The following is a 110194-nucleotide window of genomic DNA, read 5'->3' as shown; positions in this document are numbered from 1 at the left end:
GGGCTTGCCTACTTGGGAGTATGTCCCGACCTGTCCGCCAATGCGCGGAACGAAACCACCCTGCATGATGCGACATCGCGTGTCGTTATCCTTGTTGTGCCCGCGGACGAGGAGCGCCAGATTGCCCTTGAGGCGCAGGCCGTGATGGCCGGGGAGGGCTGAGTGAACCAGCCGAGGGTAGAGACGCAGCGAGAGGTCGGCGACGAGGTCCGCCAGACCACCTGCTACATGTGCGCCTGCCGCTGCGGGATCAACGTGCATCTGAAGTCTGGCAAGGTTGCCTACATCGAGGGCAACCGGGATCATCCGATCAACAAGGGCGTCCTCTGTGCCAAGGGGGCGAGCGGGATCATGCAGGTCACCGCGCCGTCCCGCTTGAAAGCGCCGTTGCGGCGCGTGGGGCCGAGGGGATCGGGCGCCTTCGAGGAGATTTCCTGGGAAGAGGCCCTGTCCACCGCCGTCTCCTGGATGAAGCCCCTGCGGGAAACCGCGCCGGAAAAGCTCGCCTTCTTCACCGGCCGCGACCAGAGCCAGAGCCTCACCGGCTGGTGGGCGCAGAACTTCGGGACACCGAACTATGCGGCCCACGGGGGCTTCTGTTCGGTCAACATGGCGGCGGGGGGCATCTACACCATCGGCGGCGCGTTCTGGGAATTCGGCCAGCCGGATTGGGAGCGGACGAAGCTGTTCGTCATGTTCGGGGTGGCCGAGGATCATGACTCGAACCCGATCAAGATCGGCCTCGGCAAGCTAAAGGCACGGGGGGCCAGGGTGATCTCCGTCAATCCGGTCAGGACGGGCTATTCGGCGGTGGCCGATGACTGGATCGGGATCACTCCCGGGACGGATGGCCTTTTGATCCTGTCGCTGATCCATTGCCTGTTGGAATCTGGGAAGATCGACCTCGACTATCTCGCGCAATGGACCAACGCGCCATTGCTGGTGACGGAAGCTGACGGCCCCGAGAAGGGCCTCTTCGTCAGGAACGCCGAAAGCCAGCCCTTCGTCATCGACCGCCGCACCGGCCATCCTGCGCCCTGGGACGGGAAGGACGTGCAGCCGGACCTTGGCGCGGAGTGGCAGGGCAACCGCACCGTCTTCCGCCACATGGTCGAGGAATACCTGAAGCCCGACTATGCGCCCGAGGCGGTGGCCGCCCGCTGCGGAGTGACCGCGACCCGGATCCGACAACTCGCCGCGGAACTCGCCGACGTCGCTTTCAACCAGGCCATCACCCTCGACCGCCCCTGGACCGACTTCCGGGGCAACACGCACAAGGACATGCCCGGCCGCCCGGTCAGCTTCCACGCCATGCGGGGGATTTCGGCCCATTCCAACGGCTTCCAGACCGCCCGCGCGCTGCATCTCCTGCAGATCCTGCTGGGAAGCCTGGAGACCCCCGGCGGCTACCGGCTGAAACCGCCATACCCCAAACCCATCGAGGCGCACCCGACGCCCCATTTCGTCACCACGCCCGGCAAGCCCCTGACCGGACCGCACTTGGGCTATGTCCGCTCGCCCGACGACCTCTGCCTGCTTTCCGACGGCCAGCCGGCCCGGATCGACAAGGGCTTCTCCTGGGAAAATCCCTTCTCGGCGCATGGGTTGATGCACATGGTCATCCCCAACGCCCATGCCGGGGACCCGTACAAGATCGACACGCTCTTCCTCTACATGGCGAACATGTCCTGGAACTCCAGCATGAACTCCGCCCGCGTGATGGAGATGCTGACGGAACAGCGGGACGGGGAGTACGTGATCCCGAGGATCATCTACTCCGACGCCTATGCCTCCGAGATGGTGGCCTACGCCGACCTGATCCTGCCCGACACGACCTACCTGGAACGCCACGACTGCATCAGCCTGCTGGACCGCCCGATCAGCGAACCCGACGCGGCGGGGGACGCGATCCGCTGGCCCGTCATCGAGCCCGACCGAGAGGTGCGCTGCTTCCAGTCGGTGCTCCTTGAGCTTGGCGCGCGGCTGGGCCTGCCGGGGATGGTCAACGAGGACGGCACGGCGAAATTCAAGGACTACGCCGACTACATTGCCAACCACCAGCGTCGCCCGGGCGTGGGGCCGTTGATGGGGTTCCGGGGGAATGGCGAGGCAGAGGGGCGGGGTGCGCCGAACCCCGATCAACTCAACCGCTACATCCAAAACGGCGCCTTCTACCAGGCGCATGTGCCCGAGGAGGCGGCCTTCTACAAACCCTGGAACGCCGCCTACCAGGACTGGGCGGTGAAGCTGGGCCTCTATGAAACCCCGCAGCCCTACCTCTTCAACATCTGGTCCGAACCGATGCGCCGCTTCCAGCTGGCCGCCGAGGGCTACGGCCCCCGCCAGCCGCCCGACCACCTGCGGGATCGGCTGAAACAAGCGATGCACCCCTTGCCGATCTGGTACGCCCCCTTCGGTGACGAGGACGCGGCCTTCGGCTACCCGGTCCACGCACTGACGCAGCGACCGATGGACATGTACCACTCCTGGGGCAGCCAGAACGCCTGGCTGCGGCAGATCAAGGGGCATAACTATCTGTATCTGCCCACGAAAATATGGGAGGCGCAGGGGTTCTGCGAAGGCGACTGGGCGCGGGTGTCGTCGCGCGCGGGGATCATCGTGGTTCCCGTCGCGCATATGGCCGCGCTGAACGAGAACACCGTCTGGACCTGGAATGCCATCGGCAAGCGCAAGGGGGCCTGGGCGCTGGACGCGGACGCGCCAGAGGCGACGACGGGGTTCCTGCTCAATCACCTGATCTCCGAACTCCTACCCGACCGCGAGGGCGTACGGCTGTCGAACTCCGACCCCATCACCGGCCAGGCCGCTTGGTTCGACCAGCGCGTCCGGGTAGAGCGGGTTGCGGCCGAGGACCATCCGCGTGGAACGGTGGAGCCGATGTTCGAGCGCCTTCCCGACCCGCCGCGCGCCGGGGGCGGCCGAGACCAAAATTCTTCGAAGAATCTTGCCAAAAGTTTTCGAAAACTTTTGGTCCCCGGCGGGGAGGCGGAGCGATGACGGCTTTGCCGGGAACCACCGAAAAACGTCTGGGCCTGGTGATCGACCTGGACACCTGCGTCGGCTGCCAGGCCTGCGTGACCGCCTGCAAGGGTTGGAATGACTCAGGGATAGGCCTCTCCGACCAGGACCCCTACGGCGCCGACCCCTCGGGCACCTTCCTGAACCGGGTCCATTCCTACCAGGTCGCCATCCCCGACGCGCCCGCCCAGGTCGCGACCTTCCCGCGCTCCTGCCTCCATTGCGACAACGCTCCTTGCGTCACCGTCTGCCCGACGGGGGCCAGCTACAAGCGGGCCGAGGACGGGATCGTGCTGGTGAACGAGGACGCCTGCATCGGTTGCGGCCTTTGCGCCTGGGCCTGCCCTTATGGCGCGCGCGAGATGGATGCGGCGCAAGGCGTGATGAAGAAATGCACGCTTTGCGTCGACCGGATCTACAACGAGACCCTGCCCGAAGAAGACCGCGAGCCCGCCTGCGTCCGCACCTGTCCGACGAACGCGCGCCACTTCGGCGATCTGGCGGACCCGGAAAGCAAGGTGTCGCAGCTGGTGGCACAGCGCGGCGGCTATGATCTGATGCCCGACATGGGCACAAAGCCCACCAACAAGTACCTGCCGCCGCGCAAGAAGGGACCGGGGGAGGCGAGCCCGCTGGCCCCGCTCCTCGACATCAAGGCCAGCGGGATCGCCGGGTGGCTCGACCGGATGCTGGGGAAGATCTGAGATGCATCCCGCTCCGTCGGTCATCCTGTTTTCCACGCTCTCGGGCCTGGGCTTCGGCTTTCTGGCCTTCCTCGGCTGGGGCGCGCTGACGCCTTCAGGCTGGGCGGCCTTCTTCCTTTGGGGCCTCGGCTACGGGCTGGCGGTGGCGGGCCTTTTGGCCGCGACCTTCCACCTCGGCAATCCGAAGAACGCGCTGAAGGCCTTTACCCAATGGCGCACCAGCTGGCTGTCCCGAGAAGCCTGGGCCTCGGTCGCCACTCTGCTGATCCTGGCGCCCGTCGCCCTCTCCGACATCTTCGGCCTCGGCCTAGCCCGCGCGGTCGGACAGGTCGGCGGGGCGCTGGCCATCCTCACTGTCTTCACCACCGCGCTGATCTACACCCAGATCAAGGCCGTCCCGCGCTGGCACCACTGGCTGACGCCAGTGATGTTCCTCAGCTTTGCCCTGGCCGGGGGCGCGCTGCTCTCTGGTCGCGGCTGGGCGCCGCTGCTGCTCCTGGCAGTGGGGGCGATTCTGTACGCCGTCTGGCAGGTCGGAGACCAGGCTTTCGCCAAGGCAGGCCAGACCATGGGCACGGCCACGGGCCTTGACCGGCTCGGCGTTCCGTCCGTCCTTGACCCCGCGCACACGGCGGGGAACTACCTCAAGCGCGAGATGATCTTCGTCGTCGGCCGCAAGCACGCGGCCAAACTGCGGAAGATCGCCTTGGTGCTGGCCTCCATCGCCCCGGCGCTGATCCTGCTCTTGCCGCTGGGCGACTGGGCCATCGCGATGGCCGCCGTCCTGCACCTGGCAGGGGCTCTTGCCGCCCGCTGGCTGTTCTTTGCCGAGGCCGAGCATGTCGTGGGGCTTTACTACGGCGCTCGGGGATGATCCTTATCGCGCCATGAGCGCGTTCAAGACCTATGACATCCGCGGCCGTCTTGGGACGGACCTGACCGAAACCATTGCCCATCGGATCGCCCGGGCCTTCGCCACGGTAACGGGGGCGGATGCCGTCGTGCTGGCACGCGATTGCCGGGAAAGCTCTCCGGGGTTGGCCGATGCGGTGGCGGCGGGGCTGATGGCGCAGGGGGTGCGGGTGCTTGACCTTGGCATGGCCGGGACCGAGGAGATGTATTTCGCCACCGCCCATCTTGGGGCCGGGGGCGGGATCTGCGTCACCGCCTCGCACAATCCGCGGGAATACAACGGGATGAAGCTGGTGGGCCGGGGCGCCGTGCCGCTCCCGGACGCCGATTTCGCCCTCATCCGGGCGCTGACCGAAGGCGAGACGTCCTTCACCACCGCCCCGGGTGGCGCACGCGAGGACCGGTCAGCCACGCGCAAGGACTATGTGGAGCATGTCTCGCGTCTGGTTGGGCAGGGGATCGGCCCGTTGCGCCTGGTAGTCAACGCCGGGAACGGCGCAGCAGGGCCGACGCTGGATGCCCTGGCGGAGGGGCTGGCCGCCCGAGGGGCGCAGCTGGACCTTGTCCGGATGCACCATGACCCCGACGGCAGCTTTCCGAACGGCATCCCGAACCCGCTTCTGCCCGAAAACCGACCGGTGACGGCGCAGGCGGTTCAGGCCGCAGGCGCAGATTTCGGCGTGGCTTTCGACGGTGATTTCGACCGCTGTTTCCTGTTCGACGGCGAGGGCGGCTTTGTCGATGGCGAGCTTGTGGTCGCGCTCCTCGCTGCGGCTCATCTGGCGGCGGAACCGGGGGCAACGATTGTCCACGACCCAAGGGTGATCTGGGCCGTGCAGGACGCGGTCCAGAGGGGCGGCGGGCGGTCGGTTCTGGCGCCGACGGGGCACATCTTCCTGAAAGCCGCGATGCGCCGCGAAGGCGCGGTCTATGGCGGCGAAATGAGCGCGCACCACTATTTCCGCGGCTTCATGGCCTGTGATTCGGGGATGATCCCCTGGCTGCTGGTCGCGCGGCTGGTTTCACAGTCGGGGCGCAGCCTGACTGACCTTGTCGGCGCGATGCGACGCGATTTCCCCTCCTCAGGAGAGATCAACTTCCGCGTTGCCGATGTCCCGGGCAACGTGGCGCGGGTCGAGGCCGCACTGGGCCAGGCGGCGCGTGGTGTCGACCGCACGGATGGGCTGAGCTTGGATTTCGGGGACTGGCGGCTGAACTTGCGCGCCTCGAACACCGAACCGCTCTTGCGGCTGAACGTCGAGGCGCGGGGCGATGCGGGCCTGGTCGCCGCTGGCGTGGCGCGGGTGCGGGCGCTGATCGAAGCCTGAGCGCGCCCGCGGTCGGAGGGATCAGGCGGTGACGGACGAGGTATTGGGCTTGCGGATGATCGGCCAGCCGCGGCGGAAAACCGGGATCGGCGGCAGGTCATCGGCCAGGGCCTGAAGCGACGCCTCCCGCCGCTTCAGGCGGGCGATTTCGGCGCGGATCTCGACAAGTTCATCGGCGAGGGTCAGACGGGAAGCGGACATTTGGTCCTCCTTTGTTCTTCTCGACCACCATCGACTCGAAACCTAAAGACTTTGCTAAACGCCAGAGCGTTGGCAGACTGTTTCCATCCGGGTGACTTGTCAGGAGCCTGCAACAGGGCCAGTCTTTCAGAAAATACTGGACTGCTTGCATGTGGAATTTCAGCCTTCTCAGGGCCCTGGCCGTTTGGGCCCGGCTTCTACCGCTTATGGCGATCCGGCTTGTCCTGTCCGGGCTCGCCGCGATTGGCTTCGGACTTGCGATCCTGCTCGGGGTCTGGGCGGGCAGCACCCTGGGACAATGGGATGCCGTCATCGGCGGAGGTGTCGGGCTGGCGCTTGCCGCTCTGGTTCTTGAAGGCCTGGGCCGGGCACAGCTGCAGGCGGCCCAGTCCAGGCTGGTAGCGCTGGTCTCCGACATGCTGGACGGGGTACGCGTACCCCTGGGGCAGGGGCAGATCGCCCATGCCCGCGCTGCGGTTGCCGCACGTTTCGGGTCGGCGGCGCAGCTGCAGGCGATCCACCGCTTCGTGCATGGCGTGTCCGGCCGGGTCGGGCGCATGGGCGAGGGCGTTGGGGCCCTCTTGTCCGTGCCGGTTCTCGGTCGCATGGCAACCGGCAGGTTGATCGACCAGACCGTTCTGGCCCATGCCTATCGCGCGCGGCCGGAAAACGCCTGGGAGGCCACGCATGACGGCCTGGTCCTGGCGACCCAGAACGCGCGCGATCTCTTGGGCAACGCCTTCCGGGTCAATGGGATCGGCTGGCTGCTGACGCTTGCCGTCTTCCTTCTCCTCCTGCCGCCCTTGGTCCTGCTGTCGGCCCAGATGCCGACCCTCGGCCCGGACGCCGCCGCTGTCGCCGCCGCTCTTGCGGCCCTGGCGATCCGCTGGGCCGTGATCCAGCCCTTCGTCCTGGCCTGCCAGCTCCAGGCCTTCCTGCGGATCACCGCGGGGCAAGAGCCGCTGGGCGAATGGCGTGGCCGGTTGACGCAGATTTCGACGCTGTTCCGCGATCTGGGGGACCAGGCGATCAACTGGGCACCGGACTCCGGGTCGAACGCCTGATAACCGCGCTGTAGCAGCCGGGTCCAAGCCCATGAAAATGCACCGAAGGCCGGTTGCGGCATCGCGGCAACTGTGGCAAGACTGAACGCAGCAGCCAATCAGACCGATGAGTTCAGAATGAGCGAATTCGCCAGCCGCCGCGTGATGATGGTGGATACGCAGGTCCGCCCCTCGGACGTGACCAAGTTTCCGATCATCGATGCCATGCTGCGTGTCCCGCGCGAAACCTACGTGCCCGAGGACAAGCGCGAGGCGGCCTATGTCGGCGACAATCTTCCGCTCGGCCCCGGTCGGGTAGTGCTTGAGGCGCGGACCCTGGCCAAACTGCTGGATGCGCTGGACATCCAGCCGGGTGAACTGGTGCTCGATATCGGCTGTGGCCTGGGCTATTCCTCTGCCGTGATCGCGCGGCTGGGCGAAACCGTCGTCGCCGTGGAAGAGGACGAACAGCTGGGCGCCGAGGCGCAGCGGCTGTTGTCGGAAGAGGGCGTCGACAATGCCGTCGTGATTGTAGGCCCGCTTGCCGAAGGCGCGACCAAATGCGCGCCCTACGACGTCATCACCGTCGAAGGCGGCGTGGAAACCATGCCCGAGGCGATCCTTGCGCAACTCAAGGATGGCGGTCGCATCGGCGCGATCTTCATGGACGGCGCCGTCGGCACCGCCCGGATCGGCTACAAGACGGATGGTCGCGTGACCTGGCGGCCGGTGTTCAATGCCGCGGCCCCGGTCCTGCCGGGCTTTCAGGCCAGGCAGAGTTTCGTGCTATAAGGCCGCATTAGGCCCTGTCCGGCCCGGCCCTTCGCCGTCCGGACCAGCTTGCAACGCCTGCATCTGACTTGCGGGCACGGAAAAGGCGAAGATGATGCGTGCATGGCTTTTGTCTGCAGTCGTGGTCCTGGCGGGTGTCGTCTCCGCGCCCATCGCCCGGGCCGAGACCCTGGCCGACGCTCTGATCGCGGCCTACAAGAATTCGAACCTCCTCGACCAGAACCGCGCGGTACTGCGGGCCGCCGATGAAGACGTGGCGGTCGCCGTGTCCGCCTTGCGTCCGGTCGTGTCCTACGCCCTGCAGGGCCAATGGCAGCGCGCCGATGTCATGGGACTGCTTGGCCCCAGCGTCAACGAAGAGCTTTCGGCCTCGCTGACCCTGAGCGCCGAGATGACGCTTCTGGATTTCGGGCGCCGCAAGCTGGGGATCGAGATTTCAAAGGAAAGCGTGCTGGCCACCCGGCAGGCGCTGGTCGAGGTTGAACAGAACGTGCTCCTGGCCGCTGTTCGCGCCTATGTCGACGTGCGCCTGGCGCAAGAGGTGGTGGCGTTGCGGCAGTCGAACCTGCGGCTGATCACTCAGGAACTCCGCGCCGCGCGCGATCGGTTCGAGGTGGGCGAGATCACCCGCACCGACGTGTCCATCGCCGAGGCGCGGCTGGCCGCGTCCCGGGCCGCACTGGCTGCGGCCGAGGGGCAGTTGATGATCGCGCGCGAGGCCTACAAGGCTGCAACCGGTGACTATCCGCATTCCCTGGCGGCCTTGCCCCGGGCTCCCGCCCTGCCGCGCACGCAGGAAGAGGCGCAGAACGTCGCGCGGTCGACGCATCCGCTGATCCGGCAGGCGCAGCATCAGGTGACGATTGCCGATCTGCAGGTCGAACTGGCCAAGGCGAACCGCAAGCCGGTGCTTGGGGCAGGGGTGACGCTGCGGGCCGATGATGACGACCAGGAATCGCAGACCTACGGCCTGACGCTGAACCAGACGATCTACGCCGGTGGCCGGCTGTCGGCGCTGCAGCGGGCCGCACTGGCAGGCAAGGACGCCGCGCGCGCCGGTCTGCAGCAGACTGCGGTCGGCATTGTCCAGAACGTGGGCGTCGCCTGGGCCAATCTCGCTGTCGCCTCCGCTTCGATCGAGGCGTCCGACCTGCAGATCCGCGCCGCGCAGGCTGCCTTTGACGGTGTGCGCGAGGAAGCCGCCGCCGGGACACGCACCACGCTGGATGTGCTGGACGCCGAGCAGGAGCTGCTGGACGCGCGCAACGCCCGGCTGGAAGCCGAGGCTCAGCGCTATGTCGCGGTCTACCAGGTGCTGGCGACAATGGGCCTGCTGACGGTGGACCATTTGCAGCTGGGCATTCCGACCTATGACCCCGAGGCCTACTACGGCGCGGTTGAAAAGGCGCCTTCGCACAGCGCCCAGGGGAAGAAGCTGGATCGGATTCTGGAAAAGATCGGCGACTGATGTTGCCGGTCGGGTGACAATCCGCGAAATCTGTTGCGATTCGGGGGGTTGTGGCGTTAAGTTGAGATCGCAATACGCGCAAGCGAGCGGATCACCTTGATGGCCGGACCCCTAAGCTCGGAAGAGATTGAGGATGTCGTTTCCTCGGTGCGGCGACTCGTGTCCAACGAACAGCGCCCGCGCAACCTCAGTCGTGACCTGAATTCCGAACGCTTACTGCTGACACCGGCGCAACGGGTGATACCTGACAGCAGCCCGTTGGCCCCTCTGATGCTGGATGCCTCGCTTCTGGAACCCCGCTTGGTCGGGGCTGCCGTGGCTGCTGCCGAACCCACCCTGGTTGCCGAGGCCGCGCCGGTTGATGCGCAGGCCGCACCCGAGCAGGCCGACGCGGTGACCCTAGTGGTCGTTCCGGACGATCCCGAAATCGACCTTGACGATGACCTGCTGCCGATCGACCCAGAGCCCGTGGCTGACCCTGAACTGGCCGCTGACCAGGCCGAGGCTGAGATGCCCGAGCCAGAGGCAGAGTGGGAAGACGAACTCTGGACCGAACCGGCGACCATCTCGCTGGGCGAAGTTGCCCTTGCCGCCGAAGAGGCTGAGGTGCTGACCGGCCCGGCCGTGGAAGACGAAATGCCGGACGGCGAGGAGATGGACGATCAGGTCGAAGCCTGGTCGGAAGCGGACCGCGACGGCGATGACGCCGCGCCGATTCCCTTCGTGCCGCTGCGTCGCAGGGCCGAACATCTGGCCGCCCGGCTGGCTGCGGGCGAAGTCGTCGAGACCATCCGCGCCGAGGCCGCAGCGGATGTCATCGCGCAGCCCGATGCTGTGCCGGACACGGACCTTCCCATCGCCGCAGAGGCCGATCCGGACCCGGCCGCGGGGCATCTGGCGACGGAATTCGTCGACGCCGATGGGATGCAGCTGGACGTGCTGGACGAACAGGCGCTGCAGGACATCGTCCGCCAGACGCTCCGCGCCGAGCTACAGGGTGAGCTGGGTGAGCGTATCACGCGCAACGTGCGCAAGCTTGTCCGGGCTGAGATCAACCGCGCCCTAATGGCCCGCGATCTCGACTGACGCCAAATACCTGATCTGCAAATGAAAACGCGCCCCGCTGGGGCGCGTCGACGTCTGCTTTTCGGGCCGGATCAGGCGGCCTCGGCCTGTTCCAGTTCCAGCGCGTGGCGGCGTTCGGATTCTTCGCGCGACAGCGCGACCGAGGTGCGCACGCCCTTGGCGACGAACTCCATCAGGCCCTTCACGACACGCTCGTTCGGGTCGATCCCGGCGCAGGACAGCACTTCACGGCCGTCGCGCGACCGCGCCCAGCGAGCGATCTGGTCCGGGCCGTTGCCGTACTTCTTGTCGTCGGCAATGGCATCGTCCAGGGCCGCCAGAACGACGGCGGCGAAAAGTTTGCGTGCACGCTGGCCCTGCTCGAAGTTGAAGGCGGTGCTGTCGATGGTGTCACGCATGTTGGTTTCCCTTATTCTTGCTCTTGTATTTCCGAGTGTCCGCGGTTTGTACCGGTTTGAACCCGATTCGGGGGTTACCGGTTTGGAATGACTGCCATGCATAGGGCGCATGGCTTGTTCGCGACTCATCAGCATCTAGTCGGTAGCCGGCCCGAACATAGACGAGATTTAGAGACCTGGGTGAATATTTCAACCATTGGTTAAGATAATCTTGGTCATGCGCGCGGAGGTGGCTCAGGCCACCCGCACCTGCGCCGGACCGGCCTGTAGAACGCCGTTCATGCGGTCAAACCGCAGGTAGGCAAGGCCCGTCCCAGCTGATTGCGTAAAAATTGAGCCAACCGGCTTGCCGTCACTGTCCAGAATCTCGGTCCCGACGGGGGCCGAGCCTTCCACCGCGACCCGCACCAGACCCTTGCGCAGCTCGGTCTTGTGCTTCATCCGCGCGGTGACCTCCTGGCCGACATAGCAGCCCTTGCGGAAGTCGACGCCATGCAGCCGCTCGAACTCGTGCTCCAGGATATAGCTGTCATCCGGCACCAGTTCGATGCCGCTTTCCGGGATCAGGTTGGCGACACGTATCGCGTCCCAGTCGATCACGGGTTCGGCCCCCGGGGCCTCGCTCCAGGCCCGCCAACCAAGCGCCGGATGGCGTGGGTCGGGCAGGGCGCCGTCCGGGGCGGGCCCAAGACCGCGCAGGACATGCAGCCCCGACGGCGCGATCTGCACGTCCGACCGCAGCCGGTACAGGGTCAGCCGGCGCAGGGTGTCCGCGGCCAGCGGGGTCGCAATGTCGATCAACAGCGCACCGTCCTGCCGCCGGACGACGAAGAAATCCGCCAGATACTTGCCCTGCGGCGTCAGCAGCGCACACCAGACGATCCCCGGCCCGCTCTCCAGCGGACGGACGTCATTCGACACCAGGCCTTGCAGGAAGCTGATCGCATCCTTGCCGGTCACGGTCCAGACAGTGCGGTCAGGGGCGGTTTCTCCGGGCATCATGCGCCGACAGATAACCCGGCCCGCTGCGCACCGGAAGCCTCAGTCACGCAGTTGTGCCCCGTGCAGCCGGGCATAGGGGCCCGCTTGGGCCATCAGGCTGTCGTGCGTGCCTTCCTCGACCACCCGGCCCTGGTCCAGCACGACGATCTTGTCCGCCCCCTTCACCGTCGACAGCCGGTGTGCGATGACCAGCGTGGTCCGGCCCGCCTGTGCACGCGACAGGGCGGCAGACACACTGGCCTCGGTCCGCGTGTCCAGCGCCGAGGTCGCCTCGTCCAACAGGAGGACCGGCGCGTCGATCAGCAGCGCCCGGGCAATCGCCACCCGCTGGCGCTGGCCGCCGGATAGGGCCGAGCCCCGCGTACCGACGGGCGTTTCCAGCCCCAGTGGCAGACCGGTCAGGAAGTTTGTCATCTCGGCATCCGCCAGTGCCTGCGTCACGCGGTCGGGGTGCCGGTCTTCCCGGCCCAAGAGCAGGTTCTCGCGCAGGGTCTCGTCGAAAAGAGCCGCTTCCTGGCTGACCGAGGCCAGAAGCGCACGCTGGTCGAACAGGCTCATCTCCTGCACGTCCACGCCGCCGATCAGGATCCGGCCCGACTGCGGCTCGATCAGCGCGGCGATCAGATGGAAGACAGTGGTCTTGCCTGCGCCGGACGACCCGACCAGCGCCGTGACCTTCCCGGCCTCGGCGACAAAGCTCAGCCCGTTCAGGACCGGGCGGTCAGGGTAGCTGAAGCCTACGTTCTCAAAGCGGATTTCCGGTGCGCCCGGGGCGGGCATAGCACGACTTACGGCAGGACGGCTGTCGGTCGGCTTGGTGTCGAGCAGAAGGAAGATCCGCTCAAGACTGGCCTCTGTCACCTGCCACTGCCCGGCAAGGTCGCTTAAGCGGCGAATCGGCTGAAAGGTCAGCGTCATCGCGGTGAAGAACGACATGAACTCGCCGACGGTGCGCTCGCCACTGGCGACCCCGGTGCCGCCAAGGATCAGCACCGCGAAAAAGCCGATCCCGGTGACCACATCGACCATGGCCGGCATCGCTGCTCGGGCGACAGCGGCCTTTTCCTCGGCCCGGACGATCGTCTTGATGATGTGGTGAAAACGCTTGGTCTGATACTCTTCCAACCGGTTCACCTTCACGGCGTGGATGCCGTGAAAGATCTCGTCCATCCGGGTGACCCGATTTCCCGCCTGTTCGCGCGTCTGCATGGCCTTGCGGTGCAGGTATCGCCGCAAGAAATAGGCCGGCACCAACAGCAGTGGCACGCCGATCAGGGCGGCCAGGGTCCATAACGGGTCGATATTCACCGCGACAATGAACAACCCGATCAGCGAGAACAGGTCGCGCCCCACCCCGGCGACCAACATTGCCGAGGCACCCTGCACGGCCAGAGTGTCGCCCTGCACCCGCTCGATCAGCGCGCCGGGCGCATTCTGCTGGAAAAAGCTGGCATCCAGCGTCAAGAGGTGGCGCACCAGGTCCACCTGCATCGCCCCCGCAGCGCGCTGGTTGACCCGGGCAAGCAGCCAGCGCCCGATGACCGAGACGACGGCGCGGAAAATGAACAGCGCGAAGATCGCGCCACCAACCCAGACAAGCAGACTCGACCCGCCAGGGGCAAAGACCTTGTCGAACAGCGGCTCCAGCATCGAGGACAAGAGGCCAAGCGTGGCGCCTTCCATCATCATCACCAGGAAGGCCAGCACGATGGTCCAAAGATGCGGCCTGAGATAGCCGCGCCACAACCGCAGGAACAACTCGCGCGAGGTATAGGGACGTCTGGTGTGGTGGTCTTCGTCGCTCATGCGGCGGGTTTAGCGGTAAAGGTCCGAACCCTCAAGGCGGCCCCGATCAAGACCGCCGGTTGACGCCGACCGGGCACAGGCCTAGCCATGGCGGGCAGTGACAGGAGAGACCCATGAGCCTTGCCAACGGCCGCCCCTATCTGGCCATCCCCGGCCCTTCGGTGATCCCGGACCGGGTCCTGCGCGCGATGCACCAGGGCTCGCCCAATATCTACGAAGGCCCGCTGATCGAGCTGGTGGCCTCGCTGTTCCCCGACCTGCGGACGGTCGCCGGGACCACGGGCCACGTCGCGATCTACATCGGCAACGGTCATGCCGGGTGGGAAGCGGCGAACGCGAACCTCTTCAACCGGGGCGACAAGGCCTTGGTGCTGGCGGTGGGGCAGTTCGGCCTGTCCTGGGCCAATTCCGCCCGTACGATGGGGGTGGAGGTCGAGGTGCTGGACTTCGGCAAATCCACTCCCGCCGACATGAACCGGGTTGAGGCCGCGCTGCGGGCGGACGCAGGTCACAAGATCAAGGCGGTGCTGACGACGCATGTCGACACGGCAAGTTCGATCAAGACCGACATCGCCGCCCTTCGGACCGCGATCGACGCGGCTGGCCACCCCGCGCTTCTGGCGGTGGACTGCATTGCCTCGCTTGGCTGCGACGAGTTCCGAATGGATGCCTGGGGCGTCGATGTCATGGTGGCGGCCTGCCAGAAGGGGCTGATGACGCCTCCTGGCCTGGCCTTCGTCTGGTTCTCGGAGGCCGCCCGCCTGCGCTGTGGCCGCAGCGACCTTGCCACCCCCTACTGGGCCTGGGGTCCCCGCGCCGAGCCCGAAGAGTTCTGGCAGATCTGGGACGGCACCGCGCCCACCAGCCACCTCTACGGCTTGCGTGAGGCCTTGGACATGATCGCCGAGGAAGGCCTGCCGAATGTCTGGAAGCGGCACCACACGCTTGCCAGCGCCGTCTGGGCCGCCTTCGACGCCTGGAACGCCGGCAACCCGGCCATCGCGATGAACGTGACGAACCCCGCGGACCGCGGCTGGTCGGTCACCGCCGCGCGCCTCGGTGCCCCCCATGCCACCCGCCTGCGTGACTGGTGCGAAAAGCAGGCAGGTGTCACCCTTGGCATCGGCCTCGGCATGGCGCCCTCGACCGACCCGGCCTACCACGGCTTCCTGCGCTTAGGCCACATGGGACATGTGAACGCCCATATGACCCTTGGCGCGCTGGCGGTGATGGAGGCGGGGATGACCGCGCTGGACATCCCGCATGGGGACGGGGCTTTGGCAGCGGCGGCAAAAGTGGTGGCGAAAGGTGCGCTGTAGCGCACCCTACGCCTTCGCCTGCCGCTCCCGGACCGAGATGTAGATTGCAGAGGCAATCAGGATCGCCACGCCCAGCACGGTCCAGCGGTCTGGCAGGTCGCTGAAGAACCACCACCCGACGACAGTCGCCATGATGATCTCGCTGAAGGCCAGCGGTGCCAGCAGCGAGGCTTCGGCATGTTCATAGGCCCGCGTGATCAGCACATGGCCCAGCGTCGCGATCACCCCCAGGCCCGCCAGCATCACCCATTGCATGGGCGTCGGCGTCTCCCACAGGAAGGGCAGGGCCAGTGTCATCAGCAGCGCGCCGATGGCCGAAGTCTGGAACGTCAGCACCATCGCATCCGCCGCCCCGGCGATCTGGCGGGTCATCACGAAATAGGACCCTAGCGCCACGCCAGCACCCAGGGCATAGATCGTCCCCGGGTTCATCTCGACCAGCCCGGGCCGGATGATGATCAGCGTGCCCAGGAACCCCACCGCCACAGCGGCCCAGCGGCGGGGGCCGACCCGTTCGCGCAAGACCAGCGCCGACAGGATCACGATCACCAGCGGATTGACGAAGAAGATCGCCAGCGCGTCCGCGATGGGCAGGTGTTTCAGTGCCTCGAAGAACAGGAAGGTCGCGCCGAACAGCAGGCAGGCGCGCGCCAGGTGATGCCAGGGCTGCGCTGGACGGAAGGCCCGTGCCCCCTCGGCCCGCAACGCGAAGGGCAGCGTCATCAGCCCCCCGAACAGCGCCCGCGCCCAGACCACGATCAGGATCGGCAGCCCGGCCTGGCCCAGCTTCTTGGCGATCACGTCGATGAAGGGCAGGATCGCCATTGCCGCCAGCATCAGGGCTATGCCGATCAACGGGCGGGGCGGGCGGGCAGGGGGCATGGTCAGTCCTTGACAGTCGTGCCACGCTAGGGGGCCGGGGGGCGCCGCGCCTGCCCGTTTGCGACATGGAGCATGTCATGTGGTTTCAAACCCGCGAACTGGCCCCGGGCGTCTTCGTCACGCTGGAGCCCGCAGTCGACCCGATGTTCCGCGCCGCGATGGTCACCGTCCTTGGCCGCGACCGTGACCTGCAATTCGACTTCGGCTGCGGCCTTGCGCCCCTACGTACCGCAATGCCCCTGTTGGGCAAGCCCGTCCTCGCGGTGGCCAGCCACGCCCATGTCGACCATATCGGCGGGTTCCACGAATTCGAAGGCCGCCTTGGACACGCCGCAGAAAGCCTTGGTTTCGCAGGAAAACCGGGGATCGAGACCTTCGCCGAGGAGTTCCGCACCTGGCCCGACGTGGTCTCTGCCATGCCCCGCGACGGCTGGACCATCGACCAGTGGTCCCTGCGTCCCGCGCCATTGACCGGCATGCTGACCGAGGGCGACCGGATCGACCTTGGCGACCGCAGCTTCACCGTCCTGCACCTGCCGGGCCATTCGCCGGGCGGGATCGGTCTTCTGGACGAGAAGGACGGCCTTTTCCTGACCGGCGACGCGATCTACGACGACGAGATCCTCGACGATCTGCCGGGTGCCAGCATCCCGGACTATCTGCAGACCATGGATCGGCTGCGAACCATCGACTGCCACCTGGCCATCGGCGGGCATGGTCCCGAGATGACGCAGCCAAGGATGCGGGCGATTGCCGAGGACTACCTGCGCCGACGCGGCTAACCGTTGCGCCCCTGGCCAGCCCCGGAGGGTTTCACACCCTCCCGCGACCATTGGTGCTTGAACCAATGGCGCACCACTGGTCGCACTCCCGTGGGATATTTGCAGAAGAGAAAGACAATTTTAATCAAATGCTTCGAGCCGGAAGCTCATCCTCTAGATGGACCCGGATGATCTCGTCAAAGCTCGTCTCGGCGGTGAAGCCCAGGGCGCGCGCCGTTGTGGCCTCGCAGGCCTCGGCCCAGGGTTCGACGATGGCCTGGATCACCGGGTCGGGCGCGTGGCGGATCAGGTCGACCGCCTTCTGCCCGGCGACGCGGCGCAGGGCCTCGATCATCTCGGCGATGCTGGCCGACAGGCCCGGCATTGACAGGGCGCGGGTCGCCTGCAGCCCGCTGGTGTCGAGCGTGGCAGCACGCAGGAAGAACCCGGTTGCGGCGCGGGGGCTGGCGAACCAGTGGCGCAAGCTGTCGCGGACGGGCAGGGTGGCGGGCAACCCGTTCAACGGCTCGCGCAGGATCGAGGAGTAGAATCCCGAGGCCGCCCGGTTGGGCTTGCCGGGCCGGATGCAGATCGTCGGCAGGCGCAGCGCCACCCCGTCCAGGAACCCCCGGCGCGAATAGTCGGAGAGCAGCAGCTCGGTCATCGCCTTCTGCGTCCCGTAGCTTGTCCGCGGGGTCAGGTGGAAGTCGTCCGGAATGACTTTGGGGAACGGCGCGCCGAAAACGGCCAAGGACGAAGCGAAGACTACCCTCGGGCAATAGCCGGGGATGGCTGCGATGGCGTCGAACAGCGCGCGCGAAGCGTCAAGGTTGATCGCATAGCCCTTGGCAAGGTCCGCCTCGGCCTCGCCCGAGACGATGGCCGCCAGGTGGAAGATCAGCGCGGGCCGGTCCTTCAGCAGGACCCCGGCCGCCCCCGGATCGGCCATGTTCAGCGCAATGGACGTGGCGCCGGGCACGGCAGGGGGTTCCACCACATCGGCCAGCGTCAGCTGCGAGAAGGGCAGGGCGCCGCCGGTGATTGCCGCCGTCAGCTTGCGGCCCAGCATGCCTGCCGCGCCGAGGATCAGGATATGCATGGGTCCCCCTCCGGTTTCCCGGCAGGGGACCACATCAGGGCTGCAAAGCCAAGCGGATCAGCCGCCGTTCTTGGCCAGCCAGTCGGTCATCCATTTGATCTCGGCTTCCTGCGCCGCGATGATGTCTTCGGCAAGCTTGCGGACCTCGGGGTCCTGCCCGTGCTCCAGCACGATCTTCGCCATCTCGACCGCGCCCTGGTGGTGGGGGATCATGCCCTTGATGAAATCGACATCGGCATTGCCGGTGTATTCGATCGCCATGCTTTGATGCATGCGGTCGTTGGCCTCCATGAACGCCATCGAGGCCGGGCCCATGTCGCCCATCATCGCATGGCCTTCGTGGCCAGTGGTCTTCTCTTGTGCAAGGGCCGAAACGCCTGCGGCTGCGGCGGCCAGTGCCAGGACAAGGGTCACGGGTTTCAGCATGATGGAACTCCTTCCTTTTCGGGACGCCTGTTTTCCAACCTTCCGGCATGGGAAGGAAACTCATTTTGGCGTGAGGCGCGATTGTGCCGCAGCTGTGCACGACCTCAGGCGATCTGTGCGGGCTGGCCCCCTTTCCGCTGCGCGCGCATAGGGCTATCCTTATGGTGTGGGAAGCAAGGACGCGGTGGCAAGGGTGAAGCGCAAGGGGCAGAGGCCCGTCGTAGGGATCATCGGCAACAGCTACATGATCAACAACAGCTATCCCGCCCACTCCAGCGGGACGATGAACTCTGCCGCTGTGGCCGAGGTCGCGGGCTGCGTCCCCCTGATCATCCCGTCCGACCCGCGCTATGTCAGCGTGGCCGAGCTTCTGGACCTTTGCGACGGCTTCCTCCTGACCGGGGGCCGCCCCAACGTCCACCCCAGCGAATACGGCGAGGAGGAGACCCCCGCCCATGGCGCCTTTGACCGGGGCCGCGATGCGATCACTTTGCCGCTGATCCGCGCCTGCGTCGACCGGGGCCAGCCCTTCCTCGGCATCTGCCGCGGGTTCCAGGAGGTGAACGTGGCCCTGGGCGGCACGCTGCATCCGGAAATCCGCGACCTGCCGGGCCGGATGAACCACCGCATGCCGCCAGACGGCACGCTGGAGGAATGCTTTGCGCTGCGCCACACCGTCACCTTCTCTGACGGCGGGGTGTTCCACCGGCTGATGGGCGCACGCGAGGTGATGACAAACACGCTGCATGGGCAGGGCATCGCGCGGCCCGCCTGCAGCATCGTGATCGACGGCCATGCCCCCGACGGCACGCCCGAGGCGACCTACGTCAAGGACGCGCCGGGATTTACCCTGTCGGTCCAGTGGCACCCGGAATGGAACGCGGGCAACGACCCCGTGTCCCGCCCCCTGTTCCAGGCCTTCGGCCGCGCGGTCACGGCCTGGGCGACCGGCGAACGGCATTCGGCAATGGCCTGGTCGGCCTGAGACTTGACGCGGATCAGGGCGCAGGCTGCCCATCGGGTGTAAGGGGAAGCCTTCGGAAACGGAGGCTGCCATGTACGTCCTGATCGCCTATGCCACCACCGACGGACAGACCCGCAAGATCGCCCGCTTTGCCGCAGACCGGCTGGCCGGGCAGGGCCACGCCGTCGAGCTCTTGAACGTCGAGGACGCCGAGGGGCTGGACCTCTTCCGCTTCGACGCCGCGATCCTGGGCGGGTCGCTCCATGCCGGGGGCTACCAGAAATCCCTCGCTCGCTTCGCCACCACGGCGAAGGTCGACCTTGCACTGATGCCGACGCTGTTCCTGGCTGTGTCCCTCTCTGCCGCTGGGCAGGACGCGGACGACTGGGCCGGCCTGCGCAAATGCCTGGCCACGTTCGAGGCTGACACAGGCTGGACCCCGGGCCGTGTCGAACATGTCGCCGGGGCGTTCAAGTTCAGCGAGTACGACTTCTTCCGCGCCTGGGCGATGCGCCGGATCGCCGACCAGAAGGGCGAGGTGGTCGAACCCGGCAAGGACAAGGAATACACCGACTGGGCAGCGCTTGGTCAGACGCTGGACGGCTGGATCGCGGGCCTTGGCCCCCGGGTCACAAGGGCCGCAGCTTCAGCTTGACGATCCGATTCTCGCGCTTGGCGATCACGGTGAAGCGGAAGCCGTGAAAGCTGAAGACTTGGCCCTCGTTCGGGATCATCTGCGCCTCGTGGATCACCAGCCCGGCGATGGTGTTGGCCTCGTCGTCGGGCAGCCGCCAGTCGGTCGCCCGGTTCAGGTCGCGGATCGTCATCGCCCCGTCGACCAGGAAGGCCCCGTCCTCGGTCTGGCTCAGGCCCGAATCCTTGCCCACCACATCGAATTCGTCGGTGATGTCGCCGACGATTTCCTCCAGGATGTCCTCCAGCGTGATCAGCCCCTGCAACGCACCGTATTCGTCCACCACCAGCGCGAAATGGGTGCGCCGCGCCAGGAACTCGCGCATCTGCTCATCAAGGCTGGTCGTGTCAGGGATGAAGTAGGGCTTCATCGCGACCTTCTCGATGTCGAGCGCCTCGATCCCCTGGACCGAGCCGTCCTCGCCCCGCACCAGCCGGTCGACTTCCCGCAGCAGGTCCTTGGCATGGACGACGCCCAGGATGTTGTCGTCACTGTCCCGGTAGATCGGCAGCCGGGTATGCTGCGAGGCCAGCACCCGGGTGATGATCTCGCCCGGCGGCAGGCTGGCGTCGATCATCTCGATCTGGCGGCGATGGCGCATGATCTCGTCCACCGTGCGGTGCGACAGGTCGAGCGCGCCCAGAAGCCGGTCGCGGTCGGCCTTCTCCACCGCACCCTCGGAATGGCCAAGCGCGATGGCCCCGGCGATCTCCTCGCGCAGGGCCAGCATCGCGCTGCCTTCGTCGGACTTCAGCCCAAACAGCCGCAGGATGCCGCGCACCACGGCCCGCACCAGCGTCACGATGGGCGAAAAGATCAGGATCAGGATCCGGATCAGCGGCGCAACCTTGGTTGCCACCGGTTCGGGGAACGTGATCGCCACGGTCTTGGGCATCACTTCGCCGAAGATCAGGACCAGCGCCGTCATCCCGAAGGTTGCCAGCGCCACGCCGCTGTCCCCGAACATCTTGGTCAACAGCGCGGTCGCCAGCGAGGCCGACAGGATGTTGACGATGTTGTTGCCCAGAAGCAGCGCGCCGATCATCCGCTCGCGGTCCTCTGTCACCCGCATCGCGGCCTTTGCCCCGCGCGATCCCTTGTCGGCCATCCCCTTCAGCTTCCCGCGCGAGGCTGCGGTCAGGGCGGTTTCCGAGCCGGAGAAGAAGGCCGACATGACCAGAAGGGCCAGGATCGCGGCACAGGTTATCCAGAAGGCGGCATCAAGCGAGGCGTCGGGCATGGGGTCCTTCGGTGGGTCAGGCGCGGCCCTTGCGGGCCAGGGGGTGCTTGGTCAGGACAAGGTCCTTCAGGTGGTCATCAAGGACATGCGTGTAAATCTCGGTCGTGGCAACATCGGCGTGGCCCAGAAGCGTCTGGATCACCCGCAGATCGGCGCCATGTGCCAGAAGATGGGTCGCAAAGGCATGACGCAGGACATGCGGCGTGACGCGCGACGGCGACAGGCCGGCCAGCACCGCCACGTCCTTGACCAGGCTGTGGAAATACTGCCGCGTCAGGTGCCCCTCTCGGCCCTCGCCGGGGAACAGGAACCGCGACTGCGCGCGCCCTGCCTTGCGGCCGGCTTCCTCGTCGGCGTCGCGCTGCGCCAGCCAAGCCGCCAGAGCCGCCCGGGCGGGGCTGGACAGGGGCACCATCCGCTCCTTGTCGCCCTTGCCGCGCACCAGGATCATCCGCGGATCGCCCCGCACCGCCGCGACCGGCAGGCCGACCAGCTCGCTGACCCGCAGGCCGGTGGCGTAAAGAAGCTCGAACAGCGCCGTGTCGCGCAGCCGGTCAACGGGGTTCCGCCCCCGGGTTCGCGCCGCTTCCATCAGCCGGGTGACTTCGTCCTCGCTCAGGGTCTTCGGAAGGCTTTGGGCCTTTCCCGGGCCAGTCAGCCGCAGGGCAGGGTTGTCCTTGCGCCACCCCTCCTCGAACGCGAAACGGAACAGCTGCCGGATCGACGACAGCCGCCGCGCGCGGGTGGCCTTGGACAGGCCCTGAGCGTCACAGAAGACCAGGTAATCCTCGACCGCCGCCCGGTCCGCCGTGGCAAAGCCCTGGCCGCGCCGCGCCAGCCAGTCGGCGAAATCCACGAGGTCGCGGCCATAGGCCAGCTGGGTGTTCCGTGCCGCGCCCAGCTCGGCCGAACGCGCGTCCAGGAAGGTCGAGATCCAGCGACCCGACTCGGCATCCGGCATGGGTCAGCCCCGCCGTTCCAGGATCATCAGCTCCAGCGCCGTCCGCCGCGCGACGCCTTCCAGACCAACCTGGCGGAGCAGCGACAGGCCCTCCGTCACCCCGCGCAGATCGCCTTGTACCCCGCGCCCGATGCTGTCGATGGCGGCAATGATCGCCTCGCCCTTGCGGTTGCCGTCCAGAAGCGCCTGGCCTTCGGTCGACAGGGCAGGGGTCCGGAACGCGGCCGAGATCGCCCGCGCCAGGCTGTCGGGCGGCAGCGCCGTCGCGGCCTTGCCAAGCGCGATGGCCGACAGGAAGGCATCTTCGGCCGTCACCGCCTGATAGCGGCCCGCGACCGTTTCGGCATAGGGCGACAGAAGCCCGACGCGGAAGGCGATGTCGGCGGCCTCGCCCTCCAGCGGCAACTCGATCAGCGCCTTGCTGAACAGGATCGCAAACGGCACCTCCAGCTCGGCCTCCTGCATCCGGGTCCAGACCGCGGGCAACGTGGCCGCCACCTGCGCCGCATCGCCTGAGCTGATCGCCCGGTCAAAGGCCTGAAACGCCGCCACCCGGTCCCAGACCCCGCCCGAGGCCGCCGGGTCATGTTCGGTATAGAGACCCAGTACCACGTTGGGCGGGATCGTCCCCGCCCGCGTCAGCCGCTCTGCCGCCTCGATCCGGGTCTTCCAGCCTGACCGCGGGCTGAGTTCCGCATAGGAAAACGCGATCGGCAGGCCCTCGGTCGGCAGGGGCTCGCCAATCGCGGCAAAGATCATCCAGTCCAGCGGAGTAATCGGATTAGGGGCCGCAGGGACCGGCTCGCCCTCATAGAGGTCCGGGTCCAGGAAGCGCGACAGAAGCATCGCCTGATCCGGGCTGATCTGGCCTAGCGCCTCGGACGTCCGGATCGTCAGCGCCGCCGTGTCCCAGTCGCCCGACCGCGCCAGGCAGAAGATCCGAGCGGGCACCGTCGGCGCCAGGTGCGGCTCGCTTGCCATGCCCTCGCAGGCCTTGTCCTGCGCGCCGGTCAACAGGGCCACGTCGAAGGCGCGGCGGAAGAGGTCCGGCGTCGTCGCCCCCGCCGCGTCGATCAGCGCCGCCGCCTGCTCCAGCGCCCCCAAAGCCAAAAGCTTGTCGATCCGGACCAAGAGCAGTTCACCCTTGCCTCCGGCATCCACCGGAGCAGCGACTTCGGCCAACAGGATCGTCAGGAACAGTTGGCGCAGCGCGGGCAGGTCCTCGTCGGGATGGCTGACCAGCCGCTCGGCAATCTCGCGCGTCAGGCCCGCGCCCCACAGATCGCGCGGCAGGCCCGAAACCGCCGTCGGGATCAGCCCCACCCCGTCCGGCGAAGGCCCGTCCAGCGACGAGGTCGTGACCGTCGACGGCAGCGCACTGCCCGCCTCGGCGACCGGAGGCTCGACAATCCCCGGCGTGTCCGTGGCCGCCGTTGCGGGTGTCGCGACCGATTGCGACAGCCAGTCGATGGCCGACAAGGGCCCCTCGGCGGTCTCCGCCTCCTGCGCGGCTGCGGGCAGGATGGAACCGCCCAGCAGGATCAGCGACAGAAGACCCGCCTTACTCGTCCGCATTCAACACCACTGGCTTCTTGACCTCGCCCTGAACCGGGGTCAGGTCGCCCAGATAGGCATAGACGGTCAGGCCAACAAAGCCAAGAATCACCAGCAACAGCAAGGCCTTGATGATCCGACCCATGGCTTAGCCCTTCCTCGTCTTCTGCCGGCAGGCTTCATCCCCCCGGCGCTTGTTGCCGCATGGGCCGCGCCAGAAGGCCGGTCCCTGCGGGTTTCGGTGCGAATGTATATAGCATTCGGCAAGAGTTCACGCCATTGAGGGGGGAAGATTTCCCGTCGGCAAGTCCTTGCCCGGGAAGGTCTGTCGCGGCAGGATCGGGGGCCATGGTGCGGCTTGCGAAGACGGTAGTGCTGGTGGGGATGATGGGGGCGGGCAAGACCGCCGTCGGCACGGCCCTTGCCCGTCAGCTGGGCGTCGACTTCCGCGATTCAGACGAGGAAATCGTCCGTGCCGCCAACCGCTCCATCGCCGAGATCTTCGAGCGTGACGGCGAGGCCTTCTTCCGCGCCCGCGAAACCGAGGTGATCAGCCGCCTGTTGCGCGGCACACCTTGCGTGCTGTCCACCGGCGGCGGCGCCTTCCTGTCCGAGACGAATCGCACCCTGATCCACGATGTCGGCGTCTCGGTCTGGCTGCGCGCCGACCTTGACCTTCTCTGGCAGCGCGTCCGCCACAAGACGACCCGCCCCTTGTTGCGTACCGCCAACCCGCGCGAGACCCTGCGCGAGCTTTACGAAAAGCGCCAGCCGTTCTATCGCCAAGCCGACATCGCGGTCGACAGCCAGGCGGACCGCTCGGTGGAAGAGATGGCGACACGGGTCCGCGACGCGCTGAAGTTGCGGCCGGACGTGCTGGAGGAAACGGCGTGAACAGGGTTGCAGTCGAACTTGGCGACCGGTCCTATGAGGTGCGGATCGGCCCCGGCCTGATCGCGCGCGCGGGCGCCGAAATCGCACCGCTCCTCCGCCGCAAGCGCGTGGCGGTGGTCACCGACGAAACCGTGGCCGCGCGACACCTGTCGGCTCTGACCGCCGCGCTGGAGCGTGAGGGGATCGCCGTCTCCGCCCTGGCCCTGCCTCCGGGCGAGGGCACCAAGGACTGGGCCAACCTCGCGCGCTGTACCGAATGGCTGCTGGACCAGAAGGTCGAACGCCGCGACGTGGTCATCGCGCTGGGTGGCGGGGTGATCGGCGACCTGGTGGGCTTTTCCTCGGCCATCTTGCGCCGAGGCGTCCGCTTCGTACAGCTGCCGACGACGCTGCTGGCCCAGGTCGATAGCTCGGTCGGTGGCAAGACCGGCATCAACACCGCGCAAGGCAAGAACCTGGTCGGCGCCTTCCACCAGCCAAGCCTCGTCCTGGCCGACATCGACGTCCTTTCCACCCTCACCGACCGCGATTTCCTGTCGGGCTATGGCGAGGTGGTAAAATACGGCCTTCTGGGCGATGCCGACTTCTTCGATTGGCTGGAACAGAACGGCCCGGCGATCCGCGGCGGCGACGCGGCAGCGCGGCTGCATGCGGTGACCCGCTCGGTCGAGATGAAAGCCGGGATCGTCAGCCGGGACGAGACCGAGGAGGGTGAACGCGCCCTCCTCAACCTTGGCCACACCTTCTGCCATGCCCTTGAAAAGGCGACCGGATATTCCGACCGGCTTCTGCACGGCGAAGGCGTTGCCATTGGCTGCGCACTGGCCTTTGAACTCTCTTCGCGCCTGGGCCTTTGCAGCCAGGAAGACCCCAGCCGCGTCCGGGCGCATCTGCGGGCGATGGGCATGAAGGTCGACATCCGCGACATCCCGGGCGACCTGCCGGGCTCTGACGCGCTGATCGCGCTGATGGGGCAGGACAAGAAGGTGATCGACGGCCGTCTGCGGTTCATCCTGGCGCGCGGCATCGGTCAGGCCTTCGTGGCCGAGGACGTGCCGGGCGACGCGGTCCGTGCCGTCCTGGCCGACGCCCTGCGCGCCTAGGACAGCCTCACCGCGCAAGCCTTCGAATTTTCGCAGAAAATTCGTGGACCGCGCCAATCCGTCAGAACAAGAGCTTGTAGACGTTGCCGTTGGTGTCGGTGGCCTGGCCCGTGCCGCTGGCGGTGCCCGACCCGATGACGAAAGTGCCCTGGACCCGGGTGCCGTCGTCACAGACGGCGTAGATCTCGCCGTTGTTGACGCCAGCGACGGTTTCGCGTTCGGTTCCCATCTCGCCCCCGGTCTTCTTCCAGGTCAGCGCCAGCCCCTTGGAATGCGACACCGTGCGTGGCGTCAGCGAGGACCAGGTGCCGGTGCATCTGCCCCGCTCCGGCAGGCGGAAGGACAGCGCGCCCGAGGTACCGGTGGTGTTCTTCGCCGTGGCGCGGATGACCAGCGTCGGGTCGGCCTCGGCGATTTCGCCCTGCAGCGGATAGAACTGCATCGTGCTGGTCGACGGCGCGCAGGCCGCCAGCGGCAGGATCAGCGCAATTGCCAGCCCGCGCAGGGCAGGGCGAAGACGCGAGGGAAAGGAAAGCTCAACAGGGGTCATCGGCGGCGGTGTCTCTCAGGGGACGTCACGGGGCCAAACTTGGGGACGGACAAGCCGTTCCGCTAGGTGCGGTCTGCCCGACCCGGCGTCTATGAAATGAAACCGCTCGCCTGTCCAGCCCATAGCCCCCGCCGGTCACACCGGTGCCACCCGGTCAGGGTTCCTATGCAACAGCCCCCATCAGCAGGGCCCGCAGCGAGGTCAGCTCTTCCCCTCCCACTCCCCTAAGCGGGCTTTCACGCGGATGCCAGGCACCGCCCTCCTGGTTCAGGATCGACTTGGGCATGTGCTTCAGCAGGCCCACGATCGTGTCGGCGATGATGTGGCTTGCCGCAGGACCCAGCCGTTCGCCGTTCTCGAAATGCCGCGCCTCGCACAGGAAATACAGCCAGGCCGGCGTTTCCTTCAGCATCCCCAGCCGTTCGGCAATGGCGCGCAGGCTTTCCGCGCCTGGCTGGGCCGGGTTCGCATCCGGCAGGGCAGCGCGCAACTGCTCTGGCGTCAGGGCATCCAGTCCGCAGGCGCGGGCCAGCTCCTGACCAAAGGCGATCCGCCGCTGAAAGCCGCGCATCAGGTTGCGGAACAGGATTGACCCATGCGCCGCGACATTCGACGTGCCCATCCGGTTCAGCATGTCGATGGCAAAGGTCAGGTCGATCTTCTCGGCCCCGCCGGGGCCCTGGGCGGCGTGGGGCGGCTGCGTCATCCGGTCCCAGTCGATCACCCAGTGGTCCGGCAGTTGCAGCGTCTCGGCCACGTCGGGCTTGCCCATGTTTTCATGCGTGGTGAAGTCGAACAGGTCGGACAGCGAGGCGCCCTTGGGGTCGATCTTGCCGTCACGCCCGAAATTCGCGTTGAAGTCATAGGTCGCCCCGATCATCGAATGACCAAAGCGGAAGGCGGCGGTGGTGAACTCCAGCGGCACGGTCCGAGCGTTGGTCAGCTTCTGCGGCCTCATCGCCAGCGGCACCTGCAGGGCCAGGGGCGACAGGAGGTTCGGCAGGAAGTCGTTCAGGATCAGCCAGTGGTAGTGCAGCGTCACCAGCCGCCGGGCCTCGGCAAAGCAGGCGGCGGGGTCGGTGAACTTCGGCTCCCGCTCTAGCTTCTTGACCATCTTGTTGTGGAACAGCATCAGCGCCAGGTGCAGTTGGCTGAGGATCAGGTTTTCATCATTGCGCTGGTCAGCGATCAGCGGGGTGCGGTCCTGCCGCAGGATGTCGGGGGCGCCCTCGTCGTGATGAACGTCCCCGGGTTCGATGCCAAGCGCCTTGAAGAACGGCGCATCCTCCCCCCGGGTCTTGCCGAGCCGGAACCGCTTGCCTCCCTCGTAAAGCTCCTGGATCGCCTTGTCCCTGCTGCCCGGCCCGTCGCCATACAGGCTGTCCAGCGCCAGCGGGTTGGGCTGTTCGTTGACGAAGAACTCCAGGATCACCCCCGGTGCTGCCCGCTCTGACCGCTCCAGCCCCGCTGGCAGGGCGGTGCCGATCACACCCACCGCCTCCACCGGCTCAAGCAGCGTCACCACATCGCCCACGGGGGCGGAAATGTCGTGGTTCACGAACTGGCCGAAATAGGTATAGACCGCCGGCAACCGCATCGGCAGCGTCTCGGGAGAGCTCAACGCCTCGCGGCTGGCTTTCTCGAACTCCACCAGCCGGGCAAAGCTGTGCGCGGCGCCGATCCCGGCAAAGCAGCCGACATCGACCTTCGCGGCCAGTTCCGGAAACAGGAAGCAATACCCCGATTGCGACGGCTGCGCTGACCTTGGTCGCGGGGTTCGCGGGGCCGTATTGCGGAAAATGCTGTGCGGGCTGGTGATCGGCGGCATGGCGGCCTCGCTTTGCTAAGGGGGGTCAAAAAGGTTCGGGCAAAATCAGGCGGGGTTGGCCGGGACAAAGCCGGGCAAAACGGGCGCAATCGGTGCGACCCTGCATCGCGCAGAGGCCCGGGACCAGCACCCGCATCGTGGGCAGGGGGTCGCCGGGCAGCGTCAGTTCGACCGCCAGCGCGCGATGGCCAAGCGCCTCCAGCCGCGCCAGCACATCCGGCGTCTCGGCCGCAGCCCGCTCTGGCCCCGGCTGGAACTGCGGCTGCCTCAGCAACGAGGCCGCCGCGATCCATTCCGCCGCCTCAGCGTCGCCCGCCTCGGCGGCCTGGTCCAGGCTGACCTCGGTCTGCACCATCTCGCTGACCGCGGCCAGCGCCGCATCCGCCAGCACCGGCCGCGCGGCCGAACCCACCGCGACCTTGCGACCGTCCGGTTCTGCCGCCACGGCCACCACCACCGGCAGGCCGATATCGGTCGTGACCTCGATCAGCCTAGTCTTGCGCCGCCGCTCATGCAGCCACCAGAACAGCCGCGGCTGGTGCGCATCGATGATCTCGGTCGCCACGGTGCCACCCGGGCGCTTGCCATGCCACCACAGCGCCACCGCGTCGCGTTCCACGCATTCCCACAGCGCCCGTACCGTCGCGCTGATGCGGTCCGGCCCGACGGCGCACCCGGTCGACGTCGCATCCTCCCGCAACGGCTCGGCCAGAACCGCCGCACAGTCGAGATAAACGCTTTGCGCAGGGACCTCGACCACCACGCCGCTGGCCAGGTCCTGCGCCTCGACCATCGCCAGACCGTCCTTGCGCGGCCGCGTCCGCAAGTCGCCTGCATGCTGCTGCGCGAGGCTTGCCCGCAGCTCCAGGGCCTCGGCCCCCGCCGCCAGCTGCGCCTCCTGCGGGCTCATGCCCCGACCCGCCGGCAGCCGCGGTTTCAGACCAGTCGCTCCGGGCTCGATCGGCAGCGCGACCGCCAGGAACAGCGGCGCCTCGGGCGCATCCAGTCGGGTGATCCGGAAATCATCCGCCAGGGCCCGCGCCAGCCGCGCAATCGTCTCAGCCTGGTTTTGCTTCATGGCCTTATTCAAGGCAGGATGGCCCGGCGGATCAAGGCAGGATTCTGGGACCGTCCCGGCATTTCACGCTGGCATCACGGTGCTGACCAATAGTGATCCGGCAAAGGCAAAAGAATTGCCCCAACAAGGGAAGGGAGAGTGAAATGGTAGGGTTCTTCAAGTTGAAGAGTCAGGTCGTCGCAGACCACGCGGAGACCGGCGAAGCGATCACGCGTGTCAGCCAAACCGCCTTCAGCAACGACCCCAATTCGGAATGGTGGAAGTTCAACGAAAACACCCGGAAATGGCTGTATGACAACGGCTATCGCTATGAGACCGCTGATGGGAAAGTCCTTGGCGAAATTCCCGCCAATGTCGAGATCGTGCCGGTCTACGACACGCCGAACCGGATGCACGTGAAGGTCCCGTGGTCGGGCGATCTCGTCACGCACAAGGTGGCTGATGAACAGGACTACGGCGCCACTGACGAAGTCCGCTCCAAGGTGGTGCTGGCGCGCTATTTCATGCGCAAGTGCCGCTAGGGTTTTTCCGGCTCAGGCTTGCGCGGCCATCTGCCGGGCAAGCCGCAGGCCTTTCAACAGGCTCTGCTTGCCCTTGGGCCAATGGATCGGCAGGACCTCCATGATCCAGCTCTCCAGGTCGTTGTCGTCCGGCTGGCCGCTCCCTTCCCAGCGCGAGGCCGTCAGGTCCGCGAAGTACTGGTAGACCGTCTCGGCCTTCTCGATGCGGCCTTGCAGCGCCCAGGCGGCGGCGGCCAGGGCCGAGCGGTCGGGAAAGCCTTCATAGCACTTCTCGACCGTCTCGATCGTGGCCGCATAGTCGCCGTCCAGGAACTGGATCGCCGACAGGTAGTCGGTGTAATACTCCGGATAGACCGGGTTCATCTGCACCGCTTTCGCGGCAAGGCCCTTGGCGTCCCCGACATGTCCCAGGAAGGCCAGCCCGCAGGCTGCCGCGATCAGCGCCTCGGCATCGTTCGGGTTCAGGTCGACCGCCATCCGGAAATGCGTGTTCGCACGTTCCGGCGACTTCGCGATCAGCCAGTTCCAGGCCATGCTGATGTGGCAGCGCGGGTCGTAAGGGTCCAGCGCAATGGCCTCGCGCGCATGGCGAAAAGCGGCCGCGCAATCGGCCTTGCGGTTGGGATAGCCCGGGCGCACCAGGCTGCGGCTGCACAGAATCTGCGCCAGGCTTGCGTGGCTGCCCGCAAGCCCTGGGTCCAGGTCGATCGCTTTCAGGAACATCGCTTCGGCTTCGGCGTCTGCCTCGGCCGTCCAAAGCCGCGACAGTTGATGCCCCTTCAGCCAAAGGTCATAGGCGACCGGGTTGCCGGGCGTCGAACGGGCGTGACGCAGCAGGGTGATGTGGTTGACCTGGCTTGCCAGGTTGGCTGCCACGGCCCCCGCGACGGATGAGCTGACCTCCTGCAGGTCATGCTCGGTGACCGGATACAGCGCAGACCAGACCTCGCTGCCGTCACGGCAATCGATCAGGCTGACGAACAGCTTGCCCTCGCCAGTGCGCCAGTCCAGCACGCAGTCGACCGCGAAATCGGCGTCGATCACCTGGCCTACCGCCGTGAAGTCGACTGCAGTGGTCGACTCGAACCCGCTTGAGGGCCAGGGGATCACGATCCAGCAGCGAAAGCGCGACAGGCAGGACTTGGCCAGGAAGGCAAAGCCCTCGCCCAGGTAGTTCTTGCTGGCATCGCCATAGCGGGTCAGCGGCGGGCGGATGGTGATCCGCGGCGGCCCGTTGCGGCCGCGCGCCGGGGCAGGGGCCACCGGTTGCGCCGGGGTCCGCTGCAACGACACCTCGCCGCTCTTGATTGCGACCAACAGCTCGTTCGACGCCTCACTCGGCTCGCTGTCCAGCTCTTCGGCCAGCGCCTGCTCCAAGAGCCCGTACTGGCGCAAGGCCGCCGACTGGTCGCCGCGCTGGGCGTGAAAGCGCATGATGAACTGATGCGCCAGCTCGTGGCTGGGTTCGATCCGGACCAGCTCTTCTGCGATGCGCGTGTCGCCATAAGTGCCCGTGGCAATCAGCTTTTCCAGCTGGTCGGTCAGCGCCGTGGTCAGGGCCGAGCGCAATTGCGACCGCTCGATCTGCAGCCAGGCCTCGAACACCGGGGCGCTGGGCTGGGCCGGACCGAACAGCTCACCCTGCCACAGCGCCGCCGCCGAAATCAGCGCGTGCTGGTCCTGTTGGCCCCGCGCCAGAAGCTCCTTGAACCGGCGCACATCCAGATCGAAGGCTGCAGCCTTCAGACCCACGGTAAAGCGATCCGCCTCGACCACATCCTCGCCGTCCGGGCCAAGGACCTCCTTCAGCTCGCGCAGCGCCTGCCGCAGGCTTGACCGCGCCAGCGCCTCGGGGGCGGGGTCCCACAGCAGCGAGGCCAGCTGTTCCCGGTTCATCCGGCTGCCGGGGCTGAGCAGCAGAAGCCCCATCAGAAGCCGCGTCTTGCGCGTCCGGAACGCCACCTCTTCCCCGGTCGCCATACGGGCGACCCGGCAGGAACCGAGGAGATCGACTTGGAACCGGAACATGCAGCGCAGCCTCAGAGCAACCTTCGTTAACGATGCACACAGATGGGCGGGCTTTCAACAGACGAAGGTGCTGAAATCCATCCGAAAGCTCGGGGTGTGGTGCCGGGGACTGCGCTGGTGGCCCGGACTGTGGAATTCCCGCGGGCATCACGCCCAGATCACGTTGCTCCTGCCATGGTCCGGGGCAACCTGCCACACGGCGCGGCATGCGTGGCGCGGTGGGCAGGCCACACGCTTTGGAACCACACATTTTGATGGAGATAATGATGAAAGCTGCTTTTGCCTTGATTCTCTCTGCCTGCGCCGGCCTGACCGGTGCCGCTTCGGCCGAAACCGGCGAGGCCGCGCGACAGGATTGCCCGCTGTCCGGCCCGATCGCGGCGGCAGGTGAGGCGTGCCTGACGCTGCGCGCCGCCTATACCGCCGAGGTCAGCGACTGCCTGGCCGAACGCCACGCCGCCGCGGCCAGCCGCACCGACGGTATCCAGTCGCATGGGGCGCATAGCAGCCGGGCAAGCTATCTGATCTGCACGCGTGCTGCGCAGACAAAGCTGGGCTTGACCGGCGGCTGACCCGGTCCGCGCCCTTCAGCGCGACAGGAAGGGCGCGGCCTGCATCGTCGGCGGCACCGGCACCCCCATCCGCGTCAGGATGGACGGGGCCAGCGCGAGTTGATCCAGAACCTCATCTTCGCCCGGCAAGCCACTGTCACCAAAGTAATAAAGCGCAAAGTCGCGCTGATCCTCGCCCGTCCCGCCATGATGCCCCCGCGCATCCTGACCGTGGTCGGCGGTGACGATCACTTCATAGCCGTTCTGCCGCCAGCGGTGAAGAAACGGGGCCAGCGTCGCATCCATGCGGTAGCAGGCATCGTCCATCTCTTCGCAGTCGTGGTAGAAGCGATGGCCCAGACTGTCGAGGGTACAAGTGTGCAGTATGCCGTAGTCTATTGATTTCACCTCACAAAGCCGGGTCAGCGTGCCAAAGAGGTCATAGTCCGCCGGGGTCATCTGGTTGTATTCGGTGTCGCGATGCATGGTGTGGAACCGCCCGTGGGTGATCGGCCCGCCAGGCTCGTCATACTCGATGTCACGCACCACATCGAACGGCGCCCGGTTGAAGAACTCGCTCCAATAGCTGTGGGTGACCGCCCCAGTCGTCTTCCCCGCGCCGGTCAACGCACTGAACACATCCGGAAACTCCAGACGGCGGGTGTCGGCGTTGGCCCAGATTCCATGCACCTGCGGCGGAAGACCGGTATGGATCGAGGCATAGCAGGAGGCCGAGGTCGACGGCAGGACCGACCGCATGCGCCGCACCCGCGCCTCGCCCCGTTCGACCCAGCCTTCCAGATTGCCGAAAAGCCGCCGCCAGTTCCGGTAAGGCACTCCGTCCAGGATGATGAGCAGAAGCTTGGTCATGGCTTTCGACGCCTCCCACGTCGCGCCTTCGGCTTCTCGTCGGAGACCCTCAGCGAGGAGGGACGAAGTCCAACGACGAGCGGTGGTTCAATTCCCCGCGCTTTCCATCTTCCGGTGCGCGATGACCTGTTCCAGCCAGCCCTGTTCCATCTCGGGCACAGAACTCAGCAGCAGGTCGGTGTAATCGTCAAACGGCGGCGTCAGCACGTCGGACTTCTGCCCATAGCGCACCACCGCGCCCTTGAACATCACCGCGATCTTGTCGGAAATCGCTTTCACCGTCGCCAGGTCATGGGTGATGAACAGGTACGCCACTCCCGCCTCGGCCTGCAGCGCCAACAGCAGCTTCAGGATGCCGTCCGCGACCAGCGGGTCCAGCGCCGAAGTCACCTCGTCGCAGATGATCAGCTTCGGCTTCGCGGCCAAGGCGCGCGCAATGCACACCCGCTGCTTCTGGCCACCCGACAGCTCGGCCGGATAGCGCTGGGCAAAGCCCTTGCCCATCTCGATCTGGTCCAGAAGCTCCTGCACCCGGGCGTCCCTCTCGGCCCCGCGCAGGCCGAAGTAGAACTCCAGCGGCCGCCCGATGATCGTCCCCACCGTCTGCCGCGGGTTCATCGCGGTATCGGCCATCTGGTAGATCATCTGGATCTCGCGCAGGTCGTCCTTGGTGCGCCCCGCAAGCTCTGCCGACAACTGCCTCCCGGCAAAGGTGATCCGGCCCTGGCTTGGCGGCAACAGCCCGGTGATCGCCCGCGCCAGCGTCGACTTGCCCGAGCCGCTTTCCCCCACCACAGCAAGCGTCTGGCCAGCCGGCAGGTCGACCGAGACGTTCTTCAGCACGTCGAAGTTCGTCCCTCGATACCGCGCCGTCAGGTTCTGCACCTGCAACACCGGCGGGGCAGGGGCCTTCTCGGTGTGTTCCAGCCCCCGGACCGACACCAATGCCTTGGTATAGTCCTGCGTCGGCCGATGGATGATCTGCCCGGTCTCGCCCAGCTCCACCATCCGGCCATGCCGCAGCACCATGATCTCGTCCGCGACCTGGGCCACCACGGCAAGGTCATGCGTGATATACAAGGCCGCCACGTGCGTATCCCGGATCGCCTCCTTGATCGCGGCCAGCACGTCGATCTGCGTCGTGACGTCCAGCGCCGTTGTCGGTTCGTCGAAGATCACCAGGTCGGGCTTCGGACACAAAGCCATCGCCGTCATGCAGCGCTGCAGCTGCCCGCCCGAAACCTGATGCGGATAGCGGCTGCCGATCGTTTCGGGGTTCGGCAGGCCAAGCTTCCTGAACAGCGCCACCGCGCGCTTTTCCGCCTCGGCCTTGCGACACAGCCCATGCGACAGGCAGGTCTCGATCACCTGCTCCATGATCTGCCGCGCCGGGTTGAAACTCGCCGCCGCCGACTGCGATACGTAAGTGACCTCACGCCCCCTCAGGGACCGCAGGGCCTTGGCATCCGCCAGCCGAATCTCCCGCCCGTTCAGGTGGATCGTCCCGCCCGTCAGCCGCACGCCGCCCCGCCCGTAGGCCATGGCGCTAAGCCCGATGGTCGATTTCCCCGCCCCGGATTCGCCGATCAGCCCCAGCACCCGACCGCGCTTCAGGTGCAAGTCCACCCCATGCACCAACGTGACGTTCTTCGGCGGTTCCCCCGGTGGATAGGACGTGGCCTCGATCACCAGGCCCTTGATCGCAAGAAGCGTGTCGTCAGCCACCGCGGCCCCCTTTCAGGCTGGAGGTCCGGGTCAGGATCCAGTCCGCCACCAGGTTCACGCTGATCGCCAGCGCGGCAATCGCCGCAGCGGGCAACAGCGCCGCCGACTTGCCGTAGATCAGGCCGTCCTTGTTCTCCTTCACCATCCCGCCCCAGTCGGCGAGCGGTGGCTGCACGCCAAGGCCCAGGAACGATAGCGTCGAGATGAACAGGACCGCGAAGATGAAGCGCAGCCCGAATTCCGCGACCAGAGGCGACAGCGCGTTGGGCAGGATTTCCCGGAAGATCACCCAGCCCCATTTCTCGCCCCGCAGACGGGCCGCCTCGACATAATCCATCACCGCGATGTCCACCGCGACAGCGCGTGACAGGCGGAAGACGCGGGTTGAATCGAGGATGCCCATCACCAGGATCAGCACGGTCAGGTTCAGCGGAAGCACTGACAGCATCACCAGCGCCACGATCAGCGAGGGCACCGCCATCACCAGATCGACGATCCGCGACAGGACCTGATCGATCCAGCCGCCCTTAACCGCTGCAAGGAAGCCGAGGAAGGCCCCCAGCGAAAAGGCCAGGACCGAGGACGCCAGCGCCACGAAGATGGTGATCTGTGCGCCGTAGATCAGCCGCGAAAAGATGTCGCGCCCGATGGTGTCGGTCCCGAGCCAGAACTTGGCCGATGGGCCCTCCCACTGACCGCCCGAGACGTCCGAGATGTCGTAGGGCGCGATCCACTGGGCAAAGACGGCGACGAACAGGAAGGTCCCGGTCAGGATCAGGCCGATGAGGGCGGACAGGGGGATCCTCATTTCGGGTGCCTCAGCCTTGGGTTGGCCAGGATGCCGATGATATCCGCCAGCATGTTCAGGAAGATGTAGACGGCGGCGAAGATCAGGCCCACGGCCTGCACCACCGGCAGATCACGCTTTGTCACATGGTCGACGAGGTATTGCCCAAGGGCGTTGTAGCCGAAGACGACCTCGACCACGACGACACCCACGACCAAGTAGGCCAGGTTCAGCATGACGACTGACACGACAGGCGCGATGGCATTCGGGAAGGCGTGCTTCCAGATCACCGTCATCGGCGACAGTCCCTTCAGCTCTGCCGTCTCGATATAGGCCGACTGCATCACGTTCAGGATCGCCGCCCGCGTCATCCGCATCATGTGCGCAAGGACGACCAGCACAAGAACGATCACCGGCAGGGCGACGGCCTGCAGACGTTCCCAGAAGCCCATGCCAGGGAAGACCATCGCCACAGGCTGGAAGATCGGGACAAGCTGGGTCAGCAGGAAGATCACGAAGTAGGCCGCAACGAATTCGGGCAGGCTGATCGTAGTGAGCGTCACGCCCGAAATCAGCTTGTCCGGCCAGCGCCCGGCATAGCGCGCGGCGACCAGGCCCAGGATGATGGCCAGCGGGACCGCGATGACGGCGGCACAGCCCGCCAGGAACAGGGTGTTGCCCAGTCGCTGCCCGATCGAGGTCGCGATATCCGCGCCATTGGTCAGCGCGGTGCCCAGATCCCCGGTCAGCACGCCGCCCAGCCACTGGAAATAGCGGGTCAGCGGCGGGTCGTTGAGCCCCAGCTTCTCGCGCAGGTTCGCCAGCGCCTCGGGTGTCGCCTGCTGCCCCAGGATCGCCTGCGCGGTATCCCCCGGCAGCGCCTCGACGCCCAGGAAGATGACTGCCGAAACACCAAGCAGCAGAAGCAGGCCCAGCGCAATGCGCTGGACCAGAAGTTTCAGGATCGGGTGCACCGGCGTGGCCTCAGGCCAGCCAGCACTTGATCAGGGCCTTGCCGTTCATCAACTCGCCGTTCGGGTCCGGCGTCCAGCCAGCCACTTCGGCGCGGCGGGCTTCGACCCAGTCGTTGAACATCGGCAGGATCAGGCCACCCTCGTCGCGCAGGATGTTGGCCATTTCCGAGTACATGCCCTTGCGCTTGTCCTGGTCCAGTTCCGCCCGGGCTGCGATCATCAGCTCGTCGAACTTGGCGTTCTTGAACTTGGTGTCGTTCCATTCCGCAGTCGAGAGGTAAGCGGTGGAATACATCTGGTCCTGCACCGGACGCCCGCCCCAGTAGCTGGCGCAGAACGGCTGCACGTTCCAGACGTTCGACCAGTAGCCGTCATCGGGCTCCAACTGCACCTGCAGCGGGATGCCCGCCGCATTGGCGCTCGCCGCGAACAGGTTCGCCGCATCCACCGCGCCCGGGAAGGCACCCGGTGCGGTGCGCAGGATGATGGGCGAGCCGTCATGGCCCGACTTCTTGTAGTGCTCGGCCGCCAGCGCCGCGTCGTACTCGCGCTGCGGGATCGTGTCGTCGAACAAGGGATAGGCCGCGTTGATCGGGAAGTCGTTCCCGACCGAGCCGAGCCCGCCCAGGATTTTCTCCACCTGCTCCTGCCGGTTGATCGCCAGCTTCAGCGCCATCCGCAGGTCGTTGTTGTCGAACGGAGCCTTGTCGACATGCATGATGAAGACATAGTGGCCGCGGCCCGGAGCATGCTCGATGGTGATGCCCTCGACGCCCTTCAGAAGCTCCACGATCTTCGGGTCGACCCGGTTCATCATGTGGATCTGGCCCGACTGCAGCGCTGCCGTCCGCGCCGTGTTGTCGTTGATCACCAGGATCTCGACCTCATCGGCATGGGCGCCATTCGCCGCATCCCAATAGTTCGCGTGCCGCTCGAACACATGGCGCACGCCCGGCTCGTTGACCTTGACCTTGTAGGCCCCCGCCCCGATGCCCGCGGCCGGATTGTCGATGCCGCCACCCGGCTGGATGACAAGGTGATAGTCCGCCATCAGATAGGGCAGGTCGGCGTTTCCGCTCGCCATCTTCAGGGTGACCATGTCGCCCTCAGCCTTCATTTCGCTGATGCCCTGCACGATTCCCAGCGCGCCGGACTGCGACTTCTCGTCGGTGTGGCGCTTCAGCGTGGCGATCACGTCCTCGGCGGTGACGGTCTTGCCGTCATGGAACTCGACGCCAGCGCGGATCTTGAACTTCCACTCGGTCGCATCGGCGTTCGAGCTGATCTCCTCCGCGATGCGGTAATCGATGGTGTTGTCGGGGGCGACGTCCACCAGCATCTCGCCCCAGGTCATGTTGATCGCGAACGGCACTTCCGAGGCGGCCAGTGCCGGATCAAGGCTGTTGGTGGACTCGCCACCCTGCATCCCGGCGCGCAGCACGCCGCCCTTCTTGGCCTGTGCCTGCGACGCCTTGGTGAACAGCGCCGAGGCCAGAGCCGTCGACACCCCAAGGGCCGTTGTCCGGCCGACAAACTCACGCCGGGTCATCCGGCCGCTCTTGGCCTGCGCTACCATCCAGTCAAGCTGGTTATGCTTGTCGTTCATGCTGGTCTCCCTATTGGCCCCGTTTCGGGGATTCTTTTGTTGATTGCAGAATCAATAAACCGCGAACCCTGCCTCGCGACAAATGTTTTCTCGCAGGTCTCAGACAAACTTTCGTTCCACCGCCTCGTCCCAGTTGCGCTCGAAGACCAGCCGCTCGCCTTCAAAGGCAGCCAGCCGCGCCGTCATCCGCAAATGATCGGCCGTTGCCGTCATCTCGGCCCGCGCTTCGGTGCGGACCGACCAGCCCCCCCGCGACAGGCGCTGCTCCCAGACATGCAGCGCCCGCGCCGACAGGGGATCGTCCGGGTGGATCTCCCAGCGTTCGGTCAGGCTTTCGCCGCTGACCAGGCCGTGGTCCAGGTTCTCGCGGTCGCCGCCATCCTCAACCACCACCAACGCCTGCCGGCCGCTGATCAGGTCGCGCTCCACGTACCGGCGGCTTTCGCCCTCGCGGACCACCCGGTGCTTCCAGGGCGCGGCATGTTCGGCGGGCGGCGGGTCCCATTCGCCCGCATCCGCCCCGGTCTGGACCGGCAGGGTCAGGCTGCCACTGCTTACGGTCAGCGTCGCCGCCTCGGGCGACGGCCAGAGGAACGGCCAGTAACTCGTCGACAAGGCGAGCCGCAACCGATGCCCCGCCGCCAGCCGATAGCCCATCTGGTCCAAGGTGAAGGCCACCTCCACCTCCGCCCCCGGCACCATCGGCGCAGGGTTTTCGCGGCTGTCGCGATGGCAGAGGTTCAGCATCCCATGCGCGATCCTGACCGAAGACCCATCCGGCGCCACATCGCACAACCGCGCCACCACGAAGGCCAAGGGCTTGTCCGAGGCCAGCCGCAACCGCACCTCCGCCGCGCCCAGCAGCTGCAGGTCCGCCGCCAGCACTTCGCCGTCAAAGCACAGGGACAGCGCATCATCCGCCGCCTGGTCGCCCGGCATTTCGGCATTCAGCCCCATCGGGAAATATTCGCCCGCCTCCAGCCCCAGGGTCTGCGGCGTAGAGACCGGCAGAGAAAACTCCGGGCTTTCATCTGTCCTCAAATATCCTGCGGGGTAGGCCATCGGTCTCGCCATCGGTTCAAGAGACCGATGGACTGGGGGGTGCAAAACCCCCGGCTCCGCCGCGAGGTGCAGGGTGACCGGCGTCACGCGGGGGCTGGGCCAGTTCGCCTCCTGCACCCAATGCCCCGCCCGATGCGCCGGGCTCGCGTTCGGCGGCTCGGAATGCAGGATATAGGCGCGATAGGCCGGGTCATCCTCGGCCCCGTTGGGTGCGCCCTTCAGCCAGCGATCCCACCAGCGCAGCGCCACCTGCAGAAAGCCGATCCGCGGCCCCGGCACGGCGGTATGGGGGTACTGGTGCACCCAAGGCCCGACGATCCCCTGCACCGGCCCCGGCGCATGTTCGACCATCGCCGCGACGGTGTTCATGTAGTTGTCGGCCCAACCGCCCCAGACCAGCGCCGGAACCCTATTCCGCCCCCAGTCCTCGCCGACCGAGCCGTGCTTCCAGTACCCGTCCCGCGTCTGATGCACGGCCCAGCGGGGCGCAAGCCAGGGCTGCGCCTCCAGCCGTTTCAGCCAATCCTCGCGCCAGTCATTGCGCAGCAAGGGGTCGGCAGGACGCGAGGAGTAGGCCAGCATCACCGCGCCCCAGCCGAAGTTCTCGCCCAGCAGGCAACCGCCCTTGAAGTGGATGTCATCGGCAAAGCGGTCGGTGGTCGAACAGACCGAGATGACCGCCTTCAGCGCGGGCGGCTGGTTGAAGGCCGCCTGCAGGCAGTTGAACCCGCCCCAGCTTTTCCCCATCATCCCCACGGCGCCCGAACACCAGGGCTGACGCGAAAGCCAGTCGATCACGGCGACCGCGTCGTCCATCTCCTGCTGGCTGTACTCGTCATCCATCAGCCCCTGGCTGTCGCCATTGCCGCGCATGTCGACCCGCACCGCCGCATAGCCATGCCCGGCGAACCAGGGATGCATCATCTCGTCCCGGGGCAGCGTGCCGTCCCGCTTACGGTAGGGGATGTATTCCAGCACCGCCGGAACCGGGTTCGTGCCCGCGTCCTCCGGCATCCAGACCCGCGCGGACAGCCTCGTGCCGTCTGGCATCGGGATGCCCATGTCGGGGGTTTCGGTGATGTCATGGGGAAACTCAGATCGGACCGTCACGCGCCACCTCTTCGATTCTCTGCCGACCATCCGAACTTGATCGTTCGTGCAATTCAAGCGTTCCGTTAACTGATTGACCCAATTGCGTTCGCCCCGAAGGTCGATACTCTGGCGACCATACACACGCGTCCTTGGGTTCGGTTGATGGTTCGGCTTTATCTCATTCTTCTTGCGGTCTGTACCGTCCTCACTCTACTTCTCGCCATTCCCGGCATCGCACTGATGGCCATGGTCCTGACGGTCGGACTGGGCCTGCCGTTGCTCTTCATCCTGCCGATGGCGACAATCCTGCTCTGGGCGCTGCTTCCTGCCGTCCTTGCCCGCAACAGCTGGCTTCGCTGGCCTGCACTCGCGCTTGGCCTCGCGCTACCCGCCTCGCTGCTGCTTCTCCCAGGCATGGCCGACCGCGAGGCACAGGCGCTGGTCGTCCAGAAATCCCCCATGGCGCCCAAGCCGATTGCACTCGACGCACAGGTTGGCATTGAGATCATCCGCAACGCCAGGCACGCTCCTGATCTCTGGAACGAAGATGGAGTTCGGTCGGACTTCTACGATCAGGCCCCGTGCTTCGACCTTTGCGAACGCCTGCTGACCGGCGGCGATGTCGCTTGGGTCCGCATCGTCCTGCGCGACTTTGAATTTGCCAACGCCAAGACCGTCACCAGCGCCCGCTTCGTCAAGGCGACCGATGCCGCCTGCCATGCTGCCAGCGCCGACTTCCCGGAAACCGGGACGACCTGCATCCTCTTTTCGGCTGACGACGGTCAGGCCGCCGATCTGGTTCTTGATCTGGAAGACGACCGTGTCTGGCGCGACCGCGCCACTGCCGCTTGGCCCCTGGAAGAGATCGGTTATCGCTACGCAACGGCCCATGCGGGCAGCACCGTGGACGCCCCCGTCGTCTTCCGCGCCGCACAACTGTTCTATTTCCGTCCCAACGGCCTTCTGGTCCTCGATCCATCCTATTCGGGCAACAGCGACGCAAGTGGCGGCTTTGCGTTCTTCCGCAATCGTGCCGTCACGCAGCCCATTGATCTGGACAAGGCACTCGCTGACCTAGGGTTCGCGCTCGGCCCACCGCGACTGCCCAAGCCGAAAACGCCGGGCACCGAGAACAATGTTTTCATCGCTCCACCGCCGGACGCTCAGGATGCCGCCTATGTCGCGTCTCTTCTTTCGCTTGGCCCTGTGCCTGGTCCGCGCGGCCGCTTCATCGGTTCCGCCCAGGTGGTGAACGACTGGCACGCGCGTCTGCGATGGAAAGAACCGATTACCGCCGCCGACCAAGCCATTTTTTGCAAGTCGCTGCTTGAAAGCTCGATCCAGCTCTTCTTCTGGGCCGATCAGCTGCGGACCAAGGGATTGAGTTGCAACTGAAGTGATCTGGCGCGGGTTAAGAAACCCCTAACGTCCGCGACCAACCCATTGATCTCAAACACCATCCAGCGTTTGTCCACCGTGGACACTTTTCCCCTGTTCACCCCCGCACAGCCTCCGCGCGGCCAGAACGGGATGAAATTCCGCCCTCCCGGGTCTACCTTCCCATCCAAAGGAGAGCCCCCATGTGGAACCCGCTTCTCGACCCCTCCATCCCGATCGGCACCCAGGTCGACCAGATCGAGACCGTCATCGTCCCCCGCGCCCGCGACCTCGGCGGGTTCGAAGTCCGTCGCGCCCTCCCATCCGCCCAGCGGCAGATGGTCGGCCCCTTCATCTTCTTTGACCAGATGGGCCCGGCCGAGTTCCTGACCGGCACCGGCATTGATGTCCGCCCTCACCCCCATATCGGCCTCGGGACCGTCACCTACCTGATTAAGGGCCGCCTCCACCACCGCGACAGCCTGGGGACCGACGCCTGGATCGAACCGGGCGCCGTCAACTGGATGCTGGCGGGGCAGGGGATCACTCATTCGGAACGGACGGATGGTGCGGCCCGCAAGGCCCCCCTCTCGATGTTCGGCCTGCAGACCTGGCTCGCGCTTCCCAAGGACCGCGAGGAAGACCCGGCCGGCTTCACCCACCTCGGCCGCGACAAGCTCCCCGAACTCGAAGGCGAGGGGAAACAGGTCCGCCTGATCCTCGGCCACGCCTGGGGCGAACGGGTCGGCCTCGACATGCCCTCCGAGGTCTTCTACGCCGACGCCGTCCTCCAGCCCCACGCCTCCATCCCCCTTCCAGACGACCACGAGGACCGCGGGGTCTACGTCCTGAAAGGCGACGTCACCTGCGCCGGGCAGACCTTCGAGGCGGGCCGCATGCTCGTCTTCCGCCCCGGCGACCGGGTCTCGGTCCAGGCGGGACCGCAGGGTGCCCGGGTGATGCTCCTCGGCGGGGCCACGATGGACGGCCCGCGCTTCATCTGGTGGAACTTCGTCGCCTCCTCGCGCGAGAAGATCGATGCCGCGAAAGAGGCCTGGAGGGCGGGCGACTGGCAGCACGGCCGCTTCCATCTGCCCCCCGGCGACGACCACGAGTTCATCCCGGCCCCGGATCGGTGAAAAACCCGCACGTCCCCCATTGACGACCCCGGGGGAAGCCTCTATCCCGCCCCCCACGCGCGGTGGTAGCTCAGTTGGTTAGAGTACCGGCCTGTCACGCCGGGGGTCGCGGGTTCGAGCCCCGTCCACCGCGCCAGCTTTCCCCCAGATCGACCGAAACTGTCCACGGTGGACATTTCTGGATAGTCCATTTATAACAATGGCTTGCCTGTGGACGTTAGAGGTTTCTTAACGTCTTTTTTGTGCCGGAAGGCACTGAAGCGTTTCATGGACTTCGGCCTCAGACGTCCTGTCCGCTTGCATGGGAAACCACCCTAGTCGCCCTCCCCAGCGGGTCGGCCTGCAGGGATCTCCCCGTCGTCGGGTCGTAGTCGCGCATCCAGTTCTGGTGGAGGCCGCTTTCGGACTGGAACCACTGGCCGGGGAAGCGGTTGGTGGGGAGGGTGCCGGTTGACACATGCACTCCGCCGAAGGGGTGGGGGGGATCAGAAAACAGTCCAGTGGACTGTTTTCCCCCCGAACGCCCGAGCACGCTTGCGAGGGCCGGGGATGGCGGACCAGACCTTCACCCCGGTGGCGTTCGTCGCAAACACGGGCCTGCCGATGTGGTCGGCGCGGACGAAGGAGATGACGCCGCCTTCGATCACCGTGATGGGGGTCGGGCCGGAGGTGGTCGTGGATCAGGGGGCGGGTCGGCTGGGTGTGCTCGACGGCGCTGCGAATCGGGGGTGGAGGGGAGGGGTGCCGGGGCGGCGCGGAGAGGGGGCGGAGGGAGGGGGCGCGAGGGAGGCTTTTGCGGCCTCAATGGGGACGTGTCCACGGTGGACAGTTTCGATAAAGGCCGCCGGATCAATGACTTGATCGCGGGCGCTAGGGTGGTGTTAAGGATTGAGAGGGACTGGCCTGGCGGGGTAAGTAGGGGTGCCAGTCAGTACCGTTCTGCGCCAAATGATGCGTGAAATCACGCACCCTACAGCTCGCTGACCGGAGTGAAGCGGGTTAAGGGGTGGGAGCGGTGGTTGCCTCCCAAGCGTAGATCAAGAATGATGAGTGAAATCATGAACCGCGATTGAGTCGCCCGTCGCTTCATTGGTCGCCATGCTCTTTGACCAAGAGCCAGTCTACCACAAGGACAAATACAATCGCAGACCCAGCCAACATACCTTCCTCAAACTGGCCTGTGTGACTCGCTGAAAGATTAACAGTCCAACCAACCGCAAAGACACAAAGCATTGCGACCCAGGTGCCTGCTCTACGTAGTCGCGATCTGCCCTTCACAATTGATCGCAGAATGAAAAGGACAACAGCAAATGCTGCTGGCGGCAGCAGATAGAAACCCAAAATTGGCCAATCCAGGCCGAGATTTGAAAGCGCATTCATTGCCCCATCTCTTCTCCCATCATACCACCCAGAGCACCTGGCAGCGCTCCTGTGGTCTCCTCAATTGCGGACGACAAAGGGCCGTTGCCATTTCCAAATGTGTTTCCAAGTGATTCTCCCATAGGCCCACCCATTGAACCGCCAAGGCCACCACCGAACATAATCAGTAGTAGGTTTCTCAGGTCTATCTCCGGTGGTGGCTTGCAGTCGCAGTCGTCTGCGGCGAATATACCTGTCCCTACTGCACCGGCGCCAGCGGTCGCTGCGCCCCAACCCGCCGTCACAACTTTGCCGCCGAAGCCCCAGGCGCCTAAACCGCCAAACAATGCCCCAACAGCGGCACCTTGCCAGCATCCTGTTTCATAGTAGCCGATCAGGCCACCTACGATTGCTCCTCCCAAAATGAGGAACGGTATGGCCTCGCCGGTCGGGTCTGTGAACCGCATGGGCGACTGCTTCACATACCCATACACGCTCGCCCCATCGATCAGCCCCAGCGGATCAGCCTGGAGGTATCTCCCCGTCGTCGGGTCGTAGTCGCGCATCCAGTTCTGGTGGAGGCCGGACTCGGACTGGAACCACTGGCCGGGGAAGCGGTTGGTGGGGAGGGTGCCGGTTGACACATGCACTCCGCCGAAGGGGTGAGGGGGATCAGAAAACAGTCCAGTGGACTGTTTTCCCCCCGAACGCCCGAGCACGCTTGCGAGGGCCGGGGATGGCGGACCAGACCTTCACCCCGGCGGCGTTGGTCGCGAAGACCGGGCGGCCGATGTGGTCAGCGCGGACGAAGGAGATGACGCCGCCTTCGATGACCGCCACCCCGGCCCTCGCAGGTGTGCTCGGGCGTTCGGCGCTGACGTCCTTCCACTGGAAGGCCGTCCGGGCGCGCCTCACCCCACCCGTTCCAGACATATTCGCGGATCAGCGCGCCGGAGGTCTCATTGGACTCGGCGATCCGGCGGCCCTGGCTGTCGAACACCGAGTGGATGGTGACAGCGGTGGGGGAGGAGCGGGTGCGGATCGCCTGCCTCCCCATCGCGTCATAGCGGTAGGAAGCCTGGAGGACGCCGTTGATCCGGAATTCGGACATCCGGCCGGCGGCGTTGTAGGTGTAGCCGTAGGTGCCGCCCGTCCGCGCCTCGGCCGTGACATTGCCCGCGGCGTCATAGGTGAAGCCCCGCGTGCCGCCGGTGGCGAGGTTGATCATCGAGAGGCGGTTCGAGGTGGCGGGCTGGACCAGGTTCCGTTTCCCGCTTGACGCCCCCCGTCCAACCCACTATCTGCCCCATCCAGCGCGCGGTGGTAGCTCAGTTGGTTAGAGTACCGGCCTGTCACGCCGGGGGTCGCGGGTTCGAGCCCCGTCCACCGCGCCAACCTCCTCCCCTAAGGTCATGCTTTCCTGTCTCGCCTAAGGCGCGGGCTGCGGGCTATTGCTGTGGCATGATCCTGAAGGAGCTTCCCATGATCCGCCTCGCCCTTGCCGTCTTTGCACTGACCGCCGCCTCCGCCCGGGCCGAGGACGCTGTCCTGCTGCCGACCGGCTTTGACGGGGTCTATGCGACCGAGGGCTTGGGCTGTGACGACCTTGGGCGGGTCGAGGTGAAGGACGGGGTGATGCTGGGCGCCGAGTTCGCGATCATCGTCACCGACCTGATCGAGTTTCCGGGCGAGCCGAACAAGGTCGAGGCCTCGCTTCTGAACGACGCCGGTGGCGGGCAGTGGACGGATTCGGCGGTGATAACGCTGGCCGCAGACGGGTCGCTGCAGTTCACCTATGCCGACGGGTCGGTGGCAGTGTGGAGACGGTGCAACTGAAGCGGATCGCGATTTCCACACTGCTGGGTCTCGTGATCTCCACCCAGTGCGCGTTGGCTCAGGGACGCCTTCCCGAGGAGTTCCAGGGCTGGTTTGTCCCGGCACCGCAGACCTGTGCTGCCGCCGTCTTGATCGAGGTCAGTGCCAGCGACATAAGGACCGCCGCGGGCGTTCAGCAGATCACCCTGCTAAAGCAGTCCGGCCGCTTTCCCCGCTGGCTTCGGTTGGGCCTGGAGACGGTCGGCGGTGCCGGGACCGAGGAAGTGGTGATTGAGCTTGCGCAGAACGGGATGGATTTGCGGGTCTTCTACGGCGACGGCACCTGGCTGACCTGGCGCCGTTGCCTCTAGCAGGGACGAGCCGGCGCAGGTCGCGCAGTCCCGGCACTGCCCGAAGTACCCCCGGCGGTGCCGCCGAAATTGGGCTTCGGGCCCTCAAATTCGTCCGCGTGAAAATGCTTCGAAGGATTTTGCAAAAGTCTTCGAAGACTTTTGGCCCCGGTCCAGGCGTCGCGTTACAGCGTCATCCGATACCGGATATGCCCGTCATTGTCGCAGAACTGGTCGTACAGGCGGCGGGCGGTGGCGTTCTCGATCTCGGTCAGCCAGTAGAGCCGCCGCCAGCCGTTCTGGCGGCCGATGGCAACCAGATCCTCGATCAGCGCGCGGCCGAGGCCACGGCCCCGCGCCTCGGGGGCGACGTAGAGGTCCTCCAGGTAGCCGTCGTCGCCCTGGACCCAGGTCGAGGGGTGGTGCTGGTGGATCGCAAAGCCATGCGGGATGCCGTCCAGGATTGCCAGCCGGGCCTTCATCGGGTTCGCGGGGTCCATCAGGCGGGTCCAGGTGAAGGCGGTGACTTCGGGCGGCAGGGTCATGCCGTAGCCGTCGCAGAACCCCTGCCAGAGCCGCAGGAAATCCCCTTCATCCGAAGCGGTTGCATCCCGAACTTCAAACATCACGCGATGCGCGCCAGGATGCGGGCCCAGGACCGGATGCCCTTGTGGAACGATTCCAGGTCGTATTTCTCGTTCGGGGAATGGATCTGGTCGTCGTCGCGGCCAAAGCCGATCAGCATCGCGTCCATCCCGAGGATCGACTTGAAGTAACCCGCCACCGGGATCGACCCACCGGCCCCCACGAAGGCGGCGGGGCGGCCCCATTCCTGGGTCAGCGCCTGGCGCGCGGCCTCGAAGGCAGGGTCAGAGATTTCCATGACCGACGCAGGCGCGCCGTCGCTGCCGCCGTGCCAGACGATCTCGCAATCGGCGGGCATCTGCGCCTCGGCCCAGGCCTTGAAGGCGGCGCAAATCTTGGCGGGGTCCTGGCGCGAGACGAGGCGGAAGGACACCTTGGCATGCGCCTCGGACGGCAGCACGGTCTTGAAGCCCGCGCCGGTGTAGCCGCCCCACATCCCGTTCACTTCGGCGGTCGGGCGCGACCAGATCTTTTCCAGCGGCGTCCGGTCCTGTTCCCCGGCCGGGACCGAGAGACCCACATCGCCCAGATAGCCCGCATGGTCGAAGGCCAAAGCCTGCCATTGCTGGCGGAGCGTGTCGGGCAGTTCGTCCACGTCGTCGTAGAAGCCCGGCACCTGCACCCGGCCCTGGGAATCGTGCAGGCCCGCCAAGAGCCGCGCCATCAGATGCAGCGGATTTTGTGCAAGTCCGCCGTACATTCCCGAATGCAGGTCGCGGTTCGCAGCGCAGATGGTGAATTCGACCTTCGCCATCCCGCGCAGCATGGTGGTGATCGCGGGCGTCGCTTCCTCGAAGAGCCCCGTGTCGCAGATCAGCGCGAGGTCGCAAGACAGTTCGTCCTTGTGCTGTTCCAGGAAGGGGATCAGGGATGGCGAGCCCGATTCCTCCTCACCCTCCAGGAAGATCGTGAGCTTCCCGGGCAGGGTGCCGTGCACATGCTTCCAGGCGCGGCAAGCCTCGATGAAGGTCATCAGCTGGCCCTTGTCGTCCGAGGCACCGCGGGCGCGGATCACCTTGCCCTTGGGAGTGTCCTGCAGTTCGGGGTCGAAAGGCGGGCGATCCCAAAGTTCCAAGGGATCAACGGGTTGCACGTCGTAGTGGCCGTAGAAGAGCAGATGCCGCTTGCCCTCACCGCCATGCGCCACGACCATCGGGTGGCCGGGGGTCCGTGCCGCGCGGGCCTCGAAGCCGAGGGATGCAAGGTCGGCCGCCAGATGCTCCGCCGTCCGCGTGCAATCGTCCTTGTAGGCTGGGTCGGTCGAGATCGACGGGATGCGGAGTAGCGCCATCAGCCGGTCCAGCGACTGCGGCAGGGTCTCGTCGATGCGGTTGAGGACGGCTTCCAGGGTCATTGCGCTCACATGAGGTCAGGTTTTCCGGAAGCGTATCAGGCCGGTTCGCACTGTCCATAGGGGGCGGGATCGGGTAGGATGACAGCATTGTTAAGGACATTCTGCGTAAGTCGGGGGTGACAAATCGTCCCCTTGGCCGTAAGCGGCGATTGACCCAAATCAAGGCACCAAGGGGGCGGGCTGCTCAGATAGCCCTGCCCAAGGGACCAAGACAGATGACCAGATACGACGACGCGCTCGACGCCAGCCTGCAACGCCTGCACGACGAAGGGCGCTATCGCACGTTCATCGATATTGCGCGGTCGCAGGGGCAATACCCGCACGCGGTCTGGACCAAGCCCGACGGGTCGCAGAAGGACATCACCGTCTGGTGCGGCAACGACTATCTGGGCATGGGCCAGCGCCCGGAGGTCCTGGCAGCAATGCATGAGGCGCTGGATGCGACCGGCGCGGGCTCGGGCGGCACGCGGAACATCTCGGGCACCACGGTCTGGCACAAGCGGCTTGAGGCAGAGCTGGCCGACCTGCATGGGAAAGAGGCGGCCCTGGTCTTCACGTCCGCCTACATCGCCAACGATGCGACGCTGTCGACCTTACGGGTGATCTTCCCCGGCCTCATCATCTATTCCGACGCGCTGAACCATGCGAGCATGATCGAAGGCGTCCGGCGCGGGGGCGGCGAGAAGCGGATCTTCCGGCACAACGACGTGGCCCATCTGCGCGAGCTTCTGGCCCAGGACGACCCGGCGGCGCCGAAGCTGATCGCCTTCGAATCGATCTATTCGATGGACGGCGACTTCGGGCCGATCAAGGACATCTGCGACCTGGCGCAGGAGTTCGGCGCGCTGACCTACCTGGATGAGGTCCACGCCGTCGGCATGTACGGCCCGCGTGGGGCAGGGGTGGCGGAACGCGACGGGCAGATGCACCGCGTCGACATCATCAACGGGACGCTCGCCAAGGCCTATGGCGTCTTCGGCGGCTACATCGCGGCCTCGGCGCGGATGGTGGATGCCATCCGCTCCTATGCGCCGGGGTTCATCTTCACCACCAGCCTGCCGCCCACGGTAGCTGCCGGCGCGGCGGCCAGCGTCCGCTTCCTGAAGGGCGAGGGCGGGGTCGCCTTGCGCGCCCAACACCAGACCCAGGCGCGCATCCTGAAGGCGCGGCTTCGCGCGTTGGGCCTGCCCTTCATCGACCATGGCAGCCACATCGTCCCGGTCCATGTCGGCAATCCGGTGCACTGCAAGCTGATCTCGGACATGCTGCTGGAAGACCACGGCATCTACGTCCAGCCGATCAATTTCCCCACCGTCCCGCGCGGCACGGAACGGCTGCGCTTCACGCCCTCGCCGGTGCACGGCCCGGGCGAAATCGACAAACTGGTGCGCGCGATGGATGCACTCTGGTCGCACTGTGCGCTGAATCGCGCCGAAGCGGTCGCCTGAGGCCCCTTGGCCTGTGGAAAACCTCTTGCCCTATGCTAGGGTTTGTCCAATAGAACAAGGCAGTGAGTCGCTGGGGAAGGCGGCCACGGTACAGGTGCACCGAAGGGGACAGCGGGCATATGATCGGTTGGAGGTCGAAACCTTCCACGACCGAAGAGGACAAGCCAAAAGGCTTTGACGACTTCGAGTTGCGCCTCGGCGATCTGATGCGGGGCGAACGCGCCACGCTGGGCAAGTCCCTGCTTGATGTCCAGCGTGAGTTAAAGATCAAGGCCACCTATATCGCCGCGATCGAAAACGCCGATCTTTCCGCCTTTGAAACCCCCGGATTCGTGGCAGGCTATGTCCGGTCCTACGCGCGCTATCTGGCGATGGACCCGGAATGGGCCTTCGAACGCTTCTGCGCCGAGGCCGGCTATTCCGTGTCGCACGGCTTATCCGCAGCCGCCGCGCCGCAGCAGATCGTCAAGGCCCGCGCCCGCCGTGACTTCGCCGATCCGCTTGCCGATCCCAATGCCAGCTTCATCCCGCGCGGCGAGGCGCTGTTCAGCGGTGTCGAACCCGGTGCCGTCGGCTCGATTGCTGTCCTGATCGCGCTGATCGGGGCCATCGGCTATGGCGGCTGGTCGGTCCTGCAGGAGGTTCAGCGCGTGCAGCTGGCCCCGGTGGACGAGGCCCCGACCGTGGTGGCCCAGATCGACCCCTTGTCGAATGTCGGGACCACTGCGCCGAACGTCGTGGCGACCCGTCCCGCCGAACCTGCCTCCGAGGCCATCGCCAGCGCCGAAGGCACCGCTTCTGTCGACGTGATGGACCGCCTGTATCGCCCACAGGCGCTGGACGTCCCCGTCCTGACCTCGCGCGATGGGCCGATTGCCGCGATCAACCCGCGTGAAGCCGGGGTCCTGGCAGAAGTGGCCGAGGCCGATGCTGTCGAAGCCGCGGTGGATGAGGCGCTGGGCAGCGAGGTCCAGGTCATCGCCGATGCCAAGGAAGGCGTCGAGGTGCTGGCCGTCCGCCCGTCCTGGGTGCGGGTGAATGCGGCTGACGGGACCGTGCTGTTTGAAAAGATCCTCGATGCGGGCGAACGCTATGTCGTGCCGTCCTTGGAAACCGCAGCCGTGTTCCGGACCGGCAATTCGGGGTCGATCTACTTTGTCGTCGATGGGGTTCCTTATGGCCCGGTCGCGCCTGGCGCTCAGGTGGTGAAGGACATCGCCCTGTCGCCCGAGGCGTTGACCCAGAGTTTCGCCCAGGCTGACCTGACTGCGGATCAGGACCTGGCGAATTTCGCGACGGCGGATGCATCTGACGTCGTGGCAGCGCCTGCGACCGAAGCAACCGACTGACCTGCCCCCATTGCCGGTTTCGGTGCCGCGGCCTATGCTGCGCGGGCAAGAACCGGAGCCGCTCACGATGACCCACAATCCCGTCCGCCCCTGGCGCAACATCGAGCGCAGGCCCTCGCGACAGATCCGGGTGGGCAAGGTGCTGGTGGGCGGGGATGCTCCGATCAGCGTGCAGACGATGACGAACACGCTGACCACCGACGTGGCGGCGACCATCGAACAGATCCAGCGCTGCGCGGTGGCCGGGGCGGATATCGTCCGGGTCTCCACGCCGGACGAAGACTCGACCCGCGCGCTGAAGGAAATCGTGGCGGAAAGCCCGGTCCCGATCGTCGCGGACATCCATTTCCACTACAAGCGCGCGATCGAGGCGGCAGAGGCAGGGGCAGCCTGCCTGCGGATCAACCCGGGCAACATCGGTGATGCCCGGCGAGTGGCCGAGGTGGTGAAGGCCGCAAAGGACCACGGCTGCAGCATCCGCATCGGGGTGAACGCGGGGTCCCTGGAACGGCATCTCTTGGAGAAGTACGGCGAGCCGTGCCCCGACGCGATGGTGGAATCCGGTCTCGACCACATCAAGCTGTTGCAGGACAACGATTTTCACGAATTCAAGATATCTGTGAAGGCATCCGATGTGTTCCTCGCCTCGGCCGCCTACCAGCAACTGGCCGGGGCCACCGACGCGCCGATCCATCTGGGGATCACCGAGGCCGGGGGGCTGGTCAGCGGCACGGTCAAGTCGGCCATCGGGCTGGGCCAGCTTCTGTGGTTCGGCATCGGCGACACGATCCGCGTCTCGCTGTCGGCGGACCCGGTGGAAGAGGTCAAGGTCGGCTACGAGATCCTGAAATCCCTCGGCCTGCGGCATCGCGGCGTCACGATCATCTCATGCCCCTCCTGCGCGCGGCAGGGGTTCGACGTCATCAAGACCGTCGCGACGCTGGAGGAGCGGCTGGCCCACATCACCACCTCGATGAGCCTGTCGATCATCGGCTGCGTGGTGAACGGCCCCGGTGAGGCGCTGATGACCGACATCGGCTTTACCGGTGGCGGGGCGGGGAAGGGGATGGTCTACCTTGCAGGCAAGCAGGACCACACGTTGTCCAACGACCGCATGATCGACCACATCGTCGACCTCGTGGAACAGAAGGCCGCCGAGATCGAGGCCGCGGAAAAGCTCGCCGCCGAATGAGCCGTCCGCCCGAGATCGTCCGCTGGCAGGACATCGAGCAGGACCCATGGTCCTATCCGGGCCGGACCGAGAAGATGGGCCGTGACGCGGACTACAGCACGCATTTCGGCTTTGACCTCTTCGGCGTCCACCATGTCAGGCTGGAACCCGGTCGGCGCACTTCGCTGCCGCATGCCGAAAGTAACGAGGACGAGTTCATCTTCGTGCTGGAAGGAACGCCCGATGTCTGGATCGACGGGCATCTGCACGCGCTGGCGCCGGGCGATGGCGTGGGGTTCAAGGCGGGCACTGGAGTCTCGCATACCTTCCTGAACAACAGCGCCGCCGAGGTCCGGCTGCTTGTGGTGGGCGACCGCAAACGTCCGGGGGGCCGTATCCTCTATCCGCTGGACCCGGACCGAAAGCCCCTGCGCAGCGACTGGTGGGATGACGCGCCGGAACGTGTGCTTGGGCCCCACGACGGGCTGCCCGCGAAAAGTCGCTAGAGACCGTCCGACGCTTGTCAGTGCGGGATCGACTTCGAGAAGAGGTTCACGATCAGGACGCCCACCAGAATGAAGGCCAGGCCAAGGATCGCGGCAAGGTCCAGCGACTGGCGATACCAGATCCAGGCGACCGCGCTGATGAGCACGATCCCCATGCCCGACCAGATCGCATAGACGACCCCGGTCGGCATCACCCTAAGGGGGTAGGATAGCAGCCAGAAGGCCACCGCATAGCCCGCAACGGCCATCACCGACGGCCAAAGCCGGGTAAAGCTTTCCGACCGGGCAAGCGCAGTGGTGGCCACGACTTCGGCCACGATGGCGGCCAAAAGGAAAAGGTAGGTTCGCGTCATGGGGACATCCGGATTCGCCAGTTCGCGCCATCCTGCTTCCCAAGGGCTGCCAAGTCGAGCAAGCGGCAGGAACGCCGCGCGGGTCCGTGGCTTTTCGGTCAGCCGCCCGCGCGCACTTCCGCAACGAAGTCCTGCATCACATCCAGAGGCGCATAGCCGCGCATCACCCCGTCCCCCATCACAAAGGCCGGCGTGCCGTTGATCTCCATCTCGGTGGCGAGAGCATGGTTGTCCTGGATCACCCGCATCACCTCGGGCGCGTCCATCCGGTCGAGGATCGGCTGGGCCTCCAGCCCCAGGTCCCCGGCCAGCCGCGCGAGCGTGTCAGAGGTCGGCTCGCCCCGCAAGGACATGAGTGCGTCGTGTACCTTGGCGTAAGCCTCGTCGCCATGCAGCTGCCGGACCGCGATCGCGAACTGCGCCGAGACCAGCGACGCCTCGCCCAGGATCGGGAACTCCTTGACGACAAAGCGGATATTGCCGTCGGCCTCGATCAGTTTCTCGACCTCTGCATAGGCCTTGCGGCAATAGCCGCAGCGATAGTCCATGAACTCGACCAGGGTGATGTCACCGTTCGGGTTGCCGCCGACCCAGTCGTTCGGGTTGTTAAAGATCCTGTCGTTGTGGGTCGACACCATCTGCACGTCGCGGAGGAGCGCCGCCGCATCCTCGCGCGCCTGCAGGATGTCCATCGCCTCGACCAGCAATTCCGGGTTTTCCAGCAGATAGGCGCGGATCTCGTCGCGGAGGGCCTGCCGTTCGGCATCGGTCATGGTCGCGGGCTTGTCTTCGGCAAGTGCCGGAACACTGGCAAGACCAGCGATCAGGCCAAGGGCAAGGCGGTTCATGGGGTCTCCTGCAGGCCGTGACTGGCGGGCGCGAGGATAGGGGCGGGGGCAAGGCGTGACAAGCCGCTCGCCGCTTTGTGATCCCGCTGCCACGGCGGCAGCGTCGGGGACGGGCGCGGAATTTACTTCTGCCCGGCACAGGGGGATAAGTCCGCCATGACCCTGCGCGCGCTTGTCTTCCTGTTCGTCCTTTTGTCCCTGCCGCTGCGGGCCGAGGAGCTGTCGGCGCTCGCCCGGGTCGATCCGATGCGGTCCGCTCTGGTGGCGACGGGCGAGGGGCTGGAGCTGCGGCTTGGGCTTAGCCAGCCGGTGCCCTGGCGTGTGCGGATGCTGGACAACCCGCCCCGCCTGGTCATCGACACGCGCGAGGTGGACTGGGCCGGCGCCGAAGTGCTGGCCCTGGTGCGCCCGGCGCTGGCGATGCGGGCAGGGTCCTTCCGTCCCGGCTGGTCGCGGCTGGTCCTGGAACTGGATGGCCCCTACCAGCTGGCCCGGGCCGAGATGACCACCGGGACCGCCGTGCGCATCGACCTGGCGCTGGCCAGGACCGACGCCGAAACCTTTGCGCGTGAGGCTGCGCGTCCTGACCTGCCGGAATGGGGCCTGCCGGCCGCTGCCGACCTCTCGGCGCCGCAGCCCCAAGGCGCAGGGCCCGTTGTCATCGTGCTTGACCCCGGCCACGGCGGGATTGACCCCGGGGCCGAACGCGACGGGCAAAGCGAGGCCGCGCTGATGCTGACCTTTGCGCGGGAACTGAAAGAGGCACTGCTGCGCGACGGCCGGTTCCAGGTGGTGATGACGCGCGACGAAGACATCTTCGTGCCTTTGGAAACCCGCACCTCGATCGCACGCGAGGCAGAGGCGGACCTGTTCCTGTCGCTCCACGCCGACGCCCTGACCGAAGGCGATGCGCAGGGGGCGACGATCTACACGCTGGCCGATGAGGCCTCGGATGCCGCCTCGGCGGCGCTGGCGGAACGGCATGACCGTGACGACCTGCTGGCCGGGGTCGACCTGACCGAACAGGACGATGTGGTGGCCGAGGTCCTGATGGACATGGCCCGGGTCGAGACGCAGCCCCGCACCGACCGGCTGGCCAAGGCCGTGGTGGGCGCGATCAAGGCGGCCGAGATCCGGATGCACCGGCGCCCGCACCAGCAGGGGGGATTTTCCGTGCTGAAGTCCCCTGACATTCCCTCGGTGCTTCTGGAAGTGGGGTTCCTGTCGTCGGATCGCGACTTCAAGCGGCTGTCCGACCCGGCCTGGCGGGCCAAGCTGGCCGAGGCGGTGGTGCAGGGCATCATCACCTGGTCGGTCGAGGATGCGGCCTTGCGGGGCACGGGAAACCCGTGAGGCCCGCAAAAGCCCGCCTGCGCCGGGACTTGTGACCGGCCAAGGTTTTGACGCGGGCGCGCGTCTGCTATACTGCGGGACGAAATCGGAAGGGGTTTTGGGTGCTACGCTTCGTCGGGAACGTGTTGGGCGGGATCTTCTCCTTCGTCACGCTGGGGCTGGTCTTTGCTGCGCTGACGCTGGGCGGCATCTTCTACATGTACTCCCGCGACCTGCCGAGCCATGAGAATCTGGCGCAATACACCCCCGCGACGATCAGCCGGATCTATTCCGGCGAGGGCCGGATCATCGACGAATTTGCCCAGGAACGGCGGCTGTTCGTCGCCAGCGATGACATTCCCGACCTCGTCAAGCACGCCTTCATCAGCGCCGAGGACAAGAATTTCTACAAGCACCACGGCTATGACACCCGCGGCATGGTCGCGGCGCTGGTCGAGGCGGTGCAAAGCCGCGGCCAAAGCATGCGCGGGGCCTCGACGATCACCCAGCAGGTGATGAAGAACTTCCTCCTCGACGGCTCGCGGTCGGTGGAACGGAAGATCAAGGAAATCATCCTGGCCACCCGGCTGGAGCAGACCCTGTCCAAGGACAAGATCCTGGAGCTGTACCTGAACGAGATCTTCCTCGGCCAGAACTCCTATGGCGTGGCGGCGGCGGCGCAGACCTATTTCAACAAGCCCCTCAGCGAGCTTGCCCCGCATGAGGCGGCGATGCTGGCCGCGATGCCGCAGGCGCCGGGCAAGTACCATCCGGTGACCGCCAAGGAACGGGTGACAGAGCGGCGGAACTACGTCCTGCGCGAGATGTGGCAGAACGGCTATATCGACGAGGCGACCTATCTGGCCGAGAAGGAGCTGCCGCTTCTGTCGGTGCAGAACGGCGATTTCGAGGCCTTCCGCGACGCCCTGCCGCCGCGCGACTATTTCACCGACGAAATCCGCCGCCAGCTGTCGGGCGTCTTCGGCGAAGAGGAATTCTTCTCGGGCGGCCTGACGATCCGCGCGACCGTCGACCCCGAGCTGCAGAAGGCCGCCGCCGAGGCGTTGCGTCGGGGCCTGGAACAGTACGACCGCAATCAGGGTGTCTGGCGCGGCACCGGCAAGACCCTTCCGGCCGAGGTGCTGGGCGATGAGGCCTCCTGGCGCGACGCTCTGGCCAAGGTCGAGGTCCCGCGCGACGTGGAAAGTTGGTTCCCTGCCGTGGTGCTGGAAGTCGGCGAAACCGCCGCCCGGATCGGCATCGAAGGGGTGATGGACGACGAGGACGGCCATTTCATCCCGGCCGAGGACGTGACCTGGGCGAGGAAGCGGCTGGAGGGCGGCGAGCTGAGTTCGAAAGCCAAGGTCGCCGGTGACCTCGTCTCGGTCGGCGACGTGGTCCTCGTGCGCGCGGTGACGAACGACGATGGCACCTTCAACCGCTGGTCGCTGCGCCAGGTGCCGGAAGTGCAGGGCGCCTTCATGGCGATGGACGTGAACACCGGCCGCGTGCTGGCGATGCAGGGCGGGTTCTCCTATCAGGACTCGGTCTTCAACCGCACCACCCAGGCCACGCGCCAGCCGGGCTCCAGCTTCAAGCCCTTCGTCTATGCCGCCGCGCTGGATTCGGGCTTCACCCCTGCGACCATCGTCGTCGACGCGCCCATCGAGATCGACACGCCGCAGGGTCTTTGGACGCCGAAGAACGCGTCCGGCAAGTATTACGGGCCGACGCCGCTCCGCACCGGGATCGAACAGTCGCGGAACCTGATGACGATCCGGATCGCGCAGGAAATCACCATGCAGACCGTCGCCGGTTATGCCGAACGCTTTGGCGTCTATGACCGGATGGGGCCGTTCCTGGCAAACTCCCTGGGCGCGCAGGAGACGACGCTCTTCAAGATGGTCGCCGCCTACGCCATGTTCGCGAACGGCGGCGAACGGGTGGAGCCCACCCTTGTTGACCGCGTGCAGGACCGGTTCGGCAAGACGATCTACCGCCATGACCAGCGCGTCTGCGAGGATTGCGGCAACCCGACGCTGCCGCCGGGGCAGGGGGTCAGCATCGACACCAACCGCGAGCGTGTGATGAACGCCATCACCGCCTACCAGCTGACCAGCATGATGGAAGGCGTGGTCCAGCGCGGCTCGGCCAGCCGGTTGAACCTGCCGGTGCCGATTGCCGGCAAGACCGGGACGACGAACGACGCCAAGGACGTCTGGTTCATCGGCTATTCCTCGAACATCGTCGCGGGCTGCTATATCGGCTTTGACCAGCCGCGCACGCTGGGCGAAAGCGCCTTCGGCGGCACGCTTTGCGTCCCGGTCTTTCAGGACTTCATGGAGGACGCGATCAAGAAATACGGCGGCGGTGAGTTCAAGGTCCCCCCCGGCGGCTATTTCCGCAAGATCGACCGTTTCTCGGGCATGCCCTTGCCCGATGACGCCACCGGCGACAACGTCGTGGCCGAATATTTCCGCGAGGGAGAAGAGGCGCTGGTCGGCCTCGGCCTCGTCGTCGACGGCGGCTTTGCCATGGGGGAAAACCTGCCCCTCTTCGCCTATGGCGAGGGCGAGGGCGGTGGTGACCAGGGCACCACGGTCACCAACTCGGAAGGCGAGACGGTCGTCGTGCCGAAGAAGGCCGATTTCGGCACCGTCTCCTCCGGCGGGCTTTACTGACCCCTCTGCGCCACCTGGGCCGCGCCCTTGCCGGGGCGCGGTCAAACCCTTATGACCCCTGCCCAAGACCAAGACAGGACCCGATCCCATGCGCGCCGAAACCCAAGGCTATGTAGAAGCCATCGAGAAGACGCTGAAGCTTCTGGCGCAGCGGATGGACTGGGAAACCGCGCCGCACCGGCTGGAAGAGTTCGACGCCATGATCGAAGCGCCGGACCTGTGGAACGACCCTGCCAAGGCGCAAAAGCTGATGCGCGACCGCCAGGCGCTGATGGATGCGGTGGCGGCCTACAAGCTGATCGACAGCGGGCTGAAGGACAATGTCGAGCTGATCGAACTGGGCGAGGCCGAGGGCGACGCCGAAATCGTGAAGGAGGCCGAGGCGGCGCTTGCGGACCTGGTGAAGGTCGCCGAGGCGAAGGAGCTTGAGGCGTTGCTGGATGGCGAGGCCGACGGCAACGACACGTTCCTTGAAATCAACGCGGGCGCCGGCGGCACCGAAAGCTGTGACTGGGCCTCGATGCTGGCGCGGATGTATGTCCGCTGGGCCGAAGCGCACGGCTTCACCGTGGAACTGCAGTCCGAAAGCGAAGGCGACGGCGCGGGGATCAAGTCGGCCAGCTACAAGATCAGCGGCAAGAACGCCTATGGCTGGCTGAAGACCGAAGCCGGGGTGCACCGGCTGGTTCGCATCTCGCCCTATGACTCCGCGGCCCGTCGCCATACCTCTTTCTGCTCGGTCTGGGTCTACCCGGTGGTCGACGACAACATCGAGATCGAGGTCCAGGACAAGGACATCCGCATCGACACCTTTCGCTCCTCGGGCGCGGGCGGCCAGCACGTGAACAAGACCGACTCCGCCGTGCGGATCACCCACTTCCCGTCCGGAATCGTGGTGACCTCCTCGCTGAAATCCCAGCACCAGAACCGCGACATCGCGATGAAGGCGCTGAAGTCGCGGCTTTACCAGCAAGAGCTTGACCGCCGGAACGCCGCCATCAACGAGGCGCATGAGAACAAGGGCGATGCGGGTTGGGGAAACCAGATCCGGTCCTATGTCCTCCAGCCCTACCAGATGGTGAAGGACCTGCGGACGGGCTATGAGACTTCGGACACACAGGGCGTGCTGAACGGCGACCTTGACGGGTTCATGGCCGCGACGCTCGCGCTGAACGCCTCCGGCAAGAAGCGGGGCGAGATCGCGGACGTCGATTGACGCAGGTCAAGGCGGCTCCGGCCCGGGCCCGTAGCCTTGCGGGATGAGCGACAGGCACCCCACAGCCCCCGAAGTGAACGAGGTCGACGCCTCAGACCTCCGCGCCAGCCTTGCGGCCGGATGGCAGGACTTTCGCCGCGCGCCTCTCCTCGGGGCGGTCTTTGCGGCGGTCTATGTGCTTGGCGGCTGGCTGATCCTTTGGGCGATGACGACCAAGGGCCAGGTCTGGTGGACGCTGCCCGCCAGCGCGGGCTTTCCGATCCTTGGACCGTTCATCGCCTGCGGCTTCTACGAAATCTCCCGCAGGCTGGAGGCTGGGCAGCCGCTGGTGGCATCGGAAATCTTCGGCGTGGTCTTCCGCCAGAAGGACCGCCAGATCCCGGCCATCGCGGCGGTGATCGTGGTCTACTTTCTGTTCTGGAACTTCCTGTCGCACATGATTTTTGCGCTGTTCCTGGGGAACGCGACGATGACCAATGTCTCATCCTCGCTGGCCGTGTTCCTGTCACCCGAAGGCTTGGCAATGCTGGCCTTCGGCACGGCAGTGGGCGCGGCCTTCGCGACGCTTCTGTTCAGCCTGACTGTCGTCAGCCTGCCGATGCTGCTGGACCGCGAGGTGGATTTCGTGACCGCGATGCTGACCAGTTTCGCGCTGGTGAAGGAGAATCCGGCGGTGATGCTGGGCTGGGGGCTTCTGATTGCGGTGTGCCTCTTCGTCGGCATGATCCCCGGATTCCTTGGCCTGTTCCTCGTCCTGCCGCTCTTCGGGCACGCCAGCTGGCACCTTTACCGCCGCGCGATCACCTGACCGGACGGGCCACCAGCAGGGCCAAGACGGCGGCCAGCGCCGCCATCAGCGCTGCCACCAGCGCCACCGTCCCAAAAGCCGCGCCAGTTGCCGCAAGGTGCTCCGCCCCCGTGCCCGCGACCCCGAACCCTGGGCTCCCCGGCCCGTAGGCATCAGCAGCCATCCGCCCCAGCAGCGCCACCGCGATCAGCCCCGCGACCCGCGCCACCGCGTTGTTCACGCCCGAGGCTGCGCCCTGTTCGCCATCCTCGGCCCCCTGCATCGCGGCTGCGGTCAGAGGCGCGACGACAAGGCCAAGCCCCAGGCCCGCCATCGCGGTGAAGGGAACCACATGGGTCCAGAACTGCCCGTCCGGCGCAAAGTGCCAGAGGCCCGCATAGGCCACCGCCACCAGCGCCGAGCCCGCCGCCATCAGTGGCCCCGCGCCCCAGCGGTCGGCCATCCGGCCAGCGGGTGCGGACAGGACGCCGATCAGGATGGAAATCGGCAGGAAGGCCGCCGTCACCTCCAGCGCCGTCACGCCCCAGGCGGTGACGGCGGTCATCGGCAGGTAGAACATCACCCCGTTCAGCGCGAAGTACAGGACGAAGGTCACTACATTCGTCACCGCCAGGGTCCGGTTGCGGAACAGGCCCAGCCGTAGCATCGGGGCAGGGGCCACGGCTTCCCAGACGACAAAGGCAATCAGGCTGGCGACAGCGGCAAGGGCGATCCAGCCGGGCGCAGCCGCATCGGTCAGAGCCCAGGCCATCAGGCCCAGCCCCAGCGTCGCCAGCCCCGCGCCGGGCAAGTCGACCCGAACCCCGGGCTTGCCGATATCGCCCGGCGTGCGGCCACGGACCAGCCACAGCGCGACCAGGCCCAGTGGCAGGTTCAGCGCGAAGACCAGACGCCAGCCCAGCTCTCCGCCCCAAGTCACGAACATGCCGCCCAGAACCGGCCCCAACGCCGTGGTCAGGGTCGAGGCGGCGGCCCAAAGACCCAGCGCCCGACCGCGTTCGTCCCGCGGATAGGCGCGCGAGATCATCGCCATCGACCCCGGCACCATCATCGCCGCGCCGACGCCCTTTACGGCGCGGGCAGCGATCATCTGCTCGGGCGTCGCCGCAAAGGCACAGGCGAGCGATCCGCCGACAAAGATCAAGATGCCCAGCGAAAAGATCCGCGCGATGCCGAACCGGTCGCCCATCGCGCCCCCGACCAGGACCAGCGAGGATAAAGCCAGCAGGTAGGCGGCGTTGATCCACTGCGCTTGCGGCAGGCTTGCCCCCAAGGCCTCGCGCATTGCGGGCAGGGCGATCGAGGTCACGGACGAGTCGATGAACCCCATCGACGAGGCCAGGATCGCGGCCCAGAGGATGATCCGGCGGTCGGCATCCGCACAGAAGGAAACGGGCACCGGAGTGCCCTCCGATGCCCGCGAAAGCGTCATGGATAAGGGGCTTTACTCGGCGTCTGCAGCCGGAGTGTCCAGCCGCACGGTACCGGCGGGGCTGCGGCCGTTAGCCAGCGGGTCTTCCTGCCGCTGCACTGACCCTTCGAAATGCGCACCAGACTCGATGGCGATGGTCTTGTGGATGATGTCGCCCTCAACCCGCGCGGTCGAGGTCAGGCGGACCTTCAGGCCACGGACCCGGCCAATGACGCGGCCATTGACGACGATGTCGTCGGCCACGATCTCGCCGCGGATGGTGGCGCTTTCGCCGACCGTCAGCAGATGGGCACGGATGTCGCCCTCAACGGTGCCCTCGACCTGGATGTCTCCGGTGGTCCGCAGGTTGCCGACCACGGTCAGGTCCGACGACAGCACCGAGGCCCCCGCCTTGCCCTTCGGAGCGGTGGGGGTGAAGTCCATCGTGGGCTTGGTCATCGGGGTCTCCGGGGCTTTGGGCTTGTCGGCCTCGGCCTTCGGGCCCGGCTCGTTGATGCGGCTCTTAGAAAACATTCTTCGCTGCCTTTATGAAGGTCATCGGGTTTACCGCTTCACCGCCAAGGCGAACCTCGTAGTGAAGGTGGGTGCCGGTGGACCGGCCTGAATTGCCCATATCACCGATCCGGTCGCCGCGCGAGACCCTTTGGCCGACCTCGACCCGGATCTGGCTTAAGTGGGCATAGCGGGTTTCCACACCGAAATCGTGCCGGATCTTGACCAGGCGGCCATAGCCGTTGTCCCAGCCGGCGTGCACCACAACGCCATCGGCGGTGGCATAGATCGGCGTGCCGTAGCTGCCCGCCATATCGGTGCCCTCGTGCATCCGGGTGCCCGCGCCCTTGGGGTCGCGGCGATAGCCGAAACCGCTCGTCCAGCGGAAGCTGTCCTTGACCGGCATCGCGAAGGGCAGCTTGAAGGCCGCGATCCGGTACATGTTCATCCGGTCCAGCCCGTTCAGGATCGTGTTCGCCCGCACCTCTTCCGGCGAGAGGACCCCGCCGGAGGTCGAGAAGGTGATCGGCGTCAGCGGACCGCCCTGGCCGGAGTAGCCCTCGCGCACCGCGCCGATCAGGTCCTCGGGCGACATGCCCGCCTCGCGGAACATGTTGTCCAGCGGTTCGACCGAGATCGTCAGCGCCTCTTCCAGCTTGGTGAAGATGGCGTCGTTGCGCAGTTCCAGCGCTTCCTTGGCATCGGCGATCAGGCGCGCTTCCTCGCGTGCGGCTTCGGCCTCGGCAATTTCCTCGTTGCGCTCCTCGGCCGCCTCGCCCAGGGCGCCGGTCAGGAACTCCAGCGTCGCCATCGTGTCCGCGGCCCGCCCGGCCTCGGTCGCGCCGCCGTTCTGTTCGTTCAGCGCCAGCGTGACCTGTTCCAATTCGGCGCGTGCCGCGTCGCGTTCCTTGATCGTCTCGCGCAGGGTGTCCTGGATCGCCTCGATCCCGGTCTCCAGCTCACGCCGCCGGTCTTCGGACGCGAGCAGCCGCTCCTGCATCTCGGACACCTGGGTCAGCGCGATGTTGAACCTTTCCTGCGCCCGCACGGCCTCTTCGGCGCGCAGGTCGCGGTCGGACGACAGCGCGTTCAGCCGCTGTTCGTACAAAGCCTGCTGGCGCACCGACTGTTCGCGGGCCGATCCGGCGCCGATCGAGTCCATCATGATCAGCGCGGTGGCGACGATGGTCCAAGCCAGCGCCAGCGTCCCACCAACCAGCGCGATGATCTGCGTGGCAGGGCGCAGGCGGATAAAGCGGGTTTCGGTGTCGGATTTCAGGAACAGCCGTTGCTCGGGAAAGTGCCGCTCAAGGCTTTGGTGGAAGCGATAGGCTAGGCGATTCAGCACGTTGGGGTCATCCGTTCATAGCCTTGGCAGAGGCTTCGCTACGTTGCCCCAAGACGCTGTGCCCCGGGCCTGCCCTGATTATCCACACGGTTACAGGGCCGCAACAATTTTGACCATGTTAAGGGTTTTTCCGCATGGTGCAGGCTTTTCATCGGCAAGAAACCGCCGATCAAGCCGCCGTTTCGGCCAGCGGCCAGTAGAAGTCGGGCGGAAGGCCGGCGTCCGCGCGCTTTTCCTCGTTGAACGGCGGCTTTAGCGATCCGTGGAAATACTGCCGGACCAGGCGGTGGAACACCTCTTTCGGGTCGGTCCCCTCGCGCCCGCACAGCCAGTTGAACCATTTCGAGCCATAGGCGACATGCGCGACCTCTTCGGCATAGATCACCTCCAGCGCGGCCAGCGCCTGGGTCTCGCGATGCTTGCGGAAGATGTCGATCATGCCGGGCGTCACGTCCAGGCCGCGCGCCTCCAGTACCATCGGCACGACGGCGAGCCGACCGAGCAAGTCGCCCGCCGTGTCTTCCGCCGCGCGCCACATGCCCTGATGGGCGGGCAGCGCGCCGTAATGGCTGCCCATCGCCGCAAGACAATCGCAGATCAGGTTGAAATGCTTGGCTTCCTCGTCCGCCGACTTCACCCAGTCGTCGTAGAAGCCTAGGGGCATCGGCTGGTCGGCGAAGCGGGCGATGATGTCCCAATGCAGGTCGACGGCGTTCAACTCGATATGCGCGACGGCATGGAGCAGCGCGATCCGGCCTTCGGGTGAGCCGGGGCGGCGGCGGGGGACGTCCTTCGGCGCCAGAAGCTCGGGCTTTTCCGGCCGGGCGGGGCGCAACGGAGGCTCGGCGTGACCGATGGGCAGGGGCTGGCCCGCCGCGCGGGCGGCGAACCAGGTGGCGGCGTGCTTGCGCCCGAGTGCCGTCTTGGCGCGGCCATCCGCGGTGGTCAGCACCTCCACCGCCATCTCTGCCAGGCTTTGCGTCATCGCGTGTCTTCCCCGGGTCCACAATTCTTCTGCGAAGAATTGCTGCCCCGATTTTTCGCAGAAAAATCGTGCCCTTACAACGCCTGCGCTGCCGCCAGCACCTCGTCGGCATGGCCCTTGACGCTGACCTTGTTCCAGACCCGCGCCACGGTGCCGGTGCCGTCGATCAGCACGGTCGTGCGTTCGATCCCCATGTAGGTCTTGCCGTACATGCTCTTCTCCAGCCAGACGCCGTAATCTTCCGAGGTATGCCCGGTCTCGTCCGAGGCCAGGATGATCCCGCCCAACCCATGTTTCTTGCAGAACTTGTCGTGGGACTTCACGCTGTCCTTCGACACCCCGATCACCGTGGTGCCTGCCGCCGCAAAGTCGGCATGGCGGGCGTTGAAATCCTGCGCTTCCAGCGTGCAGCCGGGGGTGTCGTCCTTGGGATAGAAGTACAACACCACCTTGCCGGGCTGCAGGCTGGAAAGCGTCACGGTTCCGCCGCCATCGCGGGGCAGGGTGAAGTCGGGGGCGGTCTGTCCTTGGGAAATCATGCGCGGCTCCTTGCCCGATCAGGGGCTTGTCAGGGATTGTGACTTTCCATCTAGCGGATGATCCGCAAAGATAAAGGTGCATCGTGGAAGGTGCATCGTGGACTTGGGGGGTTCGCGACGGGCGGGGAACATGCCGTAGGGCAGGCCGGGCAGCGGGGCAGAAGAAGAAAAATGCAGGACCAGTCTGCGGGCTTGGAAGACGGGGCTGACCCCGTTGCCGCGCCGCCGCGACCAAGGCTGCCGCTTCTGCGTTTAGGCCGGGCGGACCGGGCGGAAGCGGAACCCGAGGTGCCACCCGTTCGACGGCGTCCCGCGCGGCGCGGCCGGCTTTCCCTCACCGTTGTGGTGACGCTGGTCCTGCTGGCGCTGGCCTTCGGCTATCTGACGCTGGCCTATACCGGCAAGACCTTGCGCTTTCCGGTCTGGGGCGTGGCGCAGATCGAGGAGCAGCTGAACGAAAGCCTGGCCTCGGCCCGCCTGCCGAAAGGCTCTGCCCTGTCGCTCGGGGCGGTGGAACTGGCGGTGGACCGCGATTTCGTGCCCCGTTTCCGGCTTGAGGACATCCGCCTGCTCGACGGCAATGGCCGGTCGCTCCTGGCCCTGCCCGAAGCGACGCTGGCCTTTGATCCGACGGCTCTGTTATCCGGCAAGGTCCGGCCCAGCCAACTGCGGCTGACCGGCGCGCGGATCGCGATCCGCCGCGACGAAAATGGCCGGATCGACCTGCAACTCGACAGCCGCGCCCCGGGTGCCGCCCCAAGGGACATTGATGCCGTGCTGGCCGAGGTGGAGCGGGTGTTCGCGACCCCTGCGCTAAGCGCCTTGCAGACGATCGAGGTCGAGGGGCTGACCTTGAACCTCACCGACGACCGCGCCGGGCGCAGCTGGGAGGTGGGCGATGGCCGCCTGGTCATTCAGAACGACGCGGACGCGATCGCGGCCGAACTTGGGGTGACGCTCTTGGACGGGACCGACCCGGCCCAGGCCGTGCTGCGGCTGGTGTCGGACAAGGATGCCAAGACCGCGCAACTGACCGCCAAGGTCGACAACATCGCCGCGACCGACCTTGCCGCCATGGCCCCGCCGCTGGCCTTCCTGGGTTTCGTCGACGCGCCGATCTCGGGCCAGCTGGAGGCACGGCTGGACGACAGCGGCAGTTTCGCGGGCCTGTCCGGCACCTTGGGCCTTGCGGCGGGTAACCTTGCCCCCGGTCGCGGGGCGCGGCCCGTGGCCTTTGACCGGGCCTCGCTGTCCTTGTCCTATGATCCTGCCAGCGCGCGGATCCAGCTGGCGAATCTTTCCGTCGAAAGCGCCTCGCTGCGGCTGACCGCGCGTGGGCATGGCGACCTGCTGGACCCGACCGGTGCGCCTCTGGCGGCGGGCGATTTGCCCGCCAGCATTCAGACCCAGATCGCCTTCGAACAGGTGATGGTCGATCCCGAAGGCCTGTTCGAGGCCCCGGTCGACTTTGGCCAGGGCGCGCTGGACCTACGCCTCAGGCTCGACCCATTCCGTGCCGACATCGGGCAGCTGTCGCTGGTCGAGGGCGACGAGAGGCTCCTCCTCTCCGGCTCCGTGGCACCCGAGGCGGGGGGCTGGGGCGGGGCACTGGACCTGCGGTTGAACCAGATCGCGACCGACCGGCTGTTGAAAGTCTGGCCGGTCTCGGTCGTGCCGAGGACGCGCGCCTGGTTCGGCGACAACGTGGGGCAGGGCCAGTTGACCGACGTCCAGGCAGCGCTTCGCCTGACGCCCGGCGCGCAGCCCCGCTTCACCCTGTCCTACGAATTCCTCGACACCGAGGTCCGCTTTGTCCGCACCCTGCCGCCGATCCTGAATGGTCGCGGCCACGCCACGCTGGATAACCTCACCTACACTGTCGCGCTGGACCAGGGCCATGTCATCGCCCCCGAAGGCGGCTGGATCGAGGCCGACGGGACGGTGTTCCAGATCCCCGACATCACCCAGCGCCCGGCCACGGCCAAGGTCGACCTCGTCACCTCGGCCAGCCTGACCGCGACCCTATCGCTTCTCGACCAGGAACCGTTCAGCTTCTTTTCCAAGGCCGGGCAGCCCTACAACCTGGGCGACGGGCGGGCCGACCTGACTGCGACGATCCTGATGCCGATGAAGCCGAAGATCCCGTTCGAAGAGGTGAACTTCACCGTCGCGGGCACGATCCACGACTTCACCTCGCCCGCGCTGGTGCCGGGCCGCATCCTGACCGCGCCCGAGGTGCAGGTCGCTGTCACCACCGATGGCCTCCAGCTGTCCGGCAAGGGCAAGTTGGACCGGATGCCGATCGACCTGACCTACCTGCAGGGCTTCGGGCCGGAACAGAAGGGCCGCGCGCGCGTCAACGGGACGGTCACGCTCTCCGACGCGATCCTGCGCGACTTCGGGCTCGACCTGCCGCCAGGCTCGGTCAAGGGCGAGGGGCCGGCGGCGATCGACGTGGCGCTCGTCAAGGACCAGCCGCCGCAACTGACGCTGACCTCGAACCTCACCGGTCTCTCGCTGCGTCTGGATGCGCTTGGCTGGTCCAAGGGGGCCAAGACCAAGGCCGCGCTTGACCTTGAGGCGCGGCTGTCGCGCGAACCCGTGGTGGAACGCCTGACCCTGAAGGCCCCGGGGCTGGAGGCGCGGGGCCGGATCACCACGCGCGAAGGCGGCGGCCTCGACACCGCCGAATTCGAGAGGGTGGTGGCGGGCGACTGGCTGGATGCCCCGGTCACCCTGACCGGGCGCGGCAAGGGTGCGGCGCTGGATGTCGCGGTCACCGGCGGCACGCTGGACATGCGGCGGATGCCGGAGGGCGGGGGCGGCGGGGACAGCGGCCCGGTCACCGTCCGCCTCGACGCCCTGCGCATTTCCGACGGCATCCGCCTGACCGACTTCCGCGGCGAGTTCGGCTCGAACGGCGGGTTCAACGGCAGCTTCGTTTCCGGCGTTAACGGCAGCGGGCAGATTTCGGGAACGGTCGTGCCGATGCAGAACGGCAGCGCGGTCCGCATCCTGTCGGACAATGCCGGGGCCGTCATGGCGGCGGCGGGCATCTTCGACCAGGGCCGCGGCGGCAGCCTCGACATGTCGCTGGTCCCGCGCGGGCCCAAGGGCGAATACAATGGCCTTGCCACTTTCACCCGGATGCGCATCCAGGGCGCCCCCGCCTTGGCCGAGCTTTTGTCGGCCATCTCCGTCGTGGGCCTTCTGGAACAGATGAACGGCGAAGGCCTCGCCTTCAACAATGGCGAGGTGAGCTTTGTCCTGACGCCCAAGGCCGTGGAAATCAGCCAGGGCTCGGCCGTCGGCGCTTCGCTTGGCATTTCCTTCGCGGGCCTCTATCTGACCGACAGTCGGCAGATCGACCTGCAAGGGGTGATCTCGCCGATCTATCTGGTCAACGGGGTGGGACAGATCCTGACACGGCGCGGCGAGGGACTTTTCGGCTTCAACTACCGGCTCACCGGCACGACCGGCGATCCCAACGTCTCGGTCAACCCGCTGTCGGTGCTGACCCCCGGCATGTTCCGCGAGCTGTTCCGTCAGCGCCCGCCCAATCTGAAGGACACCGAAAGGGCCTCGGGCGGATGAAGCTGTCCGATTTCGACTTCGACCTGCCGGAAAGCCTGATCGCCACCCGCCCCGCCAAGCCCCGCACCTCGGCGCGGCTCTTGCTGGCGGAAGGCGACCGGATCAGTGACCGGCATGTCTTTGATCTGGTGGACATCTTCCGCCCCGGCGACCGGCTGGTCCTGAACAACACCAAGGTGCTGCCCGCGCGCCTGTTCGGCACCCGCCAGCGCGGGGAGGCGGTGGCCAAGGTCGAAATCACGCTGCTGGAGCCCCGCGCTGTCGGCTGGCGAGCGCTGGCCAAGCCGCTGCGCAAGGTCCAGCCGGGCGAGGTGATCCGCTTTTCCGACCGGCTGTCCGCGACGGTCGCCGAGAAGTCGGAAACTGACCTCGTGCTCACATTCGATCTGAGCGGCGACGACTTCGACGCGGCCTTGGCTGAGGCGGGCGTGATGCCATTGCCGCCCTATATCGCTGCCAAGCGCGCCGCCGATGACCAGGACCGCACCGATTACCAGACGGTCTTTGCCCGCCATGCCGGGGCGGTAGCTGCCCCCACGGCGAGCCTGCATTTCGACGAGGACCTGCTGCAGCGCCTTGCCGCGAAAGGCGTCGACTTCACCGAAGTCACGCTCCACGTCGGCGCGGGCACCTTCCTGCCGGTCAAGGTCGAGGACGTGACCACCCACAAGATGCACGCCGAATGGGGCCGGGTCTCGGCGGCGGCGGCGGATGAGATCAACGCGACGAAATGGGCAGGGGGCCGGGTGATTCCCGTGGGCACCACCGCGCTGCGGCTGATCGAAAGTGCCGCGGCTGCGGACGGCACCCTGCAGCCGTGGGAGGGCGAAACCGACATCTTCATCTACCCCGGCTACCGGTTCCGGGTGACCGACGCGCTGATGACGAACTTCCACCTGCCGAAGTCGACGCTGATGATGCTGGTCTCCGCCCTGATGGGCGAGGCGCGCATCCGCAGGGTCTATGCCCATGCGATCCGCGAAGGGTATAGGTTCTTCAGTTACGGCGACAGCTCGCTTCTGGTCCCTAACGGCTAAGGACGAAGCCCAGCCAGTCGCCCCGGTCCCGCCCGCGCGGGGCAAGGTCCAGCGTGGCCCGGTCGCAGGGCTGGAAGCCGCAGGCCGCAAGCAGCCGGGCCGAGGCGCGGTTCTCGGGATGCACGCGCGCAGTGAAACGGGTGATCTGCGGCGCGGTGATCTTCTGGCGGTCCAGGAACCGGGTGACCATCTGCCGCCCCAGCCCCTTGCCGCGATGCGCCGCGCCGATCCAGTAGCTTACTTCGCCCGAGGTCGGGTCCGCGCCGAACTCCAGCCGCACCTGACCCACCGGCTGCGCGCCCAGCGTGGCGACGCGCACCTTGTGATGCGCGCCTTCCGTCGACAGCGCGATCAGCGCCCGCGCCATATCGTCGTCGATCCGGCCCGGCTGTTCTTCCAGCATCCACGACCAGAGGACCGGATCATTCATGAGAGCGCGGTAGATGGCCAGGTCATCCTCGACCCAGACCCGCAGGGTCAGCGTTTCGGGCCGGGGGTAGACCGTGGTGCCGGTGATCTGCTTGTGCAGGGGCAGCCGGCTCACCTGCCAGGACAGTGGTGGGGCGGTGTCCTCTTCCGCCTCGTCAACGTGATGCACCCAGCCCTGCTGCAAAGGGCAATAGGCCAGCGGCAGCCCTGCGGCCCGTGCCCGAGCAAGTTCGCCCGCATCCAGAACGCCCGCAAAGCGGCTGCGAAGACTCCGGTCGGTCTGGTCGGCCATGGCGTCTCTCCACATTCTGTGTTTCGTGCTAGGTGGGAAGTGGCGCCGGGAATTCAACCAGTGTACCCGACACAATTCCTGCGTGATGTGGAAACAGTCCGCCGACCCGGACCGCCCGGCTTGCGCTGCGTCGGAACTTCGGGCAGTCACGCGCAATATTCGGGCGGCAGGAACGACGATGCTGAAGGTGATCACCCAGTCCTGGCCGTTGCTGATGGGCGTCATGCTCTTGATGGTCGGCAACGGCATCCAGGGCACGCTTCTGGGCATCCGCGGCAATATCGAGGGCTTTTCGACCTACCAGCTGTCCTATGTGATGGCCGCCTATTTCCTGGGGTTCCTGTTCGGCTCCTGGGCGGCCCCCCGGATGATCCGGCGGGTGGGGCATATCCGGGTTTTTGCCGCGCTTGGCTCGCTTATCTCGGCGATCCTGGTGATCTACCCGGTCTACCCCGACTGGATCATCTGGACCCTTCTGCGCGTGCTGGCGGGGTTCTGCTTTTCCGGCATCTACATCACTGCCGAAAGCTGGATCAACAACACGGCCAGCAATGACACCCGTGGCCAGGCGCTGTCGGCCTACATGATCGTGCAGATGATCGGGATCATTGCCAGCCAGGTCCTGCTGAACCTGCCCGACCCCACCGGCTTTGCGCTGTTCATCCTGCCCTCGGTCCTCGTCTCGCTGGCCTTCATGCCGATCCTTCTGGCCCCCACCCCCGCGCCCGCCTTCGACAGTTCACGCCGGGTGTCCTTTGCCCGCCTGTTCCGCATCTCGCCCTTAGGCTGCGTCGGCATGCTGCTGACCGGGGGCGTCTTTTCCGCCATGTTCGGCATGGCCGCCGTCTGGGGCGCGCAAGAGGGGCTTACGGTCGGCCAGATCTCGGTCTTCGTCGGCGCGATGTATGTGGGGGGCCTTGTCCTGCAGTACCCTGTCGGCTGGGCCTCGGACCGGATGGACCGGCGCATGCTGATCATGGGCCTCTCTGCCGTCGCCGCCGTTGCCATGGCCGTCGCGGCCTTCCTGCCGCTGCCATTTTCTGCGCTAGTCGTGGTCGCCATGCTTTTGGGCGGGATCACCAACCCGGTCTATGCGCTCCTCATCGCCTACACCAACGACTTCCTGCCCCGGGAACAGATGGCCGGAGCCTCGGCTGGCCTCATCTTCCTGAACGGCTTCGGTGCGGTCTTCGGGCCAACCGCCACCGGCTGGATGATGGAACGCATCGGCCCCTCGGGCTTCTTCCTGTTCATCGGCGTCCTTTATGTGGCCCTTGTCGCCTACGCGATCTACCGCATGACCCGCCGCGCCGCCCCCGCCGTCACCGGCGCCTTCCGCACCGTCACCCCCGGCGCCTCGCCCCTGGCCGTCGAGGCGGTGCTGGACGAGGCCGCCAAGGACTGACGATCAGCGGTTGCGATATCGGCCATTCCCTGCAAGGCTTGACTGATGCAAGGGGGGCCCAATGTCCGATCCGATCGAACTTCTGGACTTCTGGCTGCATGAGGTCGGCCCGGAGGGCTGGTATGCCGGCGGGGAGGAGATCGACACCCTCTGCCGCGACCGGTTTCAGGATCTCTGGCAGGCCGCGCATGACGGGGGCCTTGAGCACTGGGTCGATGGCACCGTCGGCACGCTCGCCTACCTGATCCTGACAGACCAGATCCCGCGCAACATCCACCGCGGCACGGCGCTGGCCTTCGCCACCGACGCCCGCGCCCTGGCCGCGGCCCGCACGGCGGTCGAGTCCGGCTGGGACCAGAACGCCCCGGAACCTGAACGCCAGTTCTTCTACATGCCCTTCGAGCATTCCGAGGACCCCGATGACCAGGCCCTCGCCGTGAAGCTGCTGACCGAACGCCTGGCCTCGGACCCGGACATGGCGCTTCACGCCCGCGCGCATCAGCAGGTCATTGCCCGCTTCGGCCGCTTTCCCACCCGCAACGCTGCGCTGGGGCGGGTCAGCACGCCAGAGGAACAGGCCTACCTCGACCAGGGCGGCTATGCGGCCGTGGTGGAGAGGTTGAAAAGCCATGCGCCCGATGCATAGGGCCACGGCAACCCCAGTGTTGCTTGGGGTTTCCGGATAGTTTAATGGCAAACTACTTTTTCCAGGGAGGGAAGAATGGCTGCCCAAAGCTTCGACGTGATCGTGATCGGTGCCGGACCGGGGGGCTATGTCGCCGCCATCCGCGCCAGCCAGCTTGGCCTGAAGGTCGCCATCGTCGAACGTGAACACCTGGGCGGCATCTGCCTGAACTGGGGCTGCATCCCGACCAAGGCCATGCTGCGTTCGGCCGAAGTCTTCCACCTGATGCACCGCGCCAAGGAGTTTGGCCTGAAGGCCGACGGGATCGGCTATGACCTGCCCGCCGTCGTCGCCCGCAGCCGCGCGGTGGCCAAGCAGCTGTCGGGCGGCATCGGCCATCTGATGAAAAAGAACAAGGTCACCGTCTTCATGGGCGCGGCGACGCTGCCGAAGAAGGGGACCGTCAGCGTCAAGACCGACAAGGGCACCGAAGAGCTGACCGCGAAGTCGATCATCCTCGCCACCGGCGCGCGGGCGCGTGAGCTTCCGGGCCTGGAGGCCGACGGCGATCTCGTCTGGTCCTACAAGCATGCGCTTGTTGCCAGCCGGATGCCGAAGAAACTCCTCGTGATCGGCTCGGGCGCAATCGGCATCGAATTCGCCAGCTTCTTCAACACCCTGGGCGCGGACACCACGGTGGTTGAGGTGATGGACCGCATCCTGCCCGTCGAAGATGCGGAAATCTCCGCCTTCGCGAAAAAGGCTTTCATCAAGCAGGGGATGAAGATCCTGGAAAAGGCTGCGGTCAAGAAGCTGGACCGGAAGCCCGGCGTTGGCGTAACCGCCCATATCGAACAGGCGGGCCAAGTCACAACGCAGGACTTCGACACGGTGATCAGCGCCGTGGGGATCGTCGGCAATGTCGAAAACCTTGGCCTTGAAGCCCTGGGCGTGAAGATCGACCGCACCCATGTCGTGACCGACGAATTCTGCCGCACCGGGGTCGAAGGCCTTTACGCCATCGGCGACATCGCGGGCGCGCCCTGGCTCGCCCACAAGGCCAGCCACGAAGGCGTCATGGTGGCCGAACTGATCGCGGGCGGCCATCCGCATCCGATCAAGCCCAATTCCATCGCGGGCTGCACCTATTGCCACCCGCAGGTGGCCAGCGTCGGCCTCACCGAACAGAAGGCCAAGGACGCAGGCTACACGGTGAAGGTCGGTCGTTTCCCCTTCATCGGCAATGGCAAGGCCATTGCGCTTGGCGAACAGGAAGGCATGGTGAAAACCATTTTCGACGCCAAGACCGGCGAACTTCTGGGCGCCCACATGGTCGGCGCGGAAGTGACGGAACTGATCCAGGGCTATGTCGTCGGTCGCAGCCTGGAGACCACGGAAGAGGACCTGATGAACACAGTGTTCCCGCACCCGACGCTGTCCGAAATGATGCACGAGGCCGTGCTCGACGCCTACGGGCGGGCGCTTCACATCTGATGGCGTCCCTCAACCGGGTCGTCATGCAGAAGGAAAGCCGGGACTGGATCAACAGTCTCGGTCCGGAGACTCTGGACGCCCTGGAGCTGTCGGGGAAATGGGGCGAACGGTTTGCGTTCCGCAGCTACAAGGCGCTGAACCGCTGGAAGTTCGACCCCTGCAAGGGGCCGATGCTGGATGCGGGTGGCAAGGTTGTCCGATTTGACCTGATCATGGCGAACCAGGTGTGGGAACATCTCGACCGCCCCTATGCAGCGACGCGCAACATCTACCGGATGCTGCGATCCGGCGGCTGGTTCTGGGTCGCCGTCCCGTTCCTCGCGCCCTTCCACGGCGCGCCCGTGGACTGTTCCCGCTGGACCGCGCGCGGGCTGAAGAACCTGCTGATCGAGGCCGGGTTTCAGGCAGAGCGGGTCCAGTCCTATCAATGGGGCAACCGTCACGTCGCACAGCGCAACCTGGAGATCCCCTGGCCGCCCGCCCTGCGCGAGGACGATGACCTGACCAATGACCCCGACTGCCCGGTCGTCACCTGGGCAATGGCCCAGAAAGACTGATCCCGGCGCCTCCTCGTTCGCCTTCGGCTCCTCGTCGGTGACGACCTCCAGCGACGAGCGACGAAGTCGACGAGGAGCCGCCCGTCAGTACTCCGGTGACGTCCCGCAGTTGCCCAGCTGGTCCCCCAGCATCCGCGTCAGAAGCGCATCGCGCATCAGCCCCGCGTCCTGCAGGAACTGCGCCTGCACCCGGTAGGCCTCGGCCTCCAGCGCGGCGGGGCAGGGCGCCCGGGCATCCGCGCCCTCGGCGAATTGCGCGGCATGGACCAGCTCGTGCAACAGGAAGCTTTGCCCGTAGGCCGTGCGGAGGTCCAGGTCTGGGGCCAGCTCGATCTGGCCGGTCTCGGGGAAATAGGCCCCGGCTTGCGACCGCAGGCCTGGCTGGTTGTCCAGCGCCGCAAAGCCGATCTCGGGGCAGGGGACGGCCCGGTAGCGGGTCCCTTCGACCAGCGCCTGGTTCAACTGGGCCACCAGCGGACACAGGTCCGCCGCCCGGGCCTCGGGGACGAACGACAGCACAGCCAGAAGCAGCGTGGTGGCAAGGGCTTTCATGAAACCTATGCTGAAGCTTCATGAAGACTTTGCAAGACCGACATGAAGCTGTGCATTCACGATTTGTGACGCTCTCCAGGCCCTGCCGAATCGCAAAAGACCAGGGGTTAAGAAACCCCTAACGTCCGCGAACAACCCGTTGGAATCATTGGACGACCGGCCTTTGTCCACCGTGGACACGCCTCTGGCATCCCCTCGGCAATCGCGCTACCAAGGCCCCATGCGCCCGCTTCCCCCGATGTTCCTCGTCCTCCTCCTCTGGTGCGCCGGCCTTGGTGCGGCGGCCCAGTTCGGGAAGATTTCCATTCTCTACGACCCCCTCCGCGCCACCTACGGAGGCCACGGAGAGGTCGCCCTCGGCCTCGTCGTCTCGATCGTCGGCATGGTCGGCCTGATCTTCGGAACCTCCGCCGGGCTTCTGGTCGCCCGCATCGGCCCCCGCCGCGCCATCGTGGCGGCGCTGGCCGCCGGGGCCGCGATGTCTGCCCTCCAGTCCCTGATGCCCGCCTACCCCCTGATGCTGGCCTCTCGCATCATTGAGGGCGCGAGCCACCTTGCCATCGTCGTCGTCGGCCCCACGATGATCGCCGCCCTGGCCCCCGAACACCGGAGGCCGCTGGCCATGACCCTCTGGTCCTCGTTCTTCGGGGTGACCTACACGATCCTCGCCCTGATCGGACCCTACCTCATGCCGACCGGCCTCTTCCTCGGCCACGCCGCCTACATGGCCGCCCTCGCTGCAGTCCTCGCCCTCACCCTGCCGCCCGACCCGCGTGGGGTGGCTCTGCCGATGGGCAACCTCCTTTCCCAGCACGTCGCGATCTACGCCTCTCCCCGCCTCGCCGCCCCGGCGATGGGGTTCTGCTGCTATACCTTCCTCTATGTCGCGGTCCTGACCCTGCTGCCGCCGGAAACCCCCGAGACCCACCGCGCCCTCATCGCCGCCGGGATGCCCCTCGTCTCCATCGCCGTCTCGCTGACGCTGGGGGTCTGGCTTCTGGGCCGGATGTCCGCCGTCCGCCTGGTTCAGTCGGGCTATGCGGTCGCGATCCCCGGCTTTCTGCTGTTGTGGTTGTTCTGGGGGCAGGGGGCAGGCATGGTGGCGGGCGGGTTTCTTCTGTCAGCCGCGCTTGGCATCGTCCAGGGCGCCAGCTTTTCCGCGATTCCGGAACTGAACGCAGGCGCGGATGACCGTGCCCGCGCCGCCGGGGCGGTGGCCCAGCTGGGGAACCTGGGCACCACCACCGGCACGCCGGTTCTGGCCGCACTTCTGGCCAGTGCCGGACCGGCGGGACTTGCCGTCGCGGCCGTCTTGCTCTGCATCCTCGGAATTGTCCTCCACGCCCTGCAGAAGGCGCGGCGAGGGCATGGCTGATCAGTAGGCGACCACGGGGCAACCGGCTGCGGCCAGATCGCGCAGGCCGCCAAGGTTCACCACCGGACCATAGCCCAGCCGGCTCAGCGCATCCGCCGCCATCCCCGACCGCCCGCCCGATGCGCAGTAGACCGCCACCGGCAGGCCCTGTGGCAGGTCACAGCCTGGCTGGCGCGGATCGCATTTCACCGGCACCAGCGACAGCGGAATCAGTCTGGCCCCCTGCGCCACGCCCGAGGCCTTGGCCTCGGCCACCTCGCGCACATCGATCAGCAGCATCTTGCCCGCGGCGACCTGTTGCAGGACCTCGGCAGGGGAAGGGCGGGCGGCGGATTGGCCGGAGCGGAGAAAGGACAGCATGCGAACCTCAGGATCGTGTCGTTATCTATATAGCTTATAAGGTGAGAAAGTGAAGTCACTTTATCGAGGATAGCGATCGTTCATGATCCGTTCACTTTTTCCGGTTGGAGACTCAGCCAAACCGTCCTATGTCTTGCCCCTGCACCTTTGGGGTCGGCCATGGCGGAACAGAAGTTCATCGAAGTGCGCGGTGCGCGCGAGCATAACCTGAAGGGCGTGGACGTCGCGATCCCGCGCGACCAGCTGGTGGTGATCACCGGGCTGTCAGGGTCGGGCAAGTCGTCGCTCGCCTTTGACACGATCTATGCCGAAGGCCAGCGGCGGTATGTGGAGTCGCTGTCGGCCTATGCCCGGCAGTTCCTCGACATGATGGGCAAGCCGGATGTCGACCACATCTCGGGCCTGTCGCCCGCCATCAGCATCGAACAGAAGACCACCTCGAAGAACCCCCGTTCCACCGTCGGCACGGTGACCGAGATCTACGACTACCTCCGCCTGCTCTTCGCCCGCGTCGGCACGCCCTACAGCCCCGCGACCGGCCTGCCGATCACCGCGATGCAGGTGCAGGACATGGTCGACGCCGTGATGGCGATGGAGGAGGGGACGCGGGCCTATCTCCTCGCCCCGATCATCCGGGACCGGAAGGGCGAATATAAGAAGGAATTTCTTGAGCTTAGGAAGCAGGGCTTCCAACGCGTCAAGGTCAACGGGGCCTTCTTTGAGCTGGAGGAGCCGCCCACGCTCGACAAGAAGTTTCGCCACAACATCGACGTGGTGGTGGACCGGATCGTCGTGCGCGAAGGGATCGAGACGCGGCTTGCCGACAGCTTCCGCACCGCATTGAACCTCGCCGACGGGATCGCGGTCATCGAACTCGCCGACGTGAAGGAGGGCGAGGAGCCGACCCGCATCACCTATTCCGAGAAATTCGCCTGCCCGGTCTCGGGCTTCACCATCGCCGAGATCGAACCGCGCCTCTTTTCCTTCAACGCCCCGTTCGGCGCCTGCCCGGTCTGCGACGGGCTGGGGATGGAGTTGTTCTTCGACGAACGGCTGGTCGTCCCCGACCAGAACCTGACCCTCCTGCAAGGCGCCATCGCGCCCTGGGCCAAGTCGAAATCGCCCTACCTGACCCAGACGATGGAGGCGCTCTCCAAGCACTATGGCTTCAACCTGAAGGCCAAGTGGAAGGACCTGCCCGAGACCGTGAAGGAACTCTTCCTGCGTGGGTCCAAGGGCGAGGAGATCGAGTTCCGCTATGACGAGGGCGGGCGCGTCTATCAGGTCAAGCGGGTCTATGAGGGGATCATCCCCAACATGGAACGCCGCTATCGTGAGACCGACAGCGCCTGGAGCCGCGAGGAGATGGAGCGCTTTCAGTCGAACCGCGCCTGCGGGGCCTGTGGCGGCTATCGCCTGAAGCCCGAGGCTTTGGCGGTCAAGATCGCCGGGCTGCACATCGGCCAGGTGGTGCAGATGTCGATCACCGAGGCCTTCGCCTGGGTGGAAGGCGTGGCTGACACGCTGACCAAGCAGCAGAACGAGATCGCCCGCGCCATCCTGAAGGAAATCCGCGAACGCCTTGGATTCCTTGTGAATGTCGGGCTGAACTACCTGACGATGAGCCGCGCGGCGGGGACGCTTTCAGGCGGAGAATCGCAGCGGATTCGGTTGGCCTCGCAGATCGGGTCGGGCCTGACCGGGGTGCTTTACGTGCTGGATGAGCCGTCTATCGGCCTGCACCAGCGTGACAACGACCGCTTGCTCACGACGCTTAAGCGCCTGCGCGATACCGGGAACACGGTGCTGGTGGTGGAGCATGACGAAGACGCGATCCGCGAGGCGGATTATGTCTTCGATATGGGGCCAGGCGCGGGGGTGCATGGCGGAATGGTGGTGTCGCACGGCACGCCGGCCGAAGTGGCTGCGGACCCGGCGAGCCTGACGGGCCAATACCTGTCGGGCGCGCGGGAGATTTCGGTGCCGAAAACCCGCCGCAAGGGGAGTGGCAAGACACTGACGGTGGTGGGCGCGACGGGGAACAACCTCAAGAACGTCACGGCCGAGTTCCCGCTGGGCAAGTTTGTCTGCGTGACGGGCGTATCGGGCGGGGGCAAGTCCTCGCTGACCATCGAGACCCTGTTCAAGACCGCCGCGATGCGCCTGAACGGCGCGCATGAGACGCCCGCGCCTTGCGAAACGATCAAGGGGTTCGAACACCTCGACAAGGTGATCGACATCGACCAGCGGCCCATTGGGCGGACCCCGCGGTCAAACCCGGCGACCTACACCGGGGCCTTCACCCCGATCCGCGACTGGTTTGCCGGTCTGCCGGAATCGAAAGCACGCGGCTATGGGCCGGGGCGGTTCAGCTTCAACGTCAAGGGTGGCCGCTGTGAGGCCTGCCAGGGCGACGGCGTCCTCAAGATCGAGATGAACTTCCTGCCCGACGTCTACGTCACCTGCGAGACCTGCAAAGGCCACCGCTACAACCGTGAGACTCTGGAAATCAAGTTCAAGAACAAGAGCATTGCCGACGTTCTTGACATGACCTGCGAGGACGCCCGCGACTTCTTCCAGGCAGTTCCCGCGATCCGCGAGAAGATGGAGGCGCTGTGCGAGGTTGGCCTTGGCTACATAAAGGTCGGCCAGCAGGCGACGACGCTGTCGGGCGGCGAGGCGCAGCGGGTGAAGCTGTCCAAGGAACTCAGCCGCCGGGCGACAGGGCGGACGCTGTATATACTCGACGAACCGACCACGGGCCTCCACTTCGAGGACGTGAGGAAACTCCTGGAAGTGCTTCATTCCCTTGTGGAACAGGGGAATGCGGTCGTGGTGATCGAGCACAACCTGGACGTGGTGAAGACCGCTGATTGGGTCATCGACATCGGCCCGGAAGGCGGCGACGGCGGCGGCGAGATCGTCGCGACCGGCACGCCCGAGGACATCGTCAAGGTCGAGGCGAGTCACACGGGGCGCTACCTGAAGGACCTCCTGCGCCCACGCCGGGTAGCGGCGGAATAGGCTAGCGCAGGCCCCAGGTGCGGCTGTCGCGGATGACCTCGATCACCTGTGCGGTGGAGGTGTCGACCTTGTAGACCGCGCCATCCATCGCGTAGTAGCGCCAGGTTCCGTCGGTTCCTTCAAGGCCATAGCGCGTCGGGTTCATCAGCAGTGAACGCTCCTCGACCGGGAAGCGGTCTCCGATGGCGTAGGCCGGGGGGCGGACCTCGACCTTCAGCACCCGGCGTCCGGTCGGGTCGGGGGTCGCCCCTGCCTCAGCGCTTGCCCCGGGGCACATCGATTTGACAAGTGACGTGCAGCCGCCCGCCAGCGTGGGGACGGACAGGGCGGGCAGGATCGTCAGCGCAAGCAGGGTACGATGCATTTGGGGACTCGATACACGAACCCTTAGCAGCATAGCCCGGAAGAGCCGCGCGGCAAGGCATTTCCTGCCGCGCGGCAAGGGCTTAGTCCAGCGCCTTGAAGTTCAGGCTCGCGCCTTCCTTGATGCCGCTGAACCAACGTGCCGTGACCGTCTTCGTCTTGGTGTAGAAGCGGAAGGCATCCGGCCCGTACTGGTTCAGGTCGCCGAAGGCCGATTTCTTCCAGCCGCCAAAGCTGAAGTAGGACAGCGGCACCGGGATCGGGAAGTTGATCCCCACCATGCCGACGTTCACTCGGCTTGCGAAGTCGCGCGCGGTGTCGCCGTCGGCGGTGAAGATCGCGGTGCCGTTGCCGTATTCGTTGTCCATCACCAGCTTCAGCGCCTGCTCGTACGACCCGGTGCGGACGGTCGACAGGACCGGCCCGAAGATCTCCTGCTTGTAGATCTCCATCTCCGGGGTGACGTGGTCGAACAGCGACGGGCCGACGAAGAAGCCGTTCTCGTAGCCCTGCAGCTTGAAGCCGCGGCCGTCGACCACCAGCTTCGCGCCCTGTTCGACGCCCGAGTCGATCAGGCCCAGGATGCGGTCCTTCGATTGCTTGGTGATGACGGGGCCGAAATCGATATCGTTTCCAGCGGTATAGGGGCCGACCTTCAACTTCTCGATCCGCGGGACGAGGCGTTCGATTAGCGCATCCGCGGTCTTTTCACCGACAGGTACGGCCACGGAAATCGCCATGCAGCGTTCGCCCGCTGCGCCGTAGCCCGCGCCCACCAGCGCGTCGGCGGCCTTGTCGAGGTCGGCGTCCGGCATGATGATCATGTGGTTCTTGGCGCCACCGAAGCACTGCGCGCGCTTCCCGTTCGCGGCGGCGCGGCCATAGATGTACTGCGCGATCGGGGTGGAACCCACGAAGCCCACCCCCTGGATCACCGGATGGTCGAGGATCCCGTCAACCACCGTCTTGTCGCCGTTCACCACCTGCAGCACGCCATCCGGCAGGCCGGCCTGTTGCAGGAGCTCCGCGAGGAAGAGCGAGGTCGAAGGCACCCGTTCCGACGGCTTCAGGATCATTGCATTGCCCGACGACAGCGCCGGGCCAATCTTCCATAGCGGGATCATCGCCGGGAAGTTGAACGGCGTGATTCCGGCAACGACGCCAAGGGGTTGGCGCATAGCGTAAAGGTCGATGCCGGGGCCGGCCGAGTCCATCGCCTCGCCCTTCAGCATCGCGGGCGCGCCCATGCAGACCTCGATCACCTCAAGCCCGCGCTGCACGTCGCCCTTGGCGTCGGGGATCGTCTTGCCATGCTCGCGGCTGACCATCTCGGCCAGCTTGTCCATGTTCTGGTTGATGAGCGCACCGAAGGCCATCATCACGCGTGCCCGGCGCTGCGGGTTGGTCGCGGCCCAGCCGACCTGGGCCTTGGCGGCCTCCTGGATCGCGTGGTCGAGCTCGCCCGGGGTGGCCAGCGCGACTCGCGCCTGCACTTCGCCGGTGGCGGGGTTCATGACATCGGCGAAACGGCCCGAAGTGCCTGCAACGCGCTTGCCGTTGATCCAGTGTCCGATCTCTTGCATGGAATCCTCCCTTGGGTTGGCACCCCTTTTACTCTTGCACAAACGCCAGACAAAGCGGCAATGTGCCAAAAGGGTTTTGCAGGAATGCAAAGTAAGGTGGGCGCGTCGCCCACCCTACGAGGGGTTCGGATGGACTGGGACGACCTGCGCGTGTTCCTTGCCGTGGCGCGAACCGAAAGCCTGTCGGCAGCGGGGAAGCGGCTGAAGATCGACCCGGCCACTGTGGGCCGCCGCATCGCCCGACTGGAAGAGGCGACGAAGGCGCGGCTTTTCACCAAGTCGCCACAAGGCTATGCCCTGACCGAGGAAGGTGCGCGCCTCATCCCGCATGCCGAACAGGCCGAACGCGCGGCGCTGGGGGCCGAGGAGAGCCTCTCTGGCCCCGGCGGCCTCACGGGTCTCATCCGCCTTGGCGCGCCCGATGGCTGTGCGAACTACCTGCTGCCTCAGGTCCTGGCACGCATTTGCGACGCGAACCCGGGGCTCGAGGTGCAGATCGTCGCTCTTCCCCGCGTCTTCAACCTGTCGAAGCGCGAGGCCGACATGGCCATTGCCGTCAGCCGACCGGAAGCGGGCAGGTTGACCGTCCAGAAGCTGACGGATTACCGCCTGCACCTCGCGGCCAGCCGCGACTACCTGGCCAAAGCCCCGCCGATCCGCGCGCCGCAGGACCTGCAGGCGCATCGCATCGTCGGCTACATCCCGGACATGATCTTCGACAAGGAACTCGACTACCTGGCCGAGATCGGGATCGGCCCGGCGACGCTGACTTCGAACTCGGTCTCGGTGCAGCTGAACTGGCTGCGCAGCGGGGCAGGGGTCGGCGTTGTCCATGACTTCGCCCTTCCCGCCGCGCCCAACCTGACCCGCATCCTGACCGAGCGGGTCTCTCTCACCCGCGCCTTCTGGCTGATCCGCCACGAAAGCGACGCCCGGCTTGACCGGCTGAACCGGTTCGCTGACCAGTTGACCCGCGAGGCGCGAACCGAGATGGCGCGCCTCGACGCAATGGTCGAATCGCGCGCTTGACAGAATCTTGTGTCAGGCCGACCCTTTAGCTCCGGTCAGAGGAGGGGCCGTCCCATGCTCGTACAGCAAATCCTCACATCCAAGGGCGATCTCGGCGTCATCACGGTGGAACCTGGCACAACGGTGCAAGAGGTAGCCGGAATACTTTCGGCGAAACGGATCGGGGCGGTGATCGTCTCGGCGGACGGCAAGACGGCGAAGGGCATTGTCTCGGAACGCGACATCGTGCGCGAGCTGGGCAAGCGCGGTGCCGCCTGTCTGAAGGAGCCGGTCGAAAGTCTGATGACCGCGAAGATCGTCCATTGCACCCGTACCGAAGGGACAGATGCGGTCCTCGGTCGGATGACCGACGGCCGTTTCCGCCACATGCCGGTGATTGAAGAGGGCCAGATGGTCGGCCTGATTTCCATTGGTGACGTGGTCAAGGCCCGGCTCATGGAGCTGGCGGCGGAAAAGGACGCGCTGGAAGGCATGATCAAGGGCTTCTGAGGCGCGGAATTCCGCTTGCACCCGCGCGCGCAATATCGTTGCGTGCGCCTGTCACGCGACCGTGGGGAGGGGCCATGCGCATCGGGCTTTATCCGGGGACCTTCGATCCCATCACCTTGGGCCATACCGACATCATCCAGCGCGCGATGGCCCTGGTCGACAGGCTGGTCATCGGAGTGGCGATCAACCGCGACAAGGGGCCCCTGTTCAGCCTGGAAGAGCGCGTGGCGATGGTCGAGGCGGAATGCGCGGCGATCCAGGCCCGGACGGGCGGCGAGATTGTCGTCCACCCGTTCGAGAACCTGCTGATCGACTGTGCCCGCGACGTGGGCGCGGGAATCATCGTGCGCGGGCTGCGGGCGGTGGCGGATTTCGAATATGAATTCCAGATGGTCGGCATGAACCGGGCGCTGGATGCATCCATCGAGACGGTGTTCATGATGGCCGATGCGCGGCGGCAGGCCATTGCGTCGAAGCTCGTGAAGGAAATCGCGCGGCTTGGGGGCGATGTGTCCAAGTTCGTCACCCCGCCGGTGGTCGAGGCGCTGGCGGCCAAGTTCCGCTAGACATGCAAAAGGGGCCCGTGGGCCCCTTGTCCGTCGTGTGCCGTGGCGTGTCGCCAGTTCAGGCGGCCTTGCCGTAGACGGCTTCGCGCGCGATCCGATCAGCGTCGCCCGGAAGGATCCCAAGGTCCAGCGCGATGTCCGCGGGCAGGTTCGCGATTTCGTCGCGGGTCTGGCGATACAGCGCATAGTTGGCGGCGGCGGTTTTCAGCATTTCGTACACAGAGATCATCATCATCGTCCTTCTACATCCGCGAGGGTCTGCTCTTCCGTCTCGCTTGACCGGAAGATAGGCATCCTGTTAGCGCCAACAACGCCCAATGCTGCGGTGCGGCTATGCGCCTATCGCATAGCTTCGGGCATGAAAGAAGGCGCCGAATGGCGCCCTTTTGTGTTTAATTTGAAGGGTTTTCAGATCAGCTTGCCCATCGCCACGGCCGTATCAGCCATGCGGTTCGAGAAGCCCCATTCGTTGTCATACCACGACAGGATCGACACGAAGGTCCCGTCCATCACCTTGGTCTGGTCCATGTGGAACACGCTGGAATGCGGGTCGTGGTTGAAGTCGCTGCTCACCAGCTTTTCGAAGGTATAGCCGAGTATGCCCTTCAGCGGGCCATCGGCTGCGGCCTTGATCGCTGCGTTGATCTCTTCGACCGTGGTCGCGCGCTTGGCGATGAACTTCAGGTCCACAACGGACACGTTCGGCGTCGGCACGCGCATCGCGAACCCGTCCAGCTTGCCCTTCAACTCTGGCAGCACCAAACCCACGGCCTTGGCAGCACCGGTCGAGGTCGGGATCATCGACAGGGCAGCAGCCCGGGCGCGGTAGAGGTCCTTGTGCATCGTGTCCAGCGTCGGCTGGTCGCCGGTGTAGCTGTGGATCGTGGTCATCATGCCCTTTTCGATCCCGATGGCGTTGTTCAGCACATAGGCCACGGGCGAGAGGCAGTTGGTGGTGCAGGACGCGTTCGAGACGACGATGTCATCCTTGGTCAGCGTGTTGTGGTTCACGCCGTAGACGATGGTCTTGTCCGCGCCGTCGCCGGGTGCCGAGATCAACACGCGCTTCGACCCGTTCTCCAGATGCGGCAGGCACTTTTCCTTGGACGTGAAGATGCCGGTGCATTCCAGCACGATGTCGACGTCGCCCCAGGGCAGGTCGGCGGGGTTCTTCAGCGGCGTCACGCGGATCGGGCCGCGACCGACGTCGATGGTGTCGGGGCCGGTGGTCACGGTGACCGGGAACTTCCCGTGCACCGAATCATAGCGCAAGAGGTGGGCATTGGTCTCGACCGGGCCGAGGTCGTTGATCGCGACCACCTCGATGTCCTTGCGGCCGGATTCGATGATGGCGCGCAAGACGTTGCGCCCGATGCGTCCGAACCCGTTGATGCCAACCTTCACGGCCATGACTGTTCCTCCGAAGCTTGGGCCAAGAAACTGCCCCATTTCCCGATAGCGCTAACAAAGCCATATCGGCGGGAATTGCAACCGCAGTTTGACGGTGTCAGTTCCAGAAATCCACCCATTCCACCAGGTCGAGGAATTTCCGCGCCAGAAACAACAGCGCCGCGCCATCGTTCAAGGTGAAGTCGGCGATGATCCCGGCAACGATGACGAGACCAAGCCAAAGCGCGATCGTGTTGGTCAAGACGGCCCCCCGGGGCCAGCCGCCCCGTTACTGCGCGAGCCGCCCCATGACGCCGGCCACATCGGCCATCCGGCAGGAGAAGCCCCATTCGTTGTCATACCACGCCAGCACGCGGACGGAACGCCCGGCGACCTTGGTCTGGTCCGGCGCAAAGATAGAGGACTGTGGCGTGTGGTTGAAGTCGATTGATACCTTGGGTTCGGGGTCATAGGCCATTACCATCCCCATGTAGCCTGCGCAGGCTTCCCTGACGATTTCGTTAACCTCGGCCACCGTCACCGATTTCTGGGCGATGAAGGTCAGGTCCACCGCGCTGACGTTTGGGGTCGGGACCCGGATCGCCGATCCTTCCAGCTTGCCCGCCAGTTCCGGCAGCACCTCGCCGATGGCCTTGCCCGCCCCGGTCGAGGTCGGGATCATCGCCATGGCGGCAGAACGCGCGCGGTACAGGTCCTTGTGCCGCCGGTCCAGCGTCGGCTGGTCACCGGTGTAGCTGTGGATCGTGGTCATGATCCCCGATTCAATCCCGATCGCCTCGTTCAGCACCTTCACCAAGGGGGCAAGGCAGTTCGTCGTGCAGGAGGCGTTCGAGACGACGAGGTGTTCGGGAAGCAGGCTGCGGTGGTTCACGCCATAGACCACCGTCAGGTCCGCCCGCTTGGCCGGGGCCGAGACCAGAACCCGCTTCGCGCCCCGTCCCAGGTGCACTGCAGCCTTGTCGCGGTCGTTGAACTTGCCGGTGCATTCCAGCACCACGTCGACGCCCTGCCAGTCCAGCTCCTCGGGGTTGTAGGTCGACATCATCCGGATCGGCCCCCTCCCGAGGTCCAGCCCGTCCTCCGTCACCTTCACCACGCCGGGAAAGCGGCCATGCACGCTGTCATACCGTAACAGATGCGCATTCGTCTCCACCGGACCCGTGGCATTGATCGCCACCACCTGCACGTCATTGCGGTTCGATTCCGCGATATGCGCCAGCGTGCAGCGCCCGATGCGGCCAAAGCCGTTGATGCCGACAGTCACGGTCATGAAGGGGGTCTCCTGTGGATGCGTGCGGAAGGCTTAGCCGGTCCGCGAAAGCATGCAAGGTAGAAAACGACGCGTTTTCAGCATGTTAGCGCAATCTTCCGCTGTTTGCGCTAACCCTTGGCACGGCTTTGCCGAATCCCGCGTTTCCCGCTACATCCAAGGTTGCAGACGCAAGGGACCAGGCGCATGAGCGGATTACTCGCACTTCTCGACGACGTGGCGGCCATCGCCAAAGTGGCGGCTTCCTCCGTCGACGACATCGCGGCCGCCGCCGCCAAGGCCGGGACCAAGGCCGCGGGGGTGGTGATCGACGACGCAGCGGTCACGCCGAAATACGTCCACGGCTTTTCCGCCGACCGCGAGCTGCCGATCATCTGGCGCATCGCGCTGGGGTCGCTGAAGAACAAGCTGATCGTCCTCCTCCCGGGCCTTCTCGCGCTGGACCATTTCGCCCCCTGGGTCATCACGCCGCTTCTTATGCTCGGCGGGGCCTATCTCTGCTTCGAGGGGGCCGAGAAACTGGTCCACGCCTTTGCCCCGCACGCCGACCATGAGATCGAGGAAGATTTCGACACCAAGGACCCCGCGCATCTGGAAGAGGAAAAGGTCGCCGGTGCGATCAAGACCGACTTCATCCTGTCGGCCGAGATCATGACCATCGCGCTGGCCACGATCGAAAGCCCCAGCTTCTGGATGCAGGCGATCACTCTTGCAGTCGTCGGCACCCTGATCACCGTCGCGGTCTACGGCGCGGTGGCGCTGATCGTGAAGATGGATGACGTGGGCCTGCACATGGCGGCCACGGGACGCACCAGCGGGGGCAGGGCGCTTGGCCGGGGACTGGTCCTGGCCATGCCGAAGCTGATGGCCTTCCTGTCGACCGTGGGGACAGCGGCGATGCTGTGGGTCGGCGGGAACATCGTGATCCATGGGCTGGAGGTCACGCATCTTTGGGAATGGCCCTACCAGACGATCCACCACATTGCGGAAGCTGTGGCCCATGCCGCCCCCGTCGCGCAGGGCTTTGTCGAATGGCTGGTCACCGCTGCGCTGGATGGCGTCTTCGGGCTGATCCTGGGCGTGATCCTGATCCCCGTCGCCACCCGGGTCATCGGACCGCTGTGGGGGGCGGTCACGGGCAGGAAGGCCGCAGCGCATTAGGCGCTGCGGTGTGTGAATTTTCGAAGAAAATTCTGTATTTAGCCCGAAGCCTTAAAGCAAGGCCTTGGCGGCTGTGATCGTCGCTTCGGCAGTGATGCCAAACTCCTGGTACAGCCGCTCCATCGGCGCGCTGGCACCAAAGGTCGACATGCCGACAAAGCCCGCCTTGGCCTCGCGCCCGCCCTGGCCCAGCAGCCAGCGGTCCCAGCCCTGCCGGACACCCGCCTCGATGGCAACGCGCACCGGGCCGGGCGGCAGGACCTTGCGGCGCCAGGCCTCGTCCTGCGCGGCGAACAGCTCCATCGACGGCATGGAGACGACGCGGGTGCCGATGCCTTCGGCTTCCAGGGCGTCCCGAGCCTTGAGCGCGATTTCCACCTCGGACCCCGTCGCCATCAGGATGACCTGACGCTTGGCCGAGGCTTCGGCCAGCACGTAGGCGCCCTTCGAGACAAGGTTCGCGTTGGTGTGGGTCTTGCGGACGGCAGGCAGGTTCTGCCGCGACAGGGCGAGAACCGTGGGCCGGGTCTTTTCCGTCAGCGCGATTTCCCAGGCTTCCGCCACCTCGACCAGGTCGGCGGGGCGGATGACCAGCGTGTTCGGCGTCGCCCGGCTGATCGCCAGGTGCTCCACCGGCTGGTGGGTCGGGCCGTCCTCGCCAAGGCCGATGGAGTCATGCGTCATGACATAGACGACCGGGATCCCCATCAGTGCCGACAGACGCATCGAAGGCCGGGCATAATCGGTAAAGCACATGAACGTCCCGCCGTAGGGCCTTACGCCACCATGCAAAGCCATCCCGTTCATCGCTGCGGCCATGCCATGCTCACGGATGCCGAAGTAGACATAACGGCCCTTGCGATCCTCTGGCGTGAAGACGCCCAGGTCCGCCGTCTTGGTGTTGTTCGATCCCGTCAGGTCGGCCGAGCCGCCGATGGTCTCGGGCAGGACCGGGTTCACCGCCGCCAGCACCTTTTCCGAGGCCGCGCGGGTCGCAAGCTTCGGCAGGTCGGCCACCGCCTGCTTCTTCACCCCGCGAATGGCCGAGGCTAGCTTAGCCGGGGCCGCAAGCGCGAAGATGCGGGCGAATTCGGCCTGCTTGCCGGGCGACAGGGCGGCAAGCCGCGCCTCCCACTCCGCCCGCGCCTTTGCCCCACGGGCACCGAGGCCTTCCCACCATTTCTTCACATCGGCGGGAACCTCGAACGGCCCGCCTTTCCAGCCATAGCCGTCCTTCGCCGCCTGGAGCTGTGCCTTGTCGGTCAGCGCGCCGTGGCCCTTCGACGTATCCTGCGCCGCGTGGCCGATGGCGATATGCGTCTTGCAGGCGATCATCGCGGGCCGGGGCGAGGCCTTGGCGGCCGTCAGCGCCCGGTCGATGTCCGCCGGATCATGGCCGTCGCACTCGAACACGTCCCAGCCCGAGGCCGCAAACCGCGCCTTCTGGTCGGTCACGTCGGCAATCGACACCTTCCCGTCGATGGTGATGCCGTTGTTGTCCCACAGCACGATCAGGCGGCTCAACTGCTGCTTGCCCGCCAGGCCAATCGCCTCCTGGCTGACACCCTCCATCAGGCAGCCGTCGCCCGCGATCACCCAGGTGTAGTGGTCCTGGATCTTCGCCCCCCAGCGTGCGCGCAGGTTCTCTTCGGCCATCGCAAAGCCCACGGCATTGGCGATGCCCTGGCCCAGGGGCCCCGTGGTGGTTTCCACCCCCGCGACATGGCCGTATTCCGGGTGGCCCGCGGTGATCGCGCCCCACTGGCGGAAGGCCTTGATCTGGTCCAGCGTCATGTCGGCATAGCCGGTCAGGTACAAAAGCGAGTAGATCAGCATCGACCCATGGCCCGCTGACAGGATGAACCGGTCGCGGTCCGGCCAGCGCGGCGCCTTGGGGTCAAACTTCAGGTGACGCTCGAACAGAACCGTCGCCACATCGGCCATCCCCATCGGCATGCCGGAATGGCCCGAATTCGCGGCGGCCACCGCATCCAGCGCCAGCGCGCGGATCGCGGTCGCGCGCATCCAGTGATCGGGGTTCTTCTGGCGGAGGGTCTGGATGTCCAAGGCGGCATTCCTTTGGGCTGAACGTGGCAAGGGGTCGCATGCGTCCTAAACACCGCGACCGGCAAGATCAAGCTTGCTGCCCAAGGCCTTGGGAAGAAAGGCCGGTCGCCTTTCGCGGGTTTCGCGCTAAGATCGCCGGACAGCGATAACCAGCGATTCGGGACGGAATCGTGCAAGGCAAGATGGGCGCGTGTGCAGCGTCTGCGGGGGTAAGGGGGACGGGATGCAGGAAATCACCGATCTGGAAAAGCGAATCGCCACCGCGTTGGAGCGGATCGGCAAGGGGCTGGACCGGCTGGCCACCCAGCCACGCCCCATGGGCGCGGCCCCGGCCGGCGTCGCTCCCGCTGCAGACGCAGCCCTGCGCGCCCAGCTGGAGGAGGAGAAGTCCCTGACCGCCCAGCTGCAGGCCCGCCTGCGCGCCGCCAAGGACCGCGAGGCGCGCGGCGACCTGCAGGAAAAGGTCGACCGGCTGACCCAGGAACTCGACGTCCAGGGCCTTGAACTGCAGCGCATGCGCCGGGTCAACGCCTCGTTGCGCGAACAGCTGGAAACCCTGCGCACCGCCCAGGCCAGTGGCGTGACCGAACCCGGCCAGATCAACAAGGCGATGCAGGCCGAGCTTGACGCGCTCCGCGCTGCCCGCCTGACCGAGATCGCGGAACTGGACGAAATCCTCGCCGCCCTCGAACCCCACCTGACGGAGGCCCGCAATGCCTGATCTTGAAGTCACCATCGGCGGTCGCCCGTTCCAGGTCTCCTGCCAGCCCGGGGAAGAGCATTTCCTGCGCTCCGCCGCCGGGATGCTGGATGCCGAAGCCCAGCCGATCGTCGCCCAGCTGGGCCGCTTGCCCGAAGCGAAGATGCTGCTGATGGCGGGCCTGATGCTGGCCGACAAGACCGCCGCGCATGAAGACGAAATCCGCGCATTGCGCGCCCGGGTGGCCGAGCTTGAGGCCCGCCCCGTCGCAACCCGTGACGTGGCTGTGGTGCCAAAGCAGGTGTCGGACACGCTGGCCGAACTTGCAGCGCGGGCCGAGGCGATGGCGACACGGGTGGAAGAGCAGATTCGCCCATGATGGCCCGGGCGGCATTCTGCCTTTTCGCGCTGGCCATGCCAGCCGCGGCACAGTCCTATGCGACACGGACCTATCTGTGCGACCGCGGGGTCGAGGTGCCCGCCACCTATGTCGTCGGTCCGGATTATGACCTTGTCGTCATCAACGTGGACGGTCGCCAGGTGACGCTTGTCAGCGAACCCGCGGCTTCCGGTTCGCGTTACAGCTGGCCCTCGGACGGGGAGGTCTATGTCTGGTGGTCGGAAGAGGACGCCGCAGCGCTCTTGTGGAAGACGCCAGAAGGCGAAACGCCGCTTCTTTCCTGCATCATCCCCTGAAAGGCCGGACCGGGGGCGCACCCGCCATCCCGGCCCGCCATACGCTCAGGCGTTCGCTTCGCGGATCTTGTCGGCGGCCGCCTTGTCGAAGGCCACGCCCTTGGCTTCCAGCAGCTGGTCCAACTCGCCCGACAGCGTCATCTCGGTGACGATGTCGCAACCGCCGACGAATTCGCCCTTCACGTAAAGCTGCGGGATCGTCGGCCAGTCCGAGAAGTCCTTGATGCCCTGCCGGATTTCCGGGTCGGCCAGCACGTTCACGTCCTGGAACTCCACCCCCATGAAGTTCAGGACCCCCGCCACGCGCGAGGAGAACCCGCACTGCGGCATCATCTTGGTGCCCTTCATGAACAGCACCACATCGTTCTTCTCGATCGTATCCTTGATCGTGTCCTGCGCGCTCATCGCCCGTTCTTCCTTTTCCATTTGCGGAACTCCCATTTCCGGGTGACCCGCCAGTGCCTTGTCCCATATTTCAACAGCGGCCAGTTGCTTGCAACCGACAGGACCGCATACAGCACCAGAAACCCGACGATCCATGGCGCAGCCCAAGGCGCCTTCTCGATCAGCCAGGCACCGAACTCCTGGGTCACGCCCTAGCGCTGGTCCCTACTTGCCAGATAGGCCGCCATCCGCCGTTCGGATTCCAGCGTCGCTGCGCGGCGCTTTTCGTACTGCTGGTCCACCGGTTCGGGCTCGCCCTTCTTGCGCCTGTTGCGGTTCCGGACCATCGCCACGATCCCGACCAGCGGCAGAAGCGCCGTGATCACGCCATAGCCTGCACCCGTAGCCATCGTCTTGCCTTTCGCTATGCGTCGCTGCCAGATTTAGGTGTCTTCGGGCCGTGACACAAGCCACGGGTCGGTGTGGCTGACCTGGCTCACTCCGGCGCCTTCGTTGTCAGAGCCAGCGCATGAAGCGCGCCGTTCGGGCCATCCATCTTGCCCTTCAGCGCCGCATAGACCGCGCGCTGCTGCTGGACGCGGTTCAGGCCCCGGAAGGATTCGTCCACCACCTCGGCCGCGAAATGCGCGCCATCATCACCCTGCACGCTGATCTTGGCGTTCGGGAAGGCCTCCCGGATCAGGGCTTCGATGTCGCGGGCTTCGATGGGCATGGGCGTCTCCTTCTTCGTCTTGAGCCTAGGCCCGGGGGGCAAGCGGTTCAAGGGATTCCCATTCGCGCCGCAGCATGCCGTACAAGAGCAGGTCGACGGCCCGGCCCAGGGCCGGGCGGTACCAGTGCTGGCGCTGCCGACCCTCCAGAGTGAACCCGGCACGGGCATAGGTCGCCTGCGCGCGCGGGTTCTCGCCCGAGGCGTCCAGCCAGACCCGGGCCGCGCCCAGGGTGCCGAACCCAAAGTCCACAAGGGCGCGCACGAAGACCTGGCCCTGTCCGCGCCCCGTCTCGTCCAGCGCAAGGCGCCGCAGTTCCACCGCACCCGATGGCGCGCCGATCTCGCAGAACAGGGCATAGCCCGCAGGCCGCCCGGTCTGCTCCCAGATCAAGAGGCGCGCAGCCGGGTCGGCAAGGTAGTCTGCAAGTGCTGCCTCATCCTCGTCGGTAAGGAAGGGCGCGTTCTCTGCCCGCCCCGCGATGGCCCGGATCACCTGGAAATCCGCCGCTGTCGCCGGACGCAGCATCAGACGCCCACGGTCGCCGCAAAGGCGGTGCGGTAAAGCTGCGACAGCTCGGCCAGGGGCGCGCTTTCGGTGCCAAGCGTCACCTTGTCCCCGCCGAACCGGCCGACCTGGGTCACCTTGACCCCACCCGCCGCAGCCATGAAGGCCGCCAGGTCATCATGCCGGATCGCCACGACGTACCGCGCCTGGTCCTCGCCAAAGAGCTGCCCGATGTCGCCGGTCTTGAGCGTCAGCCCGATGCCCGCGCCTTCCGCCATCCGGAACGCCGCCAGTGCGAGCCCGCCGTCGCCCAGGTCCCGCGCCGCGTGGATGCGCTTGCGGTTGGCCAGAACGGCCTTCGCCACTGATATCTCGGCTGACAGTTCGACCGGCGGAGGATCCCCCGCCTCGATCCCGAAGGCCTCGGCCAACAGCGCCGACTGCCCCAGATGCCCCCGCGTCTCGCCGATCACGACGACAATGTCGCCATCCGCCGGTTGCCCCGCGATCAACTCGTCCGCCTTCATGATCCCGACCGCGCCGATGGTCGGCGTCGGCAGGATGCCCGAGCCGTCGGTTTCGTTGTAAAGGCTCACGTTCCCCGACACGATCGGCATGTCCAGCGCCTTCACCGCCGCCCCGATCCCCTCCAGCGCACCGACGAACTGCCCCATGATCTCGGGCTTTTCCGGGTTCCCGAAGTTCAGGTTGTCGGTCGTGGCCAGAGGCCGCGCCCCCACTGCCACGAGGTTCCGGTAGGCCTCGGCCACCGCCTGCTTGCCACCCTCGAACGGGTTCGCCTTCACATAGCGCGGCGTCACGTTCGAGGTGAACGCCAGAAGCTTCCCTGTCCCATGCACCCGCACCACGCCCGCGCCGGCCCCACAGGGCACCACGGTATCGGCCCCAACCTGGCTGTCGTACTGTTCATAGACCCAGGCCTTGTGGGCATAGGAGGGCGACCCGATCAGCGCCTTCAGCGCCGCGATGGGCGTGATCGCCGGGATCTGCGGCAGGGGCGCCGGGGCAGGGGAGGGTACCCAGGGGCGGTCATACTCCGGCGCAGACGACGACAGCTTCGACAGCGGAATGTCCGCCTTAACCTCGTTGCCGTGCAGGATCAGGAAGCGGTCCTCCGGGATCGTCTCGCCCACAATGGCGAAGTCGAGGTCCCACTTCACGAAAATCGCCCGCGCCTCGGCCTCTTTCTCGGGCTTCAGGACCATGAGCATCCGCTCCTGGGATTCCGACAGCATCATCTCGTAAGCCGTCATCCCCGTCTCGCGCTGGGGCACGTCGTCAAGCTGCAGCTTGATGCCAAGCCCGCCCTTGTCCCCCATCTCCACCGCCGAACAGGTCAGCCCCGCAGCCCCCATGTCCTGGATGGAAATGACGGCACCGGAGGCCATCAGCTCCAGACAGGCCTCCAGCAGGCGCTTCTCGGTGAAGGGGTCGCCCACCTGCACCGTCGGGCGCTTCTCTTCAATCGTATCGTCGAACTCGGCCGAGGCCATCGTCGCCCCGCCCACGCCATCCCGGCCCGTCTTCGCGCCCAGATAAACGACCGGCATCCCCACGCCCGACGCCGCCGAGTAGAAGATCTTGTCGGTATCCGCCAAACCGGCGGCAAAGGCGTTCACCAGGCAGTTGCCGTTGTAGCTGCGGTGGAACCGCACCTCGCCGCCCACGGTCGGCACCCCGAAGGCGTTGCCGTAAGACCCCACGCCCTCCACGACGCCTTTGACCAGATGCGCGGTCTTCGGGTGGCTCGGCAGGCCAAACGACAGCGCATTCATCGCCGCAATCGGCCGCGCGCCCATCGTGAACACATCTCGCAGGATGCCGCCCACGCCGGTCGCCGCACCCTGATGCGGCTCGATGTAGGAGGGGTGGTTGTGGCTCTCCATCTTGAAGATCACCGCCTGGCCGTCGCCGATGTCGACGACGCCCGCGTTTTCGCCCGGTCCGCAGATCACCTGAGGCCCGGTGGTCGGCAGCTTCTTCAAGTGAATCTTCGACGACTTGTAAGAGCAATGCTCGTTCCACATGGCTGAAAAGATGCCCAGCTCCGTGAACGTCGGTTCCCGTCCCATGATCCCCAGAAGCCGCTCCCACTCGTCGGGCTTGATCCCGTGGCTGGCAACCAATTCCGGCGTGATCGCGGGCTCTTGCATGGCATCCCCTCTGGCAGCTTGGCCGCCTCATAAGCGAAAGGCTGCAAAAGCGCAAACTGGCCGCGCTCCAGATGACCCGCCATTTCTGCAACGATTACAGTCGTTTCGCCACAGTGGCCGAAAAAACCCATCACCGTCGCAGAAAATTTTCATGCCCCATGTCGAAATCGGCAAACTGACTGCGTCCTTGGGTCACGAAACCCAAATCACAAAGGAACCGAACCGAATGTCTTTCCCGATCACCACCCTGTACGCGCTTCCCCTGATCCCGATCTTCCTGATCCTGTTCTTCCGCGTCTCCGGCAAGCGGACCGAGCTCAAGGCCTCCATCGGCCATGCCAATGATGCCGCCCTGCACGAGCGCATCCGCCATCACGGCAACTTTGTCGAATGGGTGCCCTTCGTCCTCCTCCTCCTTGCCCTGGCCGAGGCGAACAGCGGCAACTCCATCGCGCTGCACTGCGCGGGCGGCTTCCTTGTGCTGGGGCGCATCATGCACCCGTTCGGGCTGAAGGCCGACAACCCGACGCATGTCCTGCGCATCATGGGCAATTCGCTGAATCTGCTGGCGACGGTCATCCTGCTGGTTGTCCTCGCCATGGCCCGCTTCTTCTGATCCCCCCTCGTCATCCAAGGACACATCCCATGAACTACATGATCCTGATTTACGGCGACCCGACGCGCGAACCGGCCTATGGCACGCCCGAATTCAACGAAATGATGGCGGGCTATACCGTCGTGAACCGCAAGATGCAGGCCGACGGCGTCATCCGCGGCGGCGATGGGCTGGAACGGATCGACACGGCCAAATCGCTGCGCATCACGGGCGGCCGCGTCGAGACGATGGACGGCCCCTTTGCAGAAACGCGCGAGCATCTGGGCGGCTACTACATCATCGACGTGCCCGACATGGAGACCGCCTTGTCCTATGCGGCCCTCATCCCCACCGCAGCCTTCGGCACGATCGAGGTCCGCCGGGTGATGAACTTCAACCCGGCCGGCAACTGAGCGCAGTCTGACCCTTTGCCGCCCCCGCAGTCCTGCGGGGGCGGTTTTCTTTTGTGAATGATTTCAAGGCCACAGAAGTTTTTTGACTTTTTTCGCACCCGATGTCGAAATCAGAAAGGGGCTTGCGTCCTTGGTGCAGGACCGACTGGCAAGCCCGCCAGCGGCCGCAACTGAAAGGTCTGACCAATGAAATACATGCTGACGCTTTACGCCGCCCCCGAGGCCGAGCCCGCCTACGGCACCCCGGAATTCGACGCGATGATGGGCGAATACTTCGGGCTTGAGGAAAAGATGAGGGACACCGCCACCTTCCTTGCGGGCGAAGGCCTGCAGCCGGTCGCCACCGCCACTACGCTGCGCAAGCGCGGGGGAAAGGTCGAGACGATGGACGGCCCCTTCGCCGAAACCCGCGAACACCTCGGCGGCTTCTACCTGATCGACGCGCCGGACCTCGATGCCGCGCTTCGCTTTGCCGCCGAGATCCCCGCCGCCCGCTATGGCTCGGTCGAGGTGCGCCCGGTGATGGAGTACTGATGACCCCGCAGGCGCTTCTGTCGCGGGTCCTTAGCGAAGACCGGGGGCGGCTCTTGGCCGCCCTCATTTCGCGTATCGGCAACTTCCAGCGGGCCGAGGATGCCTTGCAGGAAGCCGCCGCCTCGGCCCTGGTGCACTGGGGCAGGGCAGGGGTCCCGGCCAGTCCGACTGGTTGGCTGCTCCGCGCGGGCCTCCGCAAGGCCATCGACGGCTACCGCCGCGATTCCACCCTGTCCCGGCACCGGGACGCCATCGCGGTGCTGGCTGAGGAAGAGGCAGCCGAGCCCGACCCGCAAGCCATCCCCGACGACCGCCTCCGCCTGATCTTCACCTGCTGCCACCCGGCACTGGAGGAGAAGTCGCGTATCGCCCTGACGCTCCGCAGCCTTTGCGGACTGACGACCGCCCAGGTCGCCGCCGTCTTCCTCGACGCCGAGCCGACGATGGGCCAGCGCCTAAGCCGCGCCAAGGCGAAGATCGCCGCCGCCCGAATTCCCTATGCTGTCCCGGGGCCCGAGGACCTGCCCGACCGGCTGAATTCCGTCCTGACCGTGGTCTATCTGATCTTCACCGCCGGCTATGCCCAGGGTCCGAAGGCGGGCGTCGATCTCTGCACCGAGGCGATCTTCCTCGCCCGGCTGCTGGTGCGCCTCGCCCCCGATCAGCCCGAAGTCGAGGCCGCTTTGGCCCTTCTCCTTCTGACAAACGCCCGCGCTGCGGCCCGCATCGGCCCGGACGGCCAGACCCTGCCGCCCGCCCGGCAGGACCGAACCCTCTGGAACCAATCCGAACGGGCCGAGGGCCTGGCGTTCCTCGACAAGGCCATCGCCCGCCGTGCGCCCGGTCCGTTCCAGCTGAAAGCCGCCATCGCCGCCCTGCATTCGGCGGACGCACCGCCCGACTGGCCGCAGATCGCCGCGCTTTACGCCCGCTTGCACCAGATGGAGCCAACCCCGGTCATCGCCCTGAACCATGCCGTCGCTCTCGCGGAAAGCGGCCACCTGGCCCAGGCGCTGTCCCATGTCCAGTCTCTGGCCGACCAGTTGGACGGCTACCAGCCTTTCCATGCGACCCGCGCCGACCTGCTGGCCCGCAACGGCGACCATACTGCCGCGCGTCCCGAATACCTCCGCGCCATCGCCCTTGCGGCAAACGATGCTGACCGAAGCTTCCTGCAGTCCAGGCTCGCCGCCCTGCGCTGAAAAAAAAGGCCGAGCATAAAGCTCGGCCAAGTCCAACAGGGAGGTACGAAGGGGCAAGAGCACGCTCATCGCCGCTTCACGGATGGAATTAGTGCCCCATGCTTGCGCAAACAAGTCTGGAATGCCCGACGTTTGGGCAATCCCGCTATGCAATTGCTGCATGGCAGCAATTCAGGCGGCAGCATCCTCGGCCTGGCGGCGGCGGAAGCTCATGATCTCTTCGGTCACGAAATCGCGGAAGGCCGCTACGCGCTTGGAGTGGCGCAGCTCCTCCGGGTAAGCCAGGAACACCGGCACCTCGGCGCTTTGCACGTCCGGCAAGACCCTGACAAGATTGGGGAAATCCTCGGTCAGGTAATCCGGCAGCACCCCGATCCCCAGGTGGTTCAGCACCGCCTGCAGCACGCCGAAGTAGTTGTTCACCGTCAGCGTCGACGGAATGTCATGCGTCATCAGCTCTGCCACCAAGAGCGCCCCCGCCGCGACCTGAGGCGTCCCGGCGTGCTGACTGATCAGTCGGTGGCTGGAAAAATCATCCATCGATTCCGGCACGCCATGCGAGGCGAGATACTCCGGCGTCGCGAACAGCTGCATCTTGATGTTCATCAGCCGCTTGCGGATCAGGTCGGCCTGGCTTGGCTCCTTCATCCGGATCGCCACGTCCGCCTCGCGCATCGGCAGGTCAAGCACGCGCTCTTCCAGCATCAGGTCGATCTTCAGCGCCGGGTACTTCTCGTAAAGCCGCGCCAGCCGCGGTGCCAGCCACAGCGTCCCAAACCCCGTGGTTGTCGTCACCCGCAGCTCGCCAAAGACCTCGTCCTCGCTGTCGCGGATCCGCGCCGCCGTCGCATCCAGCCGCCGCACCATCTGCTGGGTCGCATCGAATAGAAGCTCACCCTGTTCGGTCAGGATTAGCCCCCGCGCGTGACGGTGGAACAGTGTCACCGCCAGGCTTTCCTCCAGCGCCCGGATCTGCCGGCTGACCGCGGATTGCGACAGGTGCAGCACGTCCCCGGCATGGGTCAGGCTGCCCTTCTCTGCGACGGCGTGAAAGATTCTCAGCTTGTCCCAGTCCATCCGCTGCCCTTCCCTGTGTACCGCTTACCCTAGCACTTCCGCCCCTAGATAGGGATAGCGCATTGCATGTAAACCCCGGCTTGCCTTACCCCCTGCCCAATGCTTCGCCCTTTCGCCCTCCGCCGGACCGGCCTATGATTGCCGAAAAGGCGGCGGGCGCAGCGTCTGCGCCGCAGGCGGATAGGGGCAGGCATGGCAGTAGGCGTCTTCGATTCGGGCCTCGGTGGGCTAACTGTTCTTGATGCGTTGACAAAGCGCCTTCCTGATACCCCCTTCGTCTACTTCGGCGACAATGCCCATGCGCCTTACGGCGTCCGCACCGCCGATGACATCTTCGCGCTGACCTGTGCCGCCACCGAACGGCTTTGGGCCGAGGGCTGCGACCTGGTGATCCTCGCATGCAACACCGCCTCGGCCGCGGCCTTGAAGCGGATGCAGGAAACCTGGGTCCCCGCCGACAAGCGCGTCCTTGGCGTCTTTGTCCCGCTGATCGAGGCGCTGACCGAGCGCCAGTGGGGCGACAACTCCCCCCCGCGTGAGGTCGCGGTCAAGCACGTGGCCCTTTTCGCCACCCCCGCCACTGTCGCCTCCCGCGCCTTCCAGCGTGAGCTTGCCTTCCGCGCCATCGGCGTAGACGTCGAGGCGCAGCCCTGCGGCGGCGTGGTCGATGCCATCGAACAGGGCGACGAGATCCTGGCCGAGGCGCTGGTCCGCTCACACGTCGAGGCCTTAAAGCGCCGGATGCCGTCACCTGAGGCCGCGATCCTCGGCTGCACGCATTACCCCTTGATGGAAAAGGTCTTTCAGGACGCGCTGGGGCCGCAGGTCAAGGTCTATTCCCAAGCGAACCTTGTGGCTGAATCGCTTGCCGATTACCTGCAGCGCCGTCCGCAGTTCGCAGGCTCCGGCACCCAGTCGAAATTTCTGACCACGGGCGATCCGGCTTACGTCTCCAACAAGGCCACCCAGTTCCTGCGTCGGAAGATCACCTTCGAGGCTGCCTGATGCTCCCCCTGGCAGTGTGGCGCGCTGCCCGCCTTGCCGCGCTGGCCGCCCCGGACGGCTGGCTGAACCTCGTCGCCCGGATCGAGCTTTCCCCGGGTCGCCACCTCGTCGGCGCGGGGCAGGAGGTCCAGCTTCCTTCCGGGCCTGATCTCCTCGGCACGCTGGAGATCGGCCCCGAGGGCGCAGCTTTCGCCCTTCCCGATCAGGCCCCCCAGCCGTTCCAACCCGTGCCCGACGCCTTCCCGCAGCTGCGCGTTGATCCGTTCCTTCTGGAAATCCACACCGTTGATGGAGTCCCTGCGCTCCGCGTCCGCGACCTGACGCTGGCACCGACAGTCACCCTCCGCAGTTTCCCCGAAAACCCCGACTGGACCCTTCGCGCGAAGTGGGAGAGCTTCGCCCCACAGACCGCTGAAGTTGCGATGAAAGACGGCTCCAAGGCCGCTGTGACGCTGACCCATCGCGCGACCTTTCGGCATCAGGGCAAGACCGTGACCCTTACGCCCACACACTGGAAATCCGGCAAGCCGATGTTCGTCTACCGCGATGCCACGGCGGGCGAAACCTACTCGGCCTGCCGGTTCCTGTTCGGCGAGGACCCGGCCGACACGGAAATCACCCTAGACTTCAACCGCGCGATCAGCCCGCCCTGTGCCTTCACCGATTTCGCCATCTGCCCCCTGCCGCCCCCTGGCAACATCCTGCCCTTCCGCATCGAGGCCGGTGAACTGGCCCCGTAGGTCGGGGTTCACCCCGACTCACTAGGCCGGCGCGTAGGGTGGGCGAAGCGCCCACCGCCCTCACCCCCGCATCGCGCCATAGGCAAAGCGATAGGCCAGCGCGACGCCCCCCGCGCCGCCGACGATATTGCCCAGTGTGACCCAGAAAAGATTGGCGAAAACCCCGGCCACCGACGCATCCGACCCCGCCCAAAGCCCCGCCGGGAACAGGAACATGTTCGCCACCGAATGCTCCAGCCCCAGCGTGACGAAGGCCGCCACCGGCCAGAGCACCCCCAGAATCTTGTCCGTCGCCGTCCGCGCCGCGAAACTCAGCCAGACTGCCAGGCAGACCAGCGCATTGCACAAGGCCCCCCGGACAAAGGCCTCCAGCGGCGGCATGCTCGCCTTGGTCGTCGCCGCCTTGGCCGCGACCTCGCCCATCGGCCCGTCGAGGAGCCCGCTCAGCCCGAAAGCCACCGCCAGCCCGACCGCGCCGATCAGGTTGCCCAGGTAGACGATCCCCCAGTTCCGCATCAGCGCCCCAAGGGTAATCCGCCGGTCCACCGCCGCCATCACCATCAAAGCGTTCCCGGTGAACAGCTCCGCGCCTCCGACCACGACCAGGATCAGCCCCAGCGCAAAGACCATCCCGCCCAGCACCCGTTGCGGCCCGAAGCCCGGGTACGCGCCGACCATCGCCATGCACCAGAAGGCCGAGCCAAACCCGATGAAGGCCCCCGCCAGCATCGCGAGCGTCGCCATCCGGTGCAGCGGCAGGGCGGCTTTGGCGACCCCCGCCGTCTCGATCAGCGCGGCTATCTCGGCGGGCTTGTAGGCGTCATGATCCCCGGGCATCGCGGCCTCCCCTTTGCCCGCAGCATAGCCCTTTGCGGCCCCGGCCAAAGCAAAAAGGCACGTCTTGCGACGTGCCTTTCCGATGGTTTACAGATCCCTAACGTCCACGACCAAGTCCTTGATAACGCAAGGATCGCGGCGTTTGTCCACCGTGGACAGGTCAGTCCTTGGCGCGCTCGACGTAAGAGTCGTCGTCCGTGTTGATCACGATCCGTGTGCCCGGCCCGATATGCGGCGGCACCATCACCCGCAGTCCATTGTCGGTCATCGCGGGCTTGTACGAGGACGAGGCAGTCTGCCCCTTGGTGACCGGCTCGGTCTCGACGATCTCGACGGTGATCTTCTGCGGGACTTCCAGGGCAATCGGGATCCCGTCGAAGGTCTTGACGTAGCACTTCATCCCTTCCTGGAGGTAGGGCTTGTTCGCCCCCATCACGTCCTCGGTCACGACGACCTGTTCGTAGGTGGTCGGCTCCATGAAGTGGAAGCCCTCGCCGTCCTCGTAGAGGAAATCATACTCCCGCTCGTCGACGGTGGCCTTCTCGACCATCTCGGTCGTCCGCCAGCGTTCCGAGACCTTCACCCCATCCGAGATCCGGCGCATGTCGACGCTGGTGGTGGGGGTGCCCTTGCCGGGGTGGAAGTTCGAGGCGGTCAGCACGACGTAGAGCTTGCCGTCCATCTCGACGACGTTGCCCTTGCGGAGCGAGGAGGCGATGACTTTCAAAGGTCGGGTCCTTGTTATATCGGGGGCGCGGTCCCTCTGGACCCGCATCTGCCCGCGCCCGTAACCCATCCCGACCGGAATTTCCAGATGAATCCCTCGTCTCCCTGGTGGAGCCCCTCCCGCCACGCCGACCGCCGCCCGATCCTGCTGACCCGCAACCGCATCCAGGCGGCGATCCGGGGGTGGCTGGCATCGGAGGAGTTCACCGAGGTCGACCCCGCGGCGCTGGCGATTTCCCCTGGGAACGAGGCGCACCTCCACGGCTTCGCGACCGAGGCGATCGGGAACGACGGGGAGGGGCGGCGGATGTACCTCCACACCTCACCCGAGTTCGCGATGAAGAAGCTCCTCGCAGCGGGTGAGACGCGGATCCACGCCTTCTCCCACGTCTGGCGGAACCGGGAGCGGGGAGCGCTGCACTCCCCCGAGTTCACGATGCTGGAGTGGTACCGGGTGGGGGAGGGGTATGAGGTCCTGATGGCGGACGTGATGTCCTTCCTGCGGGTCGCCGCGCGGGAGGCGGGGGCTGAAGTGCTGCGGTTCCGGGACCGGACCTGCGATCCGTTTCTGGAACCTGAGAGGGTCTCGGTGGCCGAGGCCTTCCTGGTCCATGCCGGGATGGATCTGATGGCCTCGATCCGGCGGGACGGCACGACGAATGCGGTGGTCCTGGGGGCGGAGCTGGACCGGATCGGGGTGCGACGGGCCGCGGATGATACCTGGTCGGACATGCTGAGCCGGGTTCTGTCCGAGAAGGTGGAGCCGAAGCTGGGCATGGGTCGGGTGACGATCCTGGATCGGTATCCGTCGGCCGAGGCGGCGCTGGCGCGGCGGGTGCCGGGGGACGCCCGCGTCGCGGAGCGGTTCGAGGTCTACGCTTGCGGGGTGGAGCTGGCGAACGGGTTTGGGGAGCTGACCGATCCGGCCGAGCAGCGGCGGCGGTTCGAGGCGGAGATGGCGGAGAAGGCGCGGGTCTATGGGGAGGAGTATCCTCTGGATGAGGATTTCCTGGCGGCGCTGGAGGGGATGCCCCCGGCGGCGGGGATTGCGATGGGGTTTGATCGGGTGGTCATGCTCGCGACGGGCGCGCCCCGGATCGACGACGTCATGTGGACGCCCGTGCCGTGAGTTTGTCCACGGTGGACAATTTCTGATTTTTTATGTGAATCAGATAGATAGTCGCGGACGTTTACCGCTCGTAAAGGATGTTTTGCGGTGCCCCCCCACCCCCGGCCCCTCCCCACAGAGGGGGAGGGGAGGCGCCTGGCTTTGGCCTTGGAGCGTTGCCTTGGACGGCAGCGCCTGGCTTCTGACCGCAGCTGCCTCCGGCGGGAGTATTTGCAACATGGGCAAGCAGCTGGCCGGAATTGTGCCGGTGACATTCGCTGGTCTTGCATTGGGGGCGCTGGCGGCGCAAAGAGGGCGCGTTTCGTTGCAGGAGGCGCGTCATGACCCATCGCATCGCCATTCTCGGGGCCTCGGGCTATACGGGGGCGGAGTTGGTCCGCCTGATCGCAACGCATCCGTCGATGCGCATCGTGGCCCTGTCGGCGGACCGCAAGGCGGGGATGTCGATGGCGGAGGTGTTTCCGTTCCTGCGGCATCTGGATCTGCCACGGCTCACGAAGATCGACGAGATCGATTTTGCCAGCGTGGACCTGTGCTTCTGTGCGCTGCCGCATGCGACGACGCAGGAGGTGATCGCGAAGCTGCCTAAGTCACTGCGGATCGTGGACCTGTCGGCGGACTTCCGGCTGCGCGACCCGGCGGAATACGAGAAGTGGTACGGCCAGCCCCATGCGGCGGTGGAGATCCAGACGGAGGCGGTCTACGGGCTGACCGAGTTCTACCGGGATGAGATCGTCAAGGCGCGGCTGGTGGCGGGGACTGGCTGCAACGCCGCGACGGGGCAGTTCGCGCTGCGGCCTTTGATCGCGGCGGGCTGCATTGATCTGGACGACATCCTGATCGACCTGAAGGCCGGGGTCTCGGGCGCGGGGCGGTCGCTGAAGGAGAACCTGCTTCACGCGGAATTGTCCGGGGGCACGCATACCTATTCGGCGGGCGGCAAGCACCGGCATCTGGGCGAGTTCGACCAGGAGTTTTCCAAGATCGCCGGGCGGCCGGTGCGGGTGCAGTTCACGCCGCACCTTCTGCCGATGAACCGGGGGATCCTTGCGACGGTCTACGTGAAGGGCGACGCGAAGGTCGTGCACCAGACGCTTGAAAAGGCTTACGAAAACGAGCCTTTCCTGCAGGTTCTGCCCTTCGGGTCGCTGCCGTCCACCCGCGACATCGCCGGGTCGAACTTCTGCCACCTCGGGGTGATCGGCGACCGGGTTGCGGGGCGCGCGGTGGTGGTTTCGGTGCTGGACAACCTGACCAAGGGGTCCTCCGGCCAGGCGATCCAGAATGCGAACCTGATGCTGGGGCTGCCCGAGACGGAAGGGCTGATGCTGGCGCCGGTTTTCCCGTAACGCTCGTCGTGCGCCTGCGGCTGCTCCTCGCACGTCAGCGACGAGTGACGAAGTCATCGAGGAGCGGGGGTTGACGCCGCTCAAGGCGTGCCCACCTTGGGCGTGGCAGTTGAGCCGGACGGCAGAGGATGGGAGCGATGAGCGCGAAGACCGAATTCCGGGGGCTGAAGGGCCTGAAGAAGCAGCGGCGCATCCAGATCATTTCCTTGGCTGCGGCTGCCCTGGTGGCGATGTTCGGGGTGATCTACTTCTTTGTCCCGTCGGATGCGATGAACTTCTTTCGCAGCCCGACCGAGGTGGTGACTTCTCCGCCCCCGGCAGACGAGACATTCCGCATTGGCGGTTTGGTCGTCGAAGGGTCCATCGTGCGCGGGGAAGGCACCGAGGTCGCCTTCTCGGTCACCGATACCAATGCGACGGTGCCGGTCCGCTATAACGGCATTCTGCCGGACCTTTTCGCCGAGGGGCAGGGAATGGTCGCTTTGGGCAGGATGGAGGGTGACACCTTCATGGCGACCGAGGTGCTGGCCAAGCATGACGAGACCTACATGCCGAAGGAAGTCGTCGACGCGCTGAAGGAACAGGGAGTCTACGTCGACCCCAATGCCAAGCCGGAAAGCTGAGCGCAGGCCGCGACCGAGCGCTGGTGCAGGGCGGCGTTAACGGCGCTTTGCGAGGCTTTCCCCGCTGCAACGGGGGTGTGCCATGCCGGATGTGCGTCAGATTGCCGAAGAGATCGTGGGCCGCGAGGGCGGCTTTGTGAACGACCCGGATGATCCGGGTGGGGCGACCAATCACGGGGTGACCATCGGGACCTTGCGGCGGTTGGGGATCGACGTGAACCGCGACAGCCGGATCGACGTCAAGGATGTGAAGGCCTTGACCCGCAAGCAGGCGGTCGAGATCTACCTGAAGCATTACTACGAAGGCCCGGGGATCGCGGCCTTACCCGAGGTGATCCAGGCCAGCGTCTTCGACATGTATGTCAACGCGGGCGGCAATTCGGTGAAGATCCTGCAACGGCTCTTGACCGACATGGGCTATCCTTGCGACCCCGACGGGGCCATCGGGCCGCAGACGATCCGCGCGGCGCAGATGGCCTACGAGGCGGCGCCGTCGCATCTGGCGGATGCCTACGGGATCGCGCGGCGGAACTATTACTACGCCATCGCGGACAACCGGCCGGCGAGCCGAAAGTTCGCCCGGCGCAGGGACGGCGGCAAGGGCGGCTGGATCGTGCGGGCGGAGGAGTTCATTTCTCCGAAGTACCACCTGACCGAGGCGCAGCATCGGGCGCGGGTCGCCAAATGGGGGTGATCGGGAAGCTGATCGGTGGCCCGGGGGCGGTGACGGCCCTCGGCGAGGCGGCGAAGGGGGTGGCAGAGGTCTTCGTGCCCTCGGCCACCAAGAAGATGGAGTATTCGGCCGAGGCGCAGATGGCGGCCCTGCGGCAGCTGGGCGAGGAGTATCAGCATCCGGCCTTAAGCTGGTTCGACCGGCTGGTGAACGGGTTGAACCGGCTGCCGCGGCCGTTTCTGGCCTTCGGGACCATCGGGCTGTTCGTCTATGCGATGATCGATCCGGAGGCGTTCGCGTTCCGGATGGTGGGGCTGAACGCGGTCCCCGAGCCCTTGTGGTGGCTTCTGGGTGCCATCGTCGCCTTCTACTTCGGCGCGCGGGAGACGCATTACTTCCGCAACCGGGCCGTGGTGTCGCCGTTTGCCGGACAGGCGGCGGTGCCCGAGGAGAATGCGGCGCTGGAGGAGTGGCGGCGGGGCTGATGCTTGACCTCTGATCGGGCCTCTGGCATGGCCAAGGGCATCAGAGGATGTGATCAAATGAACCTGTTCGCCGATATCCGTGAGCTTGTGGTGGCCGAGCTTGAGGCCCTGATGGCCCAAGGCGTGCTGCCCTCGGGGCTGGACCTGAGCGCCGTGGCGGTGGAGCCGCCGCGCGACCAGGGGCATGGCGAGATGGCGACGAACGCGGCGATGGTGCTGGCGAAACCGGCAGGGATGCAACCCCGCGCGATTGCCGATGCGCTGGCGGCCAAGCTGATGGAGGACCCGCGGGTGGCGGGGGCCGATGTGGCGGGGCCCGGGTTCCTGAACCTGCGGCTGGAGCCTGCGGCCTGGCAAGGGCTGGTGCGCGAGGTGCTGGTCAAGGGCATGGGTTATGGCCGGTCCTCGATGGGCGCGGGGCGCAAGGTCAACGTGGAGTTCGTGAGCGCAAACCCGACAGGGCCGATGCATGTGGCGCATGCTCGGGGGGCCGTGGTCGGCGATGCGCTGGCGGCGCTGCTGGACTTTGCCGGCTATGCGGTCACGCGGGAATATTACATCAACGACGGCGGGGGCCAGGTCGACGTGCTGGCCCGGTCCGCCTATGAGCGCTACCGCGAGGCGCACGGCCTGTCGCCCGAGATTGCCGAGGGGCTTTATCCGGGCGACTACCTGATCCCGGTGGGCGAGGCGCTGAAGGCGAAGTATGGCGACAGCCTCTTGGAAAAGGGCGAGCAATACTGGCTGGCCGAGGTACGGGTCTTTGCCACCGACATGATGATGGAAATGATCCGCGAGGATCTGGCGGCGCTTGGCGTCACGATGGATGTCTATTCGTCGGAAAAGGCGCTGTACGGGACGGGCCAGATCGAGGCAGCGATTGATCGGCTGCGCGGCCTTGGGCTGATCTACGAGGGCGTGCTGGAACCGCCGAAGGGCAAGGCCCCGGAAGATTGGGAGCCGCGCGAGCAGACGCTGTTCCGGTCGACCGACTTTGGCGATGACGTGGACCGGCCGGTGAAGAAGTCGGATGGGTCCTGGACCTACTTCGCGCCGGATATTGCCTATCATTTCAACAAGGTGCAGCGCGGCTTTGATGAGCTGATCAATATCTTCGGTGCCGACCATTCGGGCTATGTGAAGCGGCTGAAGGCGGTCGTCTCGGCCCTGTCGGAAAACCGCGTCTCGCTGGACATCAAGCTGATCCAGCTCGTGAAGCTTCTGAAGGGCGGGCAGATCGTCAAGATGTCGAAGCGCGCGGGCACCTTCGTCACCCTGCGCGACCTGATCGACGAGGTCGGGCCGGATGTCGTCCGCTTCGTCATGCTGACGCGGAAGAACGACGTGGCGCTGGACTTTGACTTTGACAAGGTGACGGAGCAGTCGAAGGACAACCCGGTCTTCTACGTGCAGTACGCGAACGCTCGGGTGAACTCGATCCTGCGGAAGGCGCGGGAGGCGGGGCTCAACGTGAGCGATGCCTCGCTTTCGCAGGCGCACCTTGCGCATCTGGGCCATGAGGCCGAACTTGAGGTCATCCGCAAGCTCGGCGAATGGCCGCGGCTGGTCGAAATCGCCGCCAAGGGGCACGAGCCGCACCGCGTGGCCTTCTACCTCTACGAACTCGCGTCCGACTTCCACGGGTTGTGGAACAAGGGCAATGATGACGACACCTTGCGGTTCATCCAAGGGGATACCGCAATTTCTGCGGCAAAAATCGCCCTTGCGCGGGCCGTGGGCGTTGTTATTTGCGCAGGCCTTGGTATCCTTGGCGTGACCCCGGTCGAGGAAATGCGCTGACAAACGGCGCCCGCCCGGGTTTGAGGCGTTATGAATGCAGGGGTGGATCAACCATCCCGCGGACAGGGGCAGCAGATGGCGGACGCGGACTACGACTTCGGCGGCGGCTTTACCCACGACAACACCACGCCTCGGCAGGGTGTGCGTGACCTGCAGGCTGCGGCCCGGGTCCAGCGCATGGTCAACATCGCGGGCGCGGTCACCTCTCTGGCCCTGGTGGTGGGCTTAGGCTTCTGGGGCTACAAGCTGGCGGTTCGCGATGTGAACGGCGTCCCGGTGATCCAGGCGATGGACGGCCCGATGCGGATTGCCCCGGCCGATCCCGGCGGAGAAGTCGCCGACCATCAGGGTCTGGCGGTGAATGATGTGGCCGAAGCCGGGGTGGCGACGCCGCCGCCCGAAAAGCTGGTGCTGGCACCGCGCCCGATGGAACTGGCTGAAGAAGATACCTCGGGACTGGGTGGGCCAGTGCTGCCCGGCCTGACTGAAGCCTCGGCCCCGACGGGTATGATGGCCACCGATGCCGATCTGGCACTGGCGGCGACCCCGCCCACCGAAAGCGCCGACCCGACGGAAGTCGCGATTGATGCCGCCCTGGCCGAGGCCCTGGGCGAGGTCCCCGTGGCAACCGAGCCGGATCCGACGGCAGAACTGCCCATCGAGCTGATCGAAGAACCGGTGCCGGAAGGCGCGATGCTGGTCTCGCTGCGGCCAAAGGCGCGTCCGGGCGCGCGGGCTGAAACCGTGGCCGCCCCGGCGGAGATGACCGCCCTGCCGCCCGCGAAAGAGATTGACCCCTCTGCGATCACCCCCGGGACGCGGCTGGTGCAGTTCGACACCTTCGACACCGCCGACGAGGCGCGCGCCGCCTGGGCAGTGCTGCAGGGCCGGTTCGGTGAGCTGATGGCCGAGAAGGCCATGGTGGTGCAGCCGGCCGAAAGTGGCGGTCGCACCTTCTATCGCCTGCGCGGCCACGGCTTTGACGGCGAGGACGACGCGCGCCGCTTCTGCTCCGCCATCGTTGCGCAGGGCGGGACCTGTATCCCGGTGCCGCACAAATGACGGTTGGCTCTGGCGCGATGATCTTCGGCTGCGCCGGTCCCCGGCTGCTGCCGGAAGAGCGCGCCTTCTACCGCGATGCCGACCCATTCGGCTTCATCCTGTTTGCCCGGAACGTGGAAGACCCCGACCAGCTGCGACGGTTGACCGGCGATCTTCGCGAGGCGGTGGGGCGCAATGCTCCGGTCCTGGTCGATCAGGAGGGCGGCCGGGTGCAGCGCATGCGTGCGCCGCATTGGCGGGAGTGGACGCCGCCCCTGGATACGGTGGACGGGGCCGGGTCGGTTGAGGCGGCCGAGCGGATCATGCGCCTGCGCGCGACCGTGATCGCGGCGGAACTGGCCGAGGTCGGGATCGACGCGGACTGCATCCCGACGCTGGATGTGGTGCGCCCCGAGACGCACCCGTTCTTGATGAACCGCTGCTATGGCCGCGACCCCGGCACCGTCGCGCGGATCGGGCGGGCGGTGGCCGAGGGTTTGATGGCCGGGGGCGTGCTGCCGGTGATGAAGCACATGCCGGGGCATGGGCTGTCCCATGTCGACACGCACCACGATCTGCCACGGGTGGACGTGCCGCTGGAGGACCTGCAGGCCATTGATTTCGCGCCGTTCCGCGCGCTGGCCGACCTGCCGATGGCGATGACCGCGCACCTGGTCTTTGCGGCGCTGGACCCTGACCGGCCCGCGACGCAGTCGCCCACGATGATCCGGGCAATCCGCGAAAATATCGGGTTCAAGGGCCTGCTCATGTCCGACGACCTGAACATGCAGGCCCTGGCCGGGACTCTGGGCGACCGCACGGCGCGGACGATTGCGGCGGGGGTGGACATCGCGCTGCACTGCAAGGGCGACATGGCCGAGATGGTCGAGGTTGCGGGGGCGGCGGGAACCATGGGGCCTGCCACGCTGGCCCGGGCCGAGGCGGCGCTGGCCGCGCGGCCGGTGGCGCGTCTGGACATGAAGGCGGCGCTGGCCGAGCTGGCCGATGGCTGAGGAAGACTGGGACCAGCCCGAGCGGATCGCGCCCGAGGACCGGCTGGCCGCCGAGGCGCTGATCGTCGATGTCGACGGGTTCGAGGGGCCGCTGGACCTTTTGCTGACGCTGTCGCGCACGCAAAAGGTGGATTTGCGGAAGATTTCCGTTCTGAAGCTGGCCGAGCAGTATCTGGGCTTTGT

General features: G+C 66.1%; 111 protein-coding genes and 2 tRNA genes (2 of these 113 only partly in view). 61 read left to right on the top strand and 52 right to left on the bottom strand.

Going from position 1 to position 110194, the window contains the following annotated elements:
- The 5 genes in view from AC2EAL_RS17950 to AC2EAL_RS17930 are tightly spaced (at most 13 nt apart) and all read left to right on the top strand, a layout consistent with a single transcriptional unit that may run on beyond the window.
- A protein-coding gene (locus AC2EAL_RS17950; protein ID WP_484725603.1) for an acetate/propionate family kinase crosses the window boundary here: on the top strand, nt 1–162 show its 3' portion. Its footprint begins 912 nt before the window's first position; only the last 162 of its 1074 coding nucleotides appear in the window; its start codon lies beyond the left edge, outside the window; it ends in the stop codon at nt 160–162.
- Nucleotides 163–3018 carry a molybdopterin-dependent oxidoreductase gene (locus AC2EAL_RS17945; protein WP_484725602.1) on the top strand — a complete coding sequence of 952 codons (2856 nt, stop codon included), beginning with the start codon at nt 163–165 and terminating at the stop codon, nt 3016–3018. It abuts the gene before it with no gap.
- Complete coding sequence (locus AC2EAL_RS17940; RefSeq protein WP_484725601.1) at nt 3015–3743, top strand: 4Fe-4S dicluster domain-containing protein; 729 nt, start codon at nt 3015–3017, stop codon at nt 3741–3743. The genes AC2EAL_RS17945 and AC2EAL_RS17940 overlap by 4 nt, the downstream gene beginning before the upstream one ends.
- Before the next feature lies 1 nt (nt 3744).
- Nucleotides 3745–4617 carry a dimethyl sulfoxide reductase anchor subunit family protein gene (locus AC2EAL_RS17935; protein ID WP_484725600.1) on the top strand — a complete coding sequence of 291 codons (873 nt, stop codon included), beginning with the start codon at nt 3745–3747 and terminating at the stop codon, nt 4615–4617.
- Nucleotides 4618–4630: 13 nt separating this feature from the next.
- Nucleotides 4631–5983 (top strand): phosphohexomutase domain-containing protein, encoded by a 1353-nt coding sequence (locus AC2EAL_RS17930; protein ID WP_484725599.1) that lies wholly within the window; start codon nt 4631–4633, stop codon nt 5981–5983.
- A gap of 21 nt (nt 5984–6004) precedes the next feature.
- Here the strand turns inward: AC2EAL_RS17930 and AC2EAL_RS17925 are convergent, their stop codons facing one another.
- On the bottom strand, nt 6005–6184 hold the full coding sequence (locus AC2EAL_RS17925; protein WP_484725598.1) for a hypothetical protein: 180 nt from the start codon (nt 6182–6184) through the stop codon (nt 6005–6007).
- A 206-nt stretch (nt 6185–6390) separates the two neighbouring features.
- Between AC2EAL_RS17925 and AC2EAL_RS17920 the strand changes: the two genes are divergently transcribed.
- From AC2EAL_RS17920 to AC2EAL_RS17905, 4 genes are all read left to right on the top strand, one after another.
- Nucleotides 6391–7248 carry a hypothetical protein gene (locus AC2EAL_RS17920; RefSeq protein WP_484725597.1) on the top strand — a complete coding sequence of 286 codons (858 nt, stop codon included), beginning with the start codon at nt 6391–6393 and terminating at the stop codon, nt 7246–7248.
- Between the two features lie 117 nt (nt 7249–7365).
- Nucleotides 7366–8019 carry a protein-L-isoaspartate O-methyltransferase family protein gene (locus AC2EAL_RS17915; protein ID WP_484725596.1) on the top strand — a complete coding sequence of 218 codons (654 nt, stop codon included), beginning with the start codon at nt 7366–7368 and terminating at the stop codon, nt 8017–8019.
- Between the two features lie 94 nt (nt 8020–8113).
- Nucleotides 8114–9487 (top strand): TolC family outer membrane protein, encoded by a 1374-nt coding sequence (locus AC2EAL_RS17910; protein ID WP_484725595.1) that lies wholly within the window; start codon nt 8114–8116, stop codon nt 9485–9487.
- 270 nt (nt 9488–9757) lie between these two features.
- A complete protein-coding gene (locus AC2EAL_RS17905; RefSeq protein WP_484725594.1) occupies nt 9758–10573 on the top strand; it encodes a hypothetical protein in 816 nt (271 codons plus the stop codon).
- Between the two features lie 71 nt (nt 10574–10644).
- On the opposite strand, the gene AC2EAL_RS17900 is transcribed toward AC2EAL_RS17905, so the two are convergent.
- The 3 genes from AC2EAL_RS17900 to AC2EAL_RS17890 all read right to left on the bottom strand — a co-directional run bounded on the left by AC2EAL_RS17900 (nt 10645) and on the right by AC2EAL_RS17890 (nt 13779).
- Entirely contained in the window at nt 10645–10971 is a 327-nt protein-coding gene (locus tag AC2EAL_RS17900) for a DUF6280 family protein (RefSeq protein ID WP_128514362.1), read from the bottom strand.
- A 234-nt stretch (nt 10972–11205) separates the two neighbouring features.
- Entirely contained in the window at nt 11206–11970 is a 765-nt protein-coding gene (gene ygfZ / locus AC2EAL_RS17895) for a CAF17-like 4Fe-4S cluster assembly/insertion protein YgfZ (RefSeq protein WP_484725803.1), read from the bottom strand.
- Nucleotides 11971–12012: 42 nt separating this feature from the next.
- Nucleotides 12013–13779: an ABC transporter ATP-binding protein gene (locus AC2EAL_RS17890; RefSeq protein ID WP_484725593.1), complete on the bottom strand. Its 1767-nt coding sequence runs from the start codon at nt 13777–13779 to the stop codon at nt 12013–12015.
- Nucleotides 13780–13892: 113 nt separating this feature from the next.
- Here AC2EAL_RS17890 and AC2EAL_RS17885 point away from each other — a divergent pair, with 113 nt between their 5' ends.
- On the top strand, nt 13893–15098 hold the full coding sequence (locus AC2EAL_RS17885; protein WP_484725592.1) for a pyridoxal-phosphate-dependent aminotransferase family protein: 1206 nt from the start codon (nt 13893–13895) through the stop codon (nt 15096–15098).
- A 6-nt stretch (nt 15099–15104) separates the two neighbouring features.
- Here AC2EAL_RS17885 and AC2EAL_RS17880 read toward each other — a convergent pair whose 3' ends face one another.
- Nucleotides 15105–15980 (bottom strand): DMT family transporter, encoded by an 876-nt coding sequence (locus tag AC2EAL_RS17880; protein ID WP_484725591.1) that lies wholly within the window; start codon nt 15978–15980, stop codon nt 15105–15107.
- Between the two features lie 77 nt (nt 15981–16057).
- Between AC2EAL_RS17880 and AC2EAL_RS17875 the strand changes: the two genes are divergently transcribed.
- Nucleotides 16058–16762: an MBL fold metallo-hydrolase gene (locus AC2EAL_RS17875; protein ID WP_484725590.1), complete on the top strand. Its 705-nt coding sequence runs from the start codon at nt 16058–16060 to the stop codon at nt 16760–16762.
- Between the two features lie 124 nt (nt 16763–16886).
- Here AC2EAL_RS17875 and denD read toward each other — a convergent pair whose 3' ends face one another.
- Together denD and copM are read right to left on the bottom strand one after the other, a co-directional pair.
- Nucleotides 16887–17840: a D-erythronate dehydrogenase gene (gene denD, locus AC2EAL_RS17870; protein WP_484725589.1), complete on the bottom strand. Its 954-nt coding sequence runs from the start codon at nt 17838–17840 to the stop codon at nt 16887–16889.
- Nucleotides 17841–17897: 57 nt separating this feature from the next.
- Nucleotides 17898–18266 carry a CopM family metallochaperone gene (copM, locus tag AC2EAL_RS17865; protein ID WP_484725588.1) on the bottom strand — a complete coding sequence of 123 codons (369 nt, stop codon included), beginning with the start codon at nt 18264–18266 and terminating at the stop codon, nt 17898–17900.
- A 166-nt stretch (nt 18267–18432) separates the two neighbouring features.
- Here copM and AC2EAL_RS17860 point away from each other — a divergent pair, with 166 nt between their 5' ends.
- Nucleotides 18433–19251, top strand: a complete 819-nt coding sequence (locus AC2EAL_RS17860) for a gamma-glutamyl-gamma-aminobutyrate hydrolase family protein (protein WP_484725587.1) — start codon at nt 18433–18435, stop codon at nt 19249–19251.
- Between the two features lie 70 nt (nt 19252–19321).
- Nucleotides 19322–19885, top strand: coding sequence for a flavodoxin domain-containing protein (locus tag AC2EAL_RS17855; protein ID WP_484725586.1), 564 nt, complete (start codon nt 19322–19324; stop codon nt 19883–19885).
- Here AC2EAL_RS17855 and AC2EAL_RS17850 read toward each other — a convergent pair.
- Genes AC2EAL_RS17850 through AC2EAL_RS17835 form a run of 4 tightly spaced genes read right to left on the bottom strand, consistent with a single transcriptional unit; the run spans nt 19860 to nt 23824 of the window.
- Nucleotides 19860–21164, bottom strand: a complete 1305-nt coding sequence (locus AC2EAL_RS17850) for an HlyC/CorC family transporter (RefSeq protein ID WP_484725585.1) — start codon at nt 21162–21164, stop codon at nt 19860–19862. The genes AC2EAL_RS17855 and AC2EAL_RS17850 overlap by 26 nt on opposite strands.
- A 16-nt stretch (nt 21165–21180) precedes the next feature.
- On the bottom strand, nt 21181–22125 hold the full coding sequence (locus AC2EAL_RS17845; RefSeq protein WP_484725584.1) for a site-specific tyrosine recombinase XerD: 945 nt from the start codon (nt 22123–22125) through the stop codon (nt 21181–21183).
- Nucleotides 22126–22128: 3 nt separating this feature from the next.
- The gene (locus AC2EAL_RS17840; protein ID WP_484725583.1) at nt 22129–23700 is read right to left on the bottom strand and encodes a hypothetical protein; all 1572 of its coding nucleotides are present in this window, start codon (nt 23698–23700) and stop codon (nt 22129–22131) included.
- Nucleotides 23687–23824: a hypothetical protein gene (locus tag AC2EAL_RS17835; protein WP_484725582.1), complete on the bottom strand. Its 138-nt coding sequence runs from the start codon at nt 23822–23824 to the stop codon at nt 23687–23689. Before AC2EAL_RS17835 ends, AC2EAL_RS17840 begins: the two co-directional genes overlap by 14 nt.
- A gap of 203 nt (nt 23825–24027) precedes the next feature.
- Here AC2EAL_RS17835 and AC2EAL_RS17830 point away from each other — a divergent pair, with 203 nt between their 5' ends.
- Nucleotides 24028–24573: a shikimate kinase gene (locus AC2EAL_RS17830; protein ID WP_484725581.1), complete on the top strand. Its 546-nt coding sequence runs from the start codon at nt 24028–24030 to the stop codon at nt 24571–24573.
- Nucleotides 24570–25676: a 3-dehydroquinate synthase gene (aroB, locus tag AC2EAL_RS17825; protein ID WP_484725580.1), complete on the top strand. Its 1107-nt coding sequence runs from the start codon at nt 24570–24572 to the stop codon at nt 25674–25676. The genes AC2EAL_RS17830 and aroB overlap by 4 nt, the downstream gene beginning before the upstream one ends.
- 61 nt (nt 25677–25737) lie before the next feature.
- On the opposite strand, the gene AC2EAL_RS17820 is transcribed toward aroB, so the two are convergent.
- The 3 genes from AC2EAL_RS17820 to AC2EAL_RS17810 form a co-directional block, all read right to left on the bottom strand.
- On the bottom strand, nt 25738–26226 hold the full coding sequence (locus tag AC2EAL_RS17820; protein ID WP_484725579.1) for a hypothetical protein: 489 nt from the start codon (nt 26224–26226) through the stop codon (nt 25738–25740).
- Between the two features lie 163 nt (nt 26227–26389).
- Nucleotides 26390–28054: a peroxidase family protein gene (locus tag AC2EAL_RS17815; RefSeq protein ID WP_484725578.1), complete on the bottom strand. Its 1665-nt coding sequence runs from the start codon at nt 28052–28054 to the stop codon at nt 26390–26392.
- Between the two features lie 25 nt (nt 28055–28079).
- On the bottom strand, nt 28080–29132 hold the full coding sequence (locus AC2EAL_RS17810) for a YcaO-like family protein (RefSeq protein ID WP_484725577.1): 1053 nt from the start codon (nt 29130–29132) through the stop codon (nt 28080–28082).
- Between the two features lie 143 nt (nt 29133–29275).
- On the opposite strand from AC2EAL_RS17810, the gene AC2EAL_RS17805 reads away from it, so the two are divergent.
- Entirely contained in the window at nt 29276–29653 is a 378-nt protein-coding gene (locus AC2EAL_RS17805) for a hypothetical protein (RefSeq protein ID WP_484725576.1), read from the top strand.
- Between the two features lie 12 nt (nt 29654–29665).
- On the opposite strand, the gene AC2EAL_RS17800 is transcribed toward AC2EAL_RS17805, so the two are convergent.
- Nucleotides 29666–31681, bottom strand: a complete 2016-nt coding sequence (locus AC2EAL_RS17800; protein ID WP_484725575.1) for a BTAD domain-containing putative transcriptional regulator — start codon at nt 31679–31681, stop codon at nt 29666–29668.
- 266 nt (nt 31682–31947) lie between these two features.
- On the opposite strand from AC2EAL_RS17800, the gene AC2EAL_RS17795 reads away from it, so the two are divergent.
- Nucleotides 31948–32253 carry a hypothetical protein gene (locus AC2EAL_RS17795; RefSeq protein ID WP_484725574.1) on the top strand — a complete coding sequence of 102 codons (306 nt, stop codon included), beginning with the start codon at nt 31948–31950 and terminating at the stop codon, nt 32251–32253.
- Between the two features lie 15 nt (nt 32254–32268).
- On the opposite strand, the gene AC2EAL_RS17790 is transcribed toward AC2EAL_RS17795, so the two are convergent.
- The 6 genes from AC2EAL_RS17790 to AC2EAL_RS17765 form a co-directional block, all read right to left on the bottom strand.
- Nucleotides 32269–33102, bottom strand: a complete 834-nt coding sequence (locus tag AC2EAL_RS17790; protein ID WP_484725573.1) for an alkaline phosphatase family protein — start codon at nt 33100–33102, stop codon at nt 32269–32271.
- Nucleotides 33103–33189: 87 nt separating this feature from the next.
- The gene (locus AC2EAL_RS17785) at nt 33190–34827 is read right to left on the bottom strand and encodes an ABC transporter ATP-binding protein (RefSeq protein ID WP_484725572.1); all 1638 of its coding nucleotides are present in this window, start codon (nt 34825–34827) and stop codon (nt 33190–33192) included.
- Nucleotides 34820–35635: an ABC transporter permease gene (locus AC2EAL_RS17780; protein WP_484725571.1), complete on the bottom strand. Its 816-nt coding sequence runs from the start codon at nt 35633–35635 to the stop codon at nt 34820–34822. The genes AC2EAL_RS17785 and AC2EAL_RS17780 overlap by 8 nt, the downstream gene beginning before the upstream one ends.
- On the bottom strand, nt 35632–36588 hold the full coding sequence (locus tag AC2EAL_RS17775; protein WP_484725570.1) for an ABC transporter permease: 957 nt from the start codon (nt 36586–36588) through the stop codon (nt 35632–35634). Before AC2EAL_RS17775 ends, AC2EAL_RS17780 begins: the two co-directional genes overlap by 4 nt.
- A 10-nt stretch (nt 36589–36598) precedes the next feature.
- Nucleotides 36599–38194 carry an ABC transporter substrate-binding protein gene (locus tag AC2EAL_RS17770; protein ID WP_484725569.1) on the bottom strand — a complete coding sequence of 532 codons (1596 nt, stop codon included), beginning with the start codon at nt 38192–38194 and terminating at the stop codon, nt 36599–36601.
- A 99-nt stretch (nt 38195–38293) separates the two neighbouring features.
- Nucleotides 38294–40366: a CocE/NonD family hydrolase gene (locus tag AC2EAL_RS17765; RefSeq protein WP_484725568.1), complete on the bottom strand. Its 2073-nt coding sequence runs from the start codon at nt 40364–40366 to the stop codon at nt 38294–38296.
- Between the two features lie 144 nt (nt 40367–40510).
- Here AC2EAL_RS17765 and AC2EAL_RS17760 point away from each other — a divergent pair, with 144 nt between their 5' ends.
- From AC2EAL_RS17760 to AC2EAL_RS17750, 3 genes are all read left to right on the top strand, one after another.
- Nucleotides 40511–41743 carry a hypothetical protein gene (locus AC2EAL_RS17760; protein ID WP_484725567.1) on the top strand — a complete coding sequence of 411 codons (1233 nt, stop codon included), beginning with the start codon at nt 40511–40513 and terminating at the stop codon, nt 41741–41743.
- A gap of 185 nt (nt 41744–41928) precedes the next feature.
- Nucleotides 41929–42864, top strand: coding sequence for a pirin family protein (locus AC2EAL_RS17755; protein WP_484725566.1), 936 nt, complete (start codon nt 41929–41931; stop codon nt 42862–42864).
- A gap of 59 nt (nt 42865–42923) precedes the next feature.
- Nucleotides 42924–43000 (top strand) — tRNA-Asp (locus AC2EAL_RS17750).
- 144 nt (nt 43001–43144) lie between these two features.
- On the opposite strand, the gene AC2EAL_RS17745 is transcribed toward AC2EAL_RS17750, so the two are convergent.
- From AC2EAL_RS17745 to AC2EAL_RS17735, 3 genes are all read right to left on the bottom strand, one after another.
- Nucleotides 43145–43327: an RHS repeat-associated core domain-containing protein gene (locus AC2EAL_RS17745; protein WP_484725565.1), complete on the bottom strand. Its 183-nt coding sequence runs from the start codon at nt 43325–43327 to the stop codon at nt 43145–43147.
- Nucleotides 43328–44240: 913 nt separating this feature from the next.
- Nucleotides 44241–44873 (bottom strand): RHS repeat-associated core domain-containing protein, encoded by a 633-nt coding sequence (locus tag AC2EAL_RS17740; RefSeq protein ID WP_484725564.1) that lies wholly within the window; start codon nt 44871–44873, stop codon nt 44241–44243.
- A 146-nt stretch (nt 44874–45019) separates the two neighbouring features.
- Nucleotides 45020–45451 (bottom strand): hypothetical protein, encoded by a 432-nt coding sequence (locus AC2EAL_RS17735; protein ID WP_484725563.1) that lies wholly within the window; start codon nt 45449–45451, stop codon nt 45020–45022.
- 89 nt (nt 45452–45540) lie between these two features.
- Between AC2EAL_RS17735 and AC2EAL_RS17730 the strand changes: the two genes are divergently transcribed.
- The 3 genes from AC2EAL_RS17730 (at nt 45541) to AC2EAL_RS17720 (ending at nt 46409) form a co-directional block, all read left to right on the top strand.
- A tRNA-Asp gene (locus AC2EAL_RS17730) sits at nt 45541–45617 on the top strand.
- Nucleotides 45618–45705: 88 nt separating this feature from the next.
- A complete protein-coding gene (locus AC2EAL_RS17725; RefSeq protein WP_484725562.1) occupies nt 45706–46059 on the top strand; it encodes a hypothetical protein in 354 nt (117 codons plus the stop codon).
- On the top strand, nt 46050–46409 hold the full coding sequence (locus AC2EAL_RS17720) for a hypothetical protein (RefSeq protein ID WP_484725561.1): 360 nt from the start codon (nt 46050–46052) through the stop codon (nt 46407–46409). Before AC2EAL_RS17725 ends, AC2EAL_RS17720 begins: the two co-directional genes overlap by 10 nt.
- A gap of 164 nt (nt 46410–46573) precedes the next feature.
- On the opposite strand, the gene AC2EAL_RS17715 is transcribed toward AC2EAL_RS17720, so the two are convergent.
- Nucleotides 46574–47014, bottom strand: a complete 441-nt coding sequence (locus AC2EAL_RS17715) for a GNAT family N-acetyltransferase (RefSeq protein WP_484725560.1) — start codon at nt 47012–47014, stop codon at nt 46574–46576.
- Entirely contained in the window at nt 47014–48387 is a 1374-nt protein-coding gene (locus AC2EAL_RS17710; protein WP_484725559.1) for a M20/M25/M40 family metallo-hydrolase, read from the bottom strand. The genes AC2EAL_RS17715 and AC2EAL_RS17710 overlap by 1 nt, the downstream gene beginning before the upstream one ends.
- A 215-nt stretch (nt 48388–48602) precedes the next feature.
- Between AC2EAL_RS17710 and hemA the strand changes: the two genes are divergently transcribed.
- The 4 genes from hemA to AC2EAL_RS17690 all read left to right on the top strand — a co-directional run bounded on the left by hemA (nt 48603) and on the right by AC2EAL_RS17690 (nt 52861).
- Nucleotides 48603–49835 carry a 5-aminolevulinate synthase gene (gene hemA, locus AC2EAL_RS17705; RefSeq protein ID WP_484725558.1) on the top strand — a complete coding sequence of 411 codons (1233 nt, stop codon included), beginning with the start codon at nt 48603–48605 and terminating at the stop codon, nt 49833–49835.
- A 119-nt stretch (nt 49836–49954) separates the two neighbouring features.
- The gene (locus tag AC2EAL_RS17700; RefSeq protein ID WP_484725557.1) at nt 49955–51184 is read left to right on the top strand and encodes a helix-turn-helix domain-containing protein; all 1230 of its coding nucleotides are present in this window, start codon (nt 49955–49957) and stop codon (nt 51182–51184) included.
- 67 nt (nt 51185–51251) lie between these two features.
- The gene (gene ispG, locus AC2EAL_RS17695) at nt 51252–52376 is read left to right on the top strand and encodes a flavodoxin-dependent (E)-4-hydroxy-3-methylbut-2-enyl-diphosphate synthase (RefSeq protein ID WP_484725556.1); all 1125 of its coding nucleotides are present in this window, start codon (nt 51252–51254) and stop codon (nt 52374–52376) included.
- Entirely contained in the window at nt 52373–52861 is a 489-nt protein-coding gene (locus AC2EAL_RS17690) for a cupin domain-containing protein (RefSeq protein ID WP_484725555.1), read from the top strand. Before ispG ends, AC2EAL_RS17690 begins: the two co-directional genes overlap by 4 nt.
- A gap of 17 nt (nt 52862–52878) precedes the next feature.
- Here AC2EAL_RS17690 and AC2EAL_RS17685 read toward each other — a convergent pair whose 3' ends face one another.
- Both AC2EAL_RS17685 and AC2EAL_RS17680 read right to left on the bottom strand, forming a co-directional pair.
- Complete coding sequence (locus tag AC2EAL_RS17685) at nt 52879–53214, bottom strand: SMR family transporter (protein WP_484725554.1); 336 nt, start codon at nt 53212–53214, stop codon at nt 52879–52881.
- Between the two features lie 98 nt (nt 53215–53312).
- Complete coding sequence (locus tag AC2EAL_RS17680; RefSeq protein WP_484725553.1) at nt 53313–54062, bottom strand: DsbA family protein; 750 nt, start codon at nt 54060–54062, stop codon at nt 53313–53315.
- 156 nt (nt 54063–54218) lie between these two features.
- Between AC2EAL_RS17680 and AC2EAL_RS17675 the strand changes: the two genes are divergently transcribed.
- From AC2EAL_RS17675 to AC2EAL_RS17660, 4 genes are all read left to right on the top strand, one after another.
- Nucleotides 54219–55415, top strand: coding sequence for an N-acetylmuramoyl-L-alanine amidase (locus AC2EAL_RS17675; protein WP_484725552.1), 1197 nt, complete (start codon nt 54219–54221; stop codon nt 55413–55415).
- Between the two features lie 101 nt (nt 55416–55516).
- Nucleotides 55517–58075 (top strand): penicillin-binding protein 1A, encoded by a 2559-nt coding sequence (locus AC2EAL_RS17670; protein ID WP_484725551.1) that lies wholly within the window; start codon nt 55517–55519, stop codon nt 58073–58075.
- An 88-nt stretch (nt 58076–58163) separates the two neighbouring features.
- On the top strand, nt 58164–59291 hold the full coding sequence (prfB, locus tag AC2EAL_RS17665) for a peptide chain release factor 2 (protein ID WP_484725550.1): 1128 nt from the start codon (nt 58164–58166) through the stop codon (nt 59289–59291).
- Between the two features lie 43 nt (nt 59292–59334).
- Nucleotides 59335–60099: a DUF2189 domain-containing protein gene (locus tag AC2EAL_RS17660; RefSeq protein WP_484725549.1), complete on the top strand. Its 765-nt coding sequence runs from the start codon at nt 59335–59337 to the stop codon at nt 60097–60099.
- On the opposite strand, the gene AC2EAL_RS17655 is transcribed toward AC2EAL_RS17660, so the two are convergent.
- The 5 genes from AC2EAL_RS17655 to AC2EAL_RS17635 form a co-directional block, all read right to left on the bottom strand.
- Entirely contained in the window at nt 60092–61498 is a 1407-nt protein-coding gene (locus AC2EAL_RS17655) for an MFS transporter (protein WP_484725548.1), read from the bottom strand. The genes AC2EAL_RS17660 and AC2EAL_RS17655 overlap by 8 nt on opposite strands.
- 45 nt (nt 61499–61543) lie before the next feature.
- Nucleotides 61544–62044, bottom strand: a complete 501-nt coding sequence (locus AC2EAL_RS17650) for a bactofilin family protein (protein ID WP_484725547.1) — start codon at nt 62042–62044, stop codon at nt 61544–61546.
- Entirely contained in the window at nt 62034–63371 is a 1338-nt protein-coding gene (locus AC2EAL_RS17645; protein ID WP_484725546.1) for a DUF5930 domain-containing protein, read from the bottom strand. The genes AC2EAL_RS17650 and AC2EAL_RS17645 overlap by 11 nt, the downstream gene beginning before the upstream one ends.
- A gap of 169 nt (nt 63372–63540) precedes the next feature.
- Nucleotides 63541–64356, bottom strand: coding sequence for a ferritin-like domain-containing protein (locus AC2EAL_RS17640; protein ID WP_484725545.1), 816 nt, complete (start codon nt 64354–64356; stop codon nt 63541–63543).
- Between the two features lie 74 nt (nt 64357–64430).
- Nucleotides 64431–64895 carry a peroxiredoxin gene (locus tag AC2EAL_RS17635; RefSeq protein WP_484725544.1) on the bottom strand — a complete coding sequence of 155 codons (465 nt, stop codon included), beginning with the start codon at nt 64893–64895 and terminating at the stop codon, nt 64431–64433.
- Nucleotides 64896–65066: 171 nt separating this feature from the next.
- On the opposite strand from AC2EAL_RS17635, the gene AC2EAL_RS17630 reads away from it, so the two are divergent.
- Together AC2EAL_RS17630 and queA are read left to right on the top strand one after the other, a co-directional pair.
- Nucleotides 65067–68489: an AsmA-like C-terminal region-containing protein gene (locus AC2EAL_RS17630; protein WP_484725543.1), complete on the top strand. Its 3423-nt coding sequence runs from the start codon at nt 65067–65069 to the stop codon at nt 68487–68489.
- The gene (gene queA, locus AC2EAL_RS17625) at nt 68486–69526 is read left to right on the top strand and encodes a tRNA preQ1(34) S-adenosylmethionine ribosyltransferase-isomerase QueA (protein ID WP_484725542.1); all 1041 of its coding nucleotides are present in this window, start codon (nt 68486–68488) and stop codon (nt 69524–69526) included. Before AC2EAL_RS17630 ends, queA begins: the two co-directional genes overlap by 4 nt.
- Here the strand turns inward: queA and AC2EAL_RS17620 are convergent.
- Nucleotides 69516–70247 carry a GNAT family N-acetyltransferase gene (locus AC2EAL_RS17620; RefSeq protein WP_484725541.1) on the bottom strand — a complete coding sequence of 244 codons (732 nt, stop codon included), beginning with the start codon at nt 70245–70247 and terminating at the stop codon, nt 69516–69518. The two genes, queA and AC2EAL_RS17620, sit on opposite strands and share 11 nt — an antisense overlap.
- 178 nt (nt 70248–70425) lie before the next feature.
- Here AC2EAL_RS17620 and AC2EAL_RS17615 point away from each other — a divergent pair, with 178 nt between their 5' ends.
- The 4 genes from AC2EAL_RS17615 (at nt 70426) to AC2EAL_RS17600 (ending at nt 74328) form a co-directional block, all read left to right on the top strand.
- Nucleotides 70426–71652: an MFS transporter gene (locus AC2EAL_RS17615; protein WP_484725540.1), complete on the top strand. Its 1227-nt coding sequence runs from the start codon at nt 70426–70428 to the stop codon at nt 71650–71652.
- 61 nt (nt 71653–71713) lie between these two features.
- Entirely contained in the window at nt 71714–72298 is a 585-nt protein-coding gene (locus AC2EAL_RS17610) for a DUF924 family protein (RefSeq protein ID WP_484725539.1), read from the top strand.
- A gap of 75 nt (nt 72299–72373) precedes the next feature.
- Nucleotides 72374–73771 (top strand): dihydrolipoyl dehydrogenase, encoded by a 1398-nt coding sequence (gene lpdA / locus AC2EAL_RS17605; RefSeq protein ID WP_484725538.1) that lies wholly within the window; start codon nt 72374–72376, stop codon nt 73769–73771.
- The gene (locus AC2EAL_RS17600) at nt 73771–74328 is read left to right on the top strand and encodes a class I SAM-dependent methyltransferase (protein ID WP_484725537.1); all 558 of its coding nucleotides are present in this window, start codon (nt 73771–73773) and stop codon (nt 74326–74328) included. Before lpdA ends, AC2EAL_RS17600 begins: the two co-directional genes overlap by 1 nt.
- A gap of 84 nt (nt 74329–74412) precedes the next feature.
- On the opposite strand, the gene AC2EAL_RS17595 is transcribed toward AC2EAL_RS17600, so the two are convergent.
- Nucleotides 74413–74880, bottom strand: coding sequence for a DUF6647 family protein (locus tag AC2EAL_RS17595; protein ID WP_484725536.1), 468 nt, complete (start codon nt 74878–74880; stop codon nt 74413–74415).
- Between the two features lie 220 nt (nt 74881–75100).
- Between AC2EAL_RS17595 and AC2EAL_RS17590 the strand changes: the two genes are divergently transcribed.
- Nucleotides 75101–76255: an MFS transporter gene (locus tag AC2EAL_RS17590; RefSeq protein WP_484725535.1), complete on the top strand. Its 1155-nt coding sequence runs from the start codon at nt 75101–75103 to the stop codon at nt 76253–76255.
- Here AC2EAL_RS17590 and AC2EAL_RS17585 read toward each other — a convergent pair whose 3' ends face one another.
- Nucleotides 76256–76615, bottom strand: coding sequence for a rhodanese-like domain-containing protein (locus AC2EAL_RS17585; protein ID WP_484725534.1), 360 nt, complete (start codon nt 76613–76615; stop codon nt 76256–76258).
- Nucleotides 76616–76774: 159 nt separating this feature from the next.
- Between AC2EAL_RS17585 and uvrA the strand changes: the two genes are divergently transcribed.
- On the top strand, nt 76775–79639 hold the full coding sequence (uvrA, locus tag AC2EAL_RS17580; RefSeq protein WP_484725533.1) for an excinuclease ABC subunit UvrA: 2865 nt from the start codon (nt 76775–76777) through the stop codon (nt 79637–79639).
- A 1-nt stretch (nt 79640) separates the two neighbouring features.
- On the opposite strand, the gene AC2EAL_RS17575 is transcribed toward uvrA, so the two are convergent.
- Both AC2EAL_RS17575 and AC2EAL_RS17570 read right to left on the bottom strand, forming a co-directional pair.
- The gene (locus AC2EAL_RS17575; RefSeq protein ID WP_484725532.1) at nt 79641–80003 is read right to left on the bottom strand and encodes a hypothetical protein; all 363 of its coding nucleotides are present in this window, start codon (nt 80001–80003) and stop codon (nt 79641–79643) included.
- Between the two features lie 82 nt (nt 80004–80085).
- On the bottom strand, nt 80086–81585 hold the full coding sequence (locus AC2EAL_RS17570) for a CoA-acylating methylmalonate-semialdehyde dehydrogenase (RefSeq protein ID WP_484725531.1): 1500 nt from the start codon (nt 81583–81585) through the stop codon (nt 80086–80088).
- A gap of 129 nt (nt 81586–81714) precedes the next feature.
- Here AC2EAL_RS17570 and AC2EAL_RS17565 point away from each other — a divergent pair, with 129 nt between their 5' ends.
- The 3 genes from AC2EAL_RS17565 (at nt 81715) to coaD (ending at nt 83669) form a co-directional block, all read left to right on the top strand.
- A complete protein-coding gene (locus AC2EAL_RS17565) occupies nt 81715–82614 on the top strand; it encodes a LysR family transcriptional regulator (RefSeq protein WP_484725530.1) in 900 nt (299 codons plus the stop codon).
- Nucleotides 82615–82668: 54 nt separating this feature from the next.
- Nucleotides 82669–83103 (top strand): CBS domain-containing protein, encoded by a 435-nt coding sequence (locus AC2EAL_RS17560; protein ID WP_484725529.1) that lies wholly within the window; start codon nt 82669–82671, stop codon nt 83101–83103.
- 74 nt (nt 83104–83177) lie between these two features.
- Nucleotides 83178–83669: a pantetheine-phosphate adenylyltransferase gene (gene coaD, locus AC2EAL_RS17555; RefSeq protein WP_484725528.1), complete on the top strand. Its 492-nt coding sequence runs from the start codon at nt 83178–83180 to the stop codon at nt 83667–83669.
- 58 nt (nt 83670–83727) lie between these two features.
- Here the strand turns inward: coaD and AC2EAL_RS17550 are convergent, their stop codons facing one another.
- The 4 genes from AC2EAL_RS17550 to gap (AC2EAL_RS17535) form a co-directional block, all read right to left on the bottom strand.
- Nucleotides 83728–83898, bottom strand: a complete 171-nt coding sequence (locus AC2EAL_RS17550) for a DUF1127 domain-containing protein (RefSeq protein ID WP_484725527.1) — start codon at nt 83896–83898, stop codon at nt 83728–83730.
- A 179-nt stretch (nt 83899–84077) separates the two neighbouring features.
- Entirely contained in the window at nt 84078–85079 is a 1002-nt protein-coding gene (gene gap, locus AC2EAL_RS17545; RefSeq protein ID WP_484725526.1) for a type I glyceraldehyde-3-phosphate dehydrogenase, read from the bottom strand.
- A gap of 97 nt (nt 85080–85176) precedes the next feature.
- Nucleotides 85177–85320 (bottom strand): hypothetical protein, encoded by a 144-nt coding sequence (locus tag AC2EAL_RS17540; protein WP_484725525.1) that lies wholly within the window; start codon nt 85318–85320, stop codon nt 85177–85179.
- A gap of 27 nt (nt 85321–85347) precedes the next feature.
- A complete protein-coding gene (gap, locus tag AC2EAL_RS17535) occupies nt 85348–86349 on the bottom strand; it encodes a type I glyceraldehyde-3-phosphate dehydrogenase (protein ID WP_484725524.1) in 1002 nt (333 codons plus the stop codon).
- Between the two features lie 186 nt (nt 86350–86535).
- On the opposite strand from gap (AC2EAL_RS17535), the gene AC2EAL_RS17530 reads away from it, so the two are divergent.
- Nucleotides 86536–87510 carry a DUF808 domain-containing protein gene (locus tag AC2EAL_RS17530; protein ID WP_484725523.1) on the top strand — a complete coding sequence of 325 codons (975 nt, stop codon included), beginning with the start codon at nt 86536–86538 and terminating at the stop codon, nt 87508–87510.
- Nucleotides 87511–87561: 51 nt separating this feature from the next.
- Here AC2EAL_RS17530 and tkt read toward each other — a convergent pair whose 3' ends face one another.
- Complete coding sequence (tkt, locus tag AC2EAL_RS17525; protein WP_484725522.1) at nt 87562–89577, bottom strand: transketolase; 2016 nt, start codon at nt 89575–89577, stop codon at nt 87562–87564.
- A 223-nt stretch (nt 89578–89800) separates the two neighbouring features.
- Between tkt and AC2EAL_RS17520 the strand changes: the two genes are divergently transcribed.
- Genes AC2EAL_RS17520 through AC2EAL_RS17510 form a run of 3 tightly spaced genes read left to right on the top strand, consistent with a single transcriptional unit; the run spans nt 89801 to nt 90973 of the window.
- Nucleotides 89801–90298, top strand: coding sequence for a hypothetical protein (locus tag AC2EAL_RS17520; RefSeq protein WP_484725521.1), 498 nt, complete (start codon nt 89801–89803; stop codon nt 90296–90298).
- Nucleotides 90291–90656 carry a cell division protein ZapA gene (locus AC2EAL_RS17515; RefSeq protein WP_484725520.1) on the top strand — a complete coding sequence of 122 codons (366 nt, stop codon included), beginning with the start codon at nt 90291–90293 and terminating at the stop codon, nt 90654–90656. The genes AC2EAL_RS17520 and AC2EAL_RS17515 overlap by 8 nt, the downstream gene beginning before the upstream one ends.
- Nucleotides 90657–90691: 35 nt before the next feature.
- The gene (locus AC2EAL_RS17510) at nt 90692–90973 is read left to right on the top strand and encodes an MliC family protein (RefSeq protein WP_484725519.1); all 282 of its coding nucleotides are present in this window, start codon (nt 90692–90694) and stop codon (nt 90971–90973) included.
- 45 nt (nt 90974–91018) lie between these two features.
- On the opposite strand, the gene grxD is transcribed toward AC2EAL_RS17510, so the two are convergent.
- The 6 genes from grxD to purL form a co-directional block, all read right to left on the bottom strand.
- A complete protein-coding gene (gene grxD / locus AC2EAL_RS17505; protein ID WP_484725802.1) occupies nt 91019–91378 on the bottom strand; it encodes a Grx4 family monothiol glutaredoxin in 360 nt (119 codons plus the stop codon).
- The gene (locus tag AC2EAL_RS17500; RefSeq protein ID WP_484725518.1) at nt 91375–91566 is read right to left on the bottom strand and encodes a hypothetical protein; all 192 of its coding nucleotides are present in this window, start codon (nt 91564–91566) and stop codon (nt 91375–91377) included. The genes grxD and AC2EAL_RS17500 overlap by 4 nt, the downstream gene beginning before the upstream one ends.
- Nucleotides 91567–91569: 3 nt before the next feature.
- A complete protein-coding gene (locus AC2EAL_RS17495) occupies nt 91570–91767 on the bottom strand; it encodes a hypothetical protein (protein ID WP_484725517.1) in 198 nt (65 codons plus the stop codon).
- 86 nt (nt 91768–91853) lie between these two features.
- Nucleotides 91854–92090 (bottom strand): BolA/IbaG family iron-sulfur metabolism protein, encoded by a 237-nt coding sequence (locus tag AC2EAL_RS17490; protein ID WP_484725516.1) that lies wholly within the window; start codon nt 92088–92090, stop codon nt 91854–91856.
- A gap of 25 nt (nt 92091–92115) precedes the next feature.
- Nucleotides 92116–92616 carry a GNAT family N-acetyltransferase gene (locus tag AC2EAL_RS17485; protein WP_484725515.1) on the bottom strand — a complete coding sequence of 167 codons (501 nt, stop codon included), beginning with the start codon at nt 92614–92616 and terminating at the stop codon, nt 92116–92118.
- Nucleotides 92616–94769 (bottom strand): phosphoribosylformylglycinamidine synthase subunit PurL, encoded by a 2154-nt coding sequence (gene purL / locus AC2EAL_RS17480; protein WP_484725514.1) that lies wholly within the window; start codon nt 94767–94769, stop codon nt 92616–92618. Before purL ends, AC2EAL_RS17485 begins: the two co-directional genes overlap by 1 nt.
- Before the next feature lie 226 nt (nt 94770–94995).
- Between purL and AC2EAL_RS17475 the strand changes: the two genes are divergently transcribed.
- From AC2EAL_RS17475 to AC2EAL_RS17460, 4 genes are all read left to right on the top strand, one after another.
- Nucleotides 94996–95385 carry an MAPEG family protein gene (locus AC2EAL_RS17475; protein WP_484725513.1) on the top strand — a complete coding sequence of 130 codons (390 nt, stop codon included), beginning with the start codon at nt 94996–94998 and terminating at the stop codon, nt 95383–95385.
- Between the two features lie 29 nt (nt 95386–95414).
- Nucleotides 95415–95777 carry a YciI family protein gene (locus AC2EAL_RS17470; protein WP_484725512.1) on the top strand — a complete coding sequence of 121 codons (363 nt, stop codon included), beginning with the start codon at nt 95415–95417 and terminating at the stop codon, nt 95775–95777.
- Between the two features lie 186 nt (nt 95778–95963).
- On the top strand, nt 95964–96311 hold the full coding sequence (locus AC2EAL_RS17465; protein WP_484725511.1) for a YciI family protein: 348 nt from the start codon (nt 95964–95966) through the stop codon (nt 96309–96311).
- Complete coding sequence (locus AC2EAL_RS17460) at nt 96311–97513, top strand: RNA polymerase sigma factor (RefSeq protein WP_484725510.1); 1203 nt, start codon at nt 96311–96313, stop codon at nt 97511–97513. The genes AC2EAL_RS17465 and AC2EAL_RS17460 overlap by 1 nt, the downstream gene beginning before the upstream one ends.
- 171 nt (nt 97514–97684) lie before the next feature.
- Here the strand turns inward: AC2EAL_RS17460 and AC2EAL_RS17455 are convergent, their stop codons facing one another.
- Complete coding sequence (locus tag AC2EAL_RS17455) at nt 97685–98590, bottom strand: LysR family transcriptional regulator (protein ID WP_484725509.1); 906 nt, start codon at nt 98588–98590, stop codon at nt 97685–97687.
- 192 nt (nt 98591–98782) lie between these two features.
- Between AC2EAL_RS17455 and murI the strand changes: the two genes are divergently transcribed.
- Both murI and AC2EAL_RS17445 read left to right on the top strand, forming a co-directional pair.
- Nucleotides 98783–99595: a glutamate racemase gene (gene murI, locus AC2EAL_RS17450; protein WP_484725508.1), complete on the top strand. Its 813-nt coding sequence runs from the start codon at nt 98783–98785 to the stop codon at nt 99593–99595.
- The gene (locus AC2EAL_RS17445; protein WP_484725507.1) at nt 99595–100335 is read left to right on the top strand and encodes a DUF1684 domain-containing protein; all 741 of its coding nucleotides are present in this window, start codon (nt 99595–99597) and stop codon (nt 100333–100335) included. Before murI ends, AC2EAL_RS17445 begins: the two co-directional genes overlap by 1 nt.
- Nucleotides 100336–100395: 60 nt before the next feature.
- On the opposite strand, the gene AC2EAL_RS17440 is transcribed toward AC2EAL_RS17445, so the two are convergent.
- Both AC2EAL_RS17440 and efp read right to left on the bottom strand, forming a co-directional pair.
- Complete coding sequence (locus AC2EAL_RS17440) at nt 100396–101172, bottom strand: formate/nitrite transporter family protein (protein WP_484725506.1); 777 nt, start codon at nt 101170–101172, stop codon at nt 100396–100398.
- Nucleotides 101173–101332: 160 nt separating this feature from the next.
- The gene (efp, locus tag AC2EAL_RS17435) at nt 101333–101899 is read right to left on the bottom strand and encodes an elongation factor P (protein ID WP_137112144.1); all 567 of its coding nucleotides are present in this window, start codon (nt 101897–101899) and stop codon (nt 101333–101335) included.
- Nucleotides 101900–101986: 87 nt separating this feature from the next.
- Between efp and epmA the strand changes: the two genes are divergently transcribed.
- The 9 genes from epmA to AC2EAL_RS17390 all read left to right on the top strand — a co-directional run.
- Nucleotides 101987–103027, top strand: a complete 1041-nt coding sequence (gene epmA / locus AC2EAL_RS17430) for an EF-P lysine aminoacylase EpmA (protein WP_484725505.1) — start codon at nt 101987–101989, stop codon at nt 103025–103027.
- A 320-nt stretch (nt 103028–103347) separates the two neighbouring features.
- Entirely contained in the window at nt 103348–104376 is a 1029-nt protein-coding gene (argC, locus tag AC2EAL_RS17425) for an N-acetyl-gamma-glutamyl-phosphate reductase (RefSeq protein ID WP_484725504.1), read from the top strand.
- A gap of 164 nt (nt 104377–104540) precedes the next feature.
- Nucleotides 104541–104999 carry a cytochrome c maturation protein CcmE gene (gene ccmE, locus AC2EAL_RS17420; RefSeq protein WP_484725801.1) on the top strand — a complete coding sequence of 153 codons (459 nt, stop codon included), beginning with the start codon at nt 104541–104543 and terminating at the stop codon, nt 104997–104999.
- Between the two features lie 82 nt (nt 105000–105081).
- The gene (locus tag AC2EAL_RS17415; protein ID WP_484725503.1) at nt 105082–105693 is read left to right on the top strand and encodes a holin-associated N-acetylmuramidase; all 612 of its coding nucleotides are present in this window, start codon (nt 105082–105084) and stop codon (nt 105691–105693) included.
- The gene (locus tag AC2EAL_RS17410; protein ID WP_484725502.1) at nt 105684–106157 is read left to right on the top strand and encodes a holin family protein; all 474 of its coding nucleotides are present in this window, start codon (nt 105684–105686) and stop codon (nt 106155–106157) included. The genes AC2EAL_RS17415 and AC2EAL_RS17410 overlap by 10 nt, the downstream gene beginning before the upstream one ends.
- A 57-nt stretch (nt 106158–106214) precedes the next feature.
- The gene (gene argS / locus AC2EAL_RS17405; RefSeq protein ID WP_484725501.1) at nt 106215–107957 is read left to right on the top strand and encodes an arginine--tRNA ligase; all 1743 of its coding nucleotides are present in this window, start codon (nt 106215–106217) and stop codon (nt 107955–107957) included.
- A 75-nt stretch (nt 107958–108032) separates the two neighbouring features.
- Nucleotides 108033–109019 carry an SPOR domain-containing protein gene (locus tag AC2EAL_RS17400; RefSeq protein WP_484725500.1) on the top strand — a complete coding sequence of 329 codons (987 nt, stop codon included), beginning with the start codon at nt 108033–108035 and terminating at the stop codon, nt 109017–109019.
- Nucleotides 109016–110011 carry a glycoside hydrolase family 3 N-terminal domain-containing protein gene (locus AC2EAL_RS17395; protein ID WP_484725499.1) on the top strand — a complete coding sequence of 332 codons (996 nt, stop codon included), beginning with the start codon at nt 109016–109018 and terminating at the stop codon, nt 110009–110011. The genes AC2EAL_RS17400 and AC2EAL_RS17395 overlap by 4 nt, the downstream gene beginning before the upstream one ends.
- On the top strand, nt 110004–110194 hold the beginning of the coding sequence (locus tag AC2EAL_RS17390) for a segregation and condensation protein A (protein WP_484725498.1). It continues 598 nt past the right edge of the window; only the first 191 of its 789 coding nucleotides appear in the window; it begins with the start codon at nt 110004–110006; the stop codon falls past the right edge of the window. The genes AC2EAL_RS17395 and AC2EAL_RS17390 overlap by 8 nt, the downstream gene beginning before the upstream one ends.

Source organism: Tabrizicola sp. T74, assembly GCF_057219935.1.
The sequence above is the reverse complement of the archived record's forward strand: the minus strand, read 5'-3'. Positions and strand labels throughout refer to the sequence as shown.

Coding starts and splice junctions, on each gene's coding strand:
- AC2EAL_RS17650 (WP_484725547.1), bottom strand. CDS start 62,044: ATGTTTTCTAAGAGCCGCATCAACGAGCCGGGCCCGAAGGCCGAGGCC.
- AC2EAL_RS17485 (WP_484725515.1), bottom strand. CDS start 92,616: ATGCTGCGTCCGGCGACAGCGGCGGATTTCCAGGTGATCCGGGCCATC.
- gap (WP_484725526.1), bottom strand. CDS start 85,079: ATGGCCGTGAAGGTTGGCATCAACGGGTTCGGACGCATCGGGCGCAAC.
- AC2EAL_RS17830 (WP_484725581.1), top strand. CDS start 24,028: ATGGTGCGGCTTGCGAAGACGGTAGTGCTGGTGGGGATGATGGGGGCG.
- AC2EAL_RS17565 (WP_484725530.1), top strand. CDS start 81,715: ATGGACTGGGACGACCTGCGCGTGTTCCTTGCCGTGGCGCGAACCGAA.
- AC2EAL_RS17760 (WP_484725567.1), top strand. CDS start 40,511: ATGGTTCGGCTTTATCTCATTCTTCTTGCGGTCTGTACCGTCCTCACT.
- AC2EAL_RS17855 (WP_484725586.1), top strand. CDS start 19,322: ATGTACGTCCTGATCGCCTATGCCACCACCGACGGACAGACCCGCAAG.
- AC2EAL_RS17820 (WP_484725579.1), bottom strand. CDS start 26,226: ATGACCCCTGTTGAGCTTTCCTTTCCCTCGCGTCTTCGCCCTGCCCTG.
- AC2EAL_RS17570 (WP_484725531.1), bottom strand. CDS start 81,585: ATGCAAGAGATCGGACACTGGATCAACGGCAAGCGCGTTGCAGGCACT.
- AC2EAL_RS17810 (WP_484725577.1), bottom strand. CDS start 29,132: ATGAAGCAAAACCAGGCTGAGACGATTGCGCGGCTGGCGCGGGCCCTG.
- AC2EAL_RS17940 (WP_484725601.1), top strand. CDS start 3,015: ATGACGGCTTTGCCGGGAACCACCGAAAAACGTCTGGGCCTGGTGATC.
- gap (WP_484725524.1), bottom strand. CDS start 86,349: ATGACCGTGACTGTCGGCATCAACGGCTTTGGCCGCATCGGGCGCTGC.
- AC2EAL_RS17685 (WP_484725554.1), bottom strand. CDS start 53,214: ATGACGCGAACCTACCTTTTCCTTTTGGCCGCCATCGTGGCCGAAGTC.
- AC2EAL_RS17410 (WP_484725502.1), top strand. CDS start 105,684: ATGGGGGTGATCGGGAAGCTGATCGGTGGCCCGGGGGCGGTGACGGCC.
- AC2EAL_RS17455 (WP_484725509.1), bottom strand. CDS start 98,590: ATGGACTGGGACAAGCTGAGAATCTTTCACGCCGTCGCAGAGAAGGGC.
- ygfZ (WP_484725803.1), bottom strand. CDS start 11,970: ATGCCCGGAGAAACCGCCCCTGACCGCACTGTCTGGACCGTGACCGGC.
- AC2EAL_RS17620 (WP_484725541.1), bottom strand. CDS start 70,247: ATGGCCGACCAGACCGACCGGAGTCTTCGCAGCCGCTTTGCGGGCGTT.
- AC2EAL_RS17560 (WP_484725529.1), top strand. CDS start 82,669: ATGCTCGTACAGCAAATCCTCACATCCAAGGGCGATCTCGGCGTCATC.
- AC2EAL_RS17470 (WP_484725512.1), top strand. CDS start 95,415: ATGAACTACATGATCCTGATTTACGGCGACCCGACGCGCGAACCGGCC.
- AC2EAL_RS17755 (WP_484725566.1), top strand. CDS start 41,929: ATGTGGAACCCGCTTCTCGACCCCTCCATCCCGATCGGCACCCAGGTC.
- AC2EAL_RS17845 (WP_484725584.1), bottom strand. CDS start 22,125: ATGCCGGATGCCGAGTCGGGTCGCTGGATCTCGACCTTCCTGGACGCG.
- AC2EAL_RS17930 (WP_484725599.1), top strand. CDS start 4,631: ATGAGCGCGTTCAAGACCTATGACATCCGCGGCCGTCTTGGGACGGAC.
- AC2EAL_RS17530 (WP_484725523.1), top strand. CDS start 86,536: ATGAGCGGATTACTCGCACTTCTCGACGACGTGGCGGCCATCGCCAAA.
- grxD (WP_484725802.1), bottom strand. CDS start 91,378: ATGAGCGCGCAGGACACGATCAAGGATACGATCGAGAAGAACGATGTG.
- AC2EAL_RS17725 (WP_484725562.1), top strand. CDS start 45,706: ATGATCCGCCTCGCCCTTGCCGTCTTTGCACTGACCGCCGCCTCCGCC.
- AC2EAL_RS17935 (WP_484725600.1), top strand. CDS start 3,745: ATGCATCCCGCTCCGTCGGTCATCCTGTTTTCCACGCTCTCGGGCCTG.
- epmA (WP_484725505.1), top strand. CDS start 101,987: ATGAATCCCTCGTCTCCCTGGTGGAGCCCCTCCCGCCACGCCGACCGC.
- AC2EAL_RS17510 (WP_484725519.1), top strand. CDS start 90,692: ATGCCAGCCGCGGCACAGTCCTATGCGACACGGACCTATCTGTGCGAC.
- AC2EAL_RS17495 (WP_484725517.1), bottom strand. CDS start 91,767: ATGGCTACGGGTGCAGGCTATGGCGTGATCACGGCGCTTCTGCCGCTG.
- queA (WP_484725542.1), top strand. CDS start 68,486: ATGAAGCTGTCCGATTTCGACTTCGACCTGCCGGAAAGCCTGATCGCC.
- AC2EAL_RS17815 (WP_484725578.1), bottom strand. CDS start 28,054: ATGCCGCCGATCACCAGCCCGCACAGCATTTTCCGCAATACGGCCCCG.
- lpdA (WP_484725538.1), top strand. CDS start 72,374: ATGGCTGCCCAAAGCTTCGACGTGATCGTGATCGGTGCCGGACCGGGG.
- AC2EAL_RS17780 (WP_484725571.1), bottom strand. CDS start 35,635: ATGAGGATCCCCCTGTCCGCCCTCATCGGCCTGATCCTGACCGGGACC.
- AC2EAL_RS17550 (WP_484725527.1), bottom strand. CDS start 83,898: ATGATCTCTGTGTACGAAATGCTGAAAACCGCCGCCGCCAACTATGCG.
- purL (WP_484725514.1), bottom strand. CDS start 94,769: ATGCAAGAGCCCGCGATCACGCCGGAATTGGTTGCCAGCCACGGGATC.
- AC2EAL_RS17445 (WP_484725507.1), top strand. CDS start 99,595: ATGCTCCCCCTGGCAGTGTGGCGCGCTGCCCGCCTTGCCGCGCTGGCC.
- hemA (WP_484725558.1), top strand. CDS start 48,603: ATGACCAGATACGACGACGCGCTCGACGCCAGCCTGCAACGCCTGCAC.
- AC2EAL_RS17395 (WP_484725499.1), top strand. CDS start 109,016: ATGACGGTTGGCTCTGGCGCGATGATCTTCGGCTGCGCCGGTCCCCGG.
- ispG (WP_484725556.1), top strand. CDS start 51,252: ATGACCCACAATCCCGTCCGCCCCTGGCGCAACATCGAGCGCAGGCCC.
- AC2EAL_RS17790 (WP_484725573.1), bottom strand. CDS start 33,102: ATGACCAAGCTTCTGCTCATCATCCTGGACGGAGTGCCTTACCGGAAC.
- AC2EAL_RS17700 (WP_484725557.1), top strand. CDS start 49,955: ATGATCGGTTGGAGGTCGAAACCTTCCACGACCGAAGAGGACAAGCCA.
- AC2EAL_RS17885 (WP_484725592.1), top strand. CDS start 13,893: ATGAGCCTTGCCAACGGCCGCCCCTATCTGGCCATCCCCGGCCCTTCG.
- AC2EAL_RS17925 (WP_484725598.1), bottom strand. CDS start 6,184: ATGTCCGCTTCCCGTCTGACCCTCGCCGATGAACTTGTCGAGATCCGC.
- AC2EAL_RS17590 (WP_484725535.1), top strand. CDS start 75,101: ATGCGCCCGCTTCCCCCGATGTTCCTCGTCCTCCTCCTCTGGTGCGCC.
- AC2EAL_RS17850 (WP_484725585.1), bottom strand. CDS start 21,164: ATGCCCGACGCCTCGCTTGATGCCGCCTTCTGGATAACCTGTGCCGCG.
- argC (WP_484725504.1), top strand. CDS start 103,348: ATGACCCATCGCATCGCCATTCTCGGGGCCTCGGGCTATACGGGGGCG.
- AC2EAL_RS17835 (WP_484725582.1), bottom strand. CDS start 23,824: ATGGGTCGGATCATCAAGGCCTTGCTGTTGCTGGTGATTCTTGGCTTT.
- prfB (WP_484725550.1), top strand. CDS start 58,164: ATGCGCGCCGAAACCCAAGGCTATGTAGAAGCCATCGAGAAGACGCTG.
- AC2EAL_RS17680 (WP_484725553.1), bottom strand. CDS start 54,062: ATGAACCGCCTTGCCCTTGGCCTGATCGCTGGTCTTGCCAGTGTTCCG.
- AC2EAL_RS17910 (WP_484725595.1), top strand. CDS start 8,114: ATGCGTGCATGGCTTTTGTCTGCAGTCGTGGTCCTGGCGGGTGTCGTC.
- AC2EAL_RS17715 (WP_484725560.1), bottom strand. CDS start 47,014: ATGTTTGAAGTTCGGGATGCAACCGCTTCGGATGAAGGGGATTTCCTG.
- AC2EAL_RS17635 (WP_484725544.1), bottom strand. CDS start 64,895: ATGATTTCCCAAGGACAGACCGCCCCCGACTTCACCCTGCCCCGCGAT.
- AC2EAL_RS17440 (WP_484725506.1), bottom strand. CDS start 101,172: ATGCCCGGGGATCATGACGCCTACAAGCCCGCCGAGATAGCCGCGCTG.
- AC2EAL_RS17735 (WP_484725563.1), bottom strand. CDS start 45,451: ATGATCAACCTCGCCACCGGCGGCACGCGGGGCTTCACCTATGACGCC.
- AC2EAL_RS17890 (WP_484725593.1), bottom strand. CDS start 13,779: ATGAGCGACGAAGACCACCACACCAGACGTCCCTATACCTCGCGCGAG.
- AC2EAL_RS17640 (WP_484725545.1), bottom strand. CDS start 64,356: ATGACGCAAAGCCTGGCAGAGATGGCGGTGGAGGTGCTGACCACCGCG.
- AC2EAL_RS17400 (WP_484725500.1), top strand. CDS start 108,033: ATGGCGGACGCGGACTACGACTTCGGCGGCGGCTTTACCCACGACAAC.
- AC2EAL_RS17600 (WP_484725537.1), top strand. CDS start 73,771: ATGGCGTCCCTCAACCGGGTCGTCATGCAGAAGGAAAGCCGGGACTGG.
- AC2EAL_RS17915 (WP_484725596.1), top strand. CDS start 7,366: ATGAGCGAATTCGCCAGCCGCCGCGTGATGATGGTGGATACGCAGGTC.
- AC2EAL_RS17615 (WP_484725540.1), top strand. CDS start 70,426: ATGCTGAAGGTGATCACCCAGTCCTGGCCGTTGCTGATGGGCGTCATG.
- AC2EAL_RS17905 (WP_484725594.1), top strand. CDS start 9,758: ATGCTGGATGCCTCGCTTCTGGAACCCCGCTTGGTCGGGGCTGCCGTG.
- AC2EAL_RS17490 (WP_484725516.1), bottom strand. CDS start 92,090: ATGCCCATCGAAGCCCGCGACATCGAAGCCCTGATCCGGGAGGCCTTC.
- denD (WP_484725589.1), bottom strand. CDS start 17,840: ATGCATATCCTGATCCTCGGCGCGGCAGGCATGCTGGGCCGCAAGCTG.
- AC2EAL_RS17660 (WP_484725549.1), top strand. CDS start 59,335: ATGAGCGACAGGCACCCCACAGCCCCCGAAGTGAACGAGGTCGACGCC.
- AC2EAL_RS17880 (WP_484725591.1), bottom strand. CDS start 15,980: ATGCCCCCTGCCCGCCCGCCCCGCCCGTTGATCGGCATAGCCCTGATG.
- AC2EAL_RS17795 (WP_484725574.1), top strand. CDS start 31,948: ATGAAAGCTGCTTTTGCCTTGATTCTCTCTGCCTGCGCCGGCCTGACC.
- AC2EAL_RS17475 (WP_484725513.1), top strand. CDS start 94,996: ATGTCTTTCCCGATCACCACCCTGTACGCGCTTCCCCTGATCCCGATC.
- murI (WP_484725508.1), top strand. CDS start 98,783: ATGGCAGTAGGCGTCTTCGATTCGGGCCTCGGTGGGCTAACTGTTCTT.
- AC2EAL_RS17585 (WP_484725534.1), bottom strand. CDS start 76,615: ATGCTGTCCTTTCTCCGCTCCGGCCAATCCGCCGCCCGCCCTTCCCCT.
- AC2EAL_RS17465 (WP_484725511.1), top strand. CDS start 95,964: ATGAAATACATGCTGACGCTTTACGCCGCCCCCGAGGCCGAGCCCGCC.
- AC2EAL_RS17805 (WP_484725576.1), top strand. CDS start 29,276: ATGGTAGGGTTCTTCAAGTTGAAGAGTCAGGTCGTCGCAGACCACGCG.
- coaD (WP_484725528.1), top strand. CDS start 83,178: ATGCGCATCGGGCTTTATCCGGGGACCTTCGATCCCATCACCTTGGGC.
- AC2EAL_RS17610 (WP_484725539.1), top strand. CDS start 71,714: ATGTCCGATCCGATCGAACTTCTGGACTTCTGGCTGCATGAGGTCGGC.
- AC2EAL_RS17920 (WP_484725597.1), top strand. CDS start 6,391: ATGGCGATCCGGCTTGTCCTGTCCGGGCTCGCCGCGATTGGCTTCGGA.
- AC2EAL_RS17690 (WP_484725555.1), top strand. CDS start 52,373: ATGAGCCGTCCGCCCGAGATCGTCCGCTGGCAGGACATCGAGCAGGAC.
- AC2EAL_RS17900 (WP_128514362.1), bottom strand. CDS start 10,971: ATGCGTGACACCATCGACAGCACCGCCTTCAACTTCGAGCAGGGCCAG.
- uvrA (WP_484725533.1), top strand. CDS start 76,775: ATGGCGGAACAGAAGTTCATCGAAGTGCGCGGTGCGCGCGAGCATAAC.
- argS (WP_484725501.1), top strand. CDS start 106,215: ATGAACCTGTTCGCCGATATCCGTGAGCTTGTGGTGGCCGAGCTTGAG.
- AC2EAL_RS17415 (WP_484725503.1), top strand. CDS start 105,082: ATGCCGGATGTGCGTCAGATTGCCGAAGAGATCGTGGGCCGCGAGGGC.
- AC2EAL_RS17575 (WP_484725532.1), bottom strand. CDS start 80,003: ATGCATCGTACCCTGCTTGCGCTGACGATCCTGCCCGCCCTGTCCGTC.
- AC2EAL_RS17840 (WP_484725583.1), bottom strand. CDS start 23,700: ATGCGGACGAGTAAGGCGGGTCTTCTGTCGCTGATCCTGCTGGGCGGT.
- AC2EAL_RS17630 (WP_484725543.1), top strand. CDS start 65,067: ATGCAGGACCAGTCTGCGGGCTTGGAAGACGGGGCTGACCCCGTTGCC.
- AC2EAL_RS17800 (WP_484725575.1), bottom strand. CDS start 31,681: ATGTTCCGGTTCCAAGTCGATCTCCTCGGTTCCTGCCGGGTCGCCCGT.
- AC2EAL_RS17710 (WP_484725559.1), bottom strand. CDS start 48,387: ATGACCCTGGAAGCCGTCCTCAACCGCATCGACGAGACCCTGCCGCAG.
- AC2EAL_RS17875 (WP_484725590.1), top strand. CDS start 16,058: ATGTGGTTTCAAACCCGCGAACTGGCCCCGGGCGTCTTCGTCACGCTG.
- AC2EAL_RS17460 (WP_484725510.1), top strand. CDS start 96,311: ATGACCCCGCAGGCGCTTCTGTCGCGGGTCCTTAGCGAAGACCGGGGG.
- AC2EAL_RS17520 (WP_484725521.1), top strand. CDS start 89,801: ATGCAGGAAATCACCGATCTGGAAAAGCGAATCGCCACCGCGTTGGAG.
- AC2EAL_RS17770 (WP_484725569.1), bottom strand. CDS start 38,194: ATGAACGACAAGCATAACCAGCTTGACTGGATGGTAGCGCAGGCCAAG.
- AC2EAL_RS17675 (WP_484725552.1), top strand. CDS start 54,219: ATGACCCTGCGCGCGCTTGTCTTCCTGTTCGTCCTTTTGTCCCTGCCG.
- AC2EAL_RS17515 (WP_484725520.1), top strand. CDS start 90,291: ATGCCTGATCTTGAAGTCACCATCGGCGGTCGCCCGTTCCAGGTCTCC.
- copM (WP_484725588.1), bottom strand. CDS start 18,266: ATGCTGAAACCCGTGACCCTTGTCCTGGCACTGGCCGCCGCAGCCGCA.
- AC2EAL_RS17595 (WP_484725536.1), bottom strand. CDS start 74,880: ATGAAAGCCCTTGCCACCACGCTGCTTCTGGCTGTGCTGTCGTTCGTC.